Source organism: Epilithonimonas zeae (genome assembly GCF_023278365.1).
Lineage (GTDB): Bacteria > Bacteroidota > Bacteroidia > Flavobacteriales > Weeksellaceae > Epilithonimonas > Epilithonimonas zeae_A.
Map to the genome: position 1 here is coordinate 3,055,679 of NZ_CP075338.1, position 115,343 is coordinate 3,171,021.

Sequence of the window (115,343 nt, forward strand, 5' to 3'; positions counted from 1 at the left end):
CGGAATGGACTGCCCCCCCCCAAAAAAGTTAGACACTTTTTAGGGGCATTTTATTTTGGGAATATCAAATATAGTTTATCATTTAAGTTGAGCCCGACCGGCTCAACAGGCTTTACTGTAATCTGGATAGCGCGGATTTGCAATCTGTGCTCTTCACATACTAAAAAGTAAACAATGATCAACTAATCATGGCTTTTTCATGTCTATATTTACAGCAAATAAAAGCACAAATAATGTCAACAAAATACAAAATAACGGAAATAGAAAAAGCATATTTCATAACAATCACAACAGTCGGCTGGGTAGATATATTCACAAGACTCAATCAAAAATATGTCATTATAAATACCTTGAAACATTGTCAAGAAAATAAAGGACTTGTAATCTTTTCATATTGTTTAATGCACAGCCACTTGCATTTATTTTGCAGATTCCACATTTTCATTAGCAGAAATAATGAGGGACTTCAAAAAATTTACCTCAAAGAAGATTGTACAAACTATATTAGAAGAGCCTGAAAGCCGAAGAGAATGGATGCTAGAATACTTCAAAAAATCCTGCGAACACTTGTCACGACCACAGACCTATAAAATTTGGCAAGAAGGTTATCATGCAGAAGAAGTTTTTTCCAATCGATGGATCAAAGAAAAAATCAACTATATCCATCAAAATCCAGTGAACGAAAAAATAGTCACCGAAGCTGAAAATTACTATTTCAGTTCCGCAAGAAATTATGCAGATTTGGATAGCGCATTGGAAATTGAAGTGGTATTTATTGGATAGTAAAAGTCACGGATTGCAAATCCGCGCCATCGGGAGAATGGTTGGTTGTCCCTATTAAAGGACCAAAGGGTAAAATGACTACAATGACCCAATGGCAAAAATTGGAAAATGGTAAATTATATTTAAAAACAATTAAAATATTTTAAAAATGGAGCAATATTATAGTAAATACTCAGATGAAATGCTAATAAAAGAGTGGGAAGAAGGTTACGATTTAGATGAATCTGTCTTTTTTGTTTTAGGAGAATTAGAGCGAAGAAAACACCCTAAAACTAAAGAATTTTGTTTGGAAGTACTAAATAGAGATTTAGGATTTGATGAATATTTTGTTTCTTCAGCAATGAATAGTTTATATTCTTATGATGAAGAATCTGCAATTTTATATGCCAAAGAACACTATAAAGATTTCCATATTTATTCTTTAGGTAGTTTACTTTCTTTACTTTGGGTAGATTCTGAACAGAAGAAATCTCAAAACAAAAGAGAGTTAATAAAACTTATTAAAGAGTATTTAAAATCCCTAAAAAAACAAGAAATATCAGAGATTCAAAAAGATTATGATGAATTTATGAAAACATATAAAGATATTTAAAATTTAAGCAGTCAGAAATGGCTGCTTTTTCGTGTAAATTTGCCAATTGTATGGACTTCGGGCAAAGGATTACATAAGGCTTTGGATAAAAAAATAAATTATGAAACAAATAATAGTTACAAGGAAAAAAAATCAAGATTTGAGTATTTTGAAAGTATTATCTATTTTTCGCGATAGAAATTTAATTACTTCATTAGAAGAAATAGGATACTATATGAAAATGTATGAAAACAACGATGAGGTTATTGTAGAATCTAATGAAGAAGATTTAGATGATATTGTTAGGAATCTCACCAATGAAGGTGTTAATTTTATAATTAAATGAAAAATAAAGAATATTTTAAAAAGATTAGAAAAAATGGAAAGACCAGATAGCGTGGATTCGCAATTTACCATTTTCACAGAATAATAATAAAAGCAGTAGCACAAGATGTTACTGCTTTTTCATTTAACGTATGTCTATTTTACATTGTAGCGACTTAGTTTTCATTTATTACGATATTGTTTTCTATTGTCTCATGAACATTTTCCATTCCCTTAACTCTGTTATCACTTACATCAACTTTGTTTTATATAATGTCGATATAATTTTATATTGTCTCAGTATTGTTTTCCATTACATCAATTTTGTTTTCACTTTCATCACTTTAATTTTCATTTACGATAATGTGATACCAAAAACCAAAACAATGATCAACATATAAAACAATCTTACTATCTTTAAACAAAAACACACAATGCTAAATCTCAATCTCAAACCCATCTTCGAAGCCCGCGGAATAGAAAGACCATACACCTATCTCGTAAAAGCTGGCATCTCACGCGCAACAGCCCATAACATTCTCAGTAGCAAAACCCGTGTCTTCCGCTTAGACCACATAGAACTGCTTTGCAGAGTCCTCAATTGTGAACCCAATGATTTACTCGCTTATACTCCAGATGCTAAACCCATTCTTCCAGAAACACATCCGCTCAATAATCTGAGACAAGAAGTGATTTCTCAGACAAGTATGAAAGATTCTTTAGCCAACATTCCATACAAAGAACTCAAAGCGTTGACCTCCCAGTTATTGGAGAAAAAGTAAGATAAAATTTATCCACAAATCCAAAACACGACACCTTTTGTCGCATTTAGAATTTATATTTGTGTAACAAAATTTAAAAACGAAATATCCTTAGAACCATCAATGAAAAAAGATTTCTATTTAACCAGATATGCCCTCATCATCAAGAGATTGGAACGTTCGCCGGCAACCTATCCCGAGATAGAATCCTATCTCCTTAACTCTTTTGAGTTTCAGGATGCCAACATCGTGAGCTATTCCATTCGTACTTTGCAGAGGGATATCAAGGACATTGCGAATCTTTTCAATTTTGATATTCACAACAAGAAAAAAGGTGATAACCGTTACTATATAGAAAGCCGCCCGGTAATGGAAGTCGACGAGTATAACCAACGTCTGTTAGAGTCTTTCCAAATCATGAACGCAGTCAATTCCCAACCGGATCTTGCACAGTTTGTTTATCCGGAAACACGAACGCCCAGAGGTATTCAGAATTTCTATGATCTCCTTTTTGCCATCAGAAACAAAAGAATTTTGGAGTTCCAACACTTCAAATACAAAGACCAAAGCATCACGTCCAGAAAAGTTCATCCGTATGCTCTCAAAGAATCCAAAGACCGTTGGTATCTCATCGCTCTGGATACCAAAGATGAGAAACTGAAAGCTTTTGGTTTAGATCGTATCAGCGATTTGGAGGTTAGCAAAGCAGGCTTTAAGCTTCAACAGAAATTTAATCTGAAAGAACATTTCAAAAATGCTTTCGGTATTATGAATCTGGAAGAACAGCCGGACAAAGTCGTCATCAGATCAACCAAAGAACAGGCAGAATATCTTAAAAGTTCGCCGCTGCATCATTCTCAACAAATCCAAAAAGAAACGGATAAATATGTCTATTTCACCTATGATCTTTTCCCCACTTATGATTTTATCCAGGAGATTCTGTCATTCGGAAATCAGGTAAAAGTAACCGAACCTAAAAGCTTGATAGATAAAATCAAGGAGATGCTTACCAGATCTATTCAACAGTACGATGATTCTTCGCGGGAATCATAAAAAGACAGATAATATTCATCGATTAAAATTTACGTTTTTCCATTCTCAAATTTTATTATATTTGTGAAGGATGGCAACGAAAGCACTTTTTAATTCAGTAGTCAATTGGTTTATTCTTCAACGGATGGATCAGATTGAACATTTTATCAAGTATCCCGTGGAAACGCAGGAAGGCCTTTTGTTTTCTCAACTCTTCCACGCAGAAGAAACAGAATATGGGCAGAAGTATGGCTTCAGCACCATTGCCAATTATAAAGATTTTCAGAAAAAGGTTCCAATTGTCTGTTATGAGGATTTCGAACCTTATATAGAAAGAGCAAGGCAAGGACACAAAGATGTTTTCTGGCCCGGTGTGATAAAGCAGTTTGCAAAATCTTCCGGAACAACCAATGCCAAAAGCAAATACATCCCAATTACTACAGAGAGTCTTGAGGATTGTCATTACAAGGCTGGGAAAGATATGGTGGCACTTTATGTGAACAATCATCCGGAAAGTGAGCTGTTCCAACACAAAAACCTCAGACTGGGTGGAAGTGCAGAAATCTATCAGGATTTCAATACAAAATTTGGAGATTTATCTGCAATTCTGATTGAAAATCTTCCTTTTTGGGTAGAGATCATCAATACACCTAGTAAAAAAACGTCGTTGATGTCCGAATGGGAAAGCAAGATGAAAGCAATCATTGGCGAAGTGAAGAATGAAGATGTGGGAAGTTTGACAGGTGTCCCGAGTTGGATGATGGTACTTTTGCAAAGAACATTGCAGGAAACAGGCAAAAATAATATCGGAGAACTTTGGCCGAATTTGGAAGTGTTTTTCCACGGTGGAATTAGCTTTAAGCCTTACAAAAATCAATATAAAGATATCATCGGGAAAGATATCCGATATTATGAGATCTACAATGCTTCAGAAGGTTTTTTTGGTATACAAGACCAGGCTGGGAGCGATGAGATGTTGCTGATGTTGGATTACGGTATTTTCTATGAGTTCATTCCGATGGATGAGTATTACTCAGGAAGTAGAAACGCTATTCCAATTTCTGAAGTAGAATTGAATAAAAATTACGCTGTCGTGATTACGACTAATGGTGGACTTTGGCGTTATCTGATTGGCGATACGGTTAAGTTCACATCCATCAAACCATACCGAATCAAAGTTTCCGGCAGAACCAAACATTACATCAACGCTTTTGGAGAAGAATTGATGATTGATAATGTGGAAACTGCACTTAAGATAGCTTGTGAAAACCTTAATGCAAGTATTTCTGATTATACAGGCGCTCCGGTTTTTATGACCAATAATAGTAAGGGTTGTCACGAATGGATTTTCGAATTTACCAAACAACCAACTTGTATTGATGAATTTACAGAAGTCTTTGACAAAACCCTCAAGACTTTGAATTCCGATTACGAGGCGAAACGTTACAATGATATTACGTTGAGAAAACCAATCATCCATTCGGCGAAACCAAATTTGTTTTATGAATGGATGGCAAGTCGCGGAAAATTAGGTGGACAAAATAAAGTTCCAAGATTGAGCAACGATAGAGAATATATAGATCCTTTATTAGAGCTTAATCAGCAATAAATTATCCAATCAATTCCTTAGCCTGAGAAATTGCTGCCTCGGTAATCTTAGAGCCTGAAATCAGCTGTGCAATTTCATTCAGTTTTTCGTCTTCTGAAAGTTTTACAATCGTAGTTTTGGTCACCGCATTTTCATCAAATTTCACCACTTTGTAATTCTCATTTCCTTTGGCTGCAACTTGCGCAAGATGTGTGATGACGATGAGTTGCAGATCCTGTGACATTTCCTTCATCAGTTTTCCCATTTCTTCAGCAATTCTTCCGGAAACACCAGTGTCAATTTCATCAAGGATTAACGTTGGAAGCGCATTATTCTCTGCCATTATCTTTTTTATGACAAGCATTACTCTGGAACGTTCTCCACCAGAAACAGCACCTTGAATAGGTTTCAAAGGAAAACCGGAGTTGGCCTGAAACAAAATCTGGATATTATTTTTACCGTGAAGATTGTATGTAGCAGAATCAGACAAATCAATCTTTAAAATGGCTTTTTCCAAACCTAATTGAGCGAAGATTTCTTTGGCTTTATTTTCTAAATTGCTGGAAAACTTAGTTCGATTTTCAGAGAGTTTTTTACTCAAAGAAGCCAATTGAATTTCGATTATCTTAAGTTGATTTTCTTTTTCTTCGATTTGAATTTCAATGGTTTCTAGAGAACTTTGACTGGAAGATAATTCTTCTTTTATTTTAAGTAAGTCTTCAATATTATCAACCTGATGTTTCAGAAATAATGCATTGATTTTATTAACGGATGTCAATAATTGTTGAAGTAAAGCCGGATTTATCTCGAGATTTTCAGCTTTAGATTCTATTTCAGAATTGACGTCCTTAAGTTCAAGATAAGAAGCTTCCAAACGTTGGCTGATTTCTTCATATTCAGAAGATAATTCGGACAATTTCTGCATCTTATTTTTAACATCAAACAAACTGCTTAAAATTCCAAAATCTTCCTGATTAAGTTTTGAAAGGCTCTGAGAAAGCTGTTCACTGATTTGCTCTGCATTTTCCTGAGTATTCAGCTGATTTTGCAATTCCTCAAAATCAATATTTTCAAGTTGGGCTTCTTCCAACTCTGCAAGCAAAAAGTTCTTGTAATCAGATTCTTTATTATTCTCAGCCAGTGCAGATTTCAGTTGCTCAATCTCTCGTTTTGTACTTTGATAACCGAAATATTGACTTTGATAATCGGCTAATAATGTTTTATTTTTTGCCAATCCGTCCAGAATTCCGAATTGAAATTGTTCTGTAAAAAGATTAGAAGTTTCAAATTGAGAATGGATGTCTATCAGTTTTGATGACAATTCTTTCAGAATATCAAGCGTTACAGGAACATCGTTGATGAAAGCGCGGGATTTTCCGTTTGGCAGAATGTCTCTTCTGATGACGGATTGCTCTTCATAATCCAGATCATTTTCTTCAAAAAAATATTTGAAGTTTTCAGTGATTCGGAACTCTGTTTCTACAATACTTTTGGCATCAGATTTAGCAAAAGACTTCACATCGGCTCTTTCACCCATAATCAGTCGAAGTGCACCAAGAATAATAGATTTTCCTGCACCAGTTTCTCCGGTGATGACTTGTAATCCGTTTTTTAAATCGATTTCTAATTTATCGATTAAAGCAAAATTTTGAATAAAAATTCTAGAAAGCATTTTTTAATTATTAATTGTCAATTATTAATTAATAATTATTTCCATTTATCCCATTTGGTATCAATGTCTTTCGGAGAGAATGTACTCATCAGCGTTTTAAGTTCGCTGATGTTAACAGAAGTATTAGGCCCGCTGTTGAAAATGTTGAAAATCTCCGTGCTTTTGGTCTCCAGAAAAACACTGAATGGATAATTCATCTGGAAATTATTTTCATAAAACTTCAGTTGCATCAAAGATTCTGCAATGATTTTTTTTGCCGGATTTTGATCTTGTTTTGCCAAGTTATCCAATCCGGATCTGTGGTAGCTGTAATAAACTGTTCTAAGTGTAGAAGTATTTTCGTTTTGAAGTCCGGAAATTAACGAACCTCTGTTTCTTTGGCTTTCTATCTGGTTCCAACCGTCATAGTTTTGATTCTGAGAGTTTTGTGCAATCTTGAAGGCTTTGTCAAACGCTGCTTGTCCACCTTTCAATTGATAACTGTCGCCATCATAGCCAAGAATCACATAAATGTAAAAACTAATAACATCGATGAGGTTTTTTCCTGAAAATTGTCTTTCATTGAATACAAGATTCTCATTTTCATTATACTCGAAAGTGAAATTAGTATCATTGATATTCATCAAAGGCGTTTCATATTGAGAATTGAAAACAGGTCTGGTTGCCTGAACCACAATGGAACCTTTGAAGCTGTTGTTTGAAGGACGTTCGGAAATAACCACTGCAAAATTACATTTGATTTTTTCGAAGTTCTGAAGTTTTTTCCCCGTCCAGCTTGTATTATTGATAAAGTCACGCAACGATTTTTCCAGTGTTCTGAAAACCTGCGTGTTACTTCCTGCGATTTGTTGGTTGTTGATTTGTACTGTTGCTAAAAGCTCTTGTGAGTAAGCCGTTTGGGCAAAAAATAAAGCACAAATTATATAAAGTAATTTTTTCATTCTCATAAATAGGTTTGTAAAAATAAGCAATCTTTGTCAAAGAAAATAATCTGAAACAAGGATAAAATAATAACGAAAAACTCGGGACTTTCTTACAATTTCTGTTCAATAAAATTCAGGATGTCTTTTGCTACATCTTCTTTTGATTTTAAGGGAAAAGATTGTTCCTCGGTTGGTGTAAAAAATTTGACTTTGTTTGTGGCATTGGCGAAACCTGCGCCTTCATCCCGAAGAGAATTAAGAACAATCAAATCCAGATTTTTCTTAACTAATTTACCTTTAGCATTTTCTTCTTCATTCTGAGTTTCCAAAGCAAAACCAACCAAAAATTGATTCTTTTTTTGTTCGCCCATTGTTCTTAGAATGTCTTTGTTTTTAACCAATTCTATCGTTAATTCGTTGTCGTTTTTCTTGATTTTTTCTGTCGCTTTAACTTTCGGAGTATAATCTGCAACTGCGGCGCTCATTATGGCTACATCTGTATTTTCGAAATATTTGAAAACTTCATCAAACATTTCCTGAGCTGAGGTGACTCTGTGAAGTGTAATGTTTTTATCATCTGCTTGTTGAGAAGATGGTCCGGAAATTAGAATGACTTCAGCGCCTCTTTTCGCGGCTTCTTTTGCCAAATCAAATCCCATTTTTCCGGAAGAATGATTTCCGATAAATCTCACCGGATCAATGTTTTCGTATGTTGGACCTGCAGTAATCAAGAATCTTTTCCCAGTTAATTTTTTCTCGGAATCAGAAAATTGATTTTCAACAAATTTGAAAATGGTTTCAGGTTCTGCTAATCGCCCTTGTCCAACAAGTCCACTCGCTAATTCCCCAAATTCTGCAGGAATAATTTGATGGCCAAAACTTTCAGCAGTTTGTAGATTTTTTGTCACCGTTGGATGTGCATACATATCCAAATCCATAGCTGGCGCTATAACTACGGGACATTTTGCAGACATATAAACTGCCATCAAAAAATTGTCGCAAAGCCCATTGGTGATTTTTGCTAAAGTATTAGCTGTGCAGGGTGCAATCAAAATCAGATCTGCCCAAAGTGCCAATTCTACGTGGTTGTTCCAGGTTTTGTTGTCATCATAAAAATCGGTGTAAACTTTATTTTTTGAAAGCGTAGAAAAAGTCAATGGTGAAACGAAATCTTCTGCAGATTTAGTCATAATAACTTTGATTTCTGCGCCAGCTTTTACAAAATCCCGAACGAGATAATTCATTTTGTAAGCAGCAATTCCGCCGGTAATCCCAAGAATCAGTTTTTTGCCTTGCAAGCTCATTTTTTACTTTGATTTTATTAACGAAAGTATTAATAATTTTATTAACAAAAAAACCGTCTCGCATAATTATACGAGACGGTTTTGATATCTTTAATCTGATAGATTATTTCTTTTCTTCAGTTTTTCTGAAATAGATTTCATCATCCAACCATTCTTTCAAAGCGATAGAAGTTGGTTTTGGAAGTTTTTCGTAATGTTTAGAGATTTCGATTTGTTCTCTGTTTTCAAAAACTTCTTCCAAAGTTGAGTTGTGAACAGCAAACTCATCCAATTTTCCATGAAGTTCAGAACGGATCTCAGCATTGATTTGCTCTGCTCTTTTACCCATGATTACGATAGCCTCATAGATGCTACCTACTTTTTCTTCGATTTTATCTTTGTCGTAAGTAATTGTACTTACTTCAGCTTTTGTATCTTTAATACTCATTTGGACTGGAAATATTTTTGAGAATGCAAATATAGTAATTATCTTTTAAATTTAAAAGTAGCTTGAGGCTCAGGCGAATTGATCTTTGCACTGTCTCTTCTTGTCTGCTCTGCAGCCTTCTGCATTTCTAGCTGGTTTTTCTCCTGTGCCAGATCTTTTTTCTCGTTTTCTTTAGCCTCAGCATTTTTTACTCTAGCTTCATATTCTGCTTTTCTTTTCTCTACTTCTTCTTGGAGTTTAGCGAATTTTACTTTTTCATTTTCCAATTTTATGTAAAGATCATCTGCAGTTTTAGAATATTCTGAGTTAGGAAACTCTGTGCTCACTCTTTTTGCATAAGCAGCAGCAGCATCCAATCTTTCTTTTTTCAAATCATAAATGGAGTTGATAGCCAACTCATATTTGGATTTTAAAGAAATATCATAAATTTTTGATCTCAATTTTGTCGCAGGAAAATCTTCCAAAACATTCTCGAAAGCTACAGAAGCTGCTTTGTATTCTCCCATTTTGAAATACTGTTTGGCATTTTCAAAAGCTTTGAATTCCAGTTTGTAACCTAATTCATCAATTAATTGGTTGATATTTTTAGAACGTTCAGAATCCGGATAATCATTGATAAAACCTTGTAATTCTGTAATGGCGGATTCTGTATTACTTTGATCTAAGTTATATTGCAAAGATCCTTCATAATAACAAAGTGCAGATAGGTAAGCAGCTTCTTCTTTTCTGGGATCCTGAGGAAAACTTATAGCAAAATTTTTGAATTGATTAGCCGCTAATCTGTAGTTTTTGTCATAATAGTTGGCATACGCAGAGTTGAAAACCACGTTCGGAGCATCATCTGTTCCAGCCACAAGGTTAGGTAATCTGTCATATAAAGCCAAGGCATCTGCCCACTTTTTCTTTGCAAATTTTTCGTTCGCAACTTTTAAGATAAAATCTTTGTCGGCACTCTTCATTGCCTGATCCATTTCAGTTTTGCAAGACAGCAAAAACATAGACAATACTACTAAACTGATATATTTCTTCATAATTCCGCACAGAATAAATCTGCTTACTTGATTCTAATTAATTTGCAAAAATAAAACTTTTTTTCCCAAAACTTTTTTTTTATGAAAGATTAACGTTTTTCGTTGAAAATTATTTAATAATGTCTCCCACATTCAGAAACTTTAGTGTCAATTGTGATTCTAATTTTTAGACTATTAATAAATAATGTATTTTTGCAAATTACAAGGATTTTAAATGAAAAATATCAGGAATTTCTGCATCATTGCACATATCGACCACGGTAAAAGTACATTGGCAGATCGTCTTTTAGAATATACAAACACTGTTAGTCAAAGGGAATTGCAGTCGCAAACCTTGGACGATATGGATCTTGAGAAAGAACGTGGTATCACGATCAAGTCTCACGCAATCCAAATGGATTATGAATATAAAGGAGAAAAATTTGTTCTTAATCTAATTGATACACCAGGACACGTTGACTTTTCTTACGAAGTCTCCCGTTCCATTGCGGCTTGTGAAGGAGCGCTTTTGATTGTTGATGCAGCTCAAAGTATCCAGGCACAAACAATTAGTAACTTATATTTGGCTTTGGAAAATGATTTAACAATTATTCCAATTCTTAATAAAATTGACCTTCCTTCTGCAAATCCGGAAGAAGTAACCGATGAAATTATGAATCTTATCGGTTGCGAGTATGAAGATGTTTTAAGAGTGTCTGGAAAAACAGGTGAAGGCGTTCATCATTTATTGGAACAAATTGTTGAAAGGATTCCGGCACCGGTTGGTGATCCTGATGCACCACTTCAAGCCTTGATTTTTGACTCGGTTTACAATCCATTTAGAGGAATTGAAGCTTATTTCAAAGTTGTGAATGGAAGCATTACTAAAAACGAGAAAATCAAATTCTTCGCAACAGGAAAAGAATATGGCGCTGATGAAGTTGGAACTTTGAAATTGAAACAAGTTCCAAAGAAAACGGTTGAATGTGGTGATGTAGGTTATTTGGTTTCCGGTATCAAAGATGCTCGTGAAGTAAAAGTTGGAGATACAATTACTTCTTTTAACAAGCCTGCAGCTGGACCAATTGAAGGTTTTGAGGAAGTAAAACCAATGGTTTTCGCAGGGATTTATCCAATCGATTCTGAGGATTTTGAAGAATTAAGATTCTCTCTTGAAAAATTAAGACTGAATGACGCTTCTTTGGTTTTCGAACCGGAAAGCTCGGCGGCTCTTGGTTTCGGGTTCCGATGCGGATTCCTGGGAATGTTGCATATGGAAATCGTCCAGGAACGTTTGGATAGAGAATTCAATATGAACGTGATTACCACGGTTCCGAACGTATCTTATTTTGGTTATTCTAAAAAGGAACCAGAAGTTCCAATCTTAATCAATAACCCGTCAGAAATGATGGATCCATCGATAATGGACAGAGTAGAAGAACCTTTTATCAAAGCTTCTATCATTACAAAATCAGATTTCGTAGGCTCTGTAATGACACTTTGTATCGAGAAACGTGGAGAGATTGTTAACCAAAGTTATTTAACTTCCGAAAGAGTAGAATTGATTTTTAATATGCCTTTAGCTGAGGTTGTTTTCGATTTCTATGACAGATTGAAGTCTATTTCCAAGGGTTACGCATCTTTCGATTATCATCCAATTGGATTTAGAGCTTCGAAGTTGGTGAAAATGGATATTTTGATCAACGGCGATATGGTAGATGCTTTATCTTCATTAATTCACGATTCTAACGCTTATCACATTGGTAAAAAAATGTGTGAAAAACTCCGTGAGTTGATTCCGAGACAACAATTTGATATTGCGGTTCAGGCAGCTTTGGGAACGAAAGTTATTGCAAGGGAAACCATCAAAGCATTAAGAAAAGACGTTACTGCAAAATGTTACGGTGGAGATATTTCCAGAAAACGTAAACTTCTTGAGAAGCAGAAAGAAGGTAAGAAAAAGATGAAACAAATTGGTAGAGTTGAGGTTCCGCAATCAGCTTTTATGGCAGTTTTGAAGCTGAATGACTAATTATCATTAATTCATTTTAAAAATATAATCCGCAGAATTTTCTGTGGATTTTTTTATTTGACTTTCCTTCCAAAAAAAGTGATTTCACCATTCAGATGACGGATGATTTTTGCAATATTATCGTCAATGCTTTTTTCTGTTTTTAAGTTATTAATGTAGCGAATCAATTCTTTTTTATGGGAAGGATTCAGATTTTCAAAGTTTTTTAAAGTTATAGGATTGTCATAAATGGCTTTCTCCAACTTCGGGTGAATAAGTTCCCGTCTTTTAGATCCGTCAAATTCTATCTCAATCTCAATAGTTTCTCCGATTCTTTTGGGTCAGTTTTCAAGCATTTTCAAATTGATATACAATCTCCATTCACCGGAATATTTCACAAGTGTTTGAGTAAACGGCACACCATTTACTTTCCCTTTAACGGAAATTGGACTCTTGTTCTTTCCAGAGATTTCGAAGATTGTATTCAAAATGTTTTCCGGAACAAATACGAATGGATTAATTCCAATAATATCCAGTTTTGCAAAAAATGTTTTATTATCCATTGAGATTTCTAATTTAATAAAATTTATAATCCATAGAATCTCCTATAGATTTTTTGTTTCAACCACTTAAAAGTATAATTTTGTGTATTCATAACGCAAACCATTATGCAAGATATAAAAGTTGCCGTCGATGCTGTTATTTTCGGCTATTTTGATAAAAAAGACCTTCAAATTCTTCTAATTAAAAGAAACATAGAACCTTTCAAAGGCGGTTGGGCGCTTCCAGGCGGTTTGGTTTTGGATGATGAGAATCTGGATGATGCCGTAAAAAGAGAATTACACGAGGAAGCTGGAATCAAGCCTGATTTTCTAGAACAACTTTATACTTTTGGAAACGTTGGTCGCGACCCGAGAAATCGTGTGGTTTCTATTGCCTATCTGGGTTTGGTCAATCCTTCTTATCACGAATTGTTTGCTGATTCCGATGCAGATGATGCACAATGGTTTAGTGTGAATCAGCTTCCAAAATTGGCTTTCGACCATCAAAATATTATTGATGTCGCATTGAAAAGACTTCGCACAAAAATCCAATATCAGCCGATTGGATTTAATCTTATTAATGATGAATTTGTTTTTTCTGACCTTGAAAATCTTTATAAAACCATTATTGGAAAGGAAATCGACCGCCGAAATTTCAGAAAAAAAATAATGAGTTATGGACTTCTCAACGAAACCAATAACCTTAAAAAAGAAGGAAGCGGAAGACCTGGAAAACTATTTACTTTCAATCAACAAAAGTATAAAGAACTGGAAGAAGAAGGTTTCTATTTTGAAATTAAATAAAATTTTGATGTTGTAAATCAATTAATTAAACATTTAGTGTAAAATTAACGCAAATTAATTTGGTGAACTAGCTTTAATTGATTTAAATTTGCGTAAAAATAACGCAATAATTAAAATTATGTCATTTTTAATTAGTGTAAAAATAACGCAAATATTAATATAAAATCTTAAAACTATGTTCGGTTTCAGACACATCAAATTCGATTCAATGACTTACGTTCTTCATTTTAAAAATGGAAAAACTGTGAAAGAAGGAAGAGGTCTATCATTTTTTTATTTTGCTCCCAACTCATCTATCGTCGCAATTCCGATGGGAAGTAATGATTTGCCCTTTATCTTTAATGAAAATACGCACGATTATCAAACCGTCAAAATTCAGGGACAAATCAGTTATAAAATTACGGACCCGAAAGCACTTTCAAATACATTGGATTTTACTGTAAACGAATCTGGAGTTTACAAGAAAAATGATATTGAAAAGCTCAATCAGAGAATTATCAATCTTGCTCAGACTGCAACTTCTTCTTTTATTCATCAATTAAGTTTGAAAGATGCGATTCGTTCTGCAAAACAGATTGAAGGTAATATTCTGGAAGGATTGATGAATTCTGAGGCAATAAAAACGATGGGAATTGAAATTCTTGGAGCTAATATTCTTGCTGTTCAAACTACTCCGGAAATGGCAAGAGCTTTAGAAACGGAAACCAGAGAAAAACTACAGCAACAAGCTGATGAAGCGATATATGAAAGAAGAAATTTTGCGGTAGAACAGGAAAGAAAAATCAAAGAATCTGAACTGAATACAGAAATTGCTGTAGAAGAAAAGCAAAAGCAAATCGAAGAAAAAAGGATGGAAACCGAAGTTCAGCAAGAGGAAAATAACAGGATTCTGAGAGAGATGAAAATTGCCGCAGATATTTCTGTTGAAAATCAGAGAAAACAGCTCATTGAACAAAAAACGGAAAACGACAGAAAAGAAGCGGAAACTCAAGGTTATATCCTGGAAACTTCTTTAAAACCTTATAAAGAAATCGACTGGAAAGTGTTGAGTGCTTTGGGCGGAAATCAAGATGCAAAAAGCAATATTGCTCTAGCTTTCAGAGAATTGGCGGAAAATGCCGGCAAAATAGTAAACCTTAATATCAGCCCTGATTTGCTGGATACTATTTTGAAATAATGCAAATTGGGGTTAAGTTTGAAGAATCCATAAATACATTTTATTATCAGAAAAAATGAAAATCGAATACGCTATCATCATCAAAAATAAAACTAGACTAGAGTCTTTGATTGAACGCTTCAATACCAAAGCTCAGGCGAAGTTTTACATAGAAAGTTCGGGAGGAAATTTTCAGGAATATGTCGATGAACACGAGAAATTTCATCAATCATTTTTGGAAGTTCAGACAAAGCTTTCAAAAGTGATTAAAAATAAAGTGATTGAAAGAGAGTTTGTTCCGTCTTATATTTTTTCCGAAAATAATTTGATTGTGGTCGTTGGACAAGATGGTTTGGTGGCAAATGTGGCAAAATACTCTAAAAATATTCCGATTGTGGCAATCAATCCTGACGAAGAAAGATATGACGGCGTTTTGCTTCCTTTTACGGTAAAGAACTTTCTGAATGGCGTAAATGCTGTGTTGAACGAAAAGTTTAGTTCAAAGAAAATGAGGTTTGCAGAAGCGGTTTTGAATGACGGACAAAAACTATTGGCTGTGAATGATTTATTCATCGGGATTTCTTCTCATTCTTCGGCAAGATATAAAATTATGCTTAACGGGAAAGAAGAAAGCCATTCTTCCAGCGGGATTATTGTCTCCACAAAAACAGGTAGTACAGGTTGGCTGAGTTCGATTTTCAATATGGCTTTCGGAATTTTAGGAGAAACTGATTTGCATTATCCAAAGCTGAAAGAGGATGATTTGTATTTTGCGGTAAGAGAACCTTTCAAAAGCATCAGAACGCAAACCAATATCTGCGGAGGAAAGCTGAAAAAAGGAAACAAATTAATCATAGAATCATTAATGCCAAATAATGGTTTTATCTTTAGTGATGGAATTGAGCAGGATTTTTTGCAGTTCAACAGTGGTTCAACGGCGGAAATAAAGCTGTCTGATGAGGAAGCAGTTTTGGTAATAAATTAAAACTAAAAAATGAAACTTAAATTAAAACAATATAAAGTGCAATTAAAAGATTGGCCACAAGCAGGGCATCACATAATGGCTCAATTTGATGATGAAAAAATTATCGTTTATCAATCTTATCGAAAAGATATCGGAGAGTTTGCTGTTAAAAACCAATATTTTGGAGGAGAATTCAGTTTGGAAAGAATGACTTGGATCAAACCGAATTTCCTTTGGATGATGTATCGTAACGGGTGGGGAACGAAAGAAGGTCAGGAATGTGTCTTGTCAATTCATTTGAAAATGTCTTCTTTCAAACGATATTTGGAGAACGCGGTCTATTCCTCTTTTAATGAAGAGCTTGGAGTTTCCAGAGAAGAATGGCAAAATCAAGTGAAAGAATCTTCTGTAAGATTACAATGGGACCCGGACCACGACCCTTTTGGAAATAAATTGGAAAGAAGAGCGATTCAAATCGGATTGAGAAATGATTTTATCAAATCTTTTGCGAAAGAAGATATTGTTTTGATTGAGAATATTTCTGATTTTGTGTGGGAACAACATCAATTTGTTTTGAATAAGGATTTGGATAAACTGATAATTCCTGAAGAAAAACCGTTGTTGTTTGATAATGGAAATTTAAATAAAAAATTGAGACTTAATGAAACTTACAATTGAATTAATAAAAGGCGACATCACAAAAATTAATGCAGATGCAATTGTAAACGCTGCCAATTCTTCTTTACTTGGTGGAGGTGGAGTTGATGGAGCCATTCATCGTGCAGGAGGAAAACAAATTCTGGAGGAGTGTATGGAAATCAGAAACAGACAAGGAAAATGTAAAACTGGAGAAGCGGTTTTCACTTCTGCTGGAAATCTTCCTGCAAAATATGTGATTCACACGGTCGGTCCGATTTGGAATAATAACGAAGAAAAAAATTCTAAACTCTTAGCTGATTGTTATAATAATTCTTTGAAATTAGCAGTAAGTCTAGGAGTAAAAACAATTACTTTTCCGAATATCAGTACCGGGGTTTACAGATTTCCGAAAGAATTGGCTGGAAAAATAGCTGTTGAAACTGTTAAAAACTTTCAGTCAGATATAATTGAAAAAGTTACTTTCGTCTGTTTTGATGACGAGAATGAAAAGATTTATAAAAAGTTATTAGAAAATGCACAATAATATAAAATCAGGAATTTTCGGAGTTTGCATTGGCGATGCTTTAGGCGTTCCGGTGGAATTCAGAAGTCGAGAACAATTAAAACGTTCGCCAGTTACAAGAATGAGAGCGATGGGAACTCATCGTCAACCATTGGGAACTTGGAGTGATGATGGTTCGCTTACACTTTGTCTTGCCGAAAGCCTTTGTAATGGATATGATTTGGAAGATATTGCGTTGAAGTTTTTACAATGGTATAATACTGAAATCTGGACGCCACACGGAAAAATTTTCGATATTGGAATTGCCACAAGACAAGCGATTTATAGAATAAGTAAAGGAGGAATTCCGCAATTATGTGGAGGAACAAGTGAATTCGATAACGGAAATGGTTCCTTGATGAGAATTTTACCATTGTTATTTTACATTAAGGATTTCTCTATTGAAAAACGTTTTGATGTAGTGAAAGAAGTTTCTTCAATTACTCACGGTCATATTCGTTCTGTGATTTCTTGTTTTATTTATTTGGAGTTTTTGATTGAAATTTTAAATAAATCAGAAAGACTTGAATCTTATCAAAAAATGCAAACCAAAGTCAAAGATTTTCTAAATAATAATCCAATTTGCTCACAAAACGAAATGGATTTATTTGACCGAATTTTAAGCAACGATATTTCAACTTTCCCTGAGGATGAAATTAAAAGCAGTGGCTACGTTCTTCACAGTTTAGAAGCTTCATTATGGTGTTTTATGAATTCTGAAAGTTACTCTGAGGCAGTTTTGAAAGCCGTCAATTTAGGAGAAGATACCGACACAACCGGAGCGATTACAGGTGGAATTGCAGGACTATTTTATGGGTTTGAAAATATTCCTGAGGAATGGGTTTCTGAATTGGTAAGAAAAGATGATATTGAAAAATTATGTAATAAATTAGAGAATAGATTAATGAAATAAGAGACAAACAATGACCGAACCAGAAAAGAAAAAAATAAGCAAATTTCTCAGTCTAATTCTTAGGCATCAACCAGAAACCATCGACTTAAAATTAGATGAAAATGGTTGGGCAAACGTCAATGAATTAAGAGAGAAATGTTCAAAGCATAAAATAAGTTTCACTTTAGAAGAATTGGATGAAGTTGTAGAAACCAATGATAAAAAACGATTTATTTTCAACAATGATAAAACCAAAATCAGAGCCAACCAAGGTCATTCGATTGGTATTGACTTGGCTTTAAAACCTCAGAAACCTCCAGAATTTCTCTATCACGGGACTGCTCAGAGTAATGTCGATTCTATTTTAGAAAAGGGAATTGAGAAAAGAAATAGACAACACGTTCATTTGAGTTTAGATAAAGAAACAGCTATCAAAGTTGGAATGCGTCACGGAAAACCAATTATATTGACCATAAGAACAGGCAAAATGTTCGAAGACGGAATTCTGTTTTATCTTTCTGAAAATAATGTCTGGCTGACGGATTTTGTGGATGCGAAATATATTTCAAAATAAATGAAAAGAACATTAGCAATTGGCGATATTCACGGTAGGTTCAAAGCTTTAAAACAGGTTTTGAAAAGAGCTAAAGTTACAAAAAATGATAAATTAATTTTTCTCGGAGATTATGTTGATGGTTGGAGCGAATCTTCCAAAATTATTCAATTCTTAATTGAACTTTCCGAAAAGCAGGAATGTACTTTCATCAAAGGAAATCACGATGCTTGGACGGAAGATTGGCTTGCTCTCGGAACAGCGCCCGATGTTTGGCTTTTCAATGGTGGGAAAAGTACTGTGGAAAGTTATTCGGATTATTCTTTGGAAGATTTGGAAAAACACCTTGAGTTTTTTCAACGGATGAAGAATTATTATGTTGACGATGAAAACCGTTTATTTATCCACGCAGGTTATTCTTCTATACACGGGCCGGAAAAAGAAACGTATTCAAGCAATTACCGTTGGGACAGAACTTTGTGGGAAACGGCTGTTGCAATGGATAAGAAGTTGTCGAAAAATTCAGAACTATATCCGAAAAGATTGGTTTTATATAAAGAAATTTTCATCGGTCACACGCCAACTTTATATTTGGGAATCAAAGAACCTGTCAACAAAGCGAATGTTTGGAACTTGGATACCGGCGCCGCTTTCACGGGCTCTTTGTCAATTATTGATGTTGATACGAAAGAATTCTGGCAAAGTGATTCGCTTCCATCTTTATATCCAAATGAAAAAGGCAGGAATTTTTATTGACCGATTCTCTACATTTGTACTATGAAAAATCTCTCAATCCTATTCATCCTAATTTCTGTTTTCGGTTATTCTCAAATTCTCACGCCTTACGAAAAAGGCAACGGCAATCAAACCACAACTTTTGAAGAGATGCGAAAATTCTATCAGGATTTATCAAAACAGTATCCATCAATCAGTTATGAGACTAAGGGCGAAGATGACAACGGAGCTCCAATAGATGTTGTGATTTTCAATCCTACAAAACAAAGTTTCGAAGAAGCCAGAAAAGGAAAATCGGTTCTATTCGTCAATAACGGAATCCATCCGGGAGAACCAGACGGAATTGATGCAACGATGATGTTAATGCGAGATTTAGCAACCGGAAAAATCAAAGCACCGAAAAATGTTATTTTCACAGCAATCGCAAGTTATAATGTTAGCGGAATGCTGAACCGAGGAAGTTTCTCCAGAACCAATCAAAATGGTCCGGAAGATTATGGTTTTCGTGGCAATGCTAGGAATTACGATTTGAACAGAGATTTCATCAAAACGGATTCAAAAAATTCCAGAAGTTTTCAGCAGATTTTTCAATGGCTAAAACCGGATGTTTTTATTGATAATCACGTCAGCAACGGCGCAGATTATCAATATACTTTCACTTATATTTCAACCAATAAAGAACGCTTGGGAACTATTTTGGGAAATTATTTCAATGACGAAATGCAGAGAACGCTTCTGAAAAATATGGAGAAAAGAGGTGTGATTTCCGTTCCTTATGTCAACATTCACGGCGATGTTCCGGATGACGGTTTTCCTGCTTTTGTGGATTCGCCGAGATATGCAACGGGTTACACGACTTTGTTCAATGCTATCGGGACGGTTGTGGAAACACATATGCTGAAACCTTACAAAGACCGTGTGAAAGTGACTTACGATTATATGGTTGACAATCTGAATTATATCGATGAAAATTATAAAACCATTCAACAGAAAAGAACTGAAAATCTTAAACAATACAGAGTTGGAAGCCGATACGCTTTAGCCTGGAAACTCGATTCTGCAAAATATGAAACGATTGATTTCAAAGGTTTCGAAGCTAAATATAAACCAAGCGACGTTTCCGGAAAAACCAGACTTTGGTACGACAGAAATACTAAGTTTTCAAAGCCGGTTAAATTCTACAATACTTACGTTCCTGCAAAAGAAATCACGATTCCGAAATATTACGTCATTCCACAATCCGAATGGAAAATCATTGATTTACTGAAATTGAACCAAATCAAAATGATTCCGATAAAACAAGATTCTACAATATTGGTTGAACAATACAGAATCAAGGATTTCAAAACGGTTCCGAATCCTTACGAAGGTCATTATCTGCATTACGACACATTTGCGACCAAAGAATACGGAAAAATCAAATTCAGAGCCGGAGATTTTCTCGTTTCATTGAACCAAGATGGCGTGAAATTTCTGTTAGAAACCTTGGAGCCGGAAGCGGTGGATTCTTACTTCAACTGGAATTTCTTCGATGCAATTTTGGGTCAGAAAGAATATTTTTCCCCTTATGTTTTCGAAGATACAGCGAGTAAACTTCTGAAAGACAACAAAGCTTTGAAAACCGCCTTTGAATTGGAAAAATCCATTAATCCAAAATTGGCAGAAGACGGACAAGCACAGTTGGATTGGGTTTATAAGCATTCAGACTATTACGAGAAAACGCACCGGCTTTATCCGGTTTTTAGGGTAGATTAAGGACAATTATTTATGATTTGTAGCTTAGTAGGGTTTAGTAAGTTTCCATAAATTTCAAAGTGGATTATACTTCCAATACTACTTTTTAGTGCGCAATAATTTTGTAAACTATTATTATTTACAATGAATATTCTCTCAAGATTACTTATGTTTTCAAAACCCTCCAAAGAATTTATTAAATTACAACCAGCTAGTTCGAAATAGTTGATTGAAGTATTGCCAACACCTGTAAGGTTTTTTAAATTGTTACATTTTAATAAATGTAAACTTTTTATCATTTGAATGTTTTTTAATTCCATTAAATTAGGAATGGAAACATTCTCCAAAGCAAATGAGTACTCGACTTTTCTCAGATTGTTAAGTCCATTAAGACTGTTTAGTTTCGGAGAGTTTTTTACTGTGAAAAAATTTATGGTATTGATATTTTCAAATCCTTTTAAATTTTCGATATTTTCACAATTTATTATTTGAATATGGTCATATTTATTGGTAGAAAAATTAATTCCTTCTAATGTTCTTAGATTCTTACAATTTTCAAGTGTAAATATTGTTGTATTTTGATAATTACCTATTGTAAAACCTTTTAAACTTGTGATATTTGGTGCATCTTTTAAAGTAAAATCATATGCTTCACAATTAATTGTACGGTTTCCCAAATCAGTTCCTTCAAATCCTATACTGGTAAACTCTCCGGTTCTAAAATTTAATGGAAGTCCATCAAAACTAGGTACTGTTAGGTATGTTCTGTGCCAAGCTTGTTCAAGATTCCCCAACCCTTGCAAATTTTTTACCAACGGATTATAGCCAACATAGAGTTTCCCAGTAAACATCAATTTATCCAAACCGGATAAGGTCGATAATTTAGTATTGTTATAGATTTGCAATTGACCATTTGGAAATTGATCAGTTCCAATTAGCTGGAGATTCTCCAAACCGTGTAAAGATGTGAGTTTCGATGTATATTCAATATTAAGATTTCCTCCTATTTTAATTATTGATCTTAATGGGGAAAGATCTTCTACACTACCTCCGATGTTAAGTTCATATACATACGTATAATTGTTTTTTCCAAGATCATCAACTTGTTGTTGAGTGTTTAAGTATATTCTTTGTTCACTTGGAGAAGTATGTTTTTCTGAAATAAAACTTACTGTATTTCCGTAATAAATTTTATTCTTTGTTTTCACATAAAACTTAAGATAGTATTTTTTATCACCAGTTAAATCGTAAAAACTTCCCTTGAAAATTCTATCTCCTGTGACATATTCTTTTGTTTGATTTCCTTCATTTAAATCGATAGTTAAGTTTTCATTTTTCCCGATTAACATTCCATAATAAACAATCTCTTCATCATTGGTTTTGATAATCTCTCCTTCAAAATCAACTTGTATTTGAGAAATGAAACTTGGATTATTGGTTTTTAATTCTATTTGATTTTGATTGATTGTTTCATTGTCGTTTATTGTATCATCGTTCCGACAGCTAACAATTAATATGAATAAAAATAAGAGTAGTGATTTTTTCATAGTATAGTTTTTACTGTTCAAAAATATTAATTTTTTCTACATAAATAGGATTTAATACAACTTGTCATTCAATAAAAACTTCCTATTTTTGGTAAAATTATTATAAAAATCCTTTCAGAGTTCAAAACTCTGAAAGGGTTGATAAAAATGAATCTATGAAAAAACTGAAATTCTCTTTATTCTCAATTCTTTTTTCTTTAATCATGTCGGCTCAGCAAAACCCTTATTATCAGCAATATGCTAAATATAAAATGGATATTGATGTAGATGCTGTCAATTTCACATATCAAGGAAAACAGACTTTGGATTACAGAAACAATTCGCCGGACGAGCTAAAAGTGGCTTATTTTCATTTGTATTGGAATGCTTTCAAACCGGGTTCTATGATGGACCAGCGCGTGCAGTCTCAGGGTGTAAATGCGGATGGAAGATTGGCAAAAAGAGTTGGAAATACAGTGGTTTCCAGATTATCCGAAATTCCGAAAAATGAAGAAGGCGCACAAAATATCCGTTGGATTAAGCAGAATGGCAAAGATTTGAAGTTTGAGATTCAGGGGACTGTTATGAAAGTTTTTCTTGCTGAAACAATAAAACCAAATTCTTCCACAACTTTTACAATGGAATGGGACGCCAATATCCCGATGCAAATCCGAAGAGCTGGAAGAAACAACCGCGAAGGTGTCGATATGACAATGACGCAATGGTACCCAAAAATTGCTGAATACGATTATGACGGTTGGGCGGCTTTTGATTATGTCGGAAGAGAGTTTCACGCCCCATTTTCTGATTATGAAGTGAACATCAAAATCGATAAAGATTATGTCATAGGAGCTGGAGGAAATCTTGAAAATCCAACAGAAGTAAAAGGTTATGACAGCAATGCAACCATCAAAGAAGACATTTCCAACAAAGTGACTTGGAAATGGACAGCGAAGAATATTCTGGATTTTGCCTGGGCGGCGGATAGAGATTATTCCGTGGAAAGCTTTCCGATTTTGGACGGTCCAAAAGTTTACTTGGTTTACCAAAAATCTGAAAAAACAAAATATTGGTCGGAAATGAAACCTTATATCACCAAATATTACCAATTAATGAATGCGACTTTCGGGCGTTACAAATGGCCAAGTTACTCATTCATTCAAGGTGGCGATGGCGGAATGGAATATGGAATGTGTACTATGATTTTGGGAGAAGCCACTTCACTAGAAGGTCTCAGCGGATTGATGTTCCATGAAGGTGCGCACTCTTGGTTTCAGCAGATGCTGGCAACCAACGAAAGTGTGAGACCTTGGATGGATGAAGGTTTTACGCAGTATGCAGAAGATTTTGTGTCTTACAGATTGTTTCCGCCAAAAGAATCTCAACCCAATCCATTTGTTGGCGCTTTGAAAGCTTATGCTAATTTTGCCAAATCTGCAAAAGAAGAACCTGCAGTTTGGTTGGGTGACCATCACGATAACGGAACAGCTTACACTTATGCAAGTTACATCAAGGGTGAAACATTTTTGGTGGAGCTAGGTTACATCGTTGGCGAAGAAAATCTGAGCAAAATTATGCTGAAATATTATGACGAATGGGCGATGAAACATCCTACTGAAAGAGATTTTATTCACATTGCACAGTTGGTTTCTGGAATGGATTTGAAGTGGTTCCAACATTATTGGATTAATACAACAAAAACCATTGATTACGGTATCAAGAATGTGAAGTATGACCCACAATCAACAACAATTACTTTAGTGAACAAAGGCGGTGTGCCGATGCCAATTGATTTCAGTATTTTGACAAAAGATAAAAAAGTCATCAATTATAATATCCCATTGAATTTGACCAGAGTTTGGAAAACGAAAGATATCTACGGTAATATTCAGACTTTGCCTTATTGGGCTTGGACACAGCAGGAATACACGTTTACAATTCCTTATACAAAATCTCAGTTGTCTGCCTTGGGAATTGATTTCAGCCAAAGATTAGCGGATGTTAATCCTGAGGATAATTATTTGGAAGTAAAGTAATAGTAATGTAACAGTGTAATAATTTAACAATGTATCAATTTCAACTGAATTTAAGATTTTCAAACATTGGTAAACTGTTACATTTTTAAATTGGTAAATTAATAAAAGTAATGAATTCCATCGTAATCAATATAGGAAATACCAATATCCGTTTCGGATTGTTTGATGATGATAATTGTGACCTGTCTTGGGTCATCAATACCAAACCTTATAAAACGACGGATGAACTTTTTGTCCAAATCCTGATGCTTTATCAGACCTATAAAATTGAGGTTGATAAAATCGATAAAGTCATTATTGGTTCCGTTGTTCCCCAATTGACGAAAGTTGTTGCAAGCGCAATTAAGAAAATTCATAACAAAATCCCTGTAATTGTAGATAGAAATACACCGTCTGGTGTTATCCCGAAATCTAAACAAATGGGAACAGATATCTACGCGAATCTTGTTGCGGCGCATAATCTCTATCCAAGTCAGAAGAAAATCATTCTCGATTTCGGAACAGCACTTACAGCAAGTTGCCTGGCTGAGAATGGAGAAACTCTTGGAGTCATAATCGCACCTGGAATTGTAACTTCACTGAATAGTTTGATTAAAGGAACAGCCCAATTACCGGAAATCGAGTTGGTAAAACCAAAATCTGTTTTAGGTCTAGATACAATTACCTGCATGCAAAGCGGAATGGTTTATGGTTTCCTGGGAATGGTAGAAGGTTTTATAGACCGGATTAATGATGAGGTGAATGACCAATGTTTCGTCATCGCAACAGGCGGTGTGAGCCACGTTTACAAACCTTTAACGGAAAAAATCAACATCGGCGACAGGTTGCATACCTTGAAAGGTCTGTATTTTTTGGGGAAGGATTTGTAGATTATAGTATTTGTATTAAAGGTAATAATGATGAAGGATTTTCCAAGAATAGAAACCGAAAGATTGATTCTTTCTGAATTGAAAGAAGGCGATTTACCATTAGTTATAGAGTATCTTCAGGATAGAGAATTTTCAGAATATACGTCTAGTATTCCTCATCCGTATGGAAAAGAAGAAGCTAATTTTTGGTTGAAAATGACACAAGAAGCTTTTGAGTCAAAAAAAGGATTTACGTTTGCAATTCGCGATAAAGAAGAAAAAATTATAGGAGCAATTGGTCTTCACGATCAAGGTTCGGATAAAGCAGAAATGGGATATTGGCTGGCAAAAATATTTTGGGGCAAAGGTTATGTTACGGAAGCTGCAAAAGCTATTGTTGATTTTGGTTTTAATGAATTAGAACTTAATAAGATTTTCGCTGTTCATTTTCCAAACAACCCAGCTTCTGGAAAAATAATGAGAAGAATCGGAATGGAATTGGAAGCTGTTTTAAAACAACATCTGAAAAAAGATTCGGAATATTATGATATTCCAATGTATTCTATTTTTAGGAATAAGGTTTAATTAACGTTTAGAATTAAAAAAGTCTTTTACGATTGCAGAGCATTCATTTTCCAAAATTCCAGTTACAACTTCTGTTTTGGGATGAAGTGACAAACCTTTATTGATGAAACCTCTTTGTTCATCTCTAGCACCAATCACAACTTTCGAAATTTGCGACCAGGCTAAAGCTCCGGAACACATCACACAAGGTTCCAAAGTCACATATAAAGTACAATTCTGTAAGTATTTCCCACCAAGAAAATTAGCGGCAGAAGTTATAGCCTGCATTTCTGCATGCGCTGTAACATCAGTAAGTGTTTCTGTTAGATTGTGAGATTTGGCAATCACTCTGTCATTCGACACGACAACACAACCAATTGGAACTTCGTCTTTTTCCAAAGCTAATTGAGCTTCTTGGAAAGCCATCTTCATAAAATATTCGTCAGTGAACATATTTAGATAGGGAACTTTTCGGATTTTGTCATATCAGCGATGCTTGTATCCAGAATTGGTAGCATACTATCACGGACATTAATCAATAATTTACGGATTCCACAAGTTCCCTCATCTGTACAATCTGCACATTTTTCATAAAAATTGAGAGAAGCACAAGGCAACATTGCTACTGGTCCGTCAACGATTCTGATGACATCAAGAACTTTGATATCGGCTGGGTCTTTCATAAAAGTGTAACCACCTTCAGCGCCTCTTTCACTTTTGAGAATCTTGTTTTGTTTCAGTTCACGCAGGATTTGTTCCAAAAATTTGAGTGGAATACGTTCGTTCTCCGATATTTTTTTAGCGGAAAATAATGAAGCATTGTTTGTCCTGTTGAGGAAAAGCAAAGTTTTGATAGCGTATTTGACTCTTTTTGAAAGCATTTTGTAAAAATAATCAAAATTTTATATTTTGGAAATATATTTATTATCAATAAAAAACCGCCTCATTAACTTAATGAGACGGTCATATAATATCTAATTCTGATTAAGGAAATGTAACTCCAGAATAAGAATTTGGACTAATCATTGATAGATTAGATTTGTATTTAGTATTGATTGCTTTTAAAAATTCGTTAGCTATGATAGCATAACCACGTCCGGTTAAATGCACTCCGTCAAGAGAGAAAGATCCTCCAGTTACAAATTTTGCAGAATATCTTACGCCATCCCACTGGATTCCAGATGCAGAATTCAATTCGACCATTTTAGCATTGGCATCTACAAAAGCATAACCGTTATCGTCAGCTGCTTTTTTAATAATAACATTATAGCTGTTAATTGCAGTGTCAATAGCTGTAGCTTCTGTGCTTGTTAAAATATATTTGTCTTCAAACGGGTAAGCAACACCTCTTGCGCCTAAACTAGCTGGGATACCTGGAGGAAGAGTTGCAGCAGTACCAATTGATCCAGACGTAGTCAAAGGAATAAGGTCTGTTGATTTAGCCTGTCTGGCGCGACCATAGGTAGCACCAAGATAAGGTGCTAACGCCATCAATTGTGGGTTTCCAGATGCTAATGCGGCTGTTGTTATAGCATTACCTAGGTTAGGAAGGCTTTCATCAAAAATCAATAAAGGATTGGTTGCAGTTTTTGATAATGGTTTAATTCTGTCACCAGCTCCCAAAGCAGTTAAAATTTGATTAAGTGGTCCATATAAACTACTATTTAGTTGGTCAATGGTAGCGTTTCCAACATTTACATCTCCTTTACCAAGCAACGTTGCTGTTAACGGATTATAAGGAACGGTTGTCAAAGAAGGAATTGTTGTTACATTTGGGATGTTTGCAATTACACCTTTCGCTCCGGAAGTCTTGATTTGAGACACCAAGAGATTATAATAGGTTCCGAATTGATCTGCAGGAGTTAATGTTTCAACAGTATCATCAGCACCAGCTAAAGCATAAAGAAGAGCATCATTATTGCCAATCCATAAACTGAAAAATGTTGGTTTCTGTGCTAAAAAGTCTTGGATAACAGAAGTTGTTGGGCTTGATGCAAATCTAACAAAATAAGGGTTAGCTGTTTTTGCAAGAATACCTTGAACGTTTCCATAACCAGGAGCTAACAGATGTGATACTTTTGCACCAGGAACTCCCATATTATTAAATGGGCCTGTTAACACAGTATTGGTAATAGTAGCAGCTTTGTTATCATTAGCAAAAGCTATTGTAGGTGTTCCTGCACTGAAGCCGGTAATTACTCTTTTAGTATCTGCTATCTGTACATTTCCTGTCGGCAGAGTCAGTAGTAGACCTCCATTGTTATCGGGCATCAATGGCTGCTTGAATTCTCCACCACCAGCTGATTGCATTTGTTTAGCAATCATACTTGGGTAAGACTCGTTTTGTCCGTCTGCATATAGAGCACCATCTCTGTAACCAGCAGTTAAGGAATTTCCTAGAGAAATATATTTTGAAAAGTTAGCTTCTCCTGAAGTGACAGCAACATCTTCCGTACTATTTTCGAAATCTGTCTTACAGCTCACAGCTAATAAAAGCGTTGCAGCTAATGTTGATATATATATTTTTTTCATAATAGATTCAATTTTAAAATGCGTTGTAAGATAGTCCTAAACCAAAATAGAATACATCAGCTTTTGCTTGTCCTGCAAATTTGATATTTTGATTACTAAAAGTTCTGCTTTTAGGCATTGCATAAGCTCCTGAAAGATCAACCCCGAATTTGTTGAATTTGAAACCAACCCCACCAGTAATTACGTAATTGTCAAATGAAGGTGTTTCTGGAATAAAATCTTTATCCTCATATGGAGTCTCGTCATAATACCAACCTAATCTACCAAAAATTCTGTCGTTGAACGCATATTGAGTTCCAAGACGGAAACTTGAAGTGTTTTTGAAGTTTTTAGGCGAAACAAGAATTGTTGGATCGTTTGGCTGATTTCCTGCTGCTACATTATCAAAATCTAATGTCAGCTTGCTGTATCTCTCCCAGCCGTGGTAATTATAGTCAGCAGAGACAAGCCATTTTGGAGTGATTTTATATGTTATACCCAATGTATATTCATCCACAAGAGGTAATGTTGCCTTGAAGTTGTCTGAGCCTCCGTTGAAATTTGGCAATAAAGAAGTTGGTACCATAAAAGTAGCTTTTCCTTTTTTAGCTTTCATATCTACAGGAGAACGATAAGCTACACTTACGTCCCACTTTTCATCCGGTTGGAAGTAAAAACCAAAACCAAATCCGTGACCTGTTGCGCTATCATCTAAAAGATTAAGCTGTCCATTGTAAATTGTTAAAGCTTTTGTCCAGTCCACTTTTCCTTTAGCATAGATATAGCTAGCTCCAAAAGACGCCCAAGGTGCCAGTTTTACTGAAATCATGGGTTGGAAAAAATAACTTTTCAGTTCTAGCTTCTGCACAATTTCTTTACCTTCCCAGTCGCTTGGCCACTCGATAGTGCTTCCAAAAGGGGTAGAGAAACTAAAACCTAAAGAAAGATTGTCTAAAACCTTATATGCCACAGCGGCATAAATTGGTGTTCCCAACGGATTATCTGTTTCGGTTTGTTGCAGCGTACTTGTGTTTTGATATGTAATCTGATTTGAAACTCCAAAGCCACCCGCTACTACACTCAGTTTTGAAGGAATGAAAGAAATCCCTGCTGGGTTGAAAAATGCAACACTTGCATCCTCTGCGTGAGCACTGGTGTGAGCCATCGCCAGCTGTTTAACACCTTGTAGAGATACTCGGAAACCTCCTGCGTATGTCATCACTCCGGCTGCTAGTGCCATTGATATTAAAATTCGTTTCATATAATTATTATTAATGTTCCAAATTTATAATTATTTTAATAACAATTGAAAAAAAACATAAAAAATGTTAAACATTGCTATTTGTAGAATAATTGTTTAAGTTAATGCGTATTTTATATGTTTGAAAATTAGATGATTAAATTGTTTCTGTCGTTTTTTGGAAATTTAGTTTAACTTTAAACAATGTAGTGTAAATCATAATAAATCACTAAATTGTATTTTGATTAAATACTAATGATGGGCTTGTTTTTTTGATTAATTGTTAATATTAATTCAGTATTAACTTAAAATTAACAAAAAAATATTTTTAAAAGATATTATCGTTAAGCTTAAATAAAAATTATATTAACTTTGCAATCAGATATAAAAAATAAAATATGAGTTGTGGATGTAAAACATCCGGCGATTCTTCCCATTCTTGCGGCACCAAGTCCGCTAATGGGTGTAGTAGTGTAGATACCTGTGGGAATAGTTATAAATTAAGTGTTTTTGACTGGCTTTCTGATATTGATCCCTCAAAATCAAAAAGTTCTGAATATGTGGAAGTTCGTTTTAAAAACGATCGTAAATTCTATTATAAAAACGTCAACAACCTCCCTTTACATATTGGTAGCATCATTGCTGTAGAATCTAGTCCGGGTCACGATATAGGTGTAGTAAGTCTTGCTGGAGAATTGGTGAAAATCCAAATGAAAAAAAAGAATGTTCCAGAAGATCACACCCTGAAAATTTATAGACTTGCCAATCAAAAAGATATTGAAACCTGGCAAGAACTTAGAAAAAAAGAGAATAATATCAAGATTGATGCACGTAAAATTGCTTACGGACTCAACCTTGAAATGAAAATAACAGATGTAGAATACCAAGGAGATGGTTCCAAGGTCACTTTTTATTACACGGCCGATAACAGAATCGATTTCCGTCAGTTAATAAAAGAATATGCATCCAGTTTTCGTACAAAGATTGATATGAAGCAGATTGGTTTCCGTCAGGAGTCTGCAAAAGTCGGCGGAATCGGGTCTTGTGGAAGAGAGTTGTGCTGCTCATCTTGGTTAACAGATTTCCGTTCTGTGAATACCAATGCAGCAAGATACCAGCAATTGAGTATCAATCCTCAGAAATTGGCCGGGCAATGTGGTAAACTGAAATGTTGCCTCAATTACGAATTGGATAGTTATCTAGACGTTCTTAGAGATTTTCCATCGTCTAGTACAGTTCTGAATACCGAGAAAGGAAGAGCTTTTTGTATCAAAATCGATGTTTTCAAAAAGAAGATGTGGTTTGCCTACGTAGAGAATTCTATGGCTTGGTACGATTTGGATATTTATGAAGTTAAAAAACTGATTGCCATTAATAAAAATGGTGAAAAAGCACCAGCTTTGGAAGATCTGAAAGTTATTGAAAATCCTTTGGTAACTTCGGATTTGATACAAGAAAATAGTGTGGATCGTTTTGAGAAAAAATTCAAAAAACCAAGAAGCGGTCAAAACAACAGGGACAGAAATCCGAGACAAGGTGATAACAGACCGGCGAAATCACAGGATAATAGAAATCCTCGTCAGCCAGAAAACAAAAGCCACTCTAACGAACAAAAGCCTGTAGAAAACAAATCTACTGCTCCAAAGGTTCAGACGACTGATAATCAACAAGCCTCGGATAATAAAAATCCGAAGCAGAATCATAACAGAAATCGCCAGAATGGACAAAAGCCGGTAGAAAATAAATCAGCGGCTCCGAATGTTCAGGCGACCGGTAATAATCAACCTCAGGAAAATAAAACGCATAAAAAACCGTTCAAAAAACCGAAAAAGAAAACACCTCCTAAAAATGAAGGGAATGCTTAGGTCACTTTTTGCTTTTGTTCTATTGATTGCACTCTTTTCTTGCCAGAACCCAGATGATCAGGTGTTGATTAACAATGTTGGCAACCAGTGGAATAAAAAGAAAGTTCAACAATTTGATTTTGATGTGACGGATGCACAGAATCAGAAAAATATCACGTTTGTTGTTCGTAATAATAACGATTATCCTTACAGTAATCTTAGATTGATTGCGACGGTTGAACATAATAAAAAAGCAATTTCTACAGATACACTCAATTATGTTTTGGCAAAACCAAACGGTGAGTGGCTGGGAACAGGATTTGGAGATACAAAGGAAACATTATTTCAATATAAGCTTAATTACAAATTCCCTCAAAACGGTAATTATTCTGTGAAAGTTGTACAGGCAATGAGGAAAAATATCTTACCGGGAATAGAAGATCTAGGTATTAAAATTCAAAACTTAAAGCCATAATTTATTAATGGAAAATAAAAAAGCTGAAAATAAAACTTTCCCTCTGCCAGACAAGAGAAAAGCTAAATCAGGAATCCGAAAATGGATCAAATTCATTTGGATAGGATTTTTAGCAGCTGTGTTGGGTATTTCTGGTTTGTTCTTTGCCGTTTCTCAAGGTTTTGTAGGAGATATGCCAGATGTAAAGGAGTTGGAAAACCCTGATATTTATGTTGCTTCGGAAATTTATTCTTCCGATAATGTATTGTTGGGGAAATTCGAGAAAGAAAAAACTAAGCCGGTAACTTACAAGCAGTTGCCTCCATATTTGGTTTATGCCTTGCAAGCAAAAGAAGATGAGCGTTTTAAGGAACATTCTGGTATCGATTTGAAATCAATTCTTAGAGCGGTAAGATTTGGTGGAGAAAGAGGTGGAGGTTCTACCATTACGCAACAGTTAGCAAAATTATTGTTTACTGGAAATGCTTCTCAGAACAAAATAGAAAGAGCATTCCAAAAACTGAAAGAATGGTGTGTTGCGGTAAGTCTTGAAAAGCGTTATACGAAAGAAGAAATTGTTGCTCTATACTTTAACAAAATGGATTTCCTTTTCAATGCGAAAGGGATCGAAATGGCTTCCAGAGTTTATTTCAATAAATCTGTTAATCAATTGACATTGCCGGAAGCTGCGACTTTTGTAGCAATGCTGGAAGCGCCGAGAAGAAATAATCCTTACAGAAATCCTGAAAGAGCAAAAACCAGAAGAGATGTTGTTCTGAAACAAATGGTAGAAACAGGTTATATCGATCAATCCACTTATGAGCAAGCTGTAGCAACTCCGATTGTTGTAGATTTCCATGAAATCAAAACTGTTGAGGAAGGTTATTCTTCTTATTACAAATTTTACTTAAGAAAAGAGATCCAGCAATACTTAGAATCTTACGAAAAAGAAACAGGCAAAGAGCTCAATCTTTATAAAAATGGATTGAAAATCTATGTGACTTTGGATTCCAGAATGCAAAGATATGCAGAGGAAGCGATTAAGGAACATATGATTAATCTTCAGAAAAGTTTTGACGGCGAGATGAAACGTAATCCAAATCGCCCATATTATAATCTTTCGAAAAGCCAAATCAATGATTTAATGATGTCGGCAGTTAAAAGAACCGGACGATATAAGCAATTGAAAGCTGAAGGGATGCCAGAAGATTCTATCATGATGGACTTCCATCAGCCTACAAAAATGACCAGATTTACTTGGGAAGGCGAAGAGGAAGTAGAAATGTCACCTTGGGATTCTATCCGTTATCACAAACAGATTGCACAGGCTGGATTGATGTCTATGGAACCTGCAACCGGTGATATCAAAGCTTGGGTTGGAGGGATTAACTGGCAGCATTTCCAGTATGATCACGTAAAACAAGGAAAACGTCAGGTAGGATCTACATTCAAACCTTTCGTATATGCCACAGCAATTATGCACCTTGGGATGACGCCTTGTTCTACAGTTTCCAATGCTTCTTATTCCAAAGGAAGTTGGCACGTAAAAGGTGGAGGCGGAACAGTTACCATCAAAGAAGCGATAGCAAAGTCCTTAAACCCGGTGGCAATCCGTTTAGCTGAAATGTCAGGAACAGAAAATGTCATCCAATTAGCAAGAGACTTGGGAGTAACAGATCCAATTGATAAAAGTTTACCAATGGCTCTCGGTACTTCAGATATTACGATTTACGAAATGTTAGGAGCTTACAGTACGTTTGCAAACTTTGGAAATTACACAAAACCGGAAATGATTTGGAGGATAGAAGATGCTAACGGACGAGTAATCAAAGAAGTGAAGCCTGTAGTGAAGGAAGTAATGAACGAAATGTACGCTTATACAATGATCGACTTGATGAAAGGTGTGGCGGAGTTTGGGACAGCTTCTGGGGAATTGAGAAGAAGAGGAATTCCTGCAAGTGTAGAGATTGCTGGTAAAACAGGTACAACTCAGAAAAACTCAGATGGTTGGTTTATGGGAATTGTTCCAAAACTGGCAACCGGTGTTTGGGTTGGATGGGAAGACAGAGCGACCCACTTCTGGAGTACAGGTGAAGGACAGGGTGCAAAAATGGGACTTCCGATTTGGGCCATTTACATGAAGAAGGTTTTTGCAAATAAAGCTCTGAATATCCTGCCAGAAGATAAATTCATCAAACCAACCAATTGGACTGGAAGTTGCTCAGATCTCAATAATCTCAGAAATGGTTATGGTGATGATGGCGGGTTGCAAACCATTGATGAACTAAAAAATCCTGTCAGAGAAGTTCCTGACAAGCCGGTGAAAAAAGAAGATCATTCTAATGAGGCTTTGAACTCAGGAGAAGATATTGATTTTAACAAATAAATAAATCCCGCAGCATTGCGGGATTTTTGATAAATGAACATAAAAAATATTACCCAAAAATTCATTCAAATATTTCCAGGGGATTTTTCTGGAAATCCGATGCAGAGACAAACACCTGATGTAATGTTCTGTATACTAGAGCCTGCAGATTTTGATCAGACTGAGTTAATTGATTTTAATGAAGAACTGTCTTTCGAAATTGGTTTGGGAAAATTAGAAAATGATAAAGACTTTTTAGCAGCACAGAATCTTCCTGATAATGTAAAATCCTATGCAACAGCTTATGCAGGACATCAGTTTGGAAATTGGGCCGGACAATTAGGAGACGGAAGAGCAATCTATGCTGGAGAAATCCAAAATGGAAGTCAGCAAACCGAAATCCAGTGGAAAGGAGCAGGAGCAACACCTTATTCCAGACACGCAGACGGCAGGGCAGTTTTACGTTCCTCGATTCGGGAATATCTGATGAGTGAAGCAATGTTTCATCTTGGCGTTCCTACCACAAGAGCTTTGAGTCTTTCGAAAACTGGTGAAGACGTGATTCGTGATATCCTGTATTCCGGGAATCCGCAAAAAGAGCAAGGCGCAGTTGTCGTAAGAACTGCTGAATCATTTCTCCGTTTCGGACATTTTGAATTGCTATCGGCGAGAAATCAAACTGATTTGCTGAAAAACTTGGCAGATTACACGATTGAAAATTTTTATTCCGAAATTAATTCAGAAAATAATCCCAATAAATATATCGATTGGTTTAAAGCAATTTGCGACAGAACTCTGAAAATGATAATCGATTGGTATCGTGTAGGTTTTGTTCACGGCGTGATGAATACCGATAATATGTCGATTCTAGGATTGACGATTGATTATGGACCTTACTCTATGGTGGATGGTTACGATTTGGAATTCACGCCAAATACAACAGACTTGCCAGGAAAAAGATATGCTTTCGGAAAGCAAGGTCAGATTTCTCATTGGAATTTGGCAGCTTTAGCGAACGCTATTTTTCCTTTGATTAATGATTCTGAAATTCTGGAAAAAATCCTGGACGATTATGGAAAACGCTTTTGGGCAGAACACGATAAAATGTTAGCCAACAAATTTGGTTTTGATGAGGTTTTGCAGGAAGATGAACGGTTTTTTACCGAATGGCAACAACTGATGCAGGATTTGAATTTGGATTATACTTTATTTTTCCAAAGTCTTGAGAAACCAGCTTCAGAAATTAAAACTGATGATTTCTCTAATTCTTTTTACCGAAGCCTGAATGAAAATGAGTTGAAAAGACTTTCTAAATTTATCGAAAAATATCAGGAAAGAAAACTTAATAATAAAATCTCGACAACAGAATCTTTAGCATTAATGTCAAAAACAAATCCGAAATTTATTCTAAGAAATTATTTGTTATTCGAAGCGATTCAAGATGCAGAAAATGGAGATTACAAGTTGTTTTTTAAACTGAAAGAAGCTTTACAAAATCCTTATGAAAACCGCTTTCCGGAGTTCAATCAGAAACGTCCTTCGAAATATGATAATCAAACAGGTTGTAGTCAGTTGTCTTGTAGTTCTTAAATTATTTTGTTAAAATCAATTCAAATATTCTCTATCTTTGTAATAATCAACCTATAAAACAATGAGTTTAGCATCTGAAAAAAGTGAAATCATCAAGTGGATTCATTCTTTGGAAAATCCGGCTGTCATTGATGAAATTAAGAAAATCAGAAGTAAAAATTCTTTTGATTTCGAAAAGGAGTGGAAAGAAGGAATCACTATTTCAGAAGCAAGGAAAAAAACTTCTGAATTTATAAAATCCTTGAATTGGAAGAAATAATAGTCATACTTCGAAAAAACGTCACAGATTATCTAGAAGAACTAGTTGTAATTTTATATGACAATAACTATTTTGGATTTGAAAGTGATGCTGAAGAATATGTCCGAAAAATCTATGATTTCATAGAATATAATCTTCCAATTTTCCCGTTTAGAAAAACACCTGAGAATTTAGCTCAATTTGGTTCAAAATATATTTTTTACAAAACCAATCATACTACAACTTGGTATATTTTCTTTGAGAATATAGAAAATCGATATCTTGTAACTTTCATCACAAACAGTCATTCTGAAATTGTTCAGCACCTTTAATTTTCTGCTTCACTTTCATTTTCTATTTTTGCAGAAATATTCCAAACTTGAAAATCCTGAATAAAATTCTATCCATCGTGAAAATCATTTTCCCTGCAACCAAAGCAGAATTACTGATTTTCCTATTCTTTGTTATTCTTTATGGCGCAAATGCGTGGTTTATCGCAGAGAATTTCAGTATTATCTATGATGACAGAATTCCGTGGGATGGGTATTTCAGTTTTGATAATCGGGCGATTGTCCAAACTGGAGGCGGTTTTGAAAGACATCCTTTATCCAATTATTTTTTCGATTGTATCCGTGATTTTGCATTGTGGATTTCTGGAAATCATTATAACTCGGTTTTCAGATTGGTTTTGGCTATATTTTCAACAGTTGTCATTTCTTTGGCTAATGTGCAGATTTTCAAATATCTGAATAACATTATCCAGCTTCCACTCAAAATCACTCTATTGATTTTAGCTTTCTACGGATTGTTTGTAACCAATATTCTGTTGTCTTTCACGCCGGAAACTTATACTTATACCTTATTATTTCTTTCAATTTTCAATTATTATTCAGCAAGGAAAATTCAGGAAGAAAAACCGATTTCTTTTGGTGCGACTATTTTCGGTTCGGTTTTTATCGGAGGGTTAACGATTACAAATATTGTTAAAGTTTATATTCCGTTCTTGTTTGAGAAAAAAATCTTCTGGAACTGGAAAAAAATCGGAATGGCGGTGGCGAAAATTGCGACTTCAGTTGTTGTTTTTATATTCCTTTTTATGCTGAGACTTAATTTTAACTTCCAGAATTTCCTCAACAAAACCGAAGAACAATATGACAAATTCTCGAAACCAAAAGCTACACCACTTTGGGATATGATTTATTCCTGGTTTTTTGGCGGGAATATTTTGTTTTCGAATTACGAAATCCGAGACTATCACAACAAAGACAAAACGTTTTATTACAAAGCTTTGTTTATGGATGTTTACACATCAGCGGTTCCATATATTTTCATAGCGCTTGTTTTATTAATGATGATTTGGAGTGTTTTCAAAAACTATAAAAACAAATTGGTTTGGATTCTTGTGATTACATTTTTATTTGATGTTTTGGTTCATTGCATTTTGAAATTCGGACTTCACACATCCTATATTTACGGCGGACATTTCGTTTTTGTTTATCCGCTTTTGATAGGTTGGCTATTTTATAGTTATCGAGACAAAAGTCTTATTCTAAGTTTATTTTATGGATTACTTTTGATAATGACTGTCTATCTTGGAGTTAATAATTATTATCGATTGACAGAGTTTTATCAATTCTTAGAAACTTACTACAGATGAAAAACGCCTTCGGAATTCCGAAGGCGCTTTTGTTATTATAAAATCAAATAATTAGTTCTTGATGATTTTCTTAGTGATTGATTTTCCGTTTTCCGGTACAATTGTTAAGAAATAAACACCCTTATTCAAATTAGAAATATTGATGCTGGACCTATTTTCTGTCGTCAACAAAACTTGTCCAGCCGCATTGTAAAGACTCGCTTTGAACTTCGAAATACTTTTATCCAGTTTGATGTTAATGAAATTCTGTGTTGGATTCGGATAAACGCTGATATCATCCTTAAAATTGTTAATATCTGAGGTTGCTAAAAATTCTAAGCTGATATTGTCTTTCAGAATTCCCAAAGATTGTGACGTTAAATAAACTTCTGCATTTTCATTATCCATAAAACGAATTGCTCCTGAAATAACTGGCGTGTCAAAGTAATTTTGAGACGTTTTTTCGGCCCAAGTTGTTCCGCCGTTGCTGGTGTAAACTACTTTTGGAAGAATATCCAGATTAGTATAATTAATCCCAACAATCTGTCCATTGGCTTTGGGAGAGTGTTCTACATTTTGGATAAATCCATTGTAGATTTTGCTCCAAGTTGTTCCATTGTCCATAGAAGTATAAATTCCGTTGGAACCTGCCATTGTGTATTGGTTAAGATTCAATGGATTTTGAACCAGACTTAATCCAATATTTGGTAAAGCCAAATCTTCTAGACCTGCTGTGATTTGGGTCCAATTTGTTCCGCCGTCCGTTGTTTTCAGAACTCTGTTTCCAACAGTTACCAGAACTTCATTCGGATTATTTTTACTCACTTTGATTCCGAAAATGTAATCGCCATCGTAAGGAAGAGTGATAAAATCGGTCTGAATCTCATCCGGATTCGAGAAATTAACCTTAACCAAAGAAGATGTTTCACCGTTGAAAGTCGCCAACCAAGCGATATTCGGATTAGAAGAATCGGTTTCCGCAGCAGTAAAATATGTATCATAAGTTGTATGAATGGTTGTAGAGGTAGCTCCGTAATCATTACTCACTTTGATATTATTTCCCATAAAAGAAGATTTGTAAATGTAAGTTCTCCCCGCATAATCCTTATCTGCATAAACCAAATCAATCTCTCCGCCGAGCGGACTTTCGTTCAACGGCATTACATTTACAGGTGTCTCCTCATTGGTTTCAAGATTTCGCAGTGCGTAACCATATTGTACACCGTACATTAATTTGTCGGCTCCGTTATCGTTAATGATATTTGTATTTCCCATTCCGATAAAGAAAGGACTTTTAATAGATGTTAATGTTACGCCGTTGTCAGACGAGAATTTTGGATAATGGTTGTTCGAAATTAAAACTTCGTTGGGTTTAGATGGATTAAAGGTGGCATTAATTCCGTAAAAATAAGAATCTCCGTCACTTAGTCCATTAGAAACTGTAGTTGTCCACGTTGCTCCACCATTTGTAGTTACGGCAACTCTGTCATCACCCATTACTACAACGTGATTGGAGTTATTCGGATTGATTTCAATTTTAGTAATCATTTTCATCCCAAATTGCTCTGTGGACCAAGGGATTTGCGTTTCTTCTGTCCAAGTTATGCCTCCGTTCGTGGATTTGTAAAGCGCCTGATGTTGCTCAGGATAGCTCCAAGTGATTCCGCTTCCTGCGTAGATGATGTCAGTATTGTTTGGGTCAACGGCAACCGATTGTAAAATCAAACCGTTCAAAGTTTCTGTCCACGTTGCACCACCGTCCGTCGATTTGAAAAAACCACCATCTTCATTTCCTGCACCACCATTGCGAACGATGTATAATATTTGAGGATTTTTCGGGTCCATTATCGCATCATTCAGAATGACGCTTTCGTGGTCTGCGGTGTCATAAACCTTTGTCCAAGATTCTCCACCATTGGTACTTGTGAAAAATTTATTTTCTATTCCGCTGGCCAACATAGAAATAGTGTTCATTGAACCATTATCGAAAATCGAATAATTATCAATTTTTTGAATGTCTTCGTTTTGAGGAAATTGATATTCTTTAATAATAGAATTGGTCGCCAAATCTAGAATCGCCACTTTGTTCATAGAACTTCCAAGTCCAAAATATTCGATGAAACTGAGTGCAGTTCCATTATTGGTTAACCTCAATTCGAGAATGTTTGGCGAATATTCCGGATAGGGCAATGTGAATAATACGTTCCAAGTCACACCGTTATCCTCAGAAACTAAAATGTGTTTGCCAATGTAAGATGTTGCATAAATCTTATTAGGCGTTGTTTTGTCGTATGCAAAGTTCTTCATACGACCGTAATCCTGATTTCCTGCGAAGCTCACCTGCGAATGGAAAAGCTGTAAGGAAAAAGCACAGAATAGTGTAAGTAATGTTTTCTTCATATCAATCTACTTTTTTAAATGATGAAAACAAATTTATCGGGCGAAGATAAAACGACAATAAATTTTGGATGGAATAAACAGGACTTTACAAGAAAAAACGTGACATTGTTTGCTTAAATGCTTGATATATAATTATATAAATCATTTGAGTTAGAAAGGTTCATTCTTTTTGATATTCTTTCTTTTCGTTTTCTGCAAGCTTCGATTGTAATGTTGAAGATAGAAGCGATTTCCTTTGTGGAAAGGTTCATGTAGATGTACGAAATGTATCTGATGTCATTCAAAGTCAAATCATTATGTTTTTCTTTGAGTGAATTGATGAATCTGCTGTTGATTTCCTGAAAGTGTGTTAAGAAATCATCAGTGCTGTCTTCTTTGGTCAGAATGATTTTCAGTTGGTCTAATTGTTTGGTTAATAAAGAACTTTTCAGAATTTCCGGCCGTTCTTTCATCCGAAGTATGTATTCCTCGATTTTGTCATTTCTCTGAGCAAGATGAATGGCGTTGGCGGCGAGTTGTCGATTTTTATTTTCCAGTTCGTTCTTCAGCTTTTCCTTTTCCAAAAGTGTATTGGTTTCTTTTTCCTTGATTTGATTTTCCAATAGTAAAGTGTAATTCTCTTTGTTTTTCAATTCAAGTGCAATGATTTGTTCGTTGCTTTCTGCCAACAATCTTTTCTGTTTATTTTTGATGATATAAGCTCGGAAAACCCAGACTAAAAGAGCCAAAACAGCAATCCAAAAACCGAGAATGTAGAATTTCAGTTTCTTTTCATTATCCAGCTCCTTTTGAGAATCCTGAAGTTTCAATTTTATTTCACTGTTCTGGTACATCGCCTGATTCTGAATGGCGTTCAGGGAATCTTTGACTGTCAAAATAGAATCTTTGTACAACAATGCTTTTTGATAGTCTCCGGAAGTGAAATAATTATCTGAGAACCGATTGTAAATGTCTGTCAGATTAGTATAACTCAGATTTTCTGTTTGAGCTTGTTTGATATAATCAATTGCAATTTTCGGCTGATTTTGCTGTTCGTATATTTTGGAAAGTATTAATAAAGTGGCAATTTTTTCATCGTTTTCTTCGATAGGATCTAACTTGTCGATGAGAGGGCTTGCAAGAGAGAGCGCTTTTTGATAATCTTTTCTTTCGAGATAATTTCTGGCTTCGGCAATATCCAAAGCTCTTTTTCTTTTGATATCATCTTTCGCCACTGGTCTTGCCACAGAAATATAATACAAGGCTTTATCAAGCTGTTTCGTCACATTGTATAAATCTGCCAAATTCCCTGCGTACAAAGCAATTCCAATGCTGTCTTTATTAGCTATTGCCAGATCATAAGCTCTTTTCTGATGTTTTTCTGATTCTTTATATTTTCCTTGTTTTAAATAGACGACAGCGATATTGTTGAGAACAGTCATTTCTCGGTCGCTGTTCAGATGTTTCAAAGCAATGGTATAAGCTTCTAGATAATAATCAAGAGCTTCACTGTAATCCAGCATTTGATAATAATTAAGCCCGATGCAATTGGTGGAAATGAATTGTTGTTCATGCCAATTATTTTGTTCGGAAAGTGTTTTGGCTTCAGACAATAATTCCAGAGAAGCAGAGTATTTCTTTTGATAAAGCGCATCTATTCCTTTTGCTATCAGTTGGTCACAATGTTCTTTAGAAACATCGCTTTGCAAAACTGTAAACATTGAAACAAAAAGGAACAAAAACTTCATAAATAAGTTGTTGAAATCAAATTATAAAGTAAAAATAACCAATTATTTTTTTGAAGTATTATTTTAATTTTGAATAACGGCATAAAAAAACCGGAACTTAATCCGGTTGATATCATTTAGCTTCCACACAAAAGACGGCGTAAGGAATTACCCGAGCCGAAGGATAAATCTTCGAAATATTTCTCAAATCGTCTGAAGCACTTTGTTTGGAGAAATAACTTCCAGCTAAGATTTTATAGTTTGGTCTTAGGGAAGCATCGGTTTCTACTTTTAGATTTCTGAAGTTACCTCTGAATTCTGTAGCAATTTTTCTTGCTTCATCATTACTTTTTACAATTACCACCTGGATTTTGAAACCCATAATTTTTGGATTCTTTCTGCAAATCTCAGCATTTGTGAGTTCCCTACTCGCTACAAGAACTTTTGTCGGAGTTTTTGTAGGAGCGCCCACATTACGGTCGCATTTGTCCTCTATCTTTTCCAAAGCATCATTTACACGTTCATCCAGTGAGAAAGAAAGTTCAGTTCCCGATAAAGTATCCTTTTTTACAACATATTGAGCATCAATTTGGTAAAAACAAAATAGAGCTGAGAAGATGAAAAGCTTAAACAGATGGTTCATTTAAAAATTATTTTTTACAAATTTAGAATAAATTGAATGAAACGCAAACTCTCTTATTTAGAACGTTTACAAATTAATTAGAATTGACAAAAACCATCCGATAAGGTCGTCTTAATTTTTGTTAAAGTGCTATTTTTGCGGAATTGAATGTAAACTCAATAAATTTTACTAACCCAAGATTATATAAATGATTAGTTGGAGAAAGCATTACAAAAAGGGTCTGATAGCAATTGGTCTATTGTTGTCAACCGGCGCTTCCGTTTATGCACAAGGTGATCCGAAAAAGGGACAGGAGCTTTTCAAGGCAAACTGTACTGCTTGTCACGCATTGGACAAAAAAGTTGTAGGACCTGCACTTGGCGGTGTTGTTGAAAAAGTTAAAAAAGACGGTCAGGATGTTGATTGGCTTCATAAATGGATCAGCAATAATGAGAAGCTTAGAGCATCTGGTGATGCATACGCAAACAAAATCTATGAAGAAAATGGAAAGGTTGCGATGCAAGTATTCGAAGGGAAACTTTCTGATCAGGATATCGATGATATCTTAGAATACACCACCAATCCTCCAAAAGAAGAGCCGGCAGCAGAAGCTGAGGGCAAAACAGCAGTAGATACTACTGCATCTATCGAAGCAGCAAAAGCTCAACAATTGAATTCTAAAATTATGATTGCTGCACTGATCGCAATCGCAGGATTATTGTTCTGGTTGTTGCTTAAAATTCGTCAATTAGTAAAAATCCAACAGTCTCCAGAGTTATCAGAACTTAATTCTACAAGAGTTGTTTCTTTCTCTGCTTTATATGAGAAGTACAGTTTTGTAGGAAAAGGTATCGTTGGGTTGCTAGCGTTATTCGCTGCTTATGGTGTCTGGAACTGGTTGATGTGGGTTGGTGTTTATAAAGGATATGCTCCTGAACAACCAATTTACTTCTCTCACAAGATCCACGCCGGAGAAAATAAAATCGACTGTCAGCTTTGTCACTCAGGTGCTAAGTATGGTAAAGTTTCCGAGATCCCTTCTCTTAACGTTTGTATGAACTGTCACAGATCTATTTCTGAGTATAAAGGTAAATACATCGAGCCAGGAAAAGACAGAGAATTCTACACAAGTCAAATCAAAACGCTTTACGCACACGTAGGTTGGGATGAGTCCAAACAAGCTTATACTGGTAAAACAGAACCGGTAGAGTGGACAAGAATTCACAATATGCCAGACTTCGTATATTTCAATCACTCACAACACGTTGTGGCTGGTGAGCAGGCAATTATCAATAGCTTCAACGCTAAGCAAAAAGATGCCTCAAACAAAATTGATGTCGTTTGTAAAGCTTGTCACGGTAAAATTGATACAATGAACGTGGTTCAGATGGCTAACAACTTCACAATGGGTTGGTGTATCGATTGTCACAGAACTACAGAAGTAGATATGAACAATGGTTATAATAAAGAATACTTCAAAAATTTGCATGATAAGTTGAAAAAACAATATGGTGAAGGAAGCAAGATCACTGTAGATGCAATTGGAGGTCTTGAGTGTGGTAAATGTCATTATTAATAACAAAATTAGAAGTATAAATGGCTTCAAATAAAATACAATTCAGAAGTATTCACGAACTAAAAGATCCAACTTTGAATGGAAAGTTGGCTGCTAAAGAGTTCCAGAATGAAATTCCGGTTGAAGAATTCTTAGATGATTCTAGTAAAGAAGGAACTTCTCGTAGAGATTTTCTTAAGTTGCTAGGATTCTCTACAGCTGCTGTAACTTTGGCAGCTTGTGAAGCTCCGGTTATCAAAACAATTCCTTATGTGGTTAAGCCACACGATATTATTCCGGGGATTCCTAATTTCTATGCGTCTTCCTATTTTGATGGTTTCGATTTTTCTAGCGTTTTAGTTAAAACAAGAGAAGGACGTCCAATCAGAATCGATCCTAATCCTGCTGCGGGTTCTCTTGGAACAACCAATGCAAGAGCTCAGGCAAGTGTTCTTTCTCTTTATGATAATGATAAAGTGAAAAAACCAGCTTTGAATGGTGATGAGCAAGAAGATTTCAATAAAGTTGACGATTTTATCCTAAAAGGTTTAACAGAATCTCAGGCTGGCGGAAAAAAGATTGTAGTATTATCTCACTCTTTCCCAAGTCCAACTTTCAAAAAGTTGTTTGGAGATTTCAAAGCAAAATATCCTTCAGCTGAATTAGTAACTTATGATGCAATTCCTTACGCAGCAGCATTAGATGCAGCTCAGGAAGTTTTCGGACAAAGAGCATTACCGGTTTACGATCTTAGCACTTCTCAGTTAGTTGTTTCTTTCAATGCAGATTTCCTGGGAGATTATAATGCTTCTAGCTTAGAAGTTTCTTATGCTGCAGCTAGAAAACCAGGTCCTGATATGTTAAGGCATATTCAAGTTGAATCAAACCTTAGTTTGACTGGTGCTAACTCAGATTCAAGATATAGATTGAAGCCAAGTGCGGTTTTCAAAACTTTGGTAGAAGTTTATAACGGATTGAATGGCGGAACTTCTGATAAAGTAGCTTCTGAAATCGTTAAAGAACTTCAGGCAAAAGGAGATAAAGCAGTTGTTTTGGCAGATGGTTCAAAAGCAGCTTATGTTTTAGCTCACTTAATCAATCAAAAATTAGGATCTAAAGCTTTTACAGGTAAAGCTAATTTCCTTAAAGAATATGACAACGCAAGATTCAATGAATTTTTATCTTGGTTGAACGTAGGACAAGTTGGCGTTCTTATTACTAATAATATCAACCCAATCTATTCTCACGCAAAAGGACAAACTTTAAAAGCAGCGATTGAAAAAGTTCCTTACTCTGTAGCTATTACAGATAAGAAAAATGATATCTACAAAGCTTCTAAAGCAGTTATTCCTTTCGCGCATTGGCTAGAATCTTGGGGAGATATCACTCCGGAAACTGGAGCTTACTCTTTGATGCAGCCTACAATCCAAAAAATCTATAAATCCAGACAGCTTGAAGAGTCTATCTTGGTTTGGATCAATGGGAAAAATAGTCCTTCTAACAATTACTACGATTATCTTAAGGCTAATGCTTTAACACTTAATGCTGGTAAAACTTTCAATAAAACACTTTACAATGGTTTTACAGAAGGTGGACTTTCTACAGGATTGGCTTATTCTGGAGGTAATGCAGCTCAAGCTGTTGCTGAATTATCAGCTTTCAAAGCAGGTCAATTAGAATTACAACTTTATACTAAATCAGCAATAGGAGACGGAACACAATCTAACAACCCTTGGTTGATGGAAATGCCGGATCCAATCTCTAGACTATCTTGGGATAACTACCTGACGATTTCTCCAAAAGATGCAAAAGCTTTAGGTCTTGAAAACAAACTTAATGCGAGAATGCAGTTGGACGGAGATACTGTTAAGTTAACAGTAAATGGTGTTACTCTTGAGAACGTTCCAGTATTTATTCAGCCAGGTCAGGCAGACGGTTCATTAGGTTTGGCGCTTGGTTATGGTAAAAAAGATTCTGGTAAAGTAGCTGATACAGGTGTTAATGCTTATCCATTATTCGATGGTTACAATACAGTTCTTACGAATGTAAAAATTGAAAAAACCGGAGAAGATTATGAATTTGCAGGGATGCAGCTTCAAAATACATTGATGGGTCGTTATGAGATCGCTAAAGAAGTTACCTTGGACGATTTCATCAACAAACCAGTAGATGAGTGGAACAAACCTTTGGCAATGCACACAATTGGAGGTGAACTTCCAATTGGAAAAGTTGACCTTTGGGATTCTTTTGATGATACAGATGGTCCTCACTTCAACTTATCAGTTGACCTTAACTCTTGTACTGGTTGTGGTGCTTGTGTTATTGCCTGTCAGGCTGAAAATAACGTTGCTGTTGTAGGTAAAGAAGAAATCAGAATGTCTAGAGATATGTATTGGTTAAGAATTGACCGTTACTATTCTACAGAACAAAAAGTTGAAGTTTACGAAGGTCTTAAAGAAGGAATGGCAGTGCCAGAACTTTACGGAAGTAACCTTTTAGGAATTGAGGGAGCATTGGAAAATGCGGCTGAGAATCCAGATGTAATCTTCCAACCGGTAATGTGTCAGCACTGTAACCACGCTCCTTGTGAGACTGTTTGTCCGGTTGCTGCAACATCTCACGGTAAACAAGGTCAAAACCAAATGGCTTACAACAGATGTATCGGTACCAGATATTGTGCGAACAACTGTCCTTATAAAGTAAGAAGATTCAACTGGTTCAATTATGCGTTGAATGACAAGTTTGACTTCAATATGAATAATGATCTTGGAAGAATGGTTCTTAACCCAGACGTTGTTACAAGAACAAGAGGGGTAATGGAGAAATGTTCATTGTGTATCCAAGAAACTCAGTTGACTATCCTGAATGCTAAGAAAGATGGTAGAAGAGTAACAGATGCAGAGTTCCAGGCTTCTTGTGCTTGTGCTGCTGCTTGTTCTACTGGTGCTATGAAATTTGGAGATATGAACGATGTAGATTCAGAAGTTCGTAGCTTGTTCAATAGCAACAGAAAATATACGTTGTTAGAAGAGATTGGTACAAAACCAAACGTCTTCTATCATACAAAAATCAGAAACAGAAAAGAAAGTTTAAATAATAAATAGGTAAAAAATGTCAGGACATTACGAAGCTCCGATAAGGGAACCTTTAATTATTGGTCATAAGACTTATCACGATATCACAGAAGATATCGCAAGACCTATCGAAGAACGTGCAGGGAAATTATGGTGGGCATCATTGTATGCAGCTTTAGTTCTGTTTGTTTACGGATTCGGTTGTATCGCTTACACTGTGGGAACAGGTATCGGTGCGTGGGGACTTAACAGAACTATCAACTGGGGTTGGGATATTACTAACTTCGTATGGTGGGTAGGTATCGGTCACGCCGGAACATTGATCTCTGCCGTACTATTATTATTTAGACAAAGATGGAGAATGTCTGTTAACCGTTCTGCAGAAGCGATGACCATCTTCGCGGTTTGTCAGGCGGCTATCTTCCCTGTAATTCACATGGGTAGAGTTTGGGTTGGATATTGGGTTTTCCCTTTGCCTAACCAGTTTGGTACACTTTGGACCAACTTCAACTCACCGTTACTTTGGGACGTATTTGCAATCTCGACTTATTTTTCTGTATCAGTTGTATTCTGGTTTATGGGATTGATTCCTGACTTTGCAATGATTAGAGATAGAGCTAAAACGCCTTTCAATAAAAAGATATATACACTTCTTGCATTTGGATGGGGTGGAAAAGCAAAACACTGGCAAAGATTCGAAGAATTATCTTTGGTTCTTGCAGGTTTAGCAACGCCACTTGTATTCTCGGTACACACAACGGTATCATTTGACTTTGCTACTTCGGTAATCAAAGGATGGCACTCGACAATCTATCCTCCTTACTTCGTTGCTGGTGCGATTTTTTCAGGATTCGCAATGGTACAGACACTATTGTTGGTAGCAAGAAAAGTTTGTCACCTTGAAGATTATATTACAATGTACCACATCGAGATTATGAACATCGTAATCGTTGTTACAGGTGGTATGGTAACTGTAGCTTATGCCACTGAATATTTTATCGGATGGTATTCTGGATCAAGATTTGAAGATTTTACATATCTTTCTCCGGGAGCAGCAGTTGGACCTTATTGGTGGGCATTCTGGGCATTGATTATCTGTAACTTGGTTGTACCTGCAGCGTTCTGGTTCAAAAAAGTTAGAACTAATATCTTCTGGACATTCATAATCGCATTGATTATCAACATCGGTATGTGGTTTGAGCGTTTTGATATTATCGTTATCAACTTGTCTAGAGATTATTTACCATCTTCTTGGACAATGTTTAAGCCAACAGTTATTGACGTTGGTGTATATCTTGGAACAATCGGTTTCTTCTCTGTATTATTCCTTTTATATGCGAGAACATTCCCTGTAATTGCACAGGCCGAATTGAAGAGTATTTTGAAAATTTCCGGTGAAACTTATAAAGCAAAAGAAGGAGATGAGCACCACTAAGATTATATATGGACTTTACGGCGACGACGATGATTTGATGCACGGCGTTAAAGCCTTTACTGATAAAGGAATATCTATAAACGAAGTTTATACGCCATTCCCTGTTCACGGACTTGACAAAGCTCTTGGATTAAAGAAAACTAGAATTTCTGATGCAGCATTCATTTATGCTTGTTATGGAGTTACCATCGGTATCACTTTGACAGCATATATTATGAACCACGACTGGCCACAGAATATTGGTGGTAAACCATCTTTTGACTGGTTGCACAATATGCCGGCTTTCGTGGATCCAATGTTCGAATTGATGGTATTCTGTTCTGCCCACTTGATGTCATTAACTTTCTTGGTAAGAAACAAAATGTATCCTGGTGCAAAACCTCAGAATCCGGATCCAAGAACTACGGATGACAAATTTATGATGGAGTTTGTGTCTGATGATGTTGAAACGATTAAACAACTGTTGATTGATACAGGTGTTGAAGAAATAACTGTTAAAGATGCCTAAGATGAAGAATAGTATATTAAAAATGACAGCAATCTTTGGTTTAACAACTGTTTTACTGAATTCTTGCGGTCCAAAAGATAATCCACCTTTGGTATATTTCCCGGATATGTATTTTCCAGTAGCTTACGATCCATTGATGAAGGCTAAGGATGCATATTCTGACCACGAAAATGAAATTCCTGCTTTTGTTTCTCGTAATGGCGCTACAGGTCTTTCTCCAGTAGAAGGTTCTGTTGCACAAAACAGAGACGGAATTGTAAGTGAAGAAAGTCTGCCTAAAAATGTAGATGAATATAATGCTGGATATGACGCATCAAAATTGATTACAGCTTCTCCTTTGGATCCTAAAAATCTTGATAAAGATTTGGCAAGAGGAAAAGTATTGTTTGATCACACTTGCTCTGCTTGTCACGGTACTGGCGGAGATGGGCAAGGACCGATTGTACAAAGTGGTGCTTATTCAGGTGTTCCAAACTATGCAGATAGAGATATCACAATAGGATCTGTACATTATGTTTTGACTAATGGTAGAAATGCAATGGGATCTTACGCAGGACAACTGAATGTGGGAGATAGATGGAGAGTAGCTTTGTACGTTTATAATACTTTTAAAGCGCCAACTGCAACTGCAGCTCCGGCAGCAGCCGCTCCAGCTACGACAGAGAAAACTTCTACTGCTCCTGCAGCAGCTGAAGCTAAAACCAATGCTAAATAAAAAAAGAAGAAAATGTATAGTTTTTCACCTAAATTAAGATTATATTCAATTATACTCATTGTTGTTGGAGTTGTTTTATTCGGTATTGGTTATGCACTTAACCACGGATTGGATGATACTGCAATTTCTCATTGGATGGAGTCTGTTCACTCAAAAGGTCACGAAGCGCCTACACATTCCAGTGAGTTAGTTGGTCCTCAGGATCATAATGCTCATCTGGAGCATGCAAAACATCAGATTCATAATCAGCCTTTGGCGGCTATTCACACATTTGCAGTATTTGCATTTGGAATTAGCTGTTGTGCATTGTTCTTTTACAGTATCCAGCACGCTGCACATGCAGGTTGGTCTATTATTGTAACAAGAGTAATGGAAGCTATTGCTTCATTCATTCCTTACGGAGGAGCGTTATTAGTAATTATAATGTTGTTGAATATCTCAGGATACGGACACCTTTTCCATTGGATGGATCCAGAATTGACAGATCCAAATTCTCCAGAATTTGATGTCATATTATTTGAAAAGAAAAGATTCCTTAATATTCCTTTCTATGCGATAAGAACAATTATCTATGTAGTTGGAGCTTCATTCTTTGTTTGGAAATTGAAAAATGTTTCTAAGCAAGTTGATGAGAACAAAGGAAACAGAAAGATCTACGCTAGCTTATACAGCTGGAGCGTTGGTTACATTGCATTCTTCGGGTTTGCTTCTGCAGCTTGGGCTTGGGATTGGTTGATGTCTATTGACCCGCACTGGTATTCTACACTTTACATTTGGTATTCAATGGTTAGTTGTTTATCTACTTCTATTGCTGTAATGATTATCATCAGTGTTTATCTTAAGAAAAAAGGAGTTTATCCTCAGTTCAATAATAACCACCTTCACGATCTTGGTAAATTCTTATTTGCTACAAGTATGTTGTGGTCTTACCTTTGGTTCTGTCAGTTTATGTTGTATTGGTATGCGAACGTTCCGGAAGAGGTTAATTACTTCTTTGGTAGATTCGAATATTATGCACCGACATTCTTACCAATGTTAATTATCAATTTCCTTGCGCCGCTATTAGTTTTAGTAAGTAGTAGCATCAAAAGAAATTACAAAGTGGTTACATTTATGGCTTGTGTTGTAATTATTGGTCACGCCGTAGATTACTTCAATATGGTAATGCCGGGAACAGTTGGTCCTTATTGGAACAATGCTTCAAATGCATTATTAGTTTTAGGTTCATTTGTATTTGTGATTGGATTATTTACATTCACAGTAATGACAGCCTTATCGAAACTAAAATTGATGCCTACTGGAAACCCTTTCTTCCACGAGTCAGAGATTTACGAATATCCTTTCTAATTAATTTTAGAATAGAAAATATAAAACCCAGCAGTAATGTTGGGTTTTTTTATTACATTTAAAACAAATAAAGACAGATGATTCACAAAATTCCCATCGAAAATATTCTTTTTCTTGATATCGAAACTGTTCCTCAAATTGATTCTTGGAATAACCTAGATACTACAACACAATATCTTTGGGACAAGAAAACCAAATCTCAAAGAAAAGATGAAATTGAAGCTTCTGATTTCTACGAGCAACGGGCTGGGATTATGGCAGAATTCGGGATGATAATCTGTATATCAGTTGGAATGATTGATAACAATACTGGAAAGCTAAAAATAAAAACCTTTTCTGGAGAAGAAAGAAACTTATTAATTTCATTCTGTGAATTATTCAATAGTCCTCGTCTGAATAATATTATCCTTTGTGCACACAACGGGAAAGAATTCGATTTTCCTTATATCGCAAGGCGACTTTTAATTCACGGAATTCAACCCCCGATTCCATTCCAGATGTTTGGAAAAAAGCCTTGGGAAATTCCACATATCGATACAATGGAGCTTTGGAAATTTGGGGATTGGAAAAGTTATGTTTCGCTGGAATTATTGGCTCATATCTTCGGAATTCCCACACCCAAGGATGATATCGATGGAAGTATGGTTGCCGATATATACTACAAAGACGGCGATATAGACAGAATCATTCATTATTGTGAAAAAGATGTCTTAACTTTGGCAAATGTTTTCAGGCGGATGCGTCAGGAAGATTTATTAAAAAGATTAGATTAAAAATGAAATATACAGACGACCAAATAGCTGATATTGGTGAAGAAATAATCAAGGAACTTAAAACCGTTTTTGACCCCGAAATTCCGGTTGATATCTACGAATTAGGATTGGTTTATGACGTTCAGATTTCCGACGAAGGTGAAGTTTTAGTGATAATGACTTTAACGTCTCCTAATTGTCCTGTTGCAGAAACCCTTCCGGTAGAAGTAGAAGATAAAGTAAGAGGCGTAGAAGGTGTAAAATCTGCAAAAATCGAGCTCACTTTTGAACCAACCTGGACCAAAGAAATGATGAGTGAAGAAGCCAAGTTTGAACTTGGTATGTTATAATAATAAATCCTGCTTTTAGCAGGATTTATTGTTAGTTTTTATATTCGAAAAGAAAAATTTTCTTGATGTCAGAATTTAAACTCAGATAAACCGGACTATTTCGCACCGCATTTTCTAAAAATTCTTGTTCTTCCAAAGTATAAGAATGTGGGAATTTGAAAACGCAGAAAATTTCACCAATTCTTCTTGGTTCAAAATACATTGTCTTTTTCAGGTCGCAAGTTGCACCAGTGATATTAATATTTCTATCTTTTGCTAATACAACAAGGTGTGCAAAAACACTTTGCGCCAGAGCAGTAGCAAAAATATCAGTTGGAGAAAAGTGCTCTCGGACGCTAAAATCATTTGTAGGAATATATGAAGTGAAAACATCTCCAGAGCTTTCGTGTACAGAATCAATCCTATTCTCACCTACATAAGTCGTTTTTGAAGTCATAACCGCTAGTTTTTTAATTGTTTTTTCTGTAATAAATTTACATCATTTTTTTGAATTTGAAAATCCTGAATATCAATAATTATTAAAATATGATTTAATTTATATTCTGAATATTAATTTAAAAATGAAAAATATCTTTCGCCATATTATAAGCACTTTCAAAATGAAGCAAATTCTGATGAATATCGATTTTCTCAGATGACATAAATGTAAAAACCTTTTCAGTCGGCATATTTCCCACCAAATCATCTTTCGCCATCGGACAACCACCAATTCCTTTTATAGCGCTGTCAAATCTTCTGCAGCCTTCGTCATAAGCCGCTTTCAGTTTGATGTAAGAATCTTCGTATCGATTATGAAAATGTGCTCCGAAATTTATAGTAGGATATTTTGCAGGAATTTTATTAAACAAAAGCGAAATTCTTTCCACGTCGCCAGCACCAGTTGTGTCAGATAAAAGAACATCTTTGATTCCAATTTCCTCAAAACGTTTTGCCCAAAAGTCCACATCTTTCCATTTCCAGCTTTCTCCATAAGGGTTTCCAAAAGCCATCGAGAAATAGAGATTCAATTGTCTGCCTTCAGATTTTGTTAACTCTAATATATTCACCACTTCAGTAAAAGCTTCTTCTCGACTTTTATTAGTATTTCTATGCTGGAATGTTTCAGAAATTGAGAAAGGAAAACCCAGAATGTCGACTTGTTCGTGACTCAAAGCCTTTTCGGCACCACGAAGATTGGCTACAACCACAGACAGTTTTGTGTTGGAAAGCGATTTGTCAATTTCGTCCACCACAATTCCGGAATCAGCCATTTGAGGCATCGTTTTCGGGTTCACGAAGCTTCCGCAATCCAAGACATCAAAACGTACCTCCATCAATCGGTTGATGTAATCTATTTTTTTCTGCGTGGGAATCATTTCTCCCCAGCCTTGCATCGCGTCGCGCGGACACTCGGTTAAGAACATTTGTATCGTTTTTTATAATTATTTGGGCGTGCCCTTTTGTCCCGATTCTATCGGAACAAGCAGGTCGCGCTTTCCGCTATATCTTTTTCTTTGTAAACCTTCATCCTTCAGGCTTGCAAAGAAAAAGGATGCCGCTGCAATCGCTCACGCGTGAGATTCTGCGTTCCAACAGGACTCATCGGCGCTCGCTTCGCTCGCGCAAACAAACATTCAAGACTTTGATAATTCACAACTTATCAATCATCAGATATTATTTGTCGTTCACTGCATAAATATATAACTTTGCGGAGATATAGCAAATTATATGGAAAACATCCAATTAGACGGTATTTGGAGAGAAAAACTCCTTAATAGATTTATCACGTACATCAAGATATTTTCAACCAGCGACGCAGAAAGTGAGACTACACCTTCTACAGAAAGGCAATGGGATATTGCCAATTATCTGTACAAAGAATTGCAGGATTTGGGATTGGAAGATGTGAGCATCGATGAAAAAGGATACGTTTTTGGATTCATTCCCTCTAACAAAGAAGAGAAAGTTCCGCAAGTAGGATTCATTGCACATTACGATTCGTCTCCGGATTTCAACGGTGAGAATGTGAATCCGCAGATTTGGGAAAATTATGATGGCGAAGATTTGTTACTTAACAAAGAAACAGGATTCACTTTGTCCTCAACCAAATTTGAATCTTTAAAAAAATATATCGGACAAACCATCATCACAACAGACGGAACAACATTGTTAAGTGCTGATGATAAAGCCGGCGTTGCAGAGATTGTAACGGCAGCAGAATTTCTTTTGGCTAATCCACAAATCAAGCACGGACGAATTTCTATCGGATTCAATCCGGATGAAGAGATTGGAAGAGGCGCGCATCACTTTGATGTAGAAAAATTTGGAGCTGAGTGGGCATATACAATGGACGGCGGAGAAATAGGGGAATTGGAATATGAAAACTTCAATGCTGCCGGAGCTGTGGTTAAAATCCACGGATTGTCTGTTCATCCAGGTTATTCTTTTGGAAAAATGCTGAATGCGGGATTAGTTGCATCAGAATTCATCAACTCACTGCCGGCTAATGAAACACCAGCTACAACAAAAGGTTTTGAAGGGTTTTTCCATCTGACAGATTTCGAAGGTGATGTTTCAGAGGCTAAACTTCAATACATTATCCGTGATCATGATGACCAAAAATTTGAAGACAGAAAAAAACTGATTGCAGAAAAAGTAGAAGCAATCAACAAAAAGTATGGAGAGAAAACTGCTGAGATAGAAATCAAGCAGCAATATCTCAATATGAAAAAGCAATTCGAAGGCAAAATGCACATCGTAGATATTGCAGAACAGGCAATGAAAGATTCCGGAATCGAGCCGAAAATCAAAGCGATTAGAGGTGGGACAGACGGTGCGCAGTTGTCTTATATGGGATTGCCTTGCCCCAATATCTTTGCAGGTGGACACAACTTCCACGGACCTTATGAATTTGTACCTTTGGAAAGTATGCTAGCAGCTGTTAAAGTGATTGCAAATATTGCTCAATCGGTAAAATAATTTAATTTTAATTCAAATCAATTCTGAATGACAATCAAAGAAAAACAACAGGAATTAATAGAAGAATTCGCCTTTCTGGACGATTGGGAGCAGAAGTATGAATATATCATAGACCTTGGCAAAGAATTAAAAGGACTTCCTGAGGATAAAAAAACAGACGAAAATCTAATCCGAGGTTGCCAATCCAAAGTTTGGATTGATGCAGAATTTACAGATGGTAAATTGTTTTTCAATGCAGATTCTGACGGGATTTTGCCAAAGGGAATTGTTTCACTTTTGGTAAGAATCTACAGCGGACACTCTACACAAGAGATTTTGGATTCTGATTTTGATTTCATTTCAGAAATCGGGTTACAGGAATTTTTGTCTCCGTCAAGAGCGAATGGCTTGATGGCAATGACGAAACAGATCAAATTTTACGCAATTGCATTTCAACTAAAGAAGTAGGTGAAAAGAATTCTGGCATATCGTTTTTCGGCATTTGGAGATGTAGCAATGACAGTTCCTGTTTGTGTTGAGTTTCTAGAGCAGAATCCTGATGTAGAAATTGTATTCGTCAGTAGGGATAACTTCAAAGACCTTTTTGACAAACATCCACGACTGAAATTCCACGGAGTCAGTTTCGATGATTACAAAGGTGTTTTCGGAATCAGAAAACTGACAAAACACTTGATCAAGCAATTCAATCCAGATTATGTGGCTGATCTCCACGACGTAATTAGGACGAAAATGATTAATTCCATTTTCTTCAGGCACGGCTACAAAATTTTTCAAATTGATAAAGGAAAGGAAGAGAAAGAACGACTGACAGATGTTTGGAATCTTGATAAATTTCCTTTGAAAAGAACCGTTGAACGTTACGCGGATGTTTTCAGGAGAATGGGATTTAATGTTGAATTATCTCATCAGTTAAGAAATCAATCTAAAAACAAAAAAGATATTGGTTTCGCACCTTTTGCTCAACACAAAGGGAAAATGATGCCTGAAGAAAAATCTTTTGAACTGGCAAGGATTCTTGCAAGAACTCACAAAGTTTATTTTTTCGGAGGTGGAAAAGAGGAAAACGAAATTCTCACAAAATGGGAAAAACAAATTCCAAACACCCATAGCTTGTCCGGGAAATTGACACTTAAGGAAGAGTTGCAAAAAATATCCGAGTTAGAATTGATGATTTCTATGGACTCAGCGAATATGCATTTGGCCAGTTTGATGGGAACCAGATGTATCTCCGTTTGGGGTTCTACTCATCATTATGCAGGCTTTTTGGGCTACGGACAAAGTGAAGATGACATTGTCCACGTTAAAGATTTGTCCTGCAGACCTTGCTCTGTTTTTGGTGATAAAGCTTGTTTCCGGGGCGATTATGCTTGTCTCGAGGAATTAGACATTCAGAAAATTATAGACAAAGTATGAAGCTCAGTATTTGTATTCCTGTCTATAATTTCGATGTGAATGATTTGGTGAATGACCTTCATAATCAGATTAATTCAAATCAATTGGATGCCGAAATTATCATCATCGATGATGCTTCTAAAGCTGAATTCATTAATAAAAATAAAAATTTAGAAAAGACTGTCAGTCAGTTTATTTTCCTCGAAAAAAATATTGGACGTTCTAAAATCCGAAATCTATTTCTTAAATATACTCAGTCAGAATATTTACTTTTTCTTGATTGTGATGGAAAAATCATCAGTCAAAATTTTCTTAAAAATTATATCGATTTTATTAACGCTAAAAATCCCGACGTCGTTTTTGGTGGCAGAAAAGTGAGTGATGTAAAGCCTTCTGCAGAATATGGACTTAGATGGAGATTCGCAGTAGAAAGGGAGAATCTGCCTTTAAAACAACGTTTGAAATCTCCTTATTTGGATTTTCAGACTAATAATTTTATTGTTAGAAAATCGGTATTAGAAAAGAATCCTTTCAATGAAACGATTACGCAATATGGTTACGAAGATTTGATTTTTGCGAAAGACCTTTTCAAAAACAAAGTTTTTATTGACCATATCGATAATCCGATTTTCAATAATGATGTAGAGACCAATGAGGTTTTTCTTGCTAAAGCCGACCAATCTGCAAAAAGTCTTTCTCAATTGATTAAAAGTGATAAAGACGTAGAAAGAATCTCTAAAATAAAGCTTGCAAAAGCTTATTCCAGATTGAAAAAAACAGGCGGAATTTTTCTTTATAGATTGATTTATAAATTATCCAAACCTTACTTACAAAAAAAGCTTTTAGGAGGAAATGCCTCACTAAAAGCTCTTGATTTTTATAAATTGGGCCAACTTATTTATTATATGTCTAAGTCGTAAGTGGCTTTTCGTAATTCAATTCTAGTCTGATATCAGATATATTCAACCATTTTGCTATCTGTAAAGCAAAATATCCAATCAGCATTCCAAAAGTATTCAAGAAAACATCATCAATATCAGCTGTTCCTCTAGCTGTATAGTATTGTAAAAGTTCTATCGTAGAAATTCCACAAATAAATAAAAAGAATAACAATGGTAAATTATTGAGTTTTCTGATTAATAAGCCAAGTCCACCAAATGGAATGAATACCAAAATATTACCAACGATATTAATCATAAATTTTTCCGAGAAGAAGTTGTTATATCGCAAAAAGTAAGTGATACTTTGAAGCGGATTGAGTTGTAAGAATCCAAATTCAGGATGACGTCCACAACCGTAAAACATCATATATAATAGAAAAATAGTGTAAAAGGGAATTAACACTGCATAATATCTTTTCATAGGTTTCCTTTTGAGAGGATTAGTAATTAAAAGAGTTTTATACCAGAAAAATAGGTTGCAACAATTTTATCTGCTGTACTCATCAAAAATCTTTCCAAAATTCAAATATTAAACAGTTGATTAACTTTTTATGTGAAATTTAACATTACGTTAAACTGAAAAATGAAAATTAACAAAATTTTAAGAACAAGATTTTTAAAAATCGAAATTGAAGAAGAATAGGATATAAATAAAAAAATCTCAGATTTCTCTGAGATTTTCCTTTGAAGGGTGGGCCCTGAGGGATTCGAACCCCCGACCCTCTGGGTGTAAACCAGATGCTCTGAACCAACTGAGCTAAGAGCCCTTAATTTTTTTTGAAAAGGTTGTTTCCTTTTTTGTGGGCCCTGAGGGATTCGAACCCCCGACCCTCTGGGTGTAAACCAGATGCTCTGAACCAACTGAGCTAAGAGCCCGCAACGTGTTACCGTTTTGAGTGGTGCAAATATACAACTTATAACTATATTCACAAATTTTTTTCTAAAAAATCTCCGACTACAAAGTTGCTTCCGCCCACAAAAATCAATTCGTCTTCTTTACAATTCTGTTTTGCAGCAAGATAGCCAGTTTGAACCGAATCGAAAATTTTATAATTCAAATTAGATTTTTTGAGTAAATCTTCATAATCTTCCGGATGTCTTCCTCTGCTAACGCTTGGTTTCACAAAATAGAATCGAGCTTCCGAAGGCAACATTGGAATGACTTCATCGATTTTTTTGTCATTCACAAATCCTAAAACAATATGTTTTTGTTGTGAATATTCATTGAGTTGTTTGAAAACTTCTTCCAAACCAGCTTGATTGTGTCCTGTATCACAAATGGTTAAAGGTTCTTTTGAAAACTCAAACCAACGACCGATGAATTTTGTGTTTTGATGAACATTCAAAAGTCCCGATTTTAGATTTTCATCAGTAATGTTAAGTCCTTGTTTCTTTAATTCATTAACCAAAGCCAAAACTACTCTGATATTTTTCTTCTGATAGTTACCTTTTAAATCTGAAACTAAATCTGTTTTTATCTCTGTTGCATCAATAAAATCAGTTTTGACTTCAGTTGCCTTTTGTTGGATAATTTCCTTTACAATAGGATTTTCATCTCCCGAAATTACCGCAATATTTTCTTTGACGATTCCAGCTTTCTCAAAAGCAATTTTTTCAATCGTGTCACCTAAAATATTCTGATGGTCAAGTTGAACATTGGTGATGGCTGAAACCAAAGGTTTGATGATGTTTGTTGAATCTAATCGTCCGCCTAGACCAACTTCGATGATTGCAAAATCAACATTTTGCTGATAAAAATATTCGAAAGCCATTATCGTCGTAAATTCAAAAAAAGAAGGCCGAATATCTTCTGGTAAATGCTTAAGTTTTAGGATAAAACCGTAAACAAATTCTTTATCACAATTCTTTCCATTGATTTTGATTCTTTCTGTAAAATCAATTAAATGTGGCGAATTATAAAGTCCGATTTTATAACCAGATTCCTGAAGAACCGACGCTAACATGTTGCTTGTGGAACCTTTTCCATTTGTTCCGCCAATATGGATTGTTTTGATTTTGTCTTGTGGATTTCCAAAAAAAACACACAATTTTTTGATGTTATCGAGTCCTGGTTTATAGGCTTTTTCGCCGTCAATTTGGTAGTTCGGAGCCTGAATAAAAAGCCAGTCTACAGCTTCCTGATATTCTTGTGAAGTCATATTTCAAAATGAAATACAAATTTAGAAATATGGAGAATTAAAAAGAATAAAATCTAAAAATTAATCGTGTAAGTTCCCTGCGAAATATTCTGAGATTTTTTGGCTTTCACATATTGCTTTGTCCAAATCACGGCTGCTGTGATATTACAGGCATCTTTGATTCCGCTGCTTCGTCCTGCATTGGTTACATTTCCGGCTTTATCAACCGTAATGAACATCACCAATTGACCTTTGGTTTTGCAATTGTGAGAAGGTAATTTTCCCGCTTTTCCCATTGTTCCAGGAATGAAACCTGTAAGAATTCTGTCTTTCCCTATTTTAGTGATTTTATCATCCTTAGAATCTGGAGTTGTAGTCTCTTTTTTCTCTTCTTTTTTGGCGAGTTTCTTATCTTCTTTCTCAGTTTTTGATGGTTTCTTCTTTTCTTCTTTTACTGCTGCAGACGTTTCTTTTGCTAGAGCAACTGTATCGGGAGGTAAAACTTCTACATCTGGGACATAGATTTCCGGTTTTACGACAGAATCTGCTTTGGGTTGTTCTATTGGTTTTGGAGTTTCTGCAATAACAGGTTTGGGTTGTTCGGAAGCTTTGTAATAAAGAGAATTGAATGAAAATAAAAGCACAAAAAACAACAGCGCAACTACATAAAAAGCAATTGGCAAACCGGATAATTTTTTTGTTCTTCTTCGGAATTCCATCTTAAGAAGGTTTGTTGATGATGTCTAGAAACTCATTGGTGTGATACTGAATTTTCATCAACAGATAATCAACCTTTCCAACCAAAACATTATGGAAAATGTAAGACATAAATCCAACGATAAGACCAACAACCGATGGTGCTAAAGCTTTATAGAAATTAGCAGCTAAAAGATTTTGAGCAACAACAGTATCAGTTTTTGATAAAGTTCCGAAAGTGGAAGCCAAAATCAAAACACCGCCGAGAAGCCCCAACATAGGAGCTGCACCGGAAAGTGTTGCCAAATAATTGATGTTTTTTTCAGCTTTGTTGAGTTCTATCTGAGCGTGGGTTTCCATTGCATTGGCGATTTCGCTCACAGGTCTTCCCAATCTGGAAAGTCCTTTTTCTACACTTCTGGATTCTGGAGAATTATCTCTTCTGCAAAAATCTACCGCAGATTGTATTCTGCCGTCATTCAAGAGGTCATTGACATTTTTCAAAAGATAAGGGTCAACCTGATTTTCTCTGTTGAGCGCGTATAATTTCTGTCCAAAAAAAACTAAGGCTGCAATTCCCGAAAATATTAAAATGATGATAAGAGAAACACTCAATAAGCCTCCACCAAAAAGGAATTCCCAAATAGAAATATTTTGATTTGCCATAGTTTTGTCTGTTATTTTATAGTTTCAAATTTATGAATTAGTTGATGATTAATCCGAATAGATGACTAATGAATTTACGAAAAATGATTATTAATAGGAATTTTAAAAAGTAATCTTATAAGTTCCTTTGGACGAGACATTTGCCGCTTCGGCTTTCACGTATTGTTTTACCCAGCTTACAGCGGTATTCATTACACAAGGGTCAGAAACACCGCTTAATCGTCTTGCGGAAGTGACTTTTCCGGACTTGTCGACAGTGTAAGAAATTGTAATACTTCCACTTGCAGAGCAATCGTGGTTTGGTTGTGCGCCGCCTCTTCCCATTGTTCCAGGAATGAAACCTGTTAATTTTCTATCAATTCCGATTAAACTATTTCCATCGCCGTCTCCGCCAAGAGGGTCGCCATAATTTCCAGGTCCGGTTCCGTTGCCCTGTGAGCCGGATTTTGTTCCTCGTCCTTTCAATAGATTCCCGATAGCAGCATTCCCTTTTCCATCTCCAGTCGCATTTTCTTTTTTGATATCCCCTTTTGCGTTGGTCTTTCCGGTTACTGTTTTTGTAGAATTGGCAACAACAGGAGAGTTGGTCTTATCATTAGCTTTTTTAGTGGCTACCGGTGGATTTTTGGTTCTGGTTGGGATAGGAACTGTATTTTCAGGAATGTCTTTTTCTACTTTTTCTTTTGAAGCTTTAGCAACTTCTGTTACAACTTCCTTTTCCTCTTTCTTTTCAACGATTGGGGCTGGACTTCCTTCTTCCTCTTTTGGTTCTTCAGCACCTTTTCCGTTTCGGTTATCGCCATAATTGATGCGCATTTCCGTCAATTCTACAGGAATGATATTCTCACTATTAACAGCAGTTGCCTTTTTAGTTTTAATTAAAGAAGCCGGAAGAAAAAATAAAACAGAGAACAGGAAAACGCCTACTACCAAAGCCTTGGTAAGCGTAAAATCATAATGTTTGCGGAAGGCATAAGCGCCGTAAGCTTTATGTCTCTCTTCGAAAATAATATCATCCAGGTCCTGATACATTGGCAATGGCTTGTTAGCGTTATAATATTGTTTTTATAACGATTCGTAAATATAAATATTATTTTCGGAAAGGATTAATCGTCAACTTCTATCTCATCCGGACGGAAGTGGCATTTTAATTTGAAAGGGATAGGGTTTTCAGAACCAGTATAGAAATCAGTGATTTGTCCTGTCCAAGAAAGCTGAAGGTCACCGGTTTCATTTTTATCAAACTTCAGTTCATTCTCGAACAAGAATGCCTCTTCATCATCAAAAAGGTCAACTTCTGTGAAAACTTCATCATCTGTATCCTCTATGAGGAACGTTTGTCCTTCTAATTCAGATGTTGTAACAGGAAATTCTATAATGTCTAAAGATAATTGCGGGAAATTGTATTGTAAAGAATCATCGTCCACGTGGTCCAATGAGTCGTTTGTGATAATCTCAACTTCCAAAAAATTCTGCGAGTTGATATAAACAGACTTGCAATAAGTGCTATCGATGAAATATTTCAGAGTTTCCTCTGGGTGATAAATCTTTAAGATTCCTTTCATTTTAAGGATAATAGATTATTATAAATTTTTAATTGTGCTGAACAAAGATAAAAAATTGAATGAATTTGAAAAATTTTTATTAATTATTTTTGATAATAATCATAAGAATTGGTGTGTCTGTTGATGTTTTGTTAATATATGATGACTTTGCCCTGCAAATGAGAGGGTGGATTCCTGACTTTAAAATATTATATTTACACTACAAAATTGACAAAATGAAATTTTTTTACAAAATATTGCTGCTCATAGGATTGTCTATCAATATTATTTCCTGTAAAAAAGGAGATTCTCCGATGGTGAAGAATGAAGGATTCAGTACTTCTGATTTGGACTCTATCGCAGCTAATTATTATGAAGAATATTTGAAATTATATCCTCTGGAAGCTACTTCACAAGGAGACGAAAGATATAATGACCTTTTGCCAAATAATCTGAGCCAGGATTTTATCAAAAAAGAAATTGCATTTTATAATTCGGTTCAGAATCAATTGAAGTCGATTGATTATAATAGTTTGGGTAATGATCAGAAAGTAGTTTTTGATGTTCTTGAATATACATTGATCGACAAACAAGAGCGTTATGCTTATCATCCAGAATATATTCCTTTCACACAATTCGATGGTTTGCCTCTGACTTTTCCTATGTTAGGAAGTGGAAGCGGAATTCAGCCTTTCAAAACCGAAAAAGATTATGATAATTGGTTGAAAAGAGTTGATGAATTTCCTCTTTGGATGGATTCTGCTATTGAGAATTTTAGATTAGGAATTAAAAATAATGTGGTGCTTCCAAAATCATTAGTGCTGAAAATGATTCCACAAATGAAAGCCGATGAAATCACAACTTTCGAAATCGATAAAAATATTTTCTACGGTCCTATAAAAAACCTTCCGAAAGATTTCAAACCTGTTATTGCGAACAAATATACCAAGCTTTACCAAGATGCCATTAAGAATAAATTGATTCCGGCTTATCTTAAAATGGCGGATTTCTTAGAAAAAGAATATTTGCCAAAAGCTAGAACGACAGATGGTTATGGAGCTTTACCAAACGGAAATAATATCTACGCTTATTATGTGAAAAGCTGGACAACAACTAATAAAGCACCAGAAGAAATCCATAAAACCGGACTTTCTGAAGTTGAAAGACTCAGAAATGATATGGAGAAAGTGAAAGCTCAAGTCGGTTTCAAGGGTTCTTTGGAAGAATTCCTGAATTATGTAAAAACCGACCCAAAAGCAATGCCTTATAAAACTTCGGCAGAAGTGTTGGCAGGATTTCAATCCATCCTGGATAAAATCACACCGAAGTTGAAAACGATGTTCAATGTAACGCCGAAAACACCTTTTGAAATTCGTCAAACCGAAAAATACCGTGAAGCCAGCGCCAGTGCGGAATATATTCAGGGAAGTGCAGACGGGAAGCGTCCCGGGATTTTTTATATACCGATTCCTGATCCGGCAAAATTCAATGTGACTTCCGGGATGGAATCTCTTTTCCTTCACGAAGCGATTCCTGGACATCATTATCAGGTTTCTCTGCAACAGGAAAATACCAAGTTGCCTAAGTTTATGAGATTCGGTTGGATTGGTGCTTATGGTGAAGGTTGGGCATTGTACTGTGAATCATTAGGTTCAGAATTTGGACTTTATACCGACCCTTATCAAAAAATGGGTTCTTTGAGTGATGAAATGCTGAGAGCTGTTCGCCTTGTGATTGATACTGGAATTCATACAGGACAAATGTCTCGCGAAGAAGCGATTAAATATTTCTTGAGCAATGTTGCTTATGATGAAGCCGGCGCAACCGCAGAAGTGGAGCGTTATATGGCTTTGCCTGGACAAGCTTTGAGTTATAAAACGGGTGCAATGAAAATCCGTGAGTTGAGAAATAAATATCAAAAAGAGCAAGGAAAGAAATTCAATCTGGCATCTTTCCACGATGAGGTTTTAAGTCAAGGTTGTCTTCCACTAGAAGTGTTGGAACGTAAAATGGAACTTTGGGCAAAGAAATAAAATGATGAGGAAACATATTAGAAGAAGGCTTAGACACACAAAATACATTTTTTATCAGGAAACCTTAGTCGATTTCAAAGACCATTTTTGGTCATTTCTAGGCGCTTTTTTCGGGATTGGATTAATTGCATTTTTACAGTCTCAACATTTGACCGAGATTGAAAACGTTTTTCTGATTGGCTCATTCGGCGCATCGAGTGTTTTGGTTTACGGCGCTGTAAATAGTCCTTTAGCTCAACCCAGAAATCTCATTGGCGGACACGTTTTGTCAGCTTTAGTTGGTGTGACAGCGTATAAATTCTTACCGGATATTCTTTGGTTAAGCGCTTCCATTGCTGTTGCTTCATCAATTGTTGTGATGCAAATTACCAAAACAATGCATCCGCCAGGTGGTGCAACGGCTTTGATTGCAGTTCTTCCGGCTGGGAAAATTCAGGCATTAGGATATTGGTATGTAGTGTCGCCGGTTTTGAGTGGCGTTTTGATTTTATTGATGATGGCTTTGATTTTCAATAATATTCCGAAAGGGAGGAAATATCCGCATCATGTTAAGCAAACCAAATATTTTCATATGAGGAGAATGTTGAAGAGAAAACATTAAGCTTTTTCTGGAAACAATAATTTCGGAATAAAATCCTTTTCCTTATTGCCTCTCGCTGGAGAATATTCTCGCCCGTAAAAAATAATCTGAAGGTGCAATTTGTTCCAAACGCTTTCATTCCAAAGACTTTTTGCATCTCTTTCGGTTTCGATAACATTTTTTCCTGAGGTTAATTTCCATTGTGTCATCAATCTGTGGATATGTGTATCAACGGGAAACGCTGGAAAGCCGAATCCCTGACTCATCACCACAGAAGCTGTTTTGTGACCAACACCAGCCAGACTTTCCAATTCTTCATAAGTTTGTGGTACTACAGAATTGAATTTTTCCACCAAGACTTCTGCCATTTTTTTTAGGTTTTTCGCTTTGGAATTCGAAAGCCCGATTTCTTTAATTAGTTCCTTGATTTCTTCAACGCTCAACTTGGCCATTTTCTCAGGTGTATCAGCAACTGCGAAAAGAGAAGGCGTGACCTGGTTCACTTTTTTGTCCGTTGTCTGTGCAGAAAGAGCAACTGCAACCATCAGAGTATAAGCGTCTTTGTGGTCCAACGGAATCGGAACTTCGGGATATAATTTTTCTAATTCTTCCTGAACAATCTTGGCTCTTTGCTTTTTCGTCATTTTGATGGTAAATTTGTCTCAACAAAAATAGAAATTATGTTGAACGTTGGCGATTCTTTACCAGAATTTATTAGAATTAATCAGGAAGGAAAAAATATAGATTCAGAAAAACTAAAAGGCAAAAAATTGGTTGTTTTCTTTTATCCGAAAGCAAGCACACCTGGTTGTACTGCCGAGGCTTGTAATTTGAGAGATAATTATTCGGATTTGAAAAAGAAAGGTTTTCAATTATTAGGAGTTAGTGCAGATTCTGTGAAGCGTCAGAAAAACTTCAGTGATAAAAATGAGTTGCCATTTGATGTTATTGCGGATGAAAATCACGATATCATTGACAAATTTGGGGTTTGGCAGTTGAAGAAGTTTATGGGCAGAGAGTTTATGGGAATTGTGAGAACGACTTTTGTTTTTGATGAAAACGGAATTTGTACTCAGGTTATCGATAAAGTGAAAACCAAAGACCACGCTGCACAGATTCTAGATTAATTAAATCTTAATCTATAAAATTATAATGTCACTTTTAAATAATTATTAATTGAAAACTAAATAAACTCTTCTATGAATAAATATTTCTTGTTATGCTGTATTTTAGTTTTCCAAATTTCTTATTCTCAGACTTTTAAAAATGATTCTGTAAAACAATTTATTGATAAATCTTTTACGTTAATACAATCACATTCAATAAATGTAGAAGATTTGGAAAAAATTAAGAGTGATTTATATTCCAAATCTGAAAATCTGTCTTCGGTAGATGAATTGGTACCTTTATATGAAGATGTTTTTCAAAAATTAAATGACCATCACGGAGGCTTAAAATATAAAGGCAAAACATATGGCTGGCAAAAACCATTAGTTTCTAACAACTCTTATTTGAAAGAAAAGATAAAGACTGAAAAGACAGTTCACAGTAAAGTCATTGATAAAAAGTATGGGTATATAAGAATTCCGGGCAATAATGACTTTTCTTTTAAAAAAGTTGACAGTCTTGCAGATGATATTGTTTCGCACATCAATGCCGTGAATTCCAACAAAATTAAAGGCTGGATTATTGACCTAAGATTGAACACAGGCGGAAATATGTATCCCATTCTCCTTGGTTTGAAAAATTTCATTGGACGTAATTTAGTCTTTGGAGGTTTCAAAGATGCCAAAAATCAACCTAGTGGAAAATGGGAGATATATCAGGACAAAATGCTGATTGATGGTGTTGAGTTAGAACATAAAAAAGCTTTAGAATATCCCATAAGAGAAGCTATACCAGTAATTATTTTGACAAGCTGTTACACAGCCAGTGCTGGGGAAATGACGGCTATTTCCTTTGTTGGGCGCAAAAAGACTTTTATAGTTGGAGAACCAACTGCGAATTATACGACAGCTGTACAGGGTTTTAAAATCAATAATATAGCAGGTATTAATCTGTCAACAGATTATGTGATAGATAGAAACCAAAAGGTTTATAAAAACAATGTAATCCCTGATTTTGAGATTATAGGTGGTGATGATTTGAAGAACTTAGAAAATGACCATAAAATTATTAAGGCGTTGCAGTTATTAAAAAGATAGTTTACAGTTACAAAATAAAACCATTAAAATCTGAAATTCAGAAATGGCTCAAAGATAAATTAATTACTAAAAATAAAATGAAATGAGAATTGATCATATTGCCTTTTGGGTAAAGGATTTGGAGATGATGAGGTCTTTTTATGAAACTTATTTTGACGCCATTTCCAACGAAAAATATATCAATCCGATTAAAAAATTCGAATCCTATTTTCTGAGTTTTGAAAATGGTTCTCGCTTGGAAATAATGTTTCGACCGGACATTACCGAAGCCAATAATCATAATGAAGTCCAGAAATTAGGATTGATTCATCTCGCTTTTTCGACGGGAAGTAAAGAGAAGGTGAATGAATTGACAGAAAGACTTAGAAATGACGGTTTTGAAATCATTGGAGAACCGAGAACGACAGGCGACGGTTATTACGAAAGCGTCATTCTGGATCCGGAAAATAATATCATCGAGATTACAGAATAACTATTTTATCGGAATCCAAATCTCTTCCTCAGCAGAATCATCGTTCGGATTATAATGGTCACCGAAAATTTCAAAATGAGGTCTGTTATCAACCTCGAAGTGATTTTCCGGAATGAAATTTTGAAACAGATATCGGAAAAGTTCCGGTCCGTTTTCCGCTTTTCCTTTGTAGTTGAAAACAAGATATTTTCCACTTTCTAAGTCAAACAATTCAAAATCATTTGGAATATTATCATAATTAGAGACTTCAGCCAAAGCATATTTTGTGAAAGTTTGATTCGGTGTAAAATTCTCCGGATAGATTTGAAGCGAGAATAATCGATTCGGAATTCGATTGGTGATTTCATTTCTTCTCATCATCAATTTCTTCCAGATAATAGGTGTTTTATCGTCCTGAAAAGAAGTTGTAATGCTGAATCCAATCAGTTTTTTTGATTCAATAATTTCGATGCGGTGTGGTAAATTCATTATTATAAATTGAGTTCATAGAGATTAAGATCAACATCATCATTCGGAATTCTTACCACTTGTTTGAATTTCAGTCCCAATTTTTCAATTAATTTAATTGAAGAGAAATTCTCTGGTAAAGTAATCGCACTGACTTTTTTAATTCCAAAATCATTGATTCCGATATCCATCACTTTTTTGGCGGATTCGTACGCGTAACCTTTTCCCTCATATTCTTCCAAAAATGCAAAACCAATATCAACACCGTCAATTCCTTCTCTATCATATAAACCAACAGTCCCGATTTTCGCATTGTTGGATTTCAGAATTATAACACAATTTCCAAAGCCAAGTCTTTCAATATTGGGTAGATTCTTTTCTCGGATATATTTCTGAGCGTCCTCAAGACTGTGAATATTTCTATCGCCGATATTTTTCAGCCATTTTTCTGTGTTGACCAATTGCATCATAAATTCAGCATCATCGATATCGACAAGCTTTATGATAAGGCGTTCCGTTTCGTAAGTTTTTGACATTAATTATTAGAATATTTTAATCATATAGGAACATTGAAGCGAAATATTAAAATTAGTAAAAAGATTAAATAGAGTAATGTGTTTAATTATTTAAACTTAATCTAAAAATAGAAAGCTGTGCTTATGTGGTAATATTAATTTTCATAATATCTTAATTCCTCATTATCATCAGGGAAAATGACGTATTTCTGGAACTTCAAACCCAATCTTTCAATCAATTTTTGAGAAGAAATATTTTCGTCAGAAGTCATTGCTGATATTTTTGTCAAGCCGAAATTACTGGCAACTAATTCTTTTAGTTTCGAAGCTGATTCATAAGCAAACCCCTTACCTTCAAAATCCGGAAAGAAAGAAAAACCAATATCAGGAACTTCGATACCTTCTCGGACAAATACGCCAACAGCACCGATTTTTTTGTCAAGCTCTTTATGAATCACAACATAATTTCCGTAACCTAACTTTTCAATGTGAGGGAGAAATCTGTCCTTAATATATTGTTCTGCATCTTGTTTGGTGCGGAGCTTTCGGTCGCCAATATGTTTGATGAATGAAGGTAAATTATATAATTCTAGAAAGAAATCTGCATCGTCTAGGTCTGCGACTTTCATTCTTAATCGTTCGGTTTCGAAGGTTTTCATTTAGTTTTAATGGTCTTAAATATTTTTTAAATTTAAAGATTTGGTTCAATAATTTTCAAAAAATATTATTCTAAAGTTTTTGATTTAAATTAAACTATTTGCTTCAGGTTTGTTTCAGATCTAAAATTTCATCAATCAAAATTAAAAATTTTAAGGAACGATAACGGTAAAAATATAAGCGAAAAGATTAACCAAGAGTACAACGCCGTAAAGAATATTAGTTTTTCCTCGGTTTAAGGACAACATTACGGTGTAAAGCGACAGGGCAAGTAAAACCATTGATTTGATATCGAGTCCAAGTAATAAAGGCATTTCGTAGATAATGGAAACTACTGCAACGCAAGGAATTGTCAATCCGATACTCGCAATAGCTGAACCTAAAGCCAGATTTAAACTTGTTTGAAATTGATTTCTTCTTGCTGCTTTTATCGCCGCCATTCCTTCCGGTAAAAGGACAACAGCTGCAATGATTACCCCGACTAATGCTTGTGGTGCTCCAAAGTTATGAACCATATTTTCGATTTGTGGAGACAAAGCTTTTGCTAGAAATACCACGACGCCCAAACAGATAATCAGGAAAATCAAGCTCATTGTACTTTCGAAGTTGGTTGGTGGTTCTGCATGTGGCTCATCATCGTTTTCCGGAAGAAAATAATTTCTGTGTCTTACAGTTTGAACCATCAAAAATGTACTGTAAATCACGAGAGACGCTACGGAGAAGAATATGAGTTGCGCTTTGCTAAATGTTGCTGAAAGCTCGCTAGTTGTATAATTAGGTAAAATCATAGTCATTACGACAATTGCAACGAGACTGATTAAAGCCATATTTCCGGAAGTTCTGGCAAAGAATTGTTCTTTGAATTTGATGCTGCCCACCAAAAGACAAGCACCGAGAATTCCGTTCAAAATCAACATTACTGCGGCAAAAACCGTATCTCTTGCGAGTGTATGAGTTTCTTTTCCTCCGGCTACCATTAATGATACTATTAATCCTACTTCCAAAACCGTAATGGCAATTGCAAGAATGATGGTTCCAAATGGTTCACCTACTTTATGTGCTACAACTTCTGCGTGATGAACGGCTCCTAGAACAGAAGTGATTAACAGAACGCCACCTAACACAGCCAACAAAGGACTGTCGTCTGTAACGCCAAGCAGATAGTAAATTAATGATAAGAGCGGGAAAATAAAGGACCAATGAAGTAAGGATTTTAAACTCATAAAAAATGATTTCTCTAATTTACAAAAAATTACTGAAAATGGTTTTGAGAGAATGCTGCAACAAAAAAGCCACCAAACTTTTTCTTAAACCAGTTTAAGTTTTTTAAAATCTAGTAATCCGAAATTTGTTGAATAATTAATCAAAAATAATTTTTATGAATAACAGATTAAATATTGCAAAAACAGATGCTGCAGCTTACAAAGCAATGCTGGGATTGATAACTTATTTACAGAATATTTCGCTAAGTCACACTTGGCAGGAGCTTATCAAAATCAGAGCTTCGCAAATCAATGGATGTGCGCATTGTCTGGATTTGCACACGAGAGATGCTGTAAAATTGGGTGAAACACCACAAAGAATCTATCTGCTGAACGCTTGGAGAGAAGCATTGGAGTTATATTCTGTCGAAGAGCAGGTTATCCTAGCAATGACAGAAGAGATTACTTTAATCAACAAAAAAGGATTATCAGAAGACACTTATAACAAAGCGAAAGAACTTTTTACGGAACAACAAATTGCTGAAATCATAATGACTGTCATTATTATTAATTCTTACAACAGGATTGGAATCAGTACGCTGATGCCGATTTCCAGGAATTAAAAAAAAGCCACCAAAATCTTGGTGGCTTTAGAATATTTTGATGATAATTATTTTACCAAAGTCAACTCGCTGATTAATCTTGTGGCACCAGCATATTTGTCAATTACCCAAAGTACGTAACGAACGTCAACATTAATTGTTCTTTGCAATTGTGGTTCGAAAACGATATCGCCGCTCAAAGCTTCGCTGTTTCCATCGAAAGCAAGACCAATCAAGTGACCGTTTCCATCGATAATTGGAGAACCTGAGTTTCCTCCTGTGATGTCGTTGTTAGACAAGAAGTTGATTGGCATAAATCCGCCTTTTTTATCAGCATATTGTCCGTAATCTTTTTTCTTCGCAAGGTCCAGAACTTTTTGAGGAAGGTCAAATTCTTCGTCGCCTTTTTTGTATTTAGCAACCATACCATTGATGTCGGTATAATAGTTTTCCTTGATTCCTTTGTAGTTTCTGTCTTCTCTTACAGGAAGTGTTTCAATCGTTCCGTAAGTCAATCTCATTGTAGAGTTAGCATCCGGATAGAATTTTTTATCAGGCTGAGATTTTCTAAGTCCGTCTAAGAAAAGTCTGCTGTTTTTAGCAAAGTTCTCATCAATTTTAGAATATTTTTCAGCACTTAATTTTTGGTCTTCAACAATTCCGTTGGCAAATTGTCTCAATTTATCTGCGTCAATTTTCAATCTGTCTGGATTTTCTACAAAAGCTAAAGCTGATTTTTTGTTAGCAAAAACAGAAGCATAAGCCATTGTCGAAAGTGTATTAACGTCAGCAGCCAAAATCGTTGGAGAAGCAAATTCTTTAGCTACTCTTGTTTTGTAAAGAGAGGCAAGAGAGTTCAGCATTTCGCCTTCAACATTATCGTGGAAACCGTCGTAAGCCTTGTCAACAGCTTCAAGAACTTTCGTTTTCATAGCTGCTTTTCCAGCTTCGTCTTGATCAGCGTAAGTTTTGAAAAGACTGCCCAATTGATAAGCTGTTGCGATGTAATGTGCATTTCTCTGCAAAATACCACCGTAGTTTCTTTCTACATTTCTACCAGAAACTTGATTGTAATAAGATTTTATTTCTGGTAAAACACCATAATAAGTTTGCTCATTTGGAGATTGCGCAGCCCATTGGTTATAAGTCTGCTCCAGTTTTTGTTTCTCAGCAACTGTTCCGTTTTTTTTTACCGCATCAATAGTTCCTTGTCTGTTTTTCCAGTAATTGGCAACACTTGCGTATTGAGAGGCGTAGTCCAATTGAGTAGCCTTATCTTTATCCATGTACTTTTTCAAAACATCCATTGTTAATTTAGATGCTTCTACCCAAGCCGGATAATCTTTGTCCACCATTTGCTCGATTCCGAAAGATGTCAAATAACGATTGGTTCTTCCAGGATATCCAAGAATCATTGTGAAATCTCCAGGTTTGTAACCTTTAAGAGAAACTGGTAAATGATGTTTTGGTTTCAAAGGAACATTGGTTTCAGAATATTCTGCAGGATTACCGTTTGCATCTGCATAAGCACGGAAAACTGTGAAATCTGCAGTGTGTCTTGGCCATTCCCAGTTATCTGTATCACCACCAAATTTTCCTAAAGAGGAAGGTGGGGCACCAACCAATCGGATGTCTTTATAGTCTTGATATACAAAATAATAGAACTCATTTCCATTAAAGAAATCTCTTACAACAACAGTGTATTTTCCGTTCTCAGAATTTTCTGTTTGAATGGCTTTATATTCAGCATCAATAACCGCTTTTCTATCAGCAGCAGACATATTGTTGTTCAATTTTGCATTGATTCTTGCAGAAACGTCATCCATTCTTACCAAAAATCTCACGTAAAGACCTTTCGCATTGAATTCTTCATTCGGTTTCATTGCCCAGAATCCGTTTTTCAGATAATCTTTCTCAGGTGTAGAAGCCGCTGCTACAGCATCATAACCGCAGTGGTGGTTGGTAAAAATCAAACCTTGGCTGGAAACCATTTCGCCAGTACAGAAACCACCGAAACTCACGATAGCATCTTTCAAACTGGAATTGTTTACAGAGTAAATTTCTTCAGGAGTCAAATGCAGACCTTCCTTCTGCATATCAACGCCGTTCAGACGTTTTACAAGCATCAGAAGCCACATTCCTTCGTCAGCTTTCATTTGAGCATAACCCAAAATCAGGGTCATTACTAGTAATATTTTTTTCATAAGTAAAAAATTATTGATTCTTAAAAGCTATTACCCAATCTAATTTGAGCTAGATCAAACAATTGCATTAAGACTTATTTTAATGGGCTAATTTAATGATTATTTTAAATCTAATGGTATGAATTTGGTAGAGAGATTGTGTAAATTTAAAAGAATGAAATTTCTCAAATCAATTGGTGTTTTATCATTATTAATGCTTTTGCTAATTTCTTGCAATTCATCAAAAAAAGTGTCAGAATCAATGGGAAATATTAACCGAAAATGGATGTTGGTTGAGTATAAGGATTTTACCAAAGCCGAATTAACTAAACTCGAAGCGAATATGGATTTGACTAAAAGAGCTGAAGCTCCAAATCAATATGGTGCAAAAATGGGATGCAACGGAATGTTTTTCACAGCGGAACTCAATAAAGGGAAAGCCAAATTTTCTGGCGTTGGTTCAACAATGATGTATTGTGACGGAAGAATGAAGCTGGAAGTATTGTTTGGAAAAGAATTACCAACAATGGATCAATACAAAATCGAAGGACATTTCTTAACTTTATCAAATGGCAACGGAGACAAAATGAAGTTTGTAGCCGCAGACTGGGACTGAGATTAATGATGAATTATAAATTATTAACGATGATTTCATTTGCGACTTGAAAACATTTAATCTTATAATGCGCCTTTACGTTAAGAATCTTATACAATTAATCTGATTAAAATAAAAATTATGTAATCTTAGATTCCATATTACCTTTACAACCAATAAAATATTTACATATGAAAAGAAGTGCAAAAGCTGTTTGGAAAGGAACAGTAAAAGACGGAAGTGGTGTTTTAACAACACAAAGTACAACGCTTAATGAAACTCAATATTCCTTCAAAAGTAGATTTGAAGATGGCGTTGGAACCAATCCGGAAGAATTGTTGGCAGCAGCTCACGCAGGTTGTTTTACAATGAAAACTTCAGCTCTGTTGTCAGAAGCAGGTTTTATTCCAGAATCTTTGGAGACAGATTGCAAAATCTCTTTAGTTGACGGAAAAATTACTTTATCTGAATTGACACTGACTGCAAAAGTTCCTGCGATCTCGGAAGAAGAATTCCAAAAAATTGCAAAAGATGCCAAAGAAAATTGTCCTGTAAGCCAAGCTTTCAGTTTTGAAAAATCGTTGACAGCGACTTTACTTAGCTAAATACTAGTATTTAATCAAAAAATTATTAAGACTTTCTGAATTGGAGAGTCTTAATTTTTTTCTAAGTCTTGACCTCGCAACTACTATGCTGTGCGGACTCTGGTGTGTAATGTCAGAGATTTCTTTGGAGGACAGATTGAGTTTTAGGAAAGCACAAAGCCTTAATTCATTTTTAGTCAAGTCGGGAAATTCATTCAGGAGTTTTTTATAGAATTGGTCTTCGGTTTCCATAAAAATTTTGTAAAACTCATCTTTTCCGAAGCCCTTTGAGCTTTTCTTGAGTTCAGAAATAATGTGAAATATTTTATTATCGGACATTTCCGTTCCTGAATTCAGCTCGCTCAATTCTTTTTGTGTGGATTGGATAATTTCTGAAGTTTGTAACATTTGGATAGCACTATTCGTAAGCTCTTTGTTTTTTTCTTCTAATTTCTTAGCTAATAATTCGTTTTCGGCAACTCTTTTCGCCGTTTTATTTTTCTGTAATTGGAATAATAAAAAGATGATAACCGAGAACGATAAAAGCAAGGCAATTCCGAAAATAAAAAAGCGCTCTCTTTTGGTTTGAGAAGCTAAAAGTTCATTTTGGGTCATTTTTTCATTGAATTCAATTTCCAAACGGTTTACTTTTTTATTGTTTTCCTGATTGATAGAAGCTTCGGATAATGATTTTGCCGTATGAAGATATTGCAGTGCACTTTTGTAATCTTTTTCTTTTTCAAAAAGTTTTACCAAATTTTCTGCTGAAAACAATTTTAGATCAGAAAAGCTACTCTTTTCTGAAATGTCATAAGAGCTTTTTAAGTAATATAAAGCCGAATCTCTGTTGATGATATTATTGAGGTAGATTTTCCCCAAAATGTTATAAAGACTTGCAATGTCGTAAGGCGATTTGATTTTCTTTGCCAGAGTGATGCCTTGTCTCAGGTTATCGACTGCAGTTTCGGTTTCTTTTAATTTCAGATTAACATTGGCAATATTCTCATACGCCATAATAATATTGAGTGTGTCTTTTGCAGCCGTATTGCGATTCTTGAATTCTTTCAACATTTCCAAAGCTCGGGCATAATTTCCCTGTTCTTTTTCTAAGACGGCAAGATTATTATAAATGATAGAACCTTCTACAGATTTTTGCTCAGGTTTACTGCTTTCAAATTTTTTAAGCGATTGTTCCCAAAACTGTCTGGCTTTCTTAAAATTTCCCATTAGGTAATAACAGCCTCCAATATTATTTAAAATAGAATAAGAATCACGTGAATCTGTTTTGTTGTTGATTTCTAGTCCTTTGTAATAATAATTAAGTGCTTGGTAGTAAGATTCTTGATCTTTATATGTATTTCCTGCAGTAACATAAAGACTGACTTTTGTACTGTCTGCCAATTTGTTTTCCAACTTTAGGGCTTCTTGCAGATAACTCATTGCCTTTGTTCTGTTGGTTTGCATATAATCCACCGTCTGCTTCAGAAGAGTAGTGGCATATTTGTCCGGGTCTTTGGAAAGACTTGTTTGACCGGAAACAAATATCAGATTAAAAGCTAAAAAAATACAAAAAGCCCAACGCATTTTCAGAAATATGACTCGAATATAGGAAGAATAAATTTCAAAAAAAATTACTTTTTTAATTGATTGATTTTCAAAATTTTAAATCAATTGTATATATAATGTTACCTCTTGTTTTTTGTTAGTAGTTATATTGTTATCTCAACAGATATTCAAATTCTTTGATGATATTCTAATATTGTCTCAATAATTATAAAATATTTTTAAAATGGATGTGAAATTACTATTTAAGTGGCTATTTCTATTTATGTTCGGCATAACTAGCGCACAGCAGATTACATTGGATACTTCTTTGGTTTCTGATGAACCGAATACAATAGAAGAATTTTGGTATTGGTCAGGCGGGTTTCCTGTTGTTGGAACTGGATTTTCTCCTAACTCTACAATTACAGTTTACGATACTGACGCAAATGGGAAAAGATGGAGAGATTTTACAGGAACCGTTGATGCTCAAGGGAATTTTTCTGTACAGATAAGCGCTAAGATGATCCGTTCTTTGAAAGGTGCTCATACAGTGAAGGCAACAGATGGACAAGGAAAAACTGCAACCGCGACATTACAAGTTGTCGCAAATGAAAATGAAGTCTTGGAAGCTTCAGTTTCTAATAAAACATTGACAATGCAACAGTTTTTTAATTTTGGAATAAAACTACACGCCAAAAATATTGAACCTAATGCACAAGTCGTAGTCCATATTTTCTCTCCGAACGAGTCTGGCTCCGGAATTACAGGAAAATACTATGCAGATGCCAATGGAAATTTTGATATTGATTTCAATGGAAATACGCCAACTTATCCTTGGGGAGAGACAATGCCTGACGTAGCAGGAACTTGGAGAATCAATGTAGAGCAATTTGAAACTAATTTCTACGGTACTACAGAATTCAGGATATTGCCAGACAACCCGAGTCCGCAAGCCTATGACCCAATTTCTAATGTGGCCAATGGTATCCCGGCAACGCCAATAACACGTTTTGAAGTGAATGGTGTAGGTTACAATTCCGACCCAAATAGTTCTGCTTTCTATGAAGATATGACAGATAAAGTGTTCAGTCTACAGGCAGGTCAAACTTACAATGTAAAAATCAAAGGTAAAAATCGTGTAAATTATGCTCCAGATACTTATACTCTTTTTGTTGACTGGAATCACAATGGAATTTTGGATGAAAGCAATGAAATCATCAGTGAAGGTTATATTTTTGCATCTTCCGGTGTAGATGATAAATTCACACAGTTCCAAATAACAGTTCCGCAAAATGCAATCAATGGGAATACAAGAATAAGGGTTCTGAAAATGCAATCAGCCACAGAATATTCTATGTTTTGGCCAATAGGTGCTGCAGGCTATTATTACAATTCCGGACAAGCGGAAGATTATACTTTGAATATTTCTGGTGGTATCACAGATCCAGGATGTGCTTTTACCTGTCCTTCAGATATTAATGTGAATACAATCCCGGGAGGAGAAACTGCGATCGTAAATTACAATTTGCCATTCAATTGTGGTTCTCAGGGTAACTCTAGTTGTGGCATCGACTATCCTGGAAATAATTATGAAAACTGGATGCCTGCTTCAAACTTCAATACTGTAGCTAACGACTTTGTGATTCCTGCTGGAAAAACTTTGAAAATCGATAAAGTAATTCCTCATTTGATCAGATTCTCTTACGGAGCCTCTGTTGCATTCTATAAAGATAATAATGGCAAACCGGGAGAGTTGATTATGAATTATGCTACGCCAACGATCGAATCACAAAACGAGATAGGAACTACTACCGGTGGAACAGCATATGAAACGGTTATCAAATTACCTGAGGTATTAGAATTGACATCTGGGAAATATTGGGTTGCCATTAATATGCAGGGGCCATTGGTTTCTTGGGAAATAAAATCTGCTTTATCAAACGGAACCACTGCATTTACAACAGGGGATGGACAGAACTGGACGGCAAAAGAAGGTTTTGATGGCGTTTTCAAGGTAAGTTATGTTTGTGAAACACCAGAGCCACAAGTTGTTTTGGCCCAAGGATTAGAGTCTGGCGCTGCATTTCCTGAAGGCAATACTGTTGTTATTCATAACCTTGTATATGAAGGTGCTATAATAGATACTTGTGTGTTTAATGTAAATGTCAATAAGATTCTTGGCACAACAGAGATTTCTAAAAATCAGATCTCTTTCTATCCAAATCCGGTAAAAGATATTTTGAAAATTTATAACATCAAGGATATTAACAATATATATGTTTATGATCTGTCAGGCAAACAGGTTTTTGCAAAAGAATTGCATCAAAAAGATGCAGAAATAAACCTTTCCAAACTGGCTTCCGGAATTTATATTATGAAAGTAAGCAGTGGAAATGAAGTGAAGGCTTTCAAGCTTATTAAAAAATAAAAATTATTACGAATTATATTTTTCAGGTCGTTCCTTACTGGGAACGGCCTTTTTTTTGCACGCAGCTTTTTCATTGCAGATATAGCCATTTCATTATTATGAAACTTAAACTTTGGTTTTTTTGTCTAAAAATAGTATCTTGTGAAAATCAGAAAATTATAAATTTTAAATGTTAGAAAAGAAAGAACATCAGTACGAAAGAGCGGTTTTGGTAGGTGTAATCACTCAAAATCAGGATGAGGATAAACTGACAGAATATATGGATGAACTGGAGTTTTTGGCCTTCACAGCTGGAGCTACAGTTGATAAAAGATTTACCCAAAAATTGTCTCAGCCAGATTCCAAAACTTTTGTGGGGAAAGGAAAAATGGAGGAAATTCGTGATTACGTGAAAGAACACCAAATTGGAACTGTGATTTTTGATGATGAATTATCGCCTTCCCAGTTAAAAAATCTGGAACGTGATATGGAAGTTAAAATCTTAGACAGAACCAATCTAATCCTCGATATTTTTGCCCAAAGAGCTCAAACTTCTTATGCAAGAACGCAAGTGGAATTGGCTCAATATCAATATCTTCTTCCGAGATTAACCAGAATGTGGACTCACCTTGAGAGACAAAAAGGGGGAATCGGGATGCGTGGTCCTGGGGAAACGGAAATAGAAACCGATAGAAGGATTATCCGTGACAGAATCACTTTGCTGAAAGATAAATTGAAAGTCATCGACAAACAAATGGGAACCCAAAGACAAAACCGTGGCAAAATGGTTCGTGTGGCTTTGGTAGGTTACACCAATGTTGGAAAATCTACGTTGATGAATGCTTTGTCAAAATCCGATGTTTTCGCAGAAAATAAATTATTTGCAACGCTTGACACAACTGTGAGAAAAGTCGTGATTGGAAATCTTCCTTTCCTTTTGACGGACACGGTTGGATTCATCAGAAAATTGCCAACACAATTGGTAGAATCTTTCAAATCCACTTTGGATGAGGTTCGTGAAGCAGACTTGCTGGTTCATGTTGTGGATATTTCTCACGATAGTTTCGAAGACCATATTGCTTCTGTTAATCAGATTCTTCAGGAGATTGATGCGCATCAGAAACCAATGATTATGGTTTTCAATAAGATTGACGATTTCAGTTATGAGAAGAAAGATGAAGATGACTTGACACCTTCTTCTAAGAAGAATATTTCTTTGGAAGAATGGAAAAAAACGTGGATGGCAAAATCAAAATACCCGACGGTTTTTATCTCTGCGCTTAATAAGCAGAATTTCCCTGAGATGAAGAAAATGATTTATGATGAGGTTCACAGGATTCATATTTCACGTTTCCCTTACAATGATTTGTTGTTCGAATATTTTGAGGACGAAGAAGAAGCTTAATCACAAAGACACAAAGCTCACACAAAGAATTAATATTATGAGAAACCTTATGACCTTTGTGTAAAACTTCCAGTCTTTGTGTTAAAAAATAAAATAAAAAAATAAATGGAGTTATATTACTCATTTTCAGTCCTTATCGTTTTAGCATCTTTATTTGCCTATATCAATTACCGCGTTCTCAAATTACCAAGTACAATCGGGATAATGGTAATTGCTATTATCGTCTCCGTAACCTTGGTGGCGTCGGGCGATAATTTTTTACCAAAGACAACTTCGCATTTGACCGCATTAGTACACAGCTTTGATTTTACCGAAGTTCTGATGGGTGCGATGCTTAATTTTCTGCTTTTTGCGGGAGGAATTCATATCAATATCAAAGATTTGAAGGAGCAATTCGGGCCGGTTGTGATTTTTTCCACTGTTGGTGTTATCATTTCCACCTTTGCAGTTGGTTTTGGTGTTTACTATCTTTTGCCTTTGGTAGGTATTCAGATGCCGTTGATTTATTGTATCGTTTTCGGCGCACTGATTTCTCCAACCGACCCCGTTGCGGTTCTAAGTATTTTGAAGCAAGCAAAAGTTTCAAAATCTTTGGAGACCAAGGTTGCTGGAGAATCTTTGTTTAATGACGGTATGGCGGTTGTTGTTTTTACAGTTGTTTTACAAATTGCCATTGGAAAAGAAATCGATTTGAATGTTGAAAACATCGGTTTGCTTTTGCTTCGTGAAGCGGGTGGAGGTTTACTTTTAGGAGTTCTTCTCGGATATTCGGCTTCCCGGGCAATGCGTGTTGTGGATGATTATATTATTTCTGTACTCATCACATTATCAGTAGTTATGGGCGGTTATTTGATTGCTCACGAGATGCATATTTCTGCACCTTTGGCAATGGTTGCTGCCGGTTTATTTATGGGAAATTTCAGTGAAAGCTTCAAAATGAAATCTGAAACACAGGATTATCTGATAAAATTCTGGGAATTGATTGACGAAATTATGAACGCTGTTCTATTCCTGTTTATCGGTTTTGAATTGCTGTTAATCAAAGATTTAAATCAATATTTGGTTGCAGGCGGGATTTGTATTTTAATCGTTTTGTTGGCACGGTGGGTGGCGATTTTTGTTCCGACAAAGTTTATGGCTTTCAAATACAGATTCAGTCCGCAAACTGTGAAAGTTTTGGTTTGGGGAGGAATCCGTGGCGGTGTTTCTATCGCTTTGGCTTTATCAATTCCGATTAATGAGTACAGTCAAATTATCATCAGCATCACTTATTGTGTAGTTGTGTTTTCAATTATAGTGCAAGGATTGACAATTGCAAAAGTCGCGAATCCTAAGAAAATTGCTACAGAAGAAAAAATACTAGAAGAAGAAATTCATTAATCTAAATTTAGAAATGAAAATTATTGATGTTGAAAACTGGAAGAGAAAAGAACATTTTGAATTTTTTTCCGGAATGAAAAGTCCATATTTTGGAATCGTGACCGAAGTTGATTGTACAGAAACTTATCAATTTGCTAAAGAAAATAACGAATCTTTCTTCGCTCATTATCTTCATAAATCGATGAAGGCGATTAATTCGGTAGAAGAATTTGCCTATCGAATTATCAATGATGAAGTTATCGCGTTCGACATTGTACACGTTGGTTCTACGATTGCCAGAAATGACGGAACGTTTGGCTTCTCTTACTTCGAGTATTCTGATGATTTTCAGATATTTAATCAAAATTTACAGGAAGAAATTGTTGAGGTTCAAAACTCCACAGGTTTAAGAATCAGAAATGAGGAATTGCCACCGAATCATATTCGACATTCTACAATGCCTTGGACCAATTTTACAGGTTTGCTTCATCCGACAGATTTTGACCCAAAAGAATCAATTCCTAAAATTGTCTTTGGAAAATTCTCTGAAAAGAATGGACGGAAAATGTTGCCGATTTCTGTGGAAGCGCATCACGGTTTGATGGATGGCTTTCATCTTGCAAAATATTTGGAGGAATTTCAGAATCAATTAAATTTGAAAAAATATTAAAATTTCCATTTAATGATGAAACAAACAATAGTTTTCTTTAGTTTACTTCTTTATGTATCTGCTTTTTGTCAGATCAATACTGAAGAAATTAAAAAAAAAGTTTTAGAAAACCCTAAAACTTATTATTACGATTATTTAGAAATCTTCAAAATGGAACCGGCTAAACTGACTCAGCAAGAATTGAATCAAATGTATTACGGAAGCAGGTTTATAGAGTCTGAATATCAAATGCGAGATTATAATCAGGATTATGAAAAGATTTGGAAATTGGCAAAATTAGGAATGTCAAAAAATAAAGCTTTGAAAATTGTTGAAGATGCTCAGACAAAATATAATAAGAATCCATTGTTAAAAGGTGTTGCTTTAGAATTATCTTATATTTACAAAGCTTTAGGTAATAAAGAGAAGAGCGATTTATATTATTCACAAAATGATTTAATAGACCAAACTATAGAAAATAGTGGCACAGGAAAATCAGAAGATTCTCCAATATGTGTTATACGTGCTGGAGATATGATAAGTAAAATCTCAAGTTTGCCAAGAGCCTCAAAACCTTCTGACTTTAAGCAAAAAATGACAGATTTGGCAGATGGAAGCATATTAACAACTTATTCGGTTGGAGATTCTAAAATTTATATAAAATTGGTCGGCGGATTTTGATGGAAATATTAGACGATATAAAACAAGCTCTCCAGGTTCTTGCTATTCCCGAAAAAGCAGAATTCTTTCCCAGATTTTTCAAAACGGGAAAAGGCGAATATGGCGAAGGTGATGTATTTATCGGCGTAACTGTTCCGGACCAAAGAATAGTAGCAAAAGAATTTTACAATAAGATTTCTCTTGAAGAATTAAGTGAATTGTTGTCTTCCAAAATCCACGAACATCGTTTGACTTCTTTATTGATGTTGGTTTACAAATTCGAGAAGATTAAGGATAAAATTCAGCAAAAAGAAATCATTGATTTTTATCTGAAACATACAAAACACATCAATAACTGGGATTTGGTTGATACATCGTGTTATAAAATTTTAGGTCGGTACTGTTTTGAAAATCAAGATTCTAAAATCCTTGAAAAACTGTCAGATTCTGATGATATGTGGGAAAAACGAATGGCAATTGTTGGAACAATGTTTCACATTAAGAAAAGAGAATTTGAACTGACGAAAACATTTGCCTTGAAAAATTTGAAACATCCACACGATTTGATGCACAAAGCCAACGGCTGGCTTCTTCGCGAAATGGGAAAAATGAACGAAAACGAATTGTTGAACTTTCTCGATCTTCATTATAAAGAAATGCCAAGAACTTGTCTCCGTTATGCCATTGAGAAATTGGATGAAGAACTTCGGCAAGATTACTTGAAAGGTAGAATTTGAGAATCAACATTTCCCGAATTTATTCATAAAAATTAGTTTACTAAATATCTATACTGTGAAAGTTATTTTAAAATATAGTTTTATTTTCTTTGTTTTTCTCAGCTTGACAAGTTGCTTTGATATCATCGATAAAATTAGTTTGAATGCCGATGGAAGCGGAGAATATTCTGTAATTCTGAATGCCAGCAAAAGCAAGACACGTCTGCAATCTATCTCCAAAATGGAAACCATCAACGGTAAAAAAGTTCCCAAGAAATCCGAAATTGATAAAAAACTGAATGACGCTTCTGCAATTTTCAAAACCGTTGCAGGAATCAGCAGTGTAAAAACATCTTTCGATGCAGAAAATTATATTATTAAACTGAGTTGTAATTTCAAGAAAATTGAAAATATCAATACTGGTTTGGAACTGTTGAAATCGAAAAATGTTATTGGAAAAATGGTTCCGACTCAGCTTTATAAAAATAATTTGTCGGAGAAAATATTGGTAAGAAATAAAATTTCCAATTTCAAAACCGAATATGATAAAATGAGTTCTGCAGATAAAGAAGTATTTAATAATGCGACTTATACCTCGATTTTACAATTCGAAAATCTGATAAAATCTCAAACTAATTCCGAATATAAAATCTCGCCCAGCAAAAAAGCAATAAAATTGGATGGAACAATTTTAGATTTTATCCTTCAGAAAAAACAAGTTCAAAATAATATTACACTGCAATAAAAACAACAAACTATGAAATCAATTTTACAGAAAGTTCTATTCCTATTTTTATTATTCTTTTTCAGTTTTGCTATTTCGCAAAGCAGAATTCAGGTTCCGGACAATGTTTTGTTTTATATGGAAGTCAATGGAAAACAGTTGAATGGCAAAGTTGACTGGCAGAAACTCAATCCAATTTTACAAGATTTAAATAAAAATAGTGCTGAAAAACCAAGCTGGAAAGACTTTTCTGATATTGGTTTAGAAAACGATGCTAAGCAATACCATTATGCTGTTTTCAATGATACTGTAAAAACTTACACGGCACATTTGATTTTAAAAGATTCCAAAAAATTTCTGAATTTTTTGAATACTTCTGCCAAAAAAGAATTGGAAGTAACCAAGAAAGACAAATATTCTTATGTCCATCTTAACAATGAATCTTTTGTTGCATGGAATGATAAAAAAGCGGTGATGAGCCTCATAACTTACACCAAAAAATTCCCACAAGTCTTGTGGAATGACCAAGATAGTTCTGTTGTTGTAATAGATTCTGCGGCCATAGCTACAGATTCTATCGCTGCTGTTGATTCAACTTATTATGAGCCAGAAAAACCATTTGATTACAAAGAAGAAATCAAATATCTAAAGGACGAAATCAAATATCAGAAAGAAGATATCAAAGAACATCAACAGGAAATTGTGCGTCTCCAGAAAGATATCAAATACCTGGAAAAACACCACAAATATCCTGAGCAAAAAACTACGGAAAACTTAGATTCGGAAGAAGTTGCATCTGCAAAACCTACGGAAGAGTATAATGAGGAAGCAGAGGAATTGGCTTATCAAAAAGAAATGGACTCGATAAAAGCTGCAGATTTTAAGATTCTAAAATCCTTGGCTGAGATTGATTTTGATAAATATTTTGATGCGGGGACAGAAATTGAAGTTCCTAAAAAATTGGTAGCTTTTCAGGATGTGAAATCAGATGTTTTTGCTTTTGTGAGTTATGGTGAGATTTTCCAAAACGGACTTTACAAAAAGATGATGAGCGCTTATAAATTGGGCGGTTTTATCGATAATTTTTATGATTCTAACACATTCTACAATCTTTATTTTGAAAAGAATAAAGTGAGGTTGGTCAGCAATTATCAGCATAAAAATCCTGAGATTCAGAAAAATATGGCTGCGGTTTACAAAGGTAAAAAGAATAAAAAACTGACAGCTTTAATCAATGATAAAAGTATTGGTTACTATGCAATTAATATCGATGGATACAAGTATTTTGACTTGATGTACAGTTTCTTTGAGAATAATTCTGATGATAATTCCAAATATCAAAAAGAACTAGAACTCGTATTAGAAACTGTAAAAATTGTGTTGGATGAAGAAGCGATTTCTAAAATTGCGCCAGGCAACGGAATCTTTGTTCTGAATGAGCTCAACACCAAAAAAGTAGAGTACACCGATTACGAATATGATGAAAACTACAACAGCAAAGAAGTCAAAAAAATGAAAGATGTTGTGGTTCCGGATTTCACGTTTGCTTTTGCAACAGACAATGAGAATTACTGGAAAAGAGTCTTCAACGTTTTATCAACCAACAAAGAATTGGCGAAAAAATTTGTGAAAAATGGCGATGTTTATTTCTTCAAAAATGACGCAAAAAATAATACCTACATCGATCAGCTTTGTTTTACCGTAAAAGACGGAATCGTTTATCTGGCAACTTCTCCAAGCAATCTACTTGCTAAAAAACAATCTTCGACAACTGAAAAATTTGCAAAAGAAGCATCTAAATTTCCTGTATATGGAAAACTTGATATGAGAAGATTTTTAAATGGTTTGGAGCAGGAGTTCAAAACCGGATCTGATAAAAAAAGTCTGGATCTTTTCAGGAAAAATATGGGCGATGTGGATTTTAAATCTGAGCCTAAAAAGGAAAGCATCGAGACAGAAATCAACTATACAACACCAAATTCTTCGGACAATAGTTTGATGTATTTCTTTGATTTTTGTAACGATATCATTAAGCTGACGGAACCAAAAACATCAACGGAATTATAAATGAAGAAAATTTTGGTCTTTATTCTGATTGTTTTTGTGTTGACAATCGTTGGCTATTTTTTCTGGTCTCTCAAGGACAAAGATTTGAAACTGGTTCCCAAAGATGCAGATGCTGTAGTTTTGATTGATGTAAAAAAATTAAAAGAGCAATATTTTTTCTCGGCACTAAAACATCCGTTTGTCTGGTTCGGAGGATCAACGATAATCTCTAAAAATAATGGATTGATAATTCCGGATTATATCCAGATTTTCCATTTAAAAAACACCAATTTTTCGCAATGGTACAGCATTTTTGAAATTAAGGATAAAGACAATTTTCTTGAATTTTTGAAGGGTAAAGGTTTCAAAATAACAGAAAATAATATTTATAAAAAAGATAGATTATCAATCAAAATTGAAGCTTCGAAATGTGTTGTCGGCTTTTCAAATTCTTCGTTCGGGGAAAAATCAAAATTAATCCTCAATTCTAAAACCAAAGGTTTATACGCTGACCAGTTGATTAATAATTCGGTTGCGAGCGTGTCCTATTTTGCAAAATCTAAAATTCACAAGTTTGCAGTCTATCTGAATGACGATAATATCGAAATCAAAACCAAAACGGTTCAGGATATTTTCTCATCACAAATCTCTGAGTTGGAAAAGCAAACACAGTTTCTAAAAATGAAATTGGATTCCAAAAATGTTAAGATAATATCAGAATTATTCAATAAAAAACTGACGGATTCTATCAATATCAATTCTGTTAGTGCAATTTCAGAATTAGAATCTGTTAATGACAAGATTGTGAGTTATGCTTATGATGATAATTTTAATGAAGTAGAAAAAGTCAGCTATCAGAAGTTAGTACAGCCTAATTATACGATTAATGTACAAAGTCCTGAAACCGAAAAACTTTGGTCTTACTTTCAAGATCAGAAATGGATTAATACAGAAAATCAATTCACAGCAATTCCATTTCAACCCAATGTAATCAAGAAAAATTCCTTTGAAATTTCGATTCAATCCACTCGGAAAAATATAAATTTTGGAGAATCGCCATCTGGCAGTTTTATATTGCTTAAAAATAATTTATTACTCGTTGATTTTCTAAAAGTACTTTCGCCCTCCGACAAAAAATCGATTTCAAAAGTAAATTATCTTTATTATGGCAACAAGGGAGATTATTATTACCTGAAACTGCAATTAAAAAAAGATAAATTACCGTTTATATTAAGCCAATAAGATGAATGTTTCAGAAATTTTATCATTAAAAACAATCATCCATTATTTTCTGCATTTTGGTTTTCCAGTTGTGTTGGCTTACGTTTTTTTTAAGAAAGATTGGAAAAAAGCTTATTTCATAATGCTTGGGACAATGCTCGTAGATGCGGATCATTTGCTCAGCACACCGATTTTTGCACCGGACAGATGCAGTATCAATTTTCATCCGCTTCACACCTATTGGGCGATGGGCCTCTATTTTCTGCTGTTATTTTTTAGAGGTGTTCCAAGAATTATTGGCGTTGGATTATTGTTTCATATGCTGACGGATTGGATAGATTGCCGGCTACATCATCTGAATTGTTGAAATTATTGGGGCAGCTTAATCCGCCTTCCGCTCCCAATCTTTTTTGCAGACAATTTCAGGTTCAATATAACTTTTGTACACGCAAAAAAGGATTTCCGCTCAAGTCGGGCTGCGTGCGATTCAACATTTAGAAGTGTGTTTTTTTTTGATAAGTTTTATGCCTTTGCGAACCTTAAAGCATTTAGTGATTTTGAAAAAAAACTTTGTGGACTTTGCGTTTAAAAAACTCTAATTTCTCCTAGCATTCGACATTTTGAAGCTCATAATTCTGGCGATATTCAGCGCTCTTGCGATGGCGTTTTCAGCATTTTCGCCTTCAAAATTATCGTGAACCGTTTTCTCCCAAATCTGTAACCAACGATTAAAATGTTTTTCTTCCATAGCCGAAACTTCATTGATTGGAAAGTGTTTCGCCATTGGATGACCTTCATAAACAGGATTCCCTAAAAGAATACTTTCCCAGAAATTATACATTTTTGGAAGATGTTTGCTGAGGTCAATTTTGGCGATATCTGTGAAAAAGAATCCGATTAAGTCATCTTTTATAACTTGGTCATAGAATTTGTTGACCAAAAACTCTACATCGTCGCGTGTCTGAATATCTTTCATTTTTCAAAATTAAAACAAATTAAAATGTAATTTTGCACTTATGTCAAAATTCAGTTTTTCCAGATTAAATTCAACCAAAGACACCGGTTTTGGAGATAATTTTTCAGGCAGATTTATCAACAAAGATGGCTATCCGAATATAAAGAAGAAAGGCATCAATATCCTGAATCGTTACAGCTGGTATCACACGATGCTGAACCTGAAAAGATGGCAGTTTATTGGATTGTTGGTCGGGAGCTATATTGTTGTCAATTTTATCTTTGCCCTGATTTATTATTTAATCGGGATCGAACATCTGACTGGTATTGACAAAAGCAATTTCCAAAACGAGTTTACAGATGTGTTCTTTTTCAGTTCCCAAACTTTTACCACGGTTGGGTACGGGCGGATTGCACCTGTTGGTTTTCTGGCTAGTTTAGTAGCGACCTTTGAAGCTTTCTTGGGATTGTTGGCATTTGCCATTGCGACGGGTCTTTTTTACGGTCGTTTTTCGCGCCCAAGAGCTTTTTTGCAATTTAGTGATGTCGCACTGATATCACCTCACAAAGACAAAACGGGATTGATGTTCCGGATGGCGCCATTCAAGAATACCTCGCTCACGGATGCCAGTATTACGGTTTTAACTTCCTTCGAAATCACAGAAAATGGACAGACTAAAAGTTCATTCTACAATCTGAAACTCGAAGTAACAAAAATTACATCTTTGATCCTGAATTGGACCATTGTACATTATATAGATGAAGAATCTCCGTTTTATGGATTAAATGCAGATGATCTGAAAAATACGGATATAGAAATTATCGTTCACGTGAAGGCTTTTGATAGTATATTTTCCAGTGATGTGGTTCAGAGAACGAGTTACACTTCAGACGAAATTATTTACGGAGCCAAGTTCGAAAAAATGTACGCCCCAGATGAAACCAATAGATTTACCGTCCTTAATTTGGATTTGATTAATAGTAATTTTCCTGCACCATTACCAAACATATCTTAATTATGGATCTCGATTTCTATAGACAAAAAGCTCAACTCAAACAAAAAGAACACAGAAAATTTCTGGACGGACTCAAAAAGAAACCACCCAAAAATCTGGACTATTTGGTTTTGGAAAAGCACGAAGAAACATTCGGGGAAATCGATTGTCTCAGCTGTGCGAATTGCTGTAAAACAACAGGTCCGCTTTACACAGAAAAAGATATCGAAAGGATTTCAAAGCACCTTCGAATGAAACAAGCCGATTTTGAGTCGAAATTTCTGAGAGTTGATGAAGACAATGATAAAGTTCTTCAAAACTTACCTTGCTTTTTCCTGAATGATGACAACACTTGTTCAATTTATGATGTTCGCCCAAAAGCTTGTAGAGAATATCCTCACACAGACAGGAAGAAGATTTATCAGATTAATAATCTCACAATCAAGAATACCTTAATTTGTCCTGCAACTTATGTTTTTGTAGAGAAAATGAGACAAGTTTTGGAAAAATAGCTTATCCTAAAGTTTTCACAAAAATCTTATAATTTCTGAATTTAACATAATATTGGTTTAATGTTTGGTCTTGATAATCAACACTAAATAAAAGTATTATGAAAAAGTTAATAGCAGGCGGTCTGATTATTTTCGGAGCAATGTTCGTTACAGCGCAGGTAACGCCGCCACAAGACACTTCAAGAACGAATAAGGAGAAAAAGGTTAACAAAATGAATCAGAAAACTCCTGAAACTGTTCAACCCAACGGAATGAACAGGACTGTTGACACTGCAACAATTAATAATAAACAAAAAATGCAGAGCAACCCAGACAGACTGAGACAAAATCAGACTTTGCCGGATAATGGAACAATGCAAACCCCGAATAATACGTTACCAAATAACGGAACTTTGCAGAATCCAAACACAACGAATCCAAACAATTCTACCAATCCTCAACAACCGTTAGGACCAAATAGCCCTACCAATCCAAATCCAACAAGATAGGATTTTAAAATTAAAAATGACCAGAGTATAATTGCTCTGGTTTTATGTTTTATAAAAGTTGGTTTGATATTTGGGTTAATGTAATTAAGACAAAAATAAATTATTATGAAAAAGATATTAATGACAGCCACTTTTCTTACTTTCGGAACAGTCTTGATGACCGCTCAGACAACAAAAAAATTAGAAATTAAATCATCCACAAAGACGACCGTACTCAAATCAACAAAGTCTACTCAAAAAAGTAACTCTCCAAAAATGGTAGACACTGCAAATATTGAGCAAAGACAAAAAGAGGCAGATGAAAAAGTGGCTCAACCAACAATCCCACGCAGAGATGGTGTTACAGACGAAACAACAAAACCGCAAGCACAACCGGCGCCCGGACAATTAGAATAAAAAAGGAGCAAATTATTTTGCTCCTTTTTAAATTGTTTATGCTTTCCATTCCACCACGGCTTTGATAAAAGCTTCGGCGTTTTCTACTGGAATATTAGGTAAAATCCCGTGTCCGAGGTTGACAATGTATTTGTCTTTCCCAAAACGGTTAATCATTTCGTGAACCATTTTTCTAATTGTTTCCGGCTTAGAATGCAATCTTGAAGGATCAAAATTCCCTTGCAAAGTCACAGCATTATTCGTGAATTGTCTGGCTAATTCCGGCGTGATGGTCCAATCCACACCAACCGCAGAAGCTTTAGATTTTGTCATTTCGTCTAATGCAAACCAACAACCTTTCCCGAAAACCACAACGTGCGTCAACGGCGCAAGCGCTTCAACAATCTGATTGATATATTGCCAAGAAAACTCCTGATAATCGGCTGGCGAAAGCATTCCGCCCCAAGAATCGAAAACCTGAACCGCAGAAACACCTTTTTCTACTTTTCTTTTCAGGTAAGCAATTGTTGTATCTGTGATTTTTTGTAATAATTTGTGCGCCGCTTCCGGTTGTAGAAAACAAAACGATTTCGCAATATTGAAATCCTTAGAACCTCTACCTTCGATGCAATAACAGAAAATCGTCCAAGGCGAACCCGCAAATCCAATCAAAGGAATCTCGTTATCCAGTTTTTCCAAGGTCATTTCTATCGCATCAAAAACGTAACCCAAAGTGTCATTCACATCAGGAACAATCACGTCGTCTACTTGTTGGGCAGTTCTAATTGGCTGCTCCAGCCAAGGTCCAACCGATTCTTTCATTTTGAAATCGATTCCCATTGCTTGCGGAACCACCAAAATATCGGAGAACAAAATCGCCGCATCCAAAGGAAATCTTCTAATCGGCTGAACCGTGATTTCCGAAGCCAATTCCGGCGTCTGACATCTTGTGAAAAAATCGTATTTATCGCGCAAAGCGATGAATTCCGGCAAGTATCTTCCGGCTTGTCTCATCATCCAGACTGGCGGTCTTTCCACGGTTTCTCCCCGAAGTGCCTTTAAGTATAGGTCGTTTTTAATCATTTCTTTTTCAAGTATTTTCAACTGTTGCATTTTTTGCAACACTTCAATTTTCATTAATTTGAGATATTGCAGAAAATGCAACAACTTAAAATTTGCTAAATCTTATAATCTGCGAGCTAAAAATCAGCCTCATTTTTAATCAAAATCAATAAATCAGCTAAAGTATTTTTTGAGCTTGTAATTATTTTATTATCAGTTAGTTTTTCAATTTCCGAAGTCGTTGTTTTTCCAATCGAAAAAATCTTGACATCATCAAAATTATTAAACTTCGCAAAACTACGAACTCCACTCGGACTGAAAAAAACTATCGCCTGATATTTCTCATTGATTTTTGGGTAGAGTAGTCCGGTCTTATAAACAGGGGTTTTTTTGTAAGAAATATTTTGCAAAGGCAATTTCTCATCCAAAATATCCAACGCAATATCACCACAGAAATGCAAAAACTTCTCGTTCATCGAATTTTCTACAATGAATTGCGAAAGTTCACTAGCATTCTTACAAAGTTTAAAAGTCCCAAAATTATGTTTTCTCAATTCTTTTTTCGTCTGCGAACCGACAACGTAAATTTTGTTATAATTTTTTGGCTCAGCAAAATTTTCGTTGGCAGAAAATTCATTTTCAAAAAAAGCTTTTACGCCATTCACACTCGTGAAAATTAAGGAATTGTTTCTTAAACCGAAAGATTTAGTTTTTATAAACTCAGTCTTGATGACATCAACAAAATCGATCGAAAAACCTTTTCCTAATTTCTCAGAAACCTTTTGTTTGTCCAGTGATTTTGTAAAAAGGATTTTCATATTTATAAAGTCTTCGAGAACCTCAGACTTACAATGGTAAAATTAAAATATTATTTTGTCATTCCGTAGGAGTCTAAATTTAGCTGTCTAGATTCCTGCGGAATGACAAACCAGACGTTTGAATCGAAAAAAAATTACAAAATTTTTCTGATTTCGTCCATCAATTCTTTCCCTCCGTTTTCCAGAACTTTCAAAGCGATTTTTTCTCCGAAGTTTTCAGAGTCGTTCCATTCAAAAATTTCATCGGTTTCGATGCAGTTTTTGCCGTCAAGAGAACAAAGTCTTCCAAGAAATCTGATTTGCCCGTCAAGCATTTCGGCTTTTCCTCCAATTGGAGCTGTACAACCGCCTTCCAAAGTTTTCAGAAATTCTCTTTCTATATTAACACAGATCTCCGTTTCTTGGTGAGAAATCGATTTTAAAATATCCTTCAATTCTGGCTTATCGATTTTGCTGGCAATCGCAACAACACCTTGCGCCGGCGCTTGTAACATAAACGGAATTTGCTCGTAATGAACATCAATATTCATTCTTTTGATTCCAGCCAAAGAAAATAAAGTCGCATCTGCAACGCCGTCATCCAGTTTTTTCAAACGCGTTTGGACATTTCCTCTGATATCTGTGAATTCAGTTTCTGGGAATTCTTTCAGCCAAAAAGCGCGTCTTCTCAAGCTGCTGGTGGCAATTTTCAGAACTTCCAAATCCAAAGGTTCAGCGTCGTTATTTCTTACCAAAACATCTTCCGGGAAATCTCTTTCCAAAACGGCAGAAATCTGAATGTTATTCGGCAATTGTGTCGGAACATCTTTCAAAGAATGAACGGCGATATCAATTTCATCATTCAATAAAGCAATGTCCAAATCTTTAGTGAAAACACCTGTGATTCCCAAGGCATAAAGCGGTTGGTCCAGATTTTTGTCGCCAGAACTTAGGATAGGAACAATCTCGGTTTGGAAACCAAGATTCTGTAATTTTGATTCAACTTCGTGAGCCTGCCAAAGTGCAAGTGGACTATTTCTCGTTCCTATTTTTATTGTCGTCATCGGATTCTTGTTTATGGATGTCCAGAATATCTTCCATCATTTTCGTGATTTCGTCTGCGCGGGAAGGGTTTTCCAGAATATATTTTGCAAATCGGTTTGTGATTTTCTGTACTAAATTGTTAGATAAAACCATATCCTCGATTTTTGCATAATGGAATTTCTTATGGATGTTATGCATCTCATTTTCCTCAATCTGTTTCAAAGAATTTTTGAACTGATTGATGTTCGGAGCCAGTTTTCTTTTCTTTTCCCAATCCACAAATTCCTTAGCCATTTCTTTGATGATCCCTTCTGCTTTCGGGATTTCTTTTTTGCGTTGTTCCATCGTTGCTTTGATGGTTTGCGAAAGTTGGTCAACGTCTATCAAAGTCACATTTTCCCAATTTCCCACTTCCTTCTGAACATTATTAGGAATTGATAAATCAATGACCAGCATTTCTTTATCTTTTGGGAAATTAGACTCATCAATAATATATTTCTGAGCGCCGGTCGCGACAATCAGAACATCAGTTTGTTTCAACTCTTCCGGAAAACTATTGAAATCGATTTGCGGAATTTTATATTTATCTGCAATTTTCTCAGCTTTCTCAAAAGAACGGTTCGCAATTTTGATTTTTGGCTGATAAACGTGCTTTACGAGATTTTCAATTGTGTTTTGTCCAATTTCTCCAACGCCAAGAAGTAAAATATTTTTCTCGTGAAGATGTCTGGTGTTGTTCAATATATAATGAACCGCTGCATAAGAAACCGAAGCTGAACCAGTGCTGATTCCGGTTTCATTCTTAATTCTTTTCGAAATCTGAATCGATGAATTAATCGCGCGTTCCAAATATGGATTGGAAAAATCTTTATACTTTTTGAATCGATGATAGGCGTTCTTGATTTGAGAAACAATCTCGAAATCGCCGATAATCTGACTTTCCAAACCTGCTGCAACACGGAAAAGATGAAACAAAGCATCCTCTCGCTGGATAACATTCACATATTTCAAAAAGTCTGAAAGCTGAACGCCAACCGTGTTGCAATATAATTCTGCAATGTGAAGATAATTTTTGGTCGTAGAATAGATTTCGGTTCTGTTGCAGGTTGAAACCACAAACGCATCGCCCAAATCCTCCTCGTGGATTTTGTTGGCAAAAGATTTTATGTGTTCATCAAAAAAAGCAAATTTTCCACGGATTTCTGCATCAGCTTTTTCATAACTGATGCTTAAAACGGCAAAATCTGATGTTTGATGAAATTTATGTTTTGGACTCATTTTCAGTTTGCAAAATTACGATTTTTAAAACAAAGACTCTTTCTGAATATCATTTTCGAAAATTGATAAAATCTATAAACTCTGTTCAAAAACGTAGAAGAACAACAATGTTTTAATAGAATTTTTATAGGAGTAATAATTTTTGATTTCTAATTGGAATTCAGATTTATCGGTGGTGAAAAATTCTTGAAATTTTAAGGAAATTTTAACCAAATTATTTTTAAATCAGGACAGAGAATAAGTCTAAATTTATATCTTTGTAAACTTAATAATGACTGAACAAAATGGGTATATTGGATATGTTTACGCAAGAGATTGCGATTGACTTAGGGACTGCGAACACGCTTATTATTCACAATAACAAAATCGTTGTGGATCAGCCTTCTATCGTTGCGATAGAGCGTTCTTCTGGTAAGCCGATTGCCGTTGGGGAGCAAGCAAAACATATGCAAGGGAAGACTCACGAGGATATCAAAACTGTTCGTCCTTTGAAGGATGGCGTTATTGCAGATTTCCACGCTTCAGAACATATGATTAAGGAATTTATCAAACAAATTCCGGGCATCAAAGGGAAACTTTTCCAACCGGCACTTAGAATCGTGATTTGTATTCCTTCAGGTATTACTGAAGTTGAGAAAAGAGCGGTAAGAGATTCTGCTCAAAAAGTGAATGCAAAAGAAGTTCGTTTGATTTATGAGCCAATGGCTGCTGCAATAGGAGTTGGGATTGATGTTCAAAAACCAGAAGGTAATATGATTATCGATATAGGTGGAGGGACAACGGAGATTGCTGTAGTTGCACTTGGCGGAATTGTTTGTGATAAATCTGTGAAAATTGCAGGTGATGTTTTCACCAATGATATTGCTTATTACTTAAGAACGCATCATAATTTATATATCGGAGAAAGAACGGCGGAAAGAATCAAATTAGAAGTTGGTTCTGCAGTTGAAGAATTGGATGTTCCAATTGATGATATCCCTGTACAAGGTAGAGATTTGATTACTGGAAAGCCAAAAGAAATTATGGTTAACTATAAAGAAATTGCCAAAGCGTTAGATAAATCGATTATCAGAATCGAGGACGCCGTAATGGAAACTTTATCTTTAACTCCTCCGGAGTTGGCGGCCGACATCTACAAAACCGGAATTTATCTTGCTGGTGGTGGTGCTCTTTTGAGAGGTCTGGCAGACAGACTTCACAGAAAGACAGGACTTCCTGTTTTCGTGGCAGAAGACCCGTTGAGAGCAGTTGTAAGAGGAACTGGGATTGCTCTTAAAAATATGGATAAATTCAATTTCCTAATTAAATAATATTTTTCGCTAGAATTAGAAATTAGATATATTTAATGGTTTGGTAAGCATGATCTTAATATCAAATCATTTATAATTTATCAATTATCATTTATAATTTAGATGGGTGCTTTGCTGAGATTTTTTTCCAAGAATGCATTATTTGTGTTCTTCATATTCCTGCAATTGGTTGCAATTGTACTGATATTCAGCAAAAACTCTATGCAGCAAAGTTTCTTGGCAGCGAAAACTGCAGCGTTTAATTCTTGGGTTTCCGGTTATATTGACGAAGGAACTTCTTATTTGAAATTAAAACAAATCAACGAAGACCTGGTTGTTCAGAACAAAGCTTTGATGAAAGAACTTTACGGAAAAGAAAAATTAGACAAACCAGTTTTCCGAAGAGTTTATGATACGATTGGAGGCGGACAGATTTACACATTCGTTGATGGCGAAGTTGTTTTCAATAGCATCAATAGAAAAGATAATTATTTTACAATCAACAGAGGCCGTTTGCAAGGCGTGAGTTCCAAAATGGGTGTTATTGCACCACGTGGAATTGCCGGAATCGTTATCAATACATCAGATAATTATTCTTTGGTTCAGTCGGTTTTGAGTACGAATAAAATCAAAATCAGTGCATCGCTGAAAAAATCAGGTTATTTTGGAACATTGTCCTGGAAAGGCGATGATTCCAGAACGATGACATTATCTGATATTCCGAAATATGTTCCATTAAAAGTTGGTGATACTGTTGTGACGGATGGAAAGTCATCAATTTTCCCGGCCGGAATTTTAGTAGGAACAGTAGCAGGATATCAAGTTGACAGCAAAACAGGATTTTGGGATGTTTCTGTAGAACTAAGTGAAAAAGTTGGGAAACTAAGTACTGTTTACGTTGTGAGAAATCTTAAAAAATCTGAAGTTCAGAAAATAGATGATACTTTAAAAGCTCAAATTAAAAAAGATGGTCAGTAGAAACATTGCCTCAGATTTGCTTTTGATAGCAATACTCACGGCTTTTCAGGTTTTTATTCTGAACAGAATTGCATTGTTTGGACAATACATTCCTGTGCTTTACCCTGTGTTTGTAATGTTTTATCCATTCTTCCGTAATCAATTTCAATTTTTGGGATTGAGTTTTTTATTGGGATTATGCGTGGATGCTTTTTTAGGAACTTGGGGAATCAATGCTTTTGCAACGACGGTTATTGCATATTTTAGAACAATTATATTCAGAACATCTACAGATACGACTACGGATTTTTTCTCTTTCCAAAGTATCCAGTGGACACAGTTCATATTTTTTATTATAACCAGTATTTTTATCCATCAGCTTTTGGTGCAGCACATCGAGTTTTTTAAGTTTGACAGATTTTTTGAAATTTTATTTAATGTAATAGTTACCAGTATAATCTCGTTTGTATTTATATTAGCTTATACATTAGCCTTTAAAATCAAACAAAAAGTCTGAAACGAAAGAATGTCTATCAAAAACCAAAAAATACTCTCTTTGAAACCGAGGTTGCATATGTCCTCTGAAAAGATTGAAAAATACATATGAAATCACAATACCTCAGAATCATTCTAGCGCTTTCTATTATTGCATTAATTTTTATTGCAAGGCTTTCTTATTTGCAGCTATTCACAGATAGATATGCATTGAATGCAGCTAATACATCCATTAAAATCGAATACGTCATTCCACCGCGAGGTGTTATTTTTGATAGGAATGGGAAAATACTTGTTGGAAATCAGCCTGCATTTGAAATTTCGTACACAGCAGCACTTCTTAAACCTGATTTCGATACGCTTGGCTTTTGTAAATTATTGAATATTTCTAAACCGGATTTCATCAAAACGATGAAAAATATCGAGAAGGAAAAATATTACTCCAAGCTCACACCAATGACTTTTATGAAAAATCTAAGTCGTGAAGATATGGCGAGAATTCAGGAATTGATTTTTAAGTATCCAGCGTTTTCAATTGTTCCGCGTCCGCAAAGACAATATGAAATCAATACTTCAGGAAACCTATTGGGCTATACGAATCAGGTGAATGACAATGATATCAAGAAAGATTCATTGTATTATTTGCCTGGAGATATTGTAGGAAAAAGTGGAATCGAGAAGGCTTACGAAAAAGAACTTCGAGGCGAAAAAGGAATGAAATATATCCAAAAAGATATTCGCCAGAGAAGTATCGGTTCTTATAAAAACGGAGAGCTTGACAAAGAAGTTGTTACTGGAAAAGATTTGACATTAACCATTGACTACGATTTGCAAAGAATGGCGGAGGAAATGTTGGTTAATAAACACGGTGCAGTTGTAGCTCTTGACCCAAATAATGGAGAAATTTTGACAATGGCAACCGGTCCAGACATAGACCCCAATCTTTTTACCGGACCAAATAAATCCAGAAATCTTTACCGATTAGCCAACGATACAATTTTCGAAAACAAACCTACGTTTGACCGTTCTGTTCAGGCGGCTTATCCTCCTGGTTCGACTTTCAAACTACTGACCGCTTTGGCTGCAATGGAAATGGGCGTGATGGACGATAAAACTATTTTCCCTTGTGGAAGAGGATTTTTCTATCGTGGTAAAAGCATCAAAGGTCACGGTGGAGCAGATCCTTTGATTCCGTCGATTCAGGTTTCTAGTAACTGTTATTTCACTTATGCCTATATATCAATCATAAAAAAATACCCAGGAAACCCATCAAAAGGAGTTGATGAATGGAAAAAGATCATCAATAGCTTTGGCGTTGGAGAATTCCTTAATAATGATTTGGCTGTTGGAGCAAAAGGTAGAATTCCTTCCGGAGAGTTTTACGAAAAGAGAATGAAATCCATTTATAAAGCGAGTGGTTCTAAACGGACCGATTATAAAAATTGGGACGAGATGCCAACCGGAGCTATATATAATGGTATGGGACAAGGCGATGTGCTTTTAACACCAATGCAAATGGCCAATTTTGTTGCTGCTATTGCAAACAAGGGTTGGTACTATACCCCTCACGTTGTTAAGTCTATTGATGGAAAACCAAATCCAGATCCAAGATTCAAGAAAAAGCATATGACTTTGGTTCAGAATCCTCATTTCTACAATGTCGTTCTACAAGGAATGGAAGCGGTGATGCTGAGAGGAACGGGAAGAAGTCTGATGTCCAAAGATTTTACGCAATTGGCAAAAACAGGAACGGCACAGGTTCCACAAGGGAAAGATAATTCTATTTTTGTATTGATTGCCCCCGCTGATAAACCAAAAATTGTGGTTGCTGCTGTAATGGAACACGCAGGATTTGGCGCTACTTGGGCTGGTCCGGCTTGTACGACGATTGCTGAAAAATATATCACGGGAGAACTGAAAAGAGAACATCTTTACAAGAAAATGATTACTTCTAGTTTTATGCCGGAATATAAACGGCAGTATATTGCTGATATGAAGCGAAAGGGCTGGTACAAAGAACCTCCTAAAGACTCTATTGAGTTGAAAAAAATTAAAGATAGTCTGAAGGCAATTCAAGATAAAAAATTAAAGAAAGATAGTTCCAAAGTTAAACCTCTAAAATCCAAAGTATAATGAAGTGGGCAGAAGGTATTGACAAATTGGGGATGACATTATATATCCTGCTGTGTGTGTTTGCGATTATCAACATTCATAGTGTGAAAGCGGAGTTGGGAGAAAAACAATTGATCTTCTTCGGAATCTCTTGCTTCGTTGGATTGATTATCTTCTTTATGAGAACTAAGTTCTTTGAGAATATGTCAGCCATCATTTATGTTGGTGGTGTTTTACTTTTAATAGGACTATTTCCTTTCGGAACAGAAATTCTTGGACAGAAAAACTGGTACAAATTCGGAGGCTTTACGATGCAACCTGTTGAATTTGCGAAAATCGGAACTTCTTTGATGTTAGCAAATTATGTTTCCAATCAGGATTTTAATATCAATAATCAACGTTCATTAATTACGTCTTTAGCCATCATTGCAATTCCTGGAGTTGTCGTTTTGATGATACCGGATGTTGGGTCATTATTGGTTTTTGTGGCTTTCGTAATAGCTTTATATAGAGAAGGGCTGTCTGGAAAGTTATTTTTAGTTGGGACACTATTTGCAGGTGTTTTCCTTATTGCCAATTATCTGAATGACCCATTGAAAATCGACCTTTGGTATTTCACTGTTATTATTCTTATTTTAGGTGCAATTTGGGTTGTATTCAATGTTGCAATGCTGCATAAAAATATTTATTCTCTACTTCCGGCAATTGGTATTATCGTTTTATTAGCTGGTTTATCAATCGTTTCACCAATTGTTTTTGAAAAATTGCCTAAACACCAGCAGGAAAGAGTTGAAGTTTTGTACAAAGGGGAAAGGGAATTTCGTGATACATCCGGATATAATTTGCTTTATTCCAAAACTGCAATTGGCTCTGGCGGAATGTTGGGGAAAGGCTATAAACAAGGTTCTGTAACCCAAGGAAAATTCGTTCCCGAACAGGAAACCGATTATATCTTCTGCACCGTTGGAGAAGAATGGGGATTCTTAGGAAGCACAATTCTGATTCTTTGTTATGCCATTTTCATAGGTAGAATTTATTATCTCGCCGAGAATCAGAAATCAACATTTAATCGGGTTTTTGGATACTGTTTCGCTTCTATTTTATTGATTCACTTTGTGATTAATCTTGGGATGGTTATGGGATTGTTTCCAACTGTAGGAATTCCCTTGCCGTTTTTTAGTTATGGAGGAAGTTCGCTTTTGGCATTCTCTATAATGACTTTTATTTTCTTTAAACTCAATTACGCAGACAAAAACAGTCTTGTTTAGATAGGGCTACTTTCTAAGATATTTTATTTCATAAAATAATTCAAATTGTTGATTGGTTTGGTTGAATTTTTGATGTTCATTTTTTTAATAAAAAATAATAATTTCAAAAACAATTTTATGAAAAAAACAATTCTCTCTCTTTTCCTTTTGGGAACAGTAGGTTTTATGAATGCTCAATTTAACCTTGGAAACGTCACAAAAGCTGCAGGAAAAGGTGTTTCCGCTTTAACATTTACCAATGCGGATGCCATCAAACTTTCCAAAGAATCTGTTGATTGGATGGATAAAAATAATCCGGTTGCCGGCGCAAAAGACCCTTACACAGTTCGTCTCAACAAACTGTTTGCAAAACACAAATCCCAAGACGGACTTAATTTGAATTACAAAGTTTACAAAGTAAAGGACATTAACGCTTTTGCCTGTGCAGATGGAAGCGTAAGAGTATTTTCTTCGTTGATGGATATTATGACAGATGATGAACTTCTTGCAGTGATAGGTCACGAGATTGGTCACGTTAAGAACGAGGATACAAAAGATGCTATCAAATCTGCTTATTTAAAGGCGGCTGCTCTCGATGCAGCTTCAGCATCTTCAAAAACGGTTGCTACGCTTAATGACAGCCAATTAGGTCAGATGGCAAATGCAATCATGGATGCATCTCACAGCAAAAAACAGGAATCGGAAGCTGATACTTATTCTTATGACTTTATGAAGTCTAATGGTTACAATGTTGTAGGAGCTTACACCGCTTTCAAAAAATTGGCTTTGTTATCAGAAGGAAGCCAACAATCAGGATTCCAAAAGATGTTTAATTCGCATCCTGATAGTGGAAAGAGAGCCGAAGCAATCAAGAAAAGAGCAGAGAAAGATGGTCTCTGGAAAGATCCCGGAACTGTTACTTTACCAACTGCAAAGTTGACAAAATAAAAAAAGCTGCCTTTCGGCAGCTTTTTAATTTTAGTCATTTAAGATTTTTATTTGGGCAGCTATTTCCGCCCTCCGTTCCCGCTATCCGCCTGCAGCGGATGAGCTCCACTCAGGTCGGGCTGCACAAGATTCTACGCTCCAGATTAATTCTTTACTAAAACCAAATAATCCCAAGGTTTTAGATTAAAAGCAGTTTTTTCAGAATTGATATTGAAAATCTTCCCCGTGAACAATTCTCTATACTGTCCATAATAATATTTGGTATCAACAGAAGTTGTTAAACTTTTATCAGAAAAATTGAAAATCGATAAAACCGCATCATCATTTTTTTCTCTGTAAAAAGACAAAACATCACTCATCTGATTGTTAGTTATCCGAATCATTTCTCCACCCCATTTTCCATTCCAGAGCGCTTGATTCTTATGTTTCAAGTCAAATAATTTCTGATACATTCCGTAGAATTTGTGGTCTTTCCACACAATTTCATCCTTCTCAAAAAACTCGAGGCTTCTGTCCAATCCAGCTTCCTGTCCACTGTAGACCAAAGGCATTCCGTTGGCTGTTCCGCAAAGTGCCATAGCAGTTTCTAATCCTTTCCCGAAATTAGAAAACTGATTGCCTTCCCAAGAATTTTTATCGTGATTATCTGTGAACAACATTCGGTAAGAATCGTAAGGGAAACTTCCCACATCGTGCGCCATATATTCGTATAAAGCATTAGCACCTTTTCCGCCTGTTGTCGCCAATTTCAGTTTATCCCAAAGCGACCAGGAATAAGTCATATCAAATGATTTTCTGTACAAATCACGAGATTCCCATTCGGCGAGCATAAAGACAGGCTTGATTTGGTCCAATTCTTCTCTGGCATTTTCCCAAAAATCAACCGGAATGAAACCGGCAACATCGCATCGGTAACCGTCGATATTGGCTTCTTTTACCCAATATTTCAGCGCACCAGTCATATATTCTCGGAAGTTTGGATTGTTATAATCGAAGTCAATCACGTCATCCCAGTCGTACCAAGGTGTTGGTTGGAAATGACCTTCTCTCGATTTCGTGTACCAATCCGGATGTTCTTTTGTCAGAGGATTGTCCCAGGCGGAATGATTCCCTACCCAATCGATAATCACATACATTCCCATCGAATGAATTTTATCTACCAAGCTTTTCAAATCCTTCAAAGTTCCAAAATCTGGATTCACCCCTTTGAAGTCTTTTACGGAATAGTAACTTCCTAGTTTTCCTTTTCTATGTTCTTCTCCAATAGGATGGATTGGCATCAGCCAAAGAATATCAATACCCATTTTTTTGAGTCTTGGTAAATGTTTTTCAAACGCTTTGAAAGTTCCTTCTTTGGTATATTGCCGAATATTGACTTCGTAAATCGTTGCGTTTTTGCTCCATTCAGGATGTTTGAGCTGAACGTAAGGTTTTGGCTGGTAACGAGAATCTTTGGTCTGTGAATTTCCAAGAAATGGAATCAGCAGAAATAGAAAAAGATATTTTAGAGAATTCATAAGGTTGGTATATTTCTCTAAAATTAAAAAAAGCGTTTCATACCGAAACGCTTTTTGAATATTTATTTTTCTGACGAAAATTTGTTTTGTTGACAAATGTTCAATTTTGCGAAGCGCGTCCCGGCCTGAGCGGAGCTTTTTTTGTCTTGTCTCTTGAGACGAGACAAAAAAGCGGGAGCGGAGGACGGATAAAGACGCCCCAATTAATTCTTTAAGAATATAACTGCTCTTGCAATTCTTTGATTTTTTTATCTCCAAGATATTCGTCGTAAGTCATATCTCTGTCGATGATTCCTTTTGGAGTCAACTCGATGATTCTGTTACAAACCGTTCCCAACAATTCGTGGTCATGAGAAGATAACAAGATGTTTCCTTTGAAGTTGTTCAAAGAGTTGTTCAAGGTTGTGATACTTTCCAAATCTAAGTGGTTGGTTGGCTCATCCAGTAGAAGAACATTCGCTTTCTGAAGCATCATTCTACTGAACATACAACGCATTTTCTCTCCTCCGGAAAGGACTTTACAAGACTTAAGCGCTTCGTCTCCGGAGAATAACATTCTTCCCAAGAAACCTCTGATAAACTCTTCGTGTCTTTCCTCATCGTTCTTCGTGAATTGTCTTAACCAATCTACCAAGTTCAAATCATCTTGGAAGAAGTTTGTATTGTCCAAAGGCATATGAGATTGGTTTGTTGTAACGCCCCAAGCAATATTTCCTTTGTCAGCTTCGATATTTCCAGCTAAGATTTCGAAAAACTCTGTAATTGCTAATGAGTTTCTGGAAAGAACAGCTACTTTGTCACCTTTTTTAAGATTAAGGTCAATGTTTGAGAATAACAATTCGCCGTCTTTGGTTTTTTCAAGACCTTTAACATCTAGAATCTGATCTCCAACTTCTCTTTCAACATCAAAGATAATTGCCGGATATCTTCTTGATGAAGGTTTGATGTCATCAATATTCAACTTGTCGATCATCTTTTTACGAGCGGTTGCTTGTTTAGCTTTTGCTACGTTTGAACTAAATCTCGCGATGAAATCCTGTAATTCTTTTTTCTTGTCTTCTGCTTTTTTGTTAGCCTGAGCTCTTTGTCTTGTTGCCAACTGAGAAGCTTGGTACCAGAAAGAGTAGTTACCGGTGTATAAGTTTAATTTTGCATAATCCAAATCTCCGATGTGCGTACAAACCGTATCCAAGAAGTGACGGTCGTGAGAAACCACAATTACCGTATTCTCATAATCTGCCAAGAAATCTTCTAACCACGCGATTGTTGCAATATCCAAGTCGTTGGTAGGCTCATCCAGAATCAACACATCGGGATTACCGAATAAAGCCTGAGCAAGTAGAACTCTTACTTTGTCTTTGTTCTCCAATTCGCTCATTAACTGATAATGCATATCTTCCGTGATTCCAACGTTTGAAAGCAAAGTTTGTGCATCGGCTTCAGAATTCCATCCACCCATTTCGTCATAGATTACGCCTAATTCTCCAGCTTTGATTCCATCTTCGTCAGAGAAATCTTCTTTAGCATAAAGCGCATCCATCTCTTCCTTGATTTCGAAAAGTCTTTTGTTACCTCTAAGAATTGTTTCAAGAACTGTGAAATTGTCATAGGCAAAGTGATCCTGCTCTAGGACAGACATTCTTTTTCCGTTTTCAAGAGAAACGTGACCTGAAGTTGGATCTTGCTTTCCGCTTAAGATCTTAAGAAAAGTTGATTTTCCGGCACCATTGGCACCGATAATACCATAACAATTTCCTTTTGTAAATTTTATATTAACTTCGTCGAAGAGTACTCTTTTCCCGAACTGTAAAGATATATTAGATACTGTTAACATATAGTTTTGTAAATTTGTGCAAAAATACGAAAATAAGTTGGGATACTGAAGTGTCCTAAATTTTATATAAATTAGACTTAATGAAAGTTAAATTAGAAAAGTCGGTTAACATTTTTAACAAACGTGCCCGTTTTGAATATGAGATTCTGGACGAGTATGAGGCTGGTATTGTCTTGACCGGAACTGAAATAAAATCCTTGCGTTCTTCTAAGGCATCTATCACCGAAAGCTTCTGTCAGTTCATAAATGATGAACTGTATGTCATTAATATGATGATAGATGAGTACAAATTAGGAACTTTTTACAACCACAAAACAAAAAGGGAACGGAAATTGTTACTGCATCATTACGAATTGCAAAAACTTAAAAAAAAGTTAAAGGATGTTGGTAATACTATAATACCTTTGAAGTTGTATATCAATAATCATGGGAAAGCAAAATTGCTCATTTCGTTAGCCAGAGGTAAAAAACTCTTCGATAAGAGAGAGGCTATAAAGGATAGAGAAAATAAAGTAAACATCCAGCGTCTATTAAAGAAAAGTTAAAAAAACTTTGTTTATAAAGAAAAATTATATTTATTTTGCATTATCAATTATTTAATCATTTAATTCTATGAAAAATCTAAAATTAGGAATTTCAGCATTAGCACTTACTGTTGCTTCTACTGTTTTCGCACAAACTACTACCAATAAGTGGGTTATTGGTGTAGGTGCTCATGGAGTGAATCACGTTGCTCAAAGAGGTAATTTCAGCAATACGTTCTCATTCAACAATTTTAAAGACAATTTATTTGGAGTTTCCAAGTATTCAATTACACCACCACTTTCAAAATTGACAGTTGCAAGAAGCCTTAGTAAAGGTATTGTGTTAGACTGGCAAACTACTGTTGGTAATGTTGATAACAAAAGATTTGCTATGGATAAGGAATTTTTCCTAATGACAGGTCTTGGGGTTCAATTTAAAGCTGCAGGTTTGTTGTGGGATGAGGAGTCTTGGTTTGATCCGTACTTGAGAGTTGGTGCTAACTATTTGAGACATGATTATACTGCTTTAACTTTCCCTAAAACTGATACAAAAGGAGAATACTATCCTGCTTATAATGAAGATGGTGATTTGACTGGAAAAGCAAACCACTTCACTGTTAGTACAGGTGCAGGTATCAATTTCTGGGTAACTAAAAACTTCGGTTTAGGTGTTCAAGGAGATTATGTAACTACTCCTGTAGATAAGTCTAATGTTGCTAACTTCTGGCAAGCTTCTGCTTCATTGTTGTTCAGATTTGGTAACACAGATAGAGATAAAGATGGTATCCCTGATAAAGATGATGCTTGTCCAGACACTCCAGGTTTACCAGAATTCCAAGGATGTCCGGATACAGATGGTGACGGAGTTCCAGATAAAGACGATCAATGTCCAGATGTAGCAGGTCCAAAAGAAAACAACGGTTGTCCTTGGCCAGATACTGACGGAGACGGAGTATTAGACAAAGATGATGCTTGTGTTGACGTTCCTGGTCCAGCTGAAAACAAAGGTTGTCCTTGGCCAGATACTGACGGAGACGGAGTATTAGACAAAGATGATGCTTGTCCTACAGTTCCTGGATTAAAAGAATACCAAGGTTGTCCTAAACCTGCTGAAGCTTATGCTACTGAAGCAACAGGTGCTCTTACAAACATTTTATTTGATTTCAACAAAGCAACGTTAAGACCAGAATCTGCTGGTAAAATTAACCAAGCTGCTGAAATTCTTAAAGGTGCTAAAGATGCTACTTTCTTAGTAACGGGTCACACTGATGCTAAAGGAGCTGAGGCTTATAACTTGAAATTATCTAGACAAAGAGCTGCTTCTGTAGTTGCTGCTTTAGAAGCTCAAGGTGTATCTGCAAGCCAATTGAAATCAGTTGGAGTTGGAGAAAGAGATGCTAAAGTTTCTGAAAAAGCTTCTGATGCTGAAAGACAAGCTGATAGAAAAGTAGTTGTTGAAGCTGTAAATGGTGCAGCTTGGGATGCTCTTCAAAAATCAGATCTTCCAGTTGTAGAGAAAAAAGTAGTTAAAAAAGCTCCTGCTAAAAAGAAAGCTACTAAAAAAAGAAAATAATTAAACATTATTTCTAAATATAAATACCTCCAATTTTATTGGAGGTATTTTTTTTGTTTTCAGATTTCAGTACTTTTGTAGTATAAAATAAAAACTGTAATGGGAAGAGCGTTCGAATATAGAAAAGCTTCAAAAATGGCCAGATGGGATAAGATGGCCAAAACATTTTCAAAGATTGGAAAGGACATTGCTTTGGCTGTGAAAGCTGGTGGTCCTGATCCAGATTCCAATCCTGCTCTTAAAAGATGCATCCAGAATGCTAAAGGCGCTAATATGCCAAAAGACAATGTCGAAAGAGCAATTAAAAAGGCAAGTGGCGCAGATGCAGAAAACTATGAGGAAGTCACTTATGAAGGATACGGACAAGGAGGTGTTGCTTTCTTTGTAGAATGTACAACAAACAATCCTACGAGAACTGTGGCTAACGTAAGAGCTATTTTTAACAAGTTTGACGGAAGTCTCGGTAAAAATGGTGAATTAGCATTCATTTTTGATAGAAAAGGAATTTTTACTATTGATTTGGCTCAAGTTAAAATGGATTGGGATGACTTCGAAATGGAAATGATTGATGGTGGGGCAGAGGATGTAGAAAAAGACGAGGAAGAAGTAATGATTACTACGGCATTTGAAGATTTTGGATCATTGTCGCATAAATTAGATGAACTCGGAATCGAAGCTAAAAGTGCCGAATTACAAAGAATTCCGAATAATACAAAAGGAATGACAGAAGATCAATTCAAAGCTAATATGAAGATGCTGGAGCGGTTTGAAGAAGATGATGACGTTCAGAATGTTTTCCATAACATGGAGTTTACAGACGAACAATTAGAATCACTTTAGAATAAGTCTCGCTACAAATAAAATAAAAAATCCCAACAAAAGTCGGGATTTTTTATTTTATAAAACGCTTGTGATTTATGCGTTTGGCTCAACAGATACAAAAGATCTATTGTTTGCTTTCTTTCTGAAAACTACAGTACCGTCAACAAGAGCGTGTAAAGTGTGATCTTTACCCATTCCTACGTTTTCACCTGGGTGGTGTTGAGTACCTCTTTGTCTGATGATGATGTTCCCTGCAACTGCAGTTTGTCCTCCGAAAATCTTAACACCTAGTCTTTTAGAATGAGATTCTCTACCGTTCTTGGAACTACCAACTCCTTTCTTATGTGCCATTTTATTTTAAGCTTTTTGGGTTAAAAATTATTCAGCAGTTTCGCTGGTTTCTGTTACTTCAGCTTTAGCGGCTTTCTTAGGAGCTGCTTTTTTAGCCTCTTTTTTCGCACCGTCAAAACCAGTGATAGAAACAATCTGGATTTGAGTTAATTGTTGTCTGTGACCATTTTTCTTAGCATAACCTTTTCTTCTTTTCTTTTTGAAAACGATTACTTTGTCAGCTTGAACGTGGTCAAGAATTTCTACTTCTACGGCGATACCGTTTACAGCCGGGGCACCTACAGTTACTGCACCGTTTACAGTAAGAAGAACTTTGTCAAAAGAAACTTTCGCACCTTTATCTCCTTTCAAACGGTTCACAAACAACTTTTGGTTTTGCTCAACTTTGTATTGAAGCCCTGCTATTTCTACAATTGCAAACATTGTTTATAAATTTTTATAATTATTCGAGGTGCAAAAGTAATCATTTTATTTAAAAAACACAAAACTATTTGTAAATATTTAGTCCTGTGTTTATTAATATTTATTTGACTCCGTAGAATATATTTTCAATAATAACAAAAAACCTTTGCGGACTTTGCGTTTAAAAAATACACATATACACAACTATTACACTGGAAAACTCTAAATTTGACAATTGAAAATTTCATCAATGCTAAATTTCATCAAGAAAAATATTGCCCTTATTTGGGCAAAAAAACATATAGAAAAATCCAAAAATTTTAAAATCAATGCGATCAAAGATCAGCAGGATTTGCTTTTAGATTTGGTCAAAACAGCGGAGAAAACATTATTCGGAAGAGAACATCAGTTTGAAACTATACAATCTATTGAAGATTTCCAGAAGAATGTTCCTGTTGCAGATTATGAAGATTTGAAACCTTACATCGAAAAAGTAAAAAAAGGTCAATCTAAAATCCTTTGGCCTGATTTACCTGAATATTTTGCCAAAACATCCGGAACAACTTCAGGCTCCAAATACATTCCGATTTCTAAAGAAGCGATGCCTTTTCAGGTTGCTGCTGCTCAAAGTGCTATTTTCCATTACATCGGGAAAAAGAATAATGCAGATTTTGTTGGAGGGAAAATGATTTTTCTTCAAGGTTCTCCGGAACTGGAAGAAGTCAATGGTATAAAAACCGGAAGATTATCAGGAATTGTCGCCCATCATATTCCGAATTATCTTCAGAAGAACAGACTGCCAAGCTGGGAAACCAATTGCATTGAAGATTGGGAAACAAAAGTCGATAAAATTGTAGAAGAAACCGAGAATGAAAATATGACTTTGATTTCCGGAATACCACCTTGGTTGATTATGTACTTTGAAAAACTAATTGACAGACACAACAAAAAAATCACTGAAATTTTTCCGAATCTTCAACTGATTATTACAGGTGGAGTAAACTATGAACCTTATCGAGACAAGATGAACGAATTGTTGGGAAAACCGGTTGACATCGTTCAGACTTTTCCGGCTTCGGAAGGTTTTTTTGCGTTTCAGGATGATTATACAAAAGAAGGATTATTGCTTTTGACCAATCACGGAATTTTCTACGAATTTATTCCACTCGAACAATACGGAAAGCCAAATGCAGAACGATTAACATTGAAAGACGTTGAACGGAATAAAGATTACGCTTTGATTTTGACGACTAATTCAGGTCTATGGGCTTATTCGATTGGAGATGTTGTACGGTTTATTGATAAAAATCCGTACAGGATTTTGGTAAGTGGAAGAACGAAACATTTTACATCTGCTTTTGGAGAACACGTGATTGCGTTTGAAGTGGAAGAAGCTTTGAAAGCAACGGTTGAGAAATTTCCGGCTCAGATTACAGAATTCCATCTCGCGCCGCAAGTGAATCCAGTGGAAGGATTACCTTATCACGAATGGTTCATCGAGTTTGAAAAGGAACCACAAAATTTTGACGCTTTCAAATCTGAATTGGATTTACAACTCAGACAAAGAAATACCTATTATGATGATTTGATTTCCGGAAATATTCTGCAGCCTTTGATTATTACAAAATTGAAGAAGAATGCTTTTCAGGATTATGCCAAATCTGAAGGAAAATTAGGCGGACAAAATAAAATTCCGCGCCTGGCAAATGATAGGAAAATTGCAGTATATTTGGCGAAACTAAATTTACAATGAAAACTTTTTCTTTTCTTATTTCTTTGCTTCTGCTTTTACAATCTTGCACTACAGCTATCTACAGAAATAACATCAATAAGAATGATTTTTCTGCAGTCGAAACAGGAAAAAGATATACATTCTATGAGAACAATAAACCTAAATATAAGGTTCGGGTTTCTGCTGTAGAAGATGACAAAATTGTCGGCGTTGCTAATAACCAGGAAGTGACTATTGCAAAAAATGATATCAGAGTCATCAAAAAGAATAATTCCAAAGGAACAACTGCTATTGTTGTTGGCTCCGTTGTGGGTGTAGCTGGTTTTGTTGCGCTAATCGCCGCATTAGTTAACAATTCTACATCTGATTATTATTACTACTAAAATTTTATAATCTGAGAATGTTCAATCTGATTTGGTTGAAAATATTCTGATTTTTGACAAACGGTTCTGACTAGCCCCGATAGAAGCGGTTACCCCGCAGTGGAGTGGGAGAGTTGGAGGATTTGGGTTTGGCAAAGCGCTGGGACGAGGAGTATGAGCGGATAGCGGGAAATAGCTCCTGAAAATTTATGGTTTTATGTGGAAGTAATTGGCGTACAACGACTACTTTTGCATAATGATTTCTTTTACACCACTTCGAGTTTTAAAAAATATAGAATTTCGTCATCTTCTTACAGGAAGATTTTTCCTTATCATCGCTTTCAGGATGCTCGCAACCTTGCTAGGTTGGTGGGTTTATCAACTTACAAAAGATCCTTTTTCCATTGGATTAATTGGTCTTTCTGAAGTAATTCCGGCAGTTTCTTGCGCTCTTTACGCTGGTCATATTATCGATATGAACGAGAAGAAAAAACTGTTGTTGATTTGTAATTATGCTTATGTGATTTTGATAAGTCTGCTTCTCATTCCTGCTTTTTTCGGACACAGAATGCATTTTACGGGACACCAGATTACTTATTTTATTTATGCTGTGATTTTTTTTACAGGCATTTCGCGTTCGTTTTTAGGGCCGCTTGTTCCATCTATGATTCCGAGGATTGTGAAGCAGGAAAATCTGCCCTATGCTGTGACGTTGAATCAAGCGACTTTTCTGATTGCATCCGTTTCGGGGCACGCTTTAGGTGGATTTTTGATTGCTTTGATTAGCATCAAATGGACTTTGGTTGTGATTGTATCCAGTATGGCCATTGCTTCTTTGTTTTTCTGGACAGTCAATAAACAACAGTCTGAGAATAAAAAGAAGGATGTAAAAGTTTTTGAAAGTATGAAAGAAGGTTTGGCTTATATTTTTAAAACGAAGGAAATTCTTGGTGCTCAAATGCTGGATATGTTTGCTGTTCTTTTTGGTGGTGCAGTGGCGATGATTCCGGTTTTTGCAAGTGATATACTGAAGGTTGGGTCGGAAGGTTTTGGATTGCTGAATGCGGCGTCTGATATCGGTTCAATGTTGATTATAATTACATTATCGCTAGTTCCATTGAAGAAAAATCAAGGGAAGATTTTGCTTTGTGTTGCAACAGGTTTTGGATTATGTATTATTGGATTTGGATTGTCAAAACTATATTGGCTATCATTTGGATTCTTAGTTTTAAGTGGAATGTTGGACGGAATAAGTGTAGTGATTAGAGGAACAATTGTCCAGTTGAAAACCCCGGAAGAAATCCGTGGACGTGTTCTGAGTGTAAATTCGATTTTCATTATGTCGAGTAATGAATTGGGTCAGTTTGAAAGCGGATTGACGGCAAAACTGATGGGTGTTGTACGTTCTGTAGTTTTTGGCGGAACAATGACGGTTTTGACAGCTTTATTTATTGGAGCGACTTCTAAGAAGTTGAGGAAAATGGAGTATTAATCCCAAATTCTTGATGCAAAGATTTTATAAAATAATTAAATCGATTTTGTTAGTGATTGTCGTTTGGTTTTTAATCCATTCGATTTATATGACAATTGACGGACTTAATGATAAACATCAAAATGCAGATGTCGCCGTTGTTCTGGGAAATAAAATTAATGGAGATGGAACTTTGTCCGAAAGATTGAAAGCCCGTCTTGATAAGAGTATAGAATTATACAATCAACAACGTGTTAAGACAATAATTGTTAGTGGCGGATTAGGTAAAGAAGGTTTTTGGGAAGCAAACAAAATGCAGGAATATTTGATTGGAAATAAAATCCCCAAAGAGAAAATATTAGTCGATAATTACGGAAATGATACAGAGAAAACTGTTGAGAATACGTTAAGAATGATGGATAGTTTGAAGTTCAAAAGTGCAATTTCTGTTTCTCAGTATTTTCATCAAACCAGAACGAAGAAACTGTTTAGAAATAAAGGTTTTAAGAATATTGAAAGTGCGAGTCCAGATTATTTCGAAATGAGAGATTTTTATTCAATATTGCGTGAGTTTGTAGCTTATTATAAAGAAGCGATTTAACTAAATAAAAAAGGAAGCAAATTTTGCTTCCTTTTTTTATAATGAATTTGGATTTCTTCGGTTGTCAAAGAATGCATTGATTTTAACTGAATTCTTATTAGCTCGGTAAACGATTGAAAAATTCTCAAGTACCAAAACTCTTCTTGAATTGCTTGAAACAATTTCGCCAACTAAAGGATTCTCTGCAATAAGATTTATCTTTTTAAGTGTTTCATCTAATAATCTTTCAGAATAACTATCAGATTTATTGTGATTAATCCAAAAATTGAATGTGTTGTCAAATTCTTTCCTTGCCCGGTTTGTCCATTCTATTTTTCTCATCTATCGTAAGATTTCAAAAAATCTTCGTGCGATATTACTCTTCCTTCCTCTATATCTTTCTCTCCTTCTTTTATTAATTCAATTTGCCAATCCGTTAGTTTCGTATCGTCATAATTTTCATTCTTTGAAATTAATGTCTTAATAAAAAGGTGAAGTTCTTCCAATTTATTCACCGGAACATCTTTTATTTCTTCAAGAATTGTATTGAGGGTAAGCATCTTATATAATTTTTATTAAAATTAATGAAAATATTTTATATCAGACTTCTGATTTTCGCAATCATATCATCGCCCAATTTATCCGCTTCTTCTTGAGAAAAAGCTTCGGTATAAATCCTGATAATCGGTTCTGTATTAGATTTTCTCAAGTGAACCCAATTTTCAGCAAAATCAATTTTCACGCCGTCTACTGTTGAGATTTCTTCGTTTTTATATTCTTCCTGAACTTTGATTAATAAAGCATCAACGTCGATATCCGGTGTCAATTCTATTTTCTTTTTACCCATAAAATAACTTGGGTAAGTTGCTCTCAGTTCAGAAACGGTTTTGTTTTCTTTAGCCAAATGCGTCAAAAATAAAGCAACGCCTACTAAAGAATCTCTTCCGTAATGTAACTCTGGATAGATGATTCCACCGTTTCCTTCGCCACCAATGACAGCATTTTTTTCTTTCATTAAATTTACCACATTCACTTCTCCAACAGCACTTGCAAAATATTCTGAATCCAGATTTTTAGCAACATCTCTCAAAGCTCGACTTGAAGAAAGATTAGAAATAGCAATACCTTTTTTCAGCTTCAAAAGATAATCTGCAACAGCAACCAACGTATATTCTTCGCCAAACATTTCACCTTTTTCATCAATCAAAGCTAATCTGTCAACATCTGGATCTACCACGATTCCCATATCTGCACCTTCTTTTTTTACCAAGTCGCAGATGTCGCCAAGATGCTCTTTCAAAGGTTCCGGATTGTGGGGGAAATGTCCTGTTGGTTCGCAATATAACTTCACAACTTCAACACCCAATTTTTCCAAAAGTGGTGGAATAGAAATTCCTCCCGTAGAATTAACCGCATCCAAAACTACTTTGAATTTCTTAGCTTTTATTGCTTCTACATCTACAGTAGGCAATTCCAAAATCTTCTGAATATGAATATCAAAACCGTCTTCTCTGGTTTCATATTTTCCCAGATCATCCACTTCTGCATAATTGAAGTCTTCATTTTCTGCCAAAGCCAAAACTTCTGCACCGTTTTCTCCGTTGATGAATTCGCCCTTATCATTCAGTAATTTCAAAGCATTCCATTGTTTTGGATTGTGAGAAGCGGTCAGGATAATTCCGCCGTCAGCATTTAGTTCAGGAACCATTACTTCTACAGTTGGCGTTGTGGAAAGACCTAAATCAATTACATTAATTCCCAAACCTTGCAATGTAGAAGCGACCAAAGAAGAAACCATTTGACCAGAGATTCTAGCATCTCTTCCGATAACTAGGGTTAAGTTTTTTTTATTTTTATTATTCTGAAGCCAAGTTCCGAATGCCGAAGCAAATTTTACCACATCAAGCGGCGTCAAGTTATCATTTACTTTTCCGCCGATAGTACCTCGGATTCCGGAGATTGATTTTATTAATGACATTTATTTTAAGGTTTTTTTTCTGATTGCAAATGTATTAAAAAGAAGTGATTTGAGTTTTAACTTAAGATTACAACGCTGGGATTTTGTCTTTAATTTTATCATAAATTCTCTTCACTTTAGCTGGCGGATTCAATCTATATCCAATAAAAAAGAGAACGTAGAAATCATTTTCATAAATGTTTGAACCATTATCTTTATAA

General features: G+C 35.4%; 115 protein-coding genes, 2 tRNA genes and 1 pseudogene (1 of these 118 cut by a window edge). 73 read left to right on the forward strand and 45 right to left on the reverse strand.

Going from position 1 to position 115,343, the window contains the following annotated elements:
• Positions 1 to 233 precede the first annotated feature (233 nt).
• The 6 genes and pseudogenes from KI430_RS13855 (at position 234) to KI430_RS13880 (ending at position 5,080) form a co-directional block, all read left to right on the forward strand.
• Positions 234 to 783, forward strand: a pseudogene (locus tag KI430_RS13855) (REP-associated tyrosine transposase).
• 148 nt (positions 784 to 931) lie between these two features.
• Positions 932 to 1,375 (forward strand): hypothetical protein, encoded by a 444-nt coding sequence (locus KI430_RS13860; protein ID WP_248875540.1) that lies wholly within the window; start codon positions 932 to 934, stop codon positions 1,373 to 1,375.
• Between the two features lie 100 nt (positions 1,376 to 1,475).
• The gene (locus tag KI430_RS13865; protein ID WP_248875541.1) at positions 1,476 to 1,700 is read left to right on the forward strand and encodes a hypothetical protein; all 225 of its coding nucleotides are present in this window, start codon (positions 1,476 to 1,478) and stop codon (positions 1,698 to 1,700) included.
• A gap of 412 nt (positions 1,701 to 2,112) precedes the next feature.
• On the forward strand, positions 2,113 to 2,460 hold the full coding sequence (locus KI430_RS13870; RefSeq protein ID WP_248875542.1) for a helix-turn-helix domain-containing protein: 348 nt from the start codon (positions 2,113 to 2,115) through the stop codon (positions 2,458 to 2,460).
• A 102-nt stretch (positions 2,461 to 2,562) separates the two neighbouring features.
• A complete protein-coding gene (locus KI430_RS13875; protein WP_248875543.1) occupies positions 2,563 to 3,492 on the forward strand; it encodes a helix-turn-helix transcriptional regulator in 930 nt (309 codons plus the stop codon).
• Positions 3,493 to 3,562: 70 nt separating this feature from the next.
• Positions 3,563 to 5,080 carry a GH3 auxin-responsive promoter family protein gene (locus KI430_RS13880; RefSeq protein WP_248875544.1) on the forward strand — a complete coding sequence of 506 codons (1,518 nt, stop codon included), beginning with the start codon at positions 3,563 to 3,565 and terminating at the stop codon, positions 5,078 to 5,080.
• A gap of 1 nt (position 5,081) precedes the next feature.
• On the opposite strand, the gene KI430_RS13885 is transcribed toward KI430_RS13880, so the two are convergent.
• The 5 genes from KI430_RS13885 to bamD all read right to left on the reverse strand — a co-directional run bounded on the left by KI430_RS13885 (position 5,082) and on the right by bamD (position 10,416).
• Positions 5,082 to 6,731, reverse strand: coding sequence for a DNA repair protein RecN (locus KI430_RS13885; RefSeq protein ID WP_248875545.1), 1,650 nt, complete (start codon positions 6,729 to 6,731; stop codon positions 5,082 to 5,084).
• 35 nt (positions 6,732 to 6,766) lie between these two features.
• A complete protein-coding gene (locus KI430_RS13890; protein WP_074236479.1) occupies positions 6,767 to 7,672 on the reverse strand; it encodes a DUF4835 family protein in 906 nt (301 codons plus the stop codon).
• Between the two features lie 92 nt (positions 7,673 to 7,764).
• The gene (gene coaBC / locus KI430_RS13895) at positions 7,765 to 8,958 is read right to left on the reverse strand and encodes a bifunctional phosphopantothenoylcysteine decarboxylase/phosphopantothenate--cysteine ligase CoaBC (protein WP_248875546.1); all 1,194 of its coding nucleotides are present in this window, start codon (positions 8,956 to 8,958) and stop codon (positions 7,765 to 7,767) included.
• 103 nt (positions 8,959 to 9,061) lie between these two features.
• Positions 9,062 to 9,385, reverse strand: coding sequence for a DNA-directed RNA polymerase subunit omega (locus KI430_RS13900; protein WP_248875547.1), 324 nt, complete (start codon positions 9,383 to 9,385; stop codon positions 9,062 to 9,064).
• 38 nt (positions 9,386 to 9,423) lie between these two features.
• Positions 9,424 to 10,416, reverse strand: a complete 993-nt coding sequence (bamD, locus tag KI430_RS13905) for an outer membrane protein assembly factor BamD (protein WP_248875548.1) — start codon at positions 10,414 to 10,416, stop codon at positions 9,424 to 9,426.
• Positions 10,417 to 10,630: 214 nt separating this feature from the next.
• Here bamD and lepA point away from each other — a divergent pair, with 214 nt between their 5' ends.
• The gene (gene lepA / locus KI430_RS13910) at positions 10,631 to 12,427 is read left to right on the forward strand and encodes a translation elongation factor 4 (RefSeq protein WP_248875549.1); all 1,797 of its coding nucleotides are present in this window, start codon (positions 10,631 to 10,633) and stop codon (positions 12,425 to 12,427) included.
• Between the two features lie 53 nt (positions 12,428 to 12,480).
• On the opposite strand, the gene KI430_RS13915 is transcribed toward lepA, so the two are convergent.
• Both KI430_RS13915 and KI430_RS13920 read right to left on the reverse strand, forming a co-directional pair.
• Positions 12,481 to 12,669 (reverse strand): YdeI/OmpD-associated family protein, encoded by a 189-nt coding sequence (locus tag KI430_RS13915; RefSeq protein ID WP_248875550.1) that lies wholly within the window; start codon positions 12,667 to 12,669, stop codon positions 12,481 to 12,483.
• Positions 12,670 to 12,747: 78 nt separating this feature from the next.
• Entirely contained in the window at positions 12,748 to 12,969 is a 222-nt protein-coding gene (locus KI430_RS13920; protein WP_248875551.1) for a hypothetical protein, read from the reverse strand.
• A 105-nt stretch (positions 12,970 to 13,074) separates the two neighbouring features.
• Between KI430_RS13920 and KI430_RS13925 the strand changes: the two genes are divergently transcribed.
• From KI430_RS13925 to KI430_RS13965, 9 genes are all read left to right on the forward strand, one after another.
• Complete coding sequence (locus KI430_RS13925) at positions 13,075 to 13,752, forward strand: NUDIX hydrolase (protein WP_248875552.1); 678 nt, start codon at positions 13,075 to 13,077, stop codon at positions 13,750 to 13,752.
• Between the two features lie 175 nt (positions 13,753 to 13,927).
• A complete protein-coding gene (locus KI430_RS13930) occupies positions 13,928 to 14,929 on the forward strand; it encodes an SPFH domain-containing protein (protein ID WP_248875553.1) in 1,002 nt (333 codons plus the stop codon).
• 55 nt (positions 14,930 to 14,984) lie between these two features.
• Positions 14,985 to 15,893, forward strand: a complete 909-nt coding sequence (locus tag KI430_RS13935) for a sugar kinase (protein ID WP_248875554.1) — start codon at positions 14,985 to 14,987, stop codon at positions 15,891 to 15,893.
• A 9-nt stretch (positions 15,894 to 15,902) separates the two neighbouring features.
• Complete coding sequence (locus tag KI430_RS13940) at positions 15,903 to 16,550, forward strand: DUF4291 domain-containing protein (protein ID WP_248875555.1); 648 nt, start codon at positions 15,903 to 15,905, stop codon at positions 16,548 to 16,550.
• Positions 16,534 to 17,055: an O-acetyl-ADP-ribose deacetylase gene (locus KI430_RS13945; protein WP_248875556.1), complete on the forward strand. Its 522-nt coding sequence runs from the start codon at positions 16,534 to 16,536 to the stop codon at positions 17,053 to 17,055. Before KI430_RS13940 ends, KI430_RS13945 begins: the two co-directional genes overlap by 17 nt.
• A complete protein-coding gene (locus tag KI430_RS13950; RefSeq protein WP_248875557.1) occupies positions 17,045 to 17,986 on the forward strand; it encodes an ADP-ribosylglycohydrolase family protein in 942 nt (313 codons plus the stop codon). Before KI430_RS13945 ends, KI430_RS13950 begins: the two co-directional genes overlap by 11 nt.
• Before the next feature lie 10 nt (positions 17,987 to 17,996).
• Entirely contained in the window at positions 17,997 to 18,539 is a 543-nt protein-coding gene (locus KI430_RS13955; RefSeq protein ID WP_248875558.1) for an RNA 2'-phosphotransferase, read from the forward strand.
• On the forward strand, positions 18,540 to 19,274 hold the full coding sequence (locus tag KI430_RS13960; protein ID WP_248875559.1) for a metallophosphoesterase family protein: 735 nt from the start codon (positions 18,540 to 18,542) through the stop codon (positions 19,272 to 19,274).
• A gap of 21 nt (positions 19,275 to 19,295) precedes the next feature.
• Positions 19,296 to 21,008 carry a M14 family zinc carboxypeptidase gene (locus KI430_RS13965; protein ID WP_248875560.1) on the forward strand — a complete coding sequence of 571 codons (1,713 nt, stop codon included), beginning with the start codon at positions 19,296 to 19,298 and terminating at the stop codon, positions 21,006 to 21,008.
• Here KI430_RS13965 and KI430_RS13970 read toward each other — a convergent pair.
• The gene (locus tag KI430_RS13970) at positions 21,005 to 22,534 is read right to left on the reverse strand and encodes a hypothetical protein (RefSeq protein ID WP_248875561.1); all 1,530 of its coding nucleotides are present in this window, start codon (positions 22,532 to 22,534) and stop codon (positions 21,005 to 21,007) included. The genes KI430_RS13965 and KI430_RS13970 overlap by 4 nt on opposite strands.
• A gap of 155 nt (positions 22,535 to 22,689) precedes the next feature.
• Between KI430_RS13970 and KI430_RS13975 the strand changes: the two genes are divergently transcribed.
• The 3 genes from KI430_RS13975 to KI430_RS13985 all read left to right on the forward strand — a co-directional run bounded on the left by KI430_RS13975 (position 22,690) and on the right by KI430_RS13985 (position 25,982).
• A complete protein-coding gene (locus KI430_RS13975) occupies positions 22,690 to 24,549 on the forward strand; it encodes a M1 family metallopeptidase (protein ID WP_248875562.1) in 1,860 nt (619 codons plus the stop codon).
• Between the two features lie 110 nt (positions 24,550 to 24,659).
• Positions 24,660 to 25,418: a type III pantothenate kinase gene (locus KI430_RS13980; protein WP_248875563.1), complete on the forward strand. Its 759-nt coding sequence runs from the start codon at positions 24,660 to 24,662 to the stop codon at positions 25,416 to 25,418.
• Between the two features lie 27 nt (positions 25,419 to 25,445).
• On the forward strand, positions 25,446 to 25,982 hold the full coding sequence (locus KI430_RS13985; protein ID WP_248875564.1) for a GNAT family N-acetyltransferase: 537 nt from the start codon (positions 25,446 to 25,448) through the stop codon (positions 25,980 to 25,982).
• Here KI430_RS13985 and KI430_RS13990 read toward each other — a convergent pair whose 3' ends face one another.
• From KI430_RS13990 to KI430_RS14005, 4 genes are all read right to left on the reverse strand, one after another.
• A complete protein-coding gene (locus tag KI430_RS13990; RefSeq protein WP_248875565.1) occupies positions 25,983 to 26,414 on the reverse strand; it encodes a nucleoside deaminase in 432 nt (143 codons plus the stop codon). It abuts the gene before it with no gap.
• A gap of 2 nt (positions 26,415 to 26,416) precedes the next feature.
• Entirely contained in the window at positions 26,417 to 26,842 is a 426-nt protein-coding gene (locus tag KI430_RS13995) for an RrF2 family transcriptional regulator (RefSeq protein WP_074235788.1), read from the reverse strand.
• Positions 26,843 to 26,945: 103 nt separating this feature from the next.
• Entirely contained in the window at positions 26,946 to 28,493 is a 1,548-nt protein-coding gene (locus tag KI430_RS14000; protein ID WP_248875566.1) for a G-D-S-L family lipolytic protein, read from the reverse strand.
• A gap of 13 nt (positions 28,494 to 28,506) precedes the next feature.
• Positions 28,507 to 29,733 (reverse strand): OmpP1/FadL family transporter, encoded by a 1,227-nt coding sequence (locus tag KI430_RS14005; protein ID WP_248875567.1) that lies wholly within the window; start codon positions 29,731 to 29,733, stop codon positions 28,507 to 28,509.
• A 377-nt stretch (positions 29,734 to 30,110) separates the two neighbouring features.
• Here KI430_RS14005 and ricT point away from each other — a divergent pair, with 377 nt between their 5' ends.
• The 7 genes from ricT to KI430_RS14040 all read left to right on the forward strand — a co-directional run bounded on the left by ricT (position 30,111) and on the right by KI430_RS14040 (position 37,860).
• Positions 30,111 to 31,577: a stage 0 sporulation family protein gene (ricT, locus tag KI430_RS14010; RefSeq protein ID WP_248875568.1), complete on the forward strand. Its 1,467-nt coding sequence runs from the start codon at positions 30,111 to 30,113 to the stop codon at positions 31,575 to 31,577.
• Positions 31,570 to 32,031, forward strand: a complete 462-nt coding sequence (locus KI430_RS14015; protein WP_248875569.1) for a gliding motility lipoprotein GldH — start codon at positions 31,570 to 31,572, stop codon at positions 32,029 to 32,031. The genes ricT and KI430_RS14015 overlap by 8 nt, the downstream gene beginning before the upstream one ends.
• A gap of 7 nt (positions 32,032 to 32,038) precedes the next feature.
• Positions 32,039 to 34,396, forward strand: coding sequence for a penicillin-binding protein 1A (locus tag KI430_RS14020; RefSeq protein ID WP_248875570.1), 2,358 nt, complete (start codon positions 32,039 to 32,041; stop codon positions 34,394 to 34,396).
• Positions 34,397 to 34,429: 33 nt separating this feature from the next.
• Entirely contained in the window at positions 34,430 to 35,965 is a 1,536-nt protein-coding gene (locus tag KI430_RS14025; RefSeq protein ID WP_248875571.1) for a protein adenylyltransferase SelO, read from the forward strand.
• Between the two features lie 61 nt (positions 35,966 to 36,026).
• Positions 36,027 to 36,224, forward strand: coding sequence for a hypothetical protein (locus KI430_RS14030; protein WP_248875572.1), 198 nt, complete (start codon positions 36,027 to 36,029; stop codon positions 36,222 to 36,224).
• Positions 36,212 to 36,535, forward strand: coding sequence for a hypothetical protein (locus KI430_RS14035; protein ID WP_248875573.1), 324 nt, complete (start codon positions 36,212 to 36,214; stop codon positions 36,533 to 36,535). Before KI430_RS14030 ends, KI430_RS14035 begins: the two co-directional genes overlap by 13 nt.
• Before the next feature lie 77 nt (positions 36,536 to 36,612).
• Positions 36,613 to 37,860 carry a DUF6080 domain-containing protein gene (locus tag KI430_RS14040; RefSeq protein WP_248875574.1) on the forward strand — a complete coding sequence of 416 codons (1,248 nt, stop codon included), beginning with the start codon at positions 36,613 to 36,615 and terminating at the stop codon, positions 37,858 to 37,860.
• A gap of 51 nt (positions 37,861 to 37,911) precedes the next feature.
• Here the strand turns inward: KI430_RS14040 and KI430_RS14045 are convergent, their stop codons facing one another.
• From KI430_RS14045 to KI430_RS14055, 3 genes are all read right to left on the reverse strand, one after another.
• Positions 37,912 to 40,239 (reverse strand): T9SS type A sorting domain-containing protein, encoded by a 2,328-nt coding sequence (locus KI430_RS14045; RefSeq protein ID WP_248875575.1) that lies wholly within the window; start codon positions 40,237 to 40,239, stop codon positions 37,912 to 37,914.
• A 113-nt stretch (positions 40,240 to 40,352) separates the two neighbouring features.
• Complete coding sequence (locus KI430_RS14050; RefSeq protein ID WP_248875576.1) at positions 40,353 to 41,966, reverse strand: tetratricopeptide repeat protein; 1,614 nt, start codon at positions 41,964 to 41,966, stop codon at positions 40,353 to 40,355.
• A 112-nt stretch (positions 41,967 to 42,078) separates the two neighbouring features.
• Complete coding sequence (locus KI430_RS14055; protein ID WP_248875577.1) at positions 42,079 to 42,588, reverse strand: SPOR domain-containing protein; 510 nt, start codon at positions 42,586 to 42,588, stop codon at positions 42,079 to 42,081.
• Between the two features lie 187 nt (positions 42,589 to 42,775).
• Here KI430_RS14055 and KI430_RS14060 point away from each other — a divergent pair, with 187 nt between their 5' ends.
• The 8 genes from KI430_RS14060 to KI430_RS14095 all read left to right on the forward strand — a co-directional run bounded on the left by KI430_RS14060 (position 42,776) and on the right by KI430_RS14095 (position 52,303).
• Positions 42,776 to 44,143, forward strand: coding sequence for a c-type cytochrome (locus KI430_RS14060; RefSeq protein WP_248875578.1), 1,368 nt, complete (start codon positions 42,776 to 42,778; stop codon positions 44,141 to 44,143).
• 20 nt (positions 44,144 to 44,163) lie between these two features.
• The gene (locus tag KI430_RS14065; RefSeq protein WP_248875579.1) at positions 44,164 to 47,226 is read left to right on the forward strand and encodes a TAT-variant-translocated molybdopterin oxidoreductase; all 3,063 of its coding nucleotides are present in this window, start codon (positions 44,164 to 44,166) and stop codon (positions 47,224 to 47,226) included.
• 7 nt (positions 47,227 to 47,233) lie between these two features.
• Positions 47,234 to 48,631 carry an NrfD/PsrC family molybdoenzyme membrane anchor subunit gene (gene nrfD / locus KI430_RS14070; protein ID WP_074235779.1) on the forward strand — a complete coding sequence of 466 codons (1,398 nt, stop codon included), beginning with the start codon at positions 47,234 to 47,236 and terminating at the stop codon, positions 48,629 to 48,631.
• Entirely contained in the window at positions 48,618 to 49,139 is a 522-nt protein-coding gene (locus tag KI430_RS14075) for a DUF3341 domain-containing protein (RefSeq protein ID WP_074235778.1), read from the forward strand. The genes nrfD and KI430_RS14075 overlap by 14 nt, the downstream gene beginning before the upstream one ends.
• Entirely contained in the window at positions 49,132 to 49,854 is a 723-nt protein-coding gene (locus KI430_RS14080; RefSeq protein ID WP_248875580.1) for a c-type cytochrome, read from the forward strand. The genes KI430_RS14075 and KI430_RS14080 overlap by 8 nt, the downstream gene beginning before the upstream one ends.
• A 12-nt stretch (positions 49,855 to 49,866) precedes the next feature.
• Positions 49,867 to 51,201 (forward strand): quinol:cytochrome C oxidoreductase, encoded by a 1,335-nt coding sequence (locus KI430_RS14085; protein ID WP_248875581.1) that lies wholly within the window; start codon positions 49,867 to 49,869, stop codon positions 51,199 to 51,201.
• Between the two features lie 77 nt (positions 51,202 to 51,278).
• Entirely contained in the window at positions 51,279 to 51,974 is a 696-nt protein-coding gene (locus KI430_RS14090) for a 3'-5' exonuclease (RefSeq protein ID WP_248875582.1), read from the forward strand.
• Positions 51,975 to 51,976: 2 nt separating this feature from the next.
• Positions 51,977 to 52,303 (forward strand): SUF system Fe-S cluster assembly protein, encoded by a 327-nt coding sequence (locus tag KI430_RS14095; protein ID WP_027383088.1) that lies wholly within the window; start codon positions 51,977 to 51,979, stop codon positions 52,301 to 52,303.
• A 31-nt stretch (positions 52,304 to 52,334) separates the two neighbouring features.
• On the opposite strand, the gene KI430_RS14100 is transcribed toward KI430_RS14095, so the two are convergent.
• The gene (locus KI430_RS14100; RefSeq protein WP_248875583.1) at positions 52,335 to 52,739 is read right to left on the reverse strand and encodes an OsmC family protein; all 405 of its coding nucleotides are present in this window, start codon (positions 52,737 to 52,739) and stop codon (positions 52,335 to 52,337) included.
• Positions 52,740 to 52,857: 118 nt separating this feature from the next.
• Positions 52,858 to 53,706, reverse strand: a complete 849-nt coding sequence (locus KI430_RS14105; protein ID WP_248875584.1) for a hydroxymethylglutaryl-CoA lyase — start codon at positions 53,704 to 53,706, stop codon at positions 52,858 to 52,860.
• Between the two features lie 304 nt (positions 53,707 to 54,010).
• Between KI430_RS14105 and pepT the strand changes: the two genes are divergently transcribed.
• From pepT to KI430_RS14125, 4 genes are read left to right on the forward strand one after another with little or no spacing between them, the layout of a single operon-like run.
• On the forward strand, positions 54,011 to 55,261 hold the full coding sequence (pepT, locus tag KI430_RS14110; RefSeq protein ID WP_248875585.1) for a peptidase T: 1,251 nt from the start codon (positions 54,011 to 54,013) through the stop codon (positions 55,259 to 55,261).
• Positions 55,262 to 55,288: 27 nt separating this feature from the next.
• Entirely contained in the window at positions 55,289 to 55,708 is a 420-nt protein-coding gene (locus KI430_RS14115) for a SufE family protein (protein ID WP_248875586.1), read from the forward strand.
• Positions 55,709 to 56,674, forward strand: a complete 966-nt coding sequence (locus KI430_RS14120; RefSeq protein WP_248875587.1) for a glycosyltransferase family 9 protein — start codon at positions 55,709 to 55,711, stop codon at positions 56,672 to 56,674.
• Positions 56,671 to 57,573: a glycosyltransferase family 2 protein gene (locus KI430_RS14125; protein WP_248875588.1), complete on the forward strand. Its 903-nt coding sequence runs from the start codon at positions 56,671 to 56,673 to the stop codon at positions 57,571 to 57,573. Before KI430_RS14120 ends, KI430_RS14125 begins: the two co-directional genes overlap by 4 nt.
• Here KI430_RS14125 and KI430_RS14130 read toward each other — a convergent pair.
• The 8 genes from KI430_RS14130 to KI430_RS14165 all read right to left on the reverse strand — a co-directional run bounded on the left by KI430_RS14130 (position 57,563) and on the right by KI430_RS14165 (position 62,659).
• Complete coding sequence (locus KI430_RS14130; protein WP_248875589.1) at positions 57,563 to 58,015, reverse strand: VanZ family protein; 453 nt, start codon at positions 58,013 to 58,015, stop codon at positions 57,563 to 57,565. The genes KI430_RS14125 and KI430_RS14130 overlap by 11 nt on opposite strands.
• A 271-nt stretch (positions 58,016 to 58,286) precedes the next feature.
• Positions 58,287 to 58,361, reverse strand: a tRNA-Val gene (locus KI430_RS14135).
• A gap of 34 nt (positions 58,362 to 58,395) precedes the next feature.
• Positions 58,396 to 58,470 (reverse strand) — tRNA-Val (locus KI430_RS14140).
• Positions 58,471 to 58,520: 50 nt separating this feature from the next.
• Entirely contained in the window at positions 58,521 to 59,753 is a 1,233-nt protein-coding gene (locus tag KI430_RS14145; protein WP_248875590.1) for a bifunctional folylpolyglutamate synthase/dihydrofolate synthase, read from the reverse strand.
• 53 nt (positions 59,754 to 59,806) lie between these two features.
• Positions 59,807 to 60,451 carry a hypothetical protein gene (locus KI430_RS14150; protein ID WP_248875591.1) on the reverse strand — a complete coding sequence of 215 codons (645 nt, stop codon included), beginning with the start codon at positions 60,449 to 60,451 and terminating at the stop codon, positions 59,807 to 59,809.
• Position 60,452: 1 nt separating this feature from the next.
• A complete protein-coding gene (locus KI430_RS14155) occupies positions 60,453 to 61,094 on the reverse strand; it encodes a MotA/TolQ/ExbB proton channel family protein (protein ID WP_248875592.1) in 642 nt (213 codons plus the stop codon).
• 102 nt (positions 61,095 to 61,196) lie between these two features.
• Positions 61,197 to 62,126, reverse strand: a complete 930-nt coding sequence (locus KI430_RS14160) for a ferric siderophore ABC transporter substrate-binding protein (protein ID WP_248875593.1) — start codon at positions 62,124 to 62,126, stop codon at positions 61,197 to 61,199.
• 74 nt (positions 62,127 to 62,200) lie between these two features.
• Complete coding sequence (locus KI430_RS14165; RefSeq protein ID WP_248875594.1) at positions 62,201 to 62,659, reverse strand: hypothetical protein; 459 nt, start codon at positions 62,657 to 62,659, stop codon at positions 62,201 to 62,203.
• Between the two features lie 215 nt (positions 62,660 to 62,874).
• On the opposite strand from KI430_RS14165, the gene KI430_RS14170 reads away from it, so the two are divergent.
• Positions 62,875 to 64,671 carry a DUF885 domain-containing protein gene (locus KI430_RS14170; RefSeq protein ID WP_248875595.1) on the forward strand — a complete coding sequence of 599 codons (1,797 nt, stop codon included), beginning with the start codon at positions 62,875 to 62,877 and terminating at the stop codon, positions 64,669 to 64,671.
• Between the two features lie 4 nt (positions 64,672 to 64,675).
• The gene (locus KI430_RS14175; protein WP_410744660.1) at positions 64,676 to 65,272 is read left to right on the forward strand and encodes an HPP family protein; all 597 of its coding nucleotides are present in this window, start codon (positions 64,676 to 64,678) and stop codon (positions 65,270 to 65,272) included.
• On the opposite strand, the gene KI430_RS14180 is transcribed toward KI430_RS14175, so the two are convergent.
• Complete coding sequence (locus KI430_RS14180; RefSeq protein ID WP_248875597.1) at positions 65,269 to 65,895, reverse strand: endonuclease III domain-containing protein; 627 nt, start codon at positions 65,893 to 65,895, stop codon at positions 65,269 to 65,271. The genes KI430_RS14175 and KI430_RS14180 overlap by 4 nt on opposite strands.
• A 36-nt stretch (positions 65,896 to 65,931) precedes the next feature.
• Here KI430_RS14180 and bcp point away from each other — a divergent pair, with 36 nt between their 5' ends.
• The 3 genes from bcp to KI430_RS14195 all read left to right on the forward strand — a co-directional run bounded on the left by bcp (position 65,932) and on the right by KI430_RS14195 (position 67,927).
• Positions 65,932 to 66,378 (forward strand): thioredoxin-dependent thiol peroxidase, encoded by a 447-nt coding sequence (gene bcp, locus KI430_RS14185; RefSeq protein ID WP_248875598.1) that lies wholly within the window; start codon positions 65,932 to 65,934, stop codon positions 66,376 to 66,378.
• Between the two features lie 72 nt (positions 66,379 to 66,450).
• Positions 66,451 to 67,455: a S41 family peptidase gene (locus tag KI430_RS14190; RefSeq protein WP_248875599.1), complete on the forward strand. Its 1,005-nt coding sequence runs from the start codon at positions 66,451 to 66,453 to the stop codon at positions 67,453 to 67,455.
• A gap of 82 nt (positions 67,456 to 67,537) precedes the next feature.
• A complete protein-coding gene (locus tag KI430_RS14195) occupies positions 67,538 to 67,927 on the forward strand; it encodes a VOC family protein (RefSeq protein ID WP_248875600.1) in 390 nt (129 codons plus the stop codon).
• On the opposite strand, the gene KI430_RS14200 is transcribed toward KI430_RS14195, so the two are convergent.
• From KI430_RS14200 to KI430_RS14215, 4 genes are all read right to left on the reverse strand, one after another.
• Entirely contained in the window at positions 67,928 to 68,395 is a 468-nt protein-coding gene (locus KI430_RS14200; RefSeq protein ID WP_248875601.1) for a GyrI-like domain-containing protein, read from the reverse strand.
• A 2-nt stretch (positions 68,396 to 68,397) separates the two neighbouring features.
• A complete protein-coding gene (locus KI430_RS14205; RefSeq protein WP_248875602.1) occupies positions 68,398 to 68,910 on the reverse strand; it encodes a GNAT family N-acetyltransferase in 513 nt (170 codons plus the stop codon).
• Between the two features lie 134 nt (positions 68,911 to 69,044).
• On the reverse strand, positions 69,045 to 69,548 hold the full coding sequence (locus tag KI430_RS14210; protein ID WP_248875603.1) for a GNAT family N-acetyltransferase: 504 nt from the start codon (positions 69,546 to 69,548) through the stop codon (positions 69,045 to 69,047).
• Between the two features lie 150 nt (positions 69,549 to 69,698).
• On the reverse strand, positions 69,699 to 70,769 hold the full coding sequence (locus KI430_RS14215) for a calcium:proton antiporter (RefSeq protein ID WP_248875604.1): 1,071 nt from the start codon (positions 70,767 to 70,769) through the stop codon (positions 69,699 to 69,701).
• Between the two features lie 155 nt (positions 70,770 to 70,924).
• On the opposite strand from KI430_RS14215, the gene KI430_RS14220 reads away from it, so the two are divergent.
• The gene (locus KI430_RS14220; protein ID WP_248875605.1) at positions 70,925 to 71,371 is read left to right on the forward strand and encodes a carboxymuconolactone decarboxylase family protein; all 447 of its coding nucleotides are present in this window, start codon (positions 70,925 to 70,927) and stop codon (positions 71,369 to 71,371) included.
• A gap of 47 nt (positions 71,372 to 71,418) precedes the next feature.
• Here KI430_RS14220 and KI430_RS14225 read toward each other — a convergent pair whose 3' ends face one another.
• A complete protein-coding gene (locus KI430_RS14225; protein ID WP_248875606.1) occupies positions 71,419 to 73,554 on the reverse strand; it encodes a S46 family peptidase in 2,136 nt (711 codons plus the stop codon).
• A 154-nt stretch (positions 73,555 to 73,708) separates the two neighbouring features.
• Between KI430_RS14225 and KI430_RS14230 the strand changes: the two genes are divergently transcribed.
• Positions 73,709 to 74,149, forward strand: coding sequence for an META domain-containing protein (locus KI430_RS14230; RefSeq protein ID WP_248875607.1), 441 nt, complete (start codon positions 73,709 to 73,711; stop codon positions 74,147 to 74,149).
• 170 nt (positions 74,150 to 74,319) lie between these two features.
• Complete coding sequence (locus KI430_RS14235) at positions 74,320 to 74,733, forward strand: OsmC family protein (RefSeq protein WP_248875608.1); 414 nt, start codon at positions 74,320 to 74,322, stop codon at positions 74,731 to 74,733.
• Between the two features lie 3 nt (positions 74,734 to 74,736).
• Here KI430_RS14235 and KI430_RS14240 read toward each other — a convergent pair whose 3' ends face one another.
• Positions 74,737 to 76,296, reverse strand: coding sequence for a tetratricopeptide repeat protein (locus KI430_RS14240; protein WP_248875609.1), 1,560 nt, complete (start codon positions 76,294 to 76,296; stop codon positions 74,737 to 74,739).
• Positions 76,297 to 76,540: 244 nt separating this feature from the next.
• On the opposite strand from KI430_RS14240, the gene KI430_RS14245 reads away from it, so the two are divergent.
• The 10 genes from KI430_RS14245 to KI430_RS14290 all read left to right on the forward strand — a co-directional run bounded on the left by KI430_RS14245 (position 76,541) and on the right by KI430_RS14290 (position 87,811).
• Complete coding sequence (locus KI430_RS14245; RefSeq protein ID WP_248875610.1) at positions 76,541 to 78,685, forward strand: T9SS type A sorting domain-containing protein; 2,145 nt, start codon at positions 76,541 to 76,543, stop codon at positions 78,683 to 78,685.
• A 169-nt stretch (positions 78,686 to 78,854) separates the two neighbouring features.
• Positions 78,855 to 80,069: a GTPase HflX gene (gene hflX, locus KI430_RS14250; RefSeq protein ID WP_248875611.1), complete on the forward strand. Its 1,215-nt coding sequence runs from the start codon at positions 78,855 to 78,857 to the stop codon at positions 80,067 to 80,069.
• Between the two features lie 105 nt (positions 80,070 to 80,174).
• Positions 80,175 to 81,449, forward strand: a complete 1,275-nt coding sequence (locus KI430_RS14255) for a cation:proton antiporter (RefSeq protein WP_248875612.1) — start codon at positions 80,175 to 80,177, stop codon at positions 81,447 to 81,449.
• 13 nt (positions 81,450 to 81,462) lie between these two features.
• On the forward strand, positions 81,463 to 82,098 hold the full coding sequence (locus tag KI430_RS14260) for a chloramphenicol acetyltransferase (protein WP_248875613.1): 636 nt from the start codon (positions 81,463 to 81,465) through the stop codon (positions 82,096 to 82,098).
• A gap of 12 nt (positions 82,099 to 82,110) precedes the next feature.
• Positions 82,111 to 82,758, forward strand: coding sequence for a DUF4919 domain-containing protein (locus KI430_RS14265; protein ID WP_248875614.1), 648 nt, complete (start codon positions 82,111 to 82,113; stop codon positions 82,756 to 82,758).
• The gene (locus tag KI430_RS14270) at positions 82,758 to 83,474 is read left to right on the forward strand and encodes a DNA alkylation repair protein (protein WP_248878324.1); all 717 of its coding nucleotides are present in this window, start codon (positions 82,758 to 82,760) and stop codon (positions 83,472 to 83,474) included. The genes KI430_RS14265 and KI430_RS14270 overlap by 1 nt, the downstream gene beginning before the upstream one ends.
• Positions 83,475 to 83,529: 55 nt before the next feature.
• On the forward strand, positions 83,530 to 84,198 hold the full coding sequence (locus KI430_RS14275) for a hypothetical protein (protein ID WP_248875615.1): 669 nt from the start codon (positions 83,530 to 83,532) through the stop codon (positions 84,196 to 84,198).
• Between the two features lie 12 nt (positions 84,199 to 84,210).
• Positions 84,211 to 86,244, forward strand: coding sequence for a hypothetical protein (locus KI430_RS14280; RefSeq protein WP_248875616.1), 2,034 nt, complete (start codon positions 84,211 to 84,213; stop codon positions 86,242 to 86,244).
• Entirely contained in the window at positions 86,245 to 87,465 is a 1,221-nt protein-coding gene (locus tag KI430_RS14285; protein ID WP_248875617.1) for a hypothetical protein, read from the forward strand. It abuts the gene before it with no gap.
• 1 nt (position 87,466) lies between these two features.
• Positions 87,467 to 87,811 carry a DUF6122 family protein gene (locus tag KI430_RS14290; protein ID WP_248875618.1) on the forward strand — a complete coding sequence of 115 codons (345 nt, stop codon included), beginning with the start codon at positions 87,467 to 87,469 and terminating at the stop codon, positions 87,809 to 87,811.
• A 228-nt stretch (positions 87,812 to 88,039) separates the two neighbouring features.
• On the opposite strand, the gene KI430_RS14295 is transcribed toward KI430_RS14290, so the two are convergent.
• Positions 88,040 to 88,420 carry a group III truncated hemoglobin gene (locus KI430_RS14295; protein WP_248875619.1) on the reverse strand — a complete coding sequence of 127 codons (381 nt, stop codon included), beginning with the start codon at positions 88,418 to 88,420 and terminating at the stop codon, positions 88,040 to 88,042.
• A gap of 40 nt (positions 88,421 to 88,460) precedes the next feature.
• Here KI430_RS14295 and KI430_RS14300 point away from each other — a divergent pair, with 40 nt between their 5' ends.
• The 4 genes from KI430_RS14300 (at position 88,461) to KI430_RS14315 (ending at position 90,789) form a co-directional block, all read left to right on the forward strand.
• Positions 88,461 to 89,414: an ion channel gene (locus KI430_RS14300; protein ID WP_248875620.1), complete on the forward strand. Its 954-nt coding sequence runs from the start codon at positions 88,461 to 88,463 to the stop codon at positions 89,412 to 89,414.
• Between the two features lie 2 nt (positions 89,415 to 89,416).
• Complete coding sequence (locus KI430_RS14305; RefSeq protein WP_248875621.1) at positions 89,417 to 89,905, forward strand: YkgJ family cysteine cluster protein; 489 nt, start codon at positions 89,417 to 89,419, stop codon at positions 89,903 to 89,905.
• 98 nt (positions 89,906 to 90,003) lie between these two features.
• A complete protein-coding gene (locus KI430_RS14310; RefSeq protein ID WP_248875622.1) occupies positions 90,004 to 90,393 on the forward strand; it encodes a hypothetical protein in 390 nt (129 codons plus the stop codon).
• A 105-nt stretch (positions 90,394 to 90,498) separates the two neighbouring features.
• Positions 90,499 to 90,789, forward strand: coding sequence for a hypothetical protein (locus KI430_RS14315; protein ID WP_248875623.1), 291 nt, complete (start codon positions 90,499 to 90,501; stop codon positions 90,787 to 90,789).
• A gap of 36 nt (positions 90,790 to 90,825) precedes the next feature.
• Here KI430_RS14315 and hemE read toward each other — a convergent pair whose 3' ends face one another.
• From hemE to hemA, 4 genes are all read right to left on the reverse strand, one after another.
• Positions 90,826 to 91,851, reverse strand: coding sequence for a uroporphyrinogen decarboxylase (gene hemE, locus KI430_RS14320; protein ID WP_248878326.1), 1,026 nt, complete (start codon positions 91,849 to 91,851; stop codon positions 90,826 to 90,828).
• Positions 91,852 to 91,967: 116 nt separating this feature from the next.
• The gene (locus tag KI430_RS14325; protein WP_248875624.1) at positions 91,968 to 92,648 is read right to left on the reverse strand and encodes a uroporphyrinogen-III synthase; all 681 of its coding nucleotides are present in this window, start codon (positions 92,646 to 92,648) and stop codon (positions 91,968 to 91,970) included.
• 134 nt (positions 92,649 to 92,782) lie between these two features.
• Positions 92,783 to 93,691 (reverse strand): hydroxymethylbilane synthase, encoded by a 909-nt coding sequence (gene hemC, locus KI430_RS14330; protein WP_248875625.1) that lies wholly within the window; start codon positions 93,689 to 93,691, stop codon positions 92,783 to 92,785.
• Positions 93,660 to 94,949 carry a glutamyl-tRNA reductase gene (gene hemA, locus KI430_RS14335; RefSeq protein WP_248875626.1) on the reverse strand — a complete coding sequence of 430 codons (1,290 nt, stop codon included), beginning with the start codon at positions 94,947 to 94,949 and terminating at the stop codon, positions 93,660 to 93,662. The genes hemC and hemA overlap by 32 nt, the downstream gene beginning before the upstream one ends.
• 284 nt (positions 94,950 to 95,233) lie before the next feature.
• On the opposite strand from hemA, the gene KI430_RS14340 reads away from it, so the two are divergent.
• From KI430_RS14340 to KI430_RS14365, 6 genes are all read left to right on the forward strand, one after another.
• Positions 95,234 to 96,259 (forward strand): rod shape-determining protein, encoded by a 1,026-nt coding sequence (locus tag KI430_RS14340; RefSeq protein ID WP_027383133.1) that lies wholly within the window; start codon positions 95,234 to 95,236, stop codon positions 96,257 to 96,259.
• Between the two features lie 102 nt (positions 96,260 to 96,361).
• Entirely contained in the window at positions 96,362 to 97,216 is an 855-nt protein-coding gene (gene mreC / locus KI430_RS14345) for a rod shape-determining protein MreC (protein WP_248875627.1), read from the forward strand.
• Entirely contained in the window at positions 97,206 to 97,712 is a 507-nt protein-coding gene (locus KI430_RS14350; RefSeq protein ID WP_248875628.1) for a rod shape-determining protein MreD, read from the forward strand. Before mreC ends, KI430_RS14350 begins: the two co-directional genes overlap by 11 nt.
• An 86-nt stretch (positions 97,713 to 97,798) precedes the next feature.
• Positions 97,799 to 99,823, forward strand: a complete 2,025-nt coding sequence (locus KI430_RS14355; protein ID WP_248875629.1) for a peptidoglycan D,D-transpeptidase FtsI family protein — start codon at positions 97,799 to 97,801, stop codon at positions 99,821 to 99,823.
• Entirely contained in the window at positions 99,823 to 101,070 is a 1,248-nt protein-coding gene (gene rodA, locus KI430_RS14360; RefSeq protein ID WP_248875630.1) for a rod shape-determining protein RodA, read from the forward strand. Before KI430_RS14355 ends, rodA begins: the two co-directional genes overlap by 1 nt.
• Before the next feature lie 117 nt (positions 101,071 to 101,187).
• The gene (locus KI430_RS14365) at positions 101,188 to 101,997 is read left to right on the forward strand and encodes a M48 family metallopeptidase (RefSeq protein ID WP_248875631.1); all 810 of its coding nucleotides are present in this window, start codon (positions 101,188 to 101,190) and stop codon (positions 101,995 to 101,997) included.
• 143 nt (positions 101,998 to 102,140) lie between these two features.
• On the opposite strand, the gene KI430_RS14370 is transcribed toward KI430_RS14365, so the two are convergent.
• A complete protein-coding gene (locus KI430_RS14370; protein ID WP_248875632.1) occupies positions 102,141 to 103,514 on the reverse strand; it encodes an alpha-amylase family glycosyl hydrolase in 1,374 nt (457 codons plus the stop codon).
• Positions 103,515 to 103,725: 211 nt separating this feature from the next.
• Positions 103,726 to 105,348, reverse strand: a complete 1,623-nt coding sequence (locus tag KI430_RS14375) for an ABC-F family ATP-binding cassette domain-containing protein (RefSeq protein WP_248875633.1) — start codon at positions 105,346 to 105,348, stop codon at positions 103,726 to 103,728.
• An 80-nt stretch (positions 105,349 to 105,428) separates the two neighbouring features.
• On the opposite strand from KI430_RS14375, the gene smpB reads away from it, so the two are divergent.
• From smpB to KI430_RS14390, 3 genes are all read left to right on the forward strand, one after another.
• Positions 105,429 to 105,893, forward strand: coding sequence for an SsrA-binding protein SmpB (gene smpB / locus KI430_RS14380; RefSeq protein ID WP_248875634.1), 465 nt, complete (start codon positions 105,429 to 105,431; stop codon positions 105,891 to 105,893).
• Positions 105,894 to 105,960: 67 nt separating this feature from the next.
• Positions 105,961 to 107,445, forward strand: coding sequence for an OmpA family protein (locus KI430_RS14385; RefSeq protein ID WP_248875635.1), 1,485 nt, complete (start codon positions 105,961 to 105,963; stop codon positions 107,443 to 107,445).
• Between the two features lie 99 nt (positions 107,446 to 107,544).
• Positions 107,545 to 108,285 (forward strand): YebC/PmpR family DNA-binding transcriptional regulator, encoded by a 741-nt coding sequence (locus tag KI430_RS14390; RefSeq protein ID WP_248875636.1) that lies wholly within the window; start codon positions 107,545 to 107,547, stop codon positions 108,283 to 108,285.
• Positions 108,286 to 108,360: 75 nt separating this feature from the next.
• Here the strand turns inward: KI430_RS14390 and rpmA are convergent, their stop codons facing one another.
• The gene (gene rpmA / locus KI430_RS14395) at positions 108,361 to 108,618 is read right to left on the reverse strand and encodes a 50S ribosomal protein L27 (RefSeq protein ID WP_074235726.1); all 258 of its coding nucleotides are present in this window, start codon (positions 108,616 to 108,618) and stop codon (positions 108,361 to 108,363) included.
• 27 nt (positions 108,619 to 108,645) lie between these two features.
• Positions 108,646 to 109,041, reverse strand: a complete 396-nt coding sequence (rplU, locus tag KI430_RS14400) for a 50S ribosomal protein L21 (protein ID WP_074235725.1) — start codon at positions 109,039 to 109,041, stop codon at positions 108,646 to 108,648.
• Positions 109,042 to 109,270: 229 nt separating this feature from the next.
• Between rplU and KI430_RS14405 the strand changes: the two genes are divergently transcribed.
• From KI430_RS14405 to KI430_RS14420, 4 genes are all read left to right on the forward strand, one after another.
• Positions 109,271 to 110,773 (forward strand): GH3 auxin-responsive promoter family protein, encoded by a 1,503-nt coding sequence (locus KI430_RS14405; RefSeq protein WP_248875637.1) that lies wholly within the window; start codon positions 109,271 to 109,273, stop codon positions 110,771 to 110,773.
• A complete protein-coding gene (locus KI430_RS14410; RefSeq protein WP_248875638.1) occupies positions 110,770 to 111,135 on the forward strand; it encodes a hypothetical protein in 366 nt (121 codons plus the stop codon). The genes KI430_RS14405 and KI430_RS14410 overlap by 4 nt, the downstream gene beginning before the upstream one ends.
• A gap of 235 nt (positions 111,136 to 111,370) precedes the next feature.
• Entirely contained in the window at positions 111,371 to 112,606 is a 1,236-nt protein-coding gene (locus KI430_RS14415; RefSeq protein ID WP_248875639.1) for an MFS transporter, read from the forward strand.
• A gap of 13 nt (positions 112,607 to 112,619) precedes the next feature.
• Entirely contained in the window at positions 112,620 to 113,186 is a 567-nt protein-coding gene (locus KI430_RS14420; RefSeq protein ID WP_248875640.1) for a YdcF family protein, read from the forward strand.
• Between the two features lie 36 nt (positions 113,187 to 113,222).
• Here the strand turns inward: KI430_RS14420 and KI430_RS14425 are convergent, their stop codons facing one another.
• From KI430_RS14425 to KI430_RS14440, 4 genes are all read right to left on the reverse strand, one after another.
• On the reverse strand, positions 113,223 to 113,507 hold the full coding sequence (locus KI430_RS14425) for a type II toxin-antitoxin system RelE/ParE family toxin (RefSeq protein ID WP_248875641.1): 285 nt from the start codon (positions 113,505 to 113,507) through the stop codon (positions 113,223 to 113,225).
• A complete protein-coding gene (locus KI430_RS14430) occupies positions 113,504 to 113,725 on the reverse strand; it encodes a hypothetical protein (RefSeq protein ID WP_248875642.1) in 222 nt (73 codons plus the stop codon). Before KI430_RS14430 ends, KI430_RS14425 begins: the two co-directional genes overlap by 4 nt.
• Positions 113,726 to 113,760: 35 nt before the next feature.
• Complete coding sequence (gene glmM / locus KI430_RS14435; protein ID WP_248875643.1) at positions 113,761 to 115,143, reverse strand: phosphoglucosamine mutase; 1,383 nt, start codon at positions 115,141 to 115,143, stop codon at positions 113,761 to 113,763.
• 67 nt (positions 115,144 to 115,210) lie between these two features.
• Positions 115,211 to 115,343, reverse strand: partial view of a DUF4421 family protein gene (locus tag KI430_RS14440; protein WP_248875644.1) — the final stretch only. 866 nt of this gene lie beyond the right edge of the window; 133 of the gene's 999 nt are visible here — the last part of the coding sequence; its start codon lies beyond the right edge, outside the window; it ends in the stop codon at positions 115,211 to 115,213.

Bases quoted from the DNA above. Each gene is read 5' to 3' on its own strand.
- KI430_RS13860 (WP_248875540.1), top strand. From the start codon at position 932: ATGGAGCAATATTATAGTAAATACTCAGATGAAATGCTAATAAAAGAG.
- KI430_RS13865 (WP_248875541.1), top strand. From the start codon at position 1,476: ATGAAACAAATAATAGTTACAAGGAAAAAAAATCAAGATTTGAGTATT.
- KI430_RS13870 (WP_248875542.1), top strand. From the start codon at position 2,113: ATGCTAAATCTCAATCTCAAACCCATCTTCGAAGCCCGCGGAATAGAA.
- KI430_RS13875 (WP_248875543.1), top strand. From the start codon at position 2,563: ATGAAAAAAGATTTCTATTTAACCAGATATGCCCTCATCATCAAGAGA.
- KI430_RS13880 (WP_248875544.1), top strand. From the start codon at position 3,563: ATGGCAACGAAAGCACTTTTTAATTCAGTAGTCAATTGGTTTATTCTT.
- KI430_RS13885 (WP_248875545.1), bottom strand. From the start codon at position 6,731: ATGCTTTCTAGAATTTTTATTCAAAATTTTGCTTTAATCGATAAATTA.
- KI430_RS13890 (WP_074236479.1), bottom strand. From the start codon at position 7,672: ATGAAAAAATTACTTTATATAATTTGTGCTTTATTTTTTGCCCAAACG.
- coaBC (WP_248875546.1), bottom strand. From the start codon at position 8,958: ATGAGCTTGCAAGGCAAAAAACTGATTCTTGGGATTACCGGCGGAATT.
- KI430_RS13900 (WP_248875547.1), bottom strand. From the start codon at position 9,385: ATGAGTATTAAAGATACAAAAGCTGAAGTAAGTACAATTACTTACGAC.
- bamD (WP_248875548.1), bottom strand. From the start codon at position 10,416: ATGAAGAAATATATCAGTTTAGTAGTATTGTCTATGTTTTTGCTGTCT.
- lepA (WP_248875549.1), top strand. From the start codon at position 10,631: ATGAAAAATATCAGGAATTTCTGCATCATTGCACATATCGACCACGGT.
- KI430_RS13920 (WP_248875551.1), bottom strand. From the start codon at position 12,969: ATGGATAATAAAACATTTTTTGCAAAACTGGATATTATTGGAATTAAT.
- KI430_RS13925 (WP_248875552.1), top strand. From the start codon at position 13,075: ATGCAAGATATAAAAGTTGCCGTCGATGCTGTTATTTTCGGCTATTTT.
- KI430_RS13930 (WP_248875553.1), top strand. From the start codon at position 13,928: ATGTTCGGTTTCAGACACATCAAATTCGATTCAATGACTTACGTTCTT.
- KI430_RS13935 (WP_248875554.1), top strand. From the start codon at position 14,985: ATGAAAATCGAATACGCTATCATCATCAAAAATAAAACTAGACTAGAG.
- KI430_RS13940 (WP_248875555.1), top strand. From the start codon at position 15,903: ATGAAACTTAAATTAAAACAATATAAAGTGCAATTAAAAGATTGGCCA.
- KI430_RS13945 (WP_248875556.1), top strand. From the start codon at position 16,534: ATGAAACTTACAATTGAATTAATAAAAGGCGACATCACAAAAATTAAT.
- KI430_RS13950 (WP_248875557.1), top strand. From the start codon at position 17,045: ATGCACAATAATATAAAATCAGGAATTTTCGGAGTTTGCATTGGCGAT.
- KI430_RS13955 (WP_248875558.1), top strand. From the start codon at position 17,997: ATGACCGAACCAGAAAAGAAAAAAATAAGCAAATTTCTCAGTCTAATT.
- KI430_RS13960 (WP_248875559.1), top strand. From the start codon at position 18,540: ATGAAAAGAACATTAGCAATTGGCGATATTCACGGTAGGTTCAAAGCT.
- KI430_RS13965 (WP_248875560.1), top strand. From the start codon at position 19,296: ATGAAAAATCTCTCAATCCTATTCATCCTAATTTCTGTTTTCGGTTAT.
- KI430_RS13970 (WP_248875561.1), bottom strand. From the start codon at position 22,534: ATGAAAAAATCACTACTCTTATTTTTATTCATATTAATTGTTAGCTGT.
- KI430_RS13975 (WP_248875562.1), top strand. From the start codon at position 22,690: ATGAAAAAACTGAAATTCTCTTTATTCTCAATTCTTTTTTCTTTAATC.
- KI430_RS13980 (WP_248875563.1), top strand. From the start codon at position 24,660: ATGAATTCCATCGTAATCAATATAGGAAATACCAATATCCGTTTCGGA.
- KI430_RS13985 (WP_248875564.1), top strand. From the start codon at position 25,446: ATGATGAAGGATTTTCCAAGAATAGAAACCGAAAGATTGATTCTTTCT.
- KI430_RS13990 (WP_248875565.1), bottom strand. From the start codon at position 26,414: ATGTTCACTGACGAATATTTTATGAAGATGGCTTTCCAAGAAGCTCAA.
- KI430_RS13995 (WP_074235788.1), bottom strand. From the start codon at position 26,842: ATGCTTTCAAAAAGAGTCAAATACGCTATCAAAACTTTGCTTTTCCTC.
- KI430_RS14000 (WP_248875566.1), bottom strand. From the start codon at position 28,493: ATGAAAAAAATATATATATCAACATTAGCTGCAACGCTTTTATTAGCT.
- KI430_RS14005 (WP_248875567.1), bottom strand. From the start codon at position 29,733: ATGAAACGAATTTTAATATCAATGGCACTAGCAGCCGGAGTGATGACA.
- ricT (WP_248875568.1), top strand. From the start codon at position 30,111: ATGAGTTGTGGATGTAAAACATCCGGCGATTCTTCCCATTCTTGCGGC.
- KI430_RS14015 (WP_248875569.1), top strand. From the start codon at position 31,570: ATGCTTAGGTCACTTTTTGCTTTTGTTCTATTGATTGCACTCTTTTCT.
- KI430_RS14020 (WP_248875570.1), top strand. From the start codon at position 32,039: ATGGAAAATAAAAAAGCTGAAAATAAAACTTTCCCTCTGCCAGACAAG.
- KI430_RS14025 (WP_248875571.1), top strand. From the start codon at position 34,430: ATGAACATAAAAAATATTACCCAAAAATTCATTCAAATATTTCCAGGG.
- KI430_RS14030 (WP_248875572.1), top strand. From the start codon at position 36,027: ATGAGTTTAGCATCTGAAAAAAGTGAAATCATCAAGTGGATTCATTCT.
- KI430_RS14045 (WP_248875575.1), bottom strand. From the start codon at position 40,239: ATGAAGAAAACATTACTTACACTATTCTGTGCTTTTTCCTTACAGCTT.
- KI430_RS14050 (WP_248875576.1), bottom strand. From the start codon at position 41,966: ATGAAGTTTTTGTTCCTTTTTGTTTCAATGTTTACAGTTTTGCAAAGC.
- KI430_RS14055 (WP_248875577.1), bottom strand. From the start codon at position 42,588: ATGAACCATCTGTTTAAGCTTTTCATCTTCTCAGCTCTATTTTGTTTT.
- KI430_RS14060 (WP_248875578.1), top strand. From the start codon at position 42,776: ATGATTAGTTGGAGAAAGCATTACAAAAAGGGTCTGATAGCAATTGGT.
- KI430_RS14065 (WP_248875579.1), top strand. From the start codon at position 44,164: ATGGCTTCAAATAAAATACAATTCAGAAGTATTCACGAACTAAAAGAT.
- nrfD (WP_074235779.1), top strand. From the start codon at position 47,234: ATGTCAGGACATTACGAAGCTCCGATAAGGGAACCTTTAATTATTGGT.
- KI430_RS14075 (WP_074235778.1), top strand. From the start codon at position 48,618: ATGAGCACCACTAAGATTATATATGGACTTTACGGCGACGACGATGAT.
- KI430_RS14080 (WP_248875580.1), top strand. From the start codon at position 49,132: ATGCCTAAGATGAAGAATAGTATATTAAAAATGACAGCAATCTTTGGT.
- KI430_RS14085 (WP_248875581.1), top strand. From the start codon at position 49,867: ATGTATAGTTTTTCACCTAAATTAAGATTATATTCAATTATACTCATT.
- KI430_RS14090 (WP_248875582.1), top strand. From the start codon at position 51,279: ATGATTCACAAAATTCCCATCGAAAATATTCTTTTTCTTGATATCGAA.
- KI430_RS14095 (WP_027383088.1), top strand. From the start codon at position 51,977: ATGAAATATACAGACGACCAAATAGCTGATATTGGTGAAGAAATAATC.
- KI430_RS14100 (WP_248875583.1), bottom strand. From the start codon at position 52,739: ATGACTTCAAAAACGACTTATGTAGGTGAGAATAGGATTGATTCTGTA.
- KI430_RS14105 (WP_248875584.1), bottom strand. From the start codon at position 53,706: ATGTTCTTAACCGAGTGTCCGCGCGACGCGATGCAAGGCTGGGGAGAA.
- pepT (WP_248875585.1), top strand. From the start codon at position 54,011: ATGGAAAACATCCAATTAGACGGTATTTGGAGAGAAAAACTCCTTAAT.
- KI430_RS14115 (WP_248875586.1), top strand. From the start codon at position 55,289: ATGACAATCAAAGAAAAACAACAGGAATTAATAGAAGAATTCGCCTTT.
- KI430_RS14125 (WP_248875588.1), top strand. From the start codon at position 56,671: ATGAAGCTCAGTATTTGTATTCCTGTCTATAATTTCGATGTGAATGAT.
- KI430_RS14130 (WP_248875589.1), bottom strand. From the start codon at position 58,015: ATGAAAAGATATTATGCAGTGTTAATTCCCTTTTACACTATTTTTCTA.
- KI430_RS14145 (WP_248875590.1), bottom strand. From the start codon at position 59,753: ATGACTTCACAAGAATATCAGGAAGCTGTAGACTGGCTTTTTATTCAG.
- KI430_RS14150 (WP_248875591.1), bottom strand. From the start codon at position 60,451: ATGGAATTCCGAAGAAGAACAAAAAAATTATCCGGTTTGCCAATTGCT.
- KI430_RS14155 (WP_248875592.1), bottom strand. From the start codon at position 61,094: ATGGCAAATCAAAATATTTCTATTTGGGAATTCCTTTTTGGTGGAGGC.
- KI430_RS14160 (WP_248875593.1), bottom strand. From the start codon at position 62,126: ATGTATCAGGACCTGGATGATATTATTTTCGAAGAGAGACATAAAGCT.
- KI430_RS14165 (WP_248875594.1), bottom strand. From the start codon at position 62,659: ATGAAAGGAATCTTAAAGATTTATCACCCAGAGGAAACTCTGAAATAT.
- KI430_RS14170 (WP_248875595.1), top strand. From the start codon at position 62,875: ATGAAATTTTTTTACAAAATATTGCTGCTCATAGGATTGTCTATCAAT.
- KI430_RS14175 (WP_410744660.1), top strand. From the start codon at position 64,676: ATGAGGAAACATATTAGAAGAAGGCTTAGACACACAAAATACATTTTT.
- KI430_RS14180 (WP_248875597.1), bottom strand. From the start codon at position 65,895: ATGACGAAAAAGCAAAGAGCCAAGATTGTTCAGGAAGAATTAGAAAAA.
- bcp (WP_248875598.1), top strand. From the start codon at position 65,932: ATGTTGAACGTTGGCGATTCTTTACCAGAATTTATTAGAATTAATCAG.
- KI430_RS14190 (WP_248875599.1), top strand. From the start codon at position 66,451: ATGAATAAATATTTCTTGTTATGCTGTATTTTAGTTTTCCAAATTTCT.
- KI430_RS14195 (WP_248875600.1), top strand. From the start codon at position 67,538: ATGAGAATTGATCATATTGCCTTTTGGGTAAAGGATTTGGAGATGATG.
- KI430_RS14200 (WP_248875601.1), bottom strand. From the start codon at position 68,395: ATGAATTTACCACACCGCATCGAAATTATTGAATCAAAAAAACTGATT.
- KI430_RS14205 (WP_248875602.1), bottom strand. From the start codon at position 68,910: ATGTCAAAAACTTACGAAACGGAACGCCTTATCATAAAGCTTGTCGAT.
- KI430_RS14210 (WP_248875603.1), bottom strand. From the start codon at position 69,548: ATGAAAACCTTCGAAACCGAACGATTAAGAATGAAAGTCGCAGACCTA.
- KI430_RS14215 (WP_248875604.1), bottom strand. From the start codon at position 70,769: ATGAGTTTAAAATCCTTACTTCATTGGTCCTTTATTTTCCCGCTCTTA.
- KI430_RS14220 (WP_248875605.1), top strand. From the start codon at position 70,925: ATGAATAACAGATTAAATATTGCAAAAACAGATGCTGCAGCTTACAAA.
- KI430_RS14225 (WP_248875606.1), bottom strand. From the start codon at position 73,554: ATGAAAAAAATATTACTAGTAATGACCCTGATTTTGGGTTATGCTCAA.
- KI430_RS14230 (WP_248875607.1), top strand. From the start codon at position 73,709: ATGAAATTTCTCAAATCAATTGGTGTTTTATCATTATTAATGCTTTTG.
- KI430_RS14235 (WP_248875608.1), top strand. From the start codon at position 74,320: ATGAAAAGAAGTGCAAAAGCTGTTTGGAAAGGAACAGTAAAAGACGGA.
- KI430_RS14240 (WP_248875609.1), bottom strand. From the start codon at position 76,296: ATGCGTTGGGCTTTTTGTATTTTTTTAGCTTTTAATCTGATATTTGTT.
- KI430_RS14245 (WP_248875610.1), top strand. From the start codon at position 76,541: ATGTTCGGCATAACTAGCGCACAGCAGATTACATTGGATACTTCTTTG.
- hflX (WP_248875611.1), top strand. From the start codon at position 78,855: ATGTTAGAAAAGAAAGAACATCAGTACGAAAGAGCGGTTTTGGTAGGT.
- KI430_RS14255 (WP_248875612.1), top strand. From the start codon at position 80,175: ATGGAGTTATATTACTCATTTTCAGTCCTTATCGTTTTAGCATCTTTA.
- KI430_RS14260 (WP_248875613.1), top strand. From the start codon at position 81,463: ATGAAAATTATTGATGTTGAAAACTGGAAGAGAAAAGAACATTTTGAA.
- KI430_RS14265 (WP_248875614.1), top strand. From the start codon at position 82,111: ATGATGAAACAAACAATAGTTTTCTTTAGTTTACTTCTTTATGTATCT.
- KI430_RS14270 (WP_248878324.1), top strand. From the start codon at position 82,758: ATGGAAATATTAGACGATATAAAACAAGCTCTCCAGGTTCTTGCTATT.
- KI430_RS14280 (WP_248875616.1), top strand. From the start codon at position 84,211: ATGAAATCAATTTTACAGAAAGTTCTATTCCTATTTTTATTATTCTTT.
- KI430_RS14285 (WP_248875617.1), top strand. From the start codon at position 86,245: ATGAAGAAAATTTTGGTCTTTATTCTGATTGTTTTTGTGTTGACAATC.
- KI430_RS14290 (WP_248875618.1), top strand. From the start codon at position 87,467: ATGAATGTTTCAGAAATTTTATCATTAAAAACAATCATCCATTATTTT.
- KI430_RS14295 (WP_248875619.1), bottom strand. From the start codon at position 88,420: ATGAAAGATATTCAGACACGCGACGATGTAGAGTTTTTGGTCAACAAA.
- KI430_RS14300 (WP_248875620.1), top strand. From the start codon at position 88,461: ATGTCAAAATTCAGTTTTTCCAGATTAAATTCAACCAAAGACACCGGT.
- KI430_RS14305 (WP_248875621.1), top strand. From the start codon at position 89,417: ATGGATCTCGATTTCTATAGACAAAAAGCTCAACTCAAACAAAAAGAA.
- KI430_RS14310 (WP_248875622.1), top strand. From the start codon at position 90,004: ATGAAAAAGTTAATAGCAGGCGGTCTGATTATTTTCGGAGCAATGTTC.
- KI430_RS14315 (WP_248875623.1), top strand. From the start codon at position 90,499: ATGAAAAAGATATTAATGACAGCCACTTTTCTTACTTTCGGAACAGTC.
- hemE (WP_248878326.1), bottom strand. From the start codon at position 91,851: ATGATTAAAAACGACCTATACTTAAAGGCACTTCGGGGAGAAACCGTG.
- KI430_RS14325 (WP_248875624.1), bottom strand. From the start codon at position 92,648: ATGAAAATCCTTTTTACAAAATCACTGGACAAACAAAAGGTTTCTGAG.
- hemC (WP_248875625.1), bottom strand. From the start codon at position 93,691: ATGACGACAATAAAAATAGGAACGAGAAATAGTCCACTTGCACTTTGG.
- hemA (WP_248875626.1), bottom strand. From the start codon at position 94,949: ATGAGTCCAAAACATAAATTTCATCAAACATCAGATTTTGCCGTTTTA.
- KI430_RS14340 (WP_027383133.1), top strand. From the start codon at position 95,234: ATGGGTATATTGGATATGTTTACGCAAGAGATTGCGATTGACTTAGGG.
- mreC (WP_248875627.1), top strand. From the start codon at position 96,362: ATGGGTGCTTTGCTGAGATTTTTTTCCAAGAATGCATTATTTGTGTTC.
- KI430_RS14350 (WP_248875628.1), top strand. From the start codon at position 97,206: ATGGTCAGTAGAAACATTGCCTCAGATTTGCTTTTGATAGCAATACTC.
- KI430_RS14355 (WP_248875629.1), top strand. From the start codon at position 97,799: ATGAAATCACAATACCTCAGAATCATTCTAGCGCTTTCTATTATTGCA.
- rodA (WP_248875630.1), top strand. From the start codon at position 99,823: ATGAAGTGGGCAGAAGGTATTGACAAATTGGGGATGACATTATATATC.
- KI430_RS14365 (WP_248875631.1), top strand. From the start codon at position 101,188: ATGAAAAAAACAATTCTCTCTCTTTTCCTTTTGGGAACAGTAGGTTTT.
- KI430_RS14370 (WP_248875632.1), bottom strand. From the start codon at position 103,514: ATGAATTCTCTAAAATATCTTTTTCTATTTCTGCTGATTCCATTTCTT.
- KI430_RS14375 (WP_248875633.1), bottom strand. From the start codon at position 105,348: ATGTTAACAGTATCTAATATATCTTTACAGTTCGGGAAAAGAGTACTC.
- smpB (WP_248875634.1), top strand. From the start codon at position 105,429: ATGAAAGTTAAATTAGAAAAGTCGGTTAACATTTTTAACAAACGTGCC.
- KI430_RS14385 (WP_248875635.1), top strand. From the start codon at position 105,961: ATGAAAAATCTAAAATTAGGAATTTCAGCATTAGCACTTACTGTTGCT.
- KI430_RS14390 (WP_248875636.1), top strand. From the start codon at position 107,545: ATGGGAAGAGCGTTCGAATATAGAAAAGCTTCAAAAATGGCCAGATGG.
- rpmA (WP_074235726.1), bottom strand. From the start codon at position 108,618: ATGGCACATAAGAAAGGAGTTGGTAGTTCCAAGAACGGTAGAGAATCT.
- rplU (WP_074235725.1), bottom strand. From the start codon at position 109,041: ATGTTTGCAATTGTAGAAATAGCAGGGCTTCAATACAAAGTTGAGCAA.
- KI430_RS14405 (WP_248875637.1), top strand. From the start codon at position 109,271: ATGCTAAATTTCATCAAGAAAAATATTGCCCTTATTTGGGCAAAAAAA.
- KI430_RS14410 (WP_248875638.1), top strand. From the start codon at position 110,770: ATGAAAACTTTTTCTTTTCTTATTTCTTTGCTTCTGCTTTTACAATCT.
- KI430_RS14415 (WP_248875639.1), top strand. From the start codon at position 111,371: ATGATTTCTTTTACACCACTTCGAGTTTTAAAAAATATAGAATTTCGT.
- KI430_RS14420 (WP_248875640.1), top strand. From the start codon at position 112,620: ATGCAAAGATTTTATAAAATAATTAAATCGATTTTGTTAGTGATTGTC.
- KI430_RS14425 (WP_248875641.1), bottom strand. From the start codon at position 113,507: ATGAGAAAAATAGAATGGACAAACCGGGCAAGGAAAGAATTTGACAAC.
- KI430_RS14430 (WP_248875642.1), bottom strand. From the start codon at position 113,725: ATGCTTACCCTCAATACAATTCTTGAAGAAATAAAAGATGTTCCGGTG.
- glmM (WP_248875643.1), bottom strand. From the start codon at position 115,143: ATGTCATTAATAAAATCAATCTCCGGAATCCGAGGTACTATCGGCGGA.